The following is a 112629-nucleotide window of genomic DNA, read 5'->3' as shown; positions in this document are numbered from 1 at the left end:
ACCAGTACACATTGATGAATTTGTAGCGCTTGGGGAACGACAGAAACGGCGCAATGAAGAAGCTCAGCGAGCACCAGAGCAGCGAACTGGTACCCAGCAGCAGGTAAAAAAGAAAGACTCTGATCGCCTGCAGGATCGACATAGTGGTTTGTACCATTGCGGGACCTGCCCGCTTTTAGAAAAGTGCGCCCAAGGGCGCACCGTTTAGATAAGTGCCCTGGCGATGGCAGCCAGATCGTCATAAATCAGGGTTGAAGCCGGAACGCCCTTCTCAAGGGTACGTTCGCCTTTGCCTGTCTTTACCAGAACAGGTTGTGCATCGACGGCCAGCGCAGCCTGTAGGTCACTTTGGCTATCGCCCACGAACCAGATGCCCTCAAGGCTTGCCTGGTAGTGCTCGGCGATGGCCCGCAACAGGCCCGGCTTGGGCTTGCGGCAATCGCAGCCTTCATCGGGGCCATGCGGGCAATACACGATATGCCCCACCTCACCGCCCTGCTCGGCCACCAGCATGCGCAAGCGCGCATGCATGGCCTCAAGGGTCGCGAGCGGGTAATAGCCACGGGCGATACCGGACTGGTTGGTGGCCACGGCCACCGTCCAGCCCGCTTTGCTCAACTGCGCGATCGCCTCGATGGCGCCAGGGATGGGCACCCATTCATCCAGCGACTTGATGTAGGCGTCGGAGTCCTGGTTGATGACCCCGTCACGATCGAGAATCAGCAGTTTCAAGGCTTACCCCAGCAACGAAATGTCGGCCACGCCCAGGAACAGCCCACGCAGACGGCTGAGCAGGGCATATCGGTTGGCACGTACCTTGGCGTCCTCGGCATTGACCATCACAGCCTCGAAGAAGGCATCGACCGGATCACGCAGGGCGGCAAGGCGCGCCAGCGACTCGCTGTACTGACGTGCAGCAGCCATCGGTTGCACAGCCTGATCGGCTTGCTGGATGGCCGAGTACAGCGAGAACTCGTTGGCATTGTCGAAGTACTTGGGCTCGACCTGTTCGGCGATGGCGCCTTCTGCCTTGCTCAACAGGTTCGACACGCGCTTGTTGACGGCGGCCAGTGCCTCGGCTTCGGGCAGCTTGCGGAAGGCCTGGACCGCCTGGACGCGCTGATCGAAGTCCAGTGCGGAACCTGGCTGAAGCGCGCGAACCGAGAGGTAAGTGGCGACGTCGATGCCTTCGTCTTCGTAACGGGCACGCAGCCTGTCGAAGATGAACTCCAGCACCTGGTCAGCCAACCCGGCAGCCTTGACCTTGGCCCCGTACTGCTTGACCGCGAACTGCACGGCACCGGTCAGGTCCAGGTCCAGCTGCTTCTCGATCAGGATGCGCAGCACGCCCAGTGCGGCGCGGCGCAGGGCGTACGGGTCCTTGCTGCCGGTGGGCAGCATGCCGATGCCGAAGATGCCCACCAGGGTATCGAGCTTGTCGGCGATGGCGACGGCAGCACCGGTCAGGGTCTGAGGCAATTCGGCGCCTGCACCGCGCGGCATGTATTGCTCGTTCAGCGCCAGCGCCACATCCTGCGGTTCGTCGTCGTTGAGCGCGTAGTAGTAGCCAGCGACGCCTTGCATCTCTGGGAACTCACCGACCATTTCCGTAGCCAGGTCGCACTTGGACAGCAAGCCGGCACGCGCGGCCCGTTGCGCATCGCCGCCAATCAGGGGCGCAATGAACGCTGCCAGTTTCGATACCCGCTCGGCCTTGTCATAGACCGTACCCAGCTGGGCCTGGAACACCACGTTCTTCAAGCGCTCGTTGAAGGTTTCCAGCGGTTGCTTCTTGTCCTGCTTGAAGAAGAACTCGGCGTCGGTCAGGCGTGGACGCACGACCTTTTCGTTACCCTGCACGATCTGCTTGGGGTCGCGGCTCTCGACGTTGGCCACGGTGATGAAGCGCGGCAGCAACTTGCCTTCGCTGTCGAGCAGGCAGAAGTACTTCTGGTTGTCCTGCATGGTGGTGATCAAGGCTTCTTGCGGCACCTCCAGGAAACGCTCTTCGAACGAGCACACCAGCGGTACCGGCCACTCCACCAGCGCGGTCACTTCGTCCAGCAACGCGGGTGGCACGATGGCGGTGCCTTCCTGCTGCATGGCCAGCTCGGCGGTACGTTTGGCGATCAGGTCGCGACGCTCGCTGAAATCGGCCAGCACATAGGCCTTGCGCATGTCCTCGACATAGTTGGCCGGGGCGCTGATGGTGACGCTTTCCGGATGGTGGAAGCGGTGCCCGCGCGATTGGCGGCCGGCCTTCTGGGACAAGAGGGTGCAGTCGACCACCTGATCGCCCAGCAGCATCACCAGCCATTGGGTCGGACGCACGAACTCTTCACGGCTTGCCGCCCAGCGCATGCGTTTAGGGATAGGCAGGTCGTTGAGCGAGTCTTCGACGATGGTCGGCAGCAGGCCCGCGGTCGCTTTGCCGGGGATGTGCTGGGAGAAGCGCAGCTTGGGGCCGCTACGGTCGATGTCGGCCAGCTCCACACCGCACTTCTTGGCAAAGCCCAGTGCAGCCTGGGTCGGCTCGCCTTCTGCGTTGAAGGCCGCCTGCAGGGGCGGGCCGTCGATGTTGATGCTGCGGTCAGGCTGCTGCACATCGAGTTGGCGGATCAGCACGGCCAGGCGGCGCGGCGCGGCGTAGACCGATTTGCCGGTGTAGTTCAGGCCTGCAGCTTGCAGGCCTTTTTCGATGCCGGCCAGGAACGCGTCGCCCAGGGTCGCAAGGGCCTTGGGTGGCAGCTCTTCGGTGCCCAGTTCTACCAGGAAATCTTGAGCACTCATTGTGCAGCCTCCAGCTTAGCCAACACTTCGTCACGCAGTTCGGGGGTCGCCATCGGGAAGCCCATGCGCGCACGGGCCTGCAGGTAGCTTTGCGCCACGTCGCGGGCCAGGGTGCGCACCCGCAGGATGTAACGCTGGCGCTCGGTCACCGAGATGGCACGGCGGGCATCGAGCAGGTTGAACGTATGGGATGCCTTGAGGACCATTTCATAGGTCGGCAATGGCAGTTCCAGCTTGATCAGGCGGTTGGCTTCACTTTCGTAGAAGTCGAACAACTCGAACAGTTTCTCGACGTTGGCGTGCTCGAAGTTGTAGGTCGACTGCTCCACTTCGTTCTGGTGGAACACGTCGCCGTAGCTGACCTTGCCGAACGGACCATCGGCCCATACCAGGTCGTAGACCGAGTCCACGCCCTGGATGTACATGGCCAGGCGCTCCAGACCATAGGTGATTTCACCGGTCACCGGGTAGCACTCGATACCACCGACCTGCTGGAAGTAGGTGAACTGAGTCACTTCCATGCCATTGAGCCAGATTTCCCAGCCCAGGCCCCAGGCCCCGAGGGTTGGCGATTCCCAGTTGTCTTCGACGAAGCGAATATCGTGCACCAGCGGGTCCAGACCGATGGCTTTCAGCGAGCCGAGGTACAGCTCCTGGAAGTTGGCCGGGTTGGGCTTGAGCACTACCTGGAATTGATAATAGTGCTGCAGGCGGTTGGGGTTTTCGCCGTACCGCCCGTCGGCAGGGCGACGGCTTGGCTGCACGTAGGCGGCGTTCCAGGTTTCTGGACCCACCGCGCGCAGGAAGGTGGCGGTGTGGAAGGTGCCGGCGCCTACTTCCATATCGTAGGGCTGAAGCACCACACAACCTTGCTCGGCCCAGTAGTTCTGCAGGGCGAGGATCAGGTCTTGGAAGGTACGCACGGCTGGCGTAGGCTGGCTCACGAAATTCACCTGTATCTGGGGATGCGGATGTAAAGAGCGGGAGTATAACCTGATTCGCCTCGCCCTCTACTCATTGGAGCCTTATGCCACGCTGCTTTTGGTGTACCGACGATCCGTTGTACCAGGCCTACCATGACCAGGAATGGGGAACGCCCCAGCGTGACCCGGCGTTGCTGTTCGAGATGCTTTTGCTCGAAGGGTTCCAGGCAGGCCTTTCCTGGATCACCGTGCTGCGCAAGCGCGAGCGCTATCGTGAAGTGCTGGAGGGTTTTGATCCTGCGAAACTCGCGGTGATGAGCGACGAGCGCATCGAGGCGTTAATGCAGGATGCCGGCATCATCCGCAATCGGCTCAAGCTCAAGGCTGCCAGGCGCAATGCCCAGGCCTGGCTGGCTGTGGATAACCCGGCCGAGTGGCTGTGGTCGTTCGTCGGTGGCGCCCCGAAGATCAACCATTTCAGCACCCGCAGCGAAGTCCCGGCGGTCACCGAACAAGCCCAAGCCATGAGCAAGGCGTTGCGCAAAGCCGGCTTCACCTTCGTCGGCCCGACCATCTGCTATGCCTTCATGCAGGCGACCGGCATGGTCATGGACCACACCACCGACTGTGATCGCTACGCCGACTTGTCCCACTGAAGGGTTACAATGCCCGTCTTGCTGAAATAAGGAACTCGCCTGTGGAAAAGTTCAAGGGCGCCCTGATGGTCGGGGTGCTGCGACTGTTCGCCAAGTTGCCTTGGGGTGCGGTGCAACGCGTCGGGGCCGGCATCGGCTGGCTGATGTGGAAAATACCCAATGGCTCGCGCAACGTGGTGCGCATCAACCTGGCCAAATGCTTCCCCGAGATGGACCCGGTTGCCCGTGAGCAACTGGTCGGCCAGGCCCTGCGGGACATCGGCAAATCCTTCGTCGAAAGCGCCTGCGCCTGGATCTGGCCTCCACACCGCTCGTTGGAGTTGGTCAAGGAAGTGCATGGGCTTGAAGTGCTGGAGCAGGCCCTGGCTTCTGGAAAGGGCGTTGTGGGCATCACCAGCCATTTGGGCAATTGGGAAGTGCTGAACCACTTCTACTGCAACCAGTGCAAGCCGATCATTTTCTACCGGCCCCCCAAACTCAAGGCGGTGGACGACCTGCTGCGCGAGCAGCGTGTGCAGATGGGCAACCGTGTGGCGCCTTCGACCAAGGAAGGCATCCTCAGCGTGATCAAGGAAGTTCGGCGCGGCGGCCAGGTCGGCATCCCGGCCGATCCCGAGCCGGCCGAATCGGCGGGTGTATTCGTTCCCTTCCTGGGCACTGAAGCGCTGACCAGCAAGTTCGTGCCGAACATGCTCGCCGGCGGCAAGGCAGTCGGGGTTTTCCTGCATGCCCTGCGCCTGCCTGACGGGTCAGGCTTCAAGGTGTTTCTGGAAGCCGCGCCGGAGGCGATGTACAGCACCGACGTGAACGAGTCGGCGGCCGCGATGAGCAAGGTGGTCGAGCGCTATGTGCGCGAGTATCCCAGCCAGTACATGTGGAGCATGAAGCGCTTCAAGAAGCGTCCGGCGGGTGAGGCGCGCTGGTATTGAGGCGCGCATCGCCGGCAGCGGCTGTCTGGCAGCCGACGTGTCGGCGACAGCGCACTCAGCGTTTGTCGAGTTTCTTGAGAAACACCGTCATTTCTTTCTCGGCCTGCTTGTCGCCATGGGCCTGCGCCGCCGCGATGCCATCTTCCCAGGCCTTGCGCGCCGCTGGCAGGTCCCCTAGTAACTGGTAGGCCTTGCCCAACAGCTTCCAGGCTGCCGAATAGGTGGGGTCCTGCTCGACACAGCGAGCCAGGTGCACGGCAGCCTGGGCACCATCGCCTTCGTCGAGCCACGCCTTGCCCAGGCCAAAGCGCAACAACGGGTTATCCACACCCTTGGCCAGCATCTTTTCCAACGATTGGCGCATGTCCTGCCTCCTAGAAGAAACTCAAGCCGACGTGGAACAGCTTCTCCACATCCCGAATGTGTTTCTTGTCCACAACGAACAGGATCACATGGTCACCTGATTCGATGACTGTCGTGTCGTGCGCGATCAGCACACTGTCGTGGCGAATGATGGCACCGATGGTCGTCCCCGGGGGCAGGGTAATGTCCTCGATCGCCTTGCCCACCACCTTGCTCGACTTCGCATCACCGTGGGCCACAGCCTCGATGGCTTCGGCTGCACCACGACGCAGCGAGTGCACGCTCACGATATCGCCACGGCGCACATGCGCCAGCAAGGTACCGATGGTGGCCAATTGCGGGCTGATGGCGATGTCGATTTCACCGCCCTGCACCAGGTCCACATAGGCCGGGTTGTTGATGATCGTCATGACCTTGCGCGCACCCAGGCGCTTGGCCAGCAGGGACGACATGATGTTGGCTTCGTCATCGTTGGTCAGGGCCAGGAAGATATCGGTGTCGGCGATGTTCTCTTCCAGCATCAGGTCTTTATCCGATGCGCTGCCCTGCAGCACCACGGTACTGTCCAGCGTATCGGACAGGTACCGGCAGCGTGCCGGGTTCATCTCGATGATCTTCACCTGGTAGCGGCTTTCGATGGCTTCGGCCAGGCGCTCGCCTATCTGCCCGCCGCCGGCGATGACGACACGCTTGTTGGTTTCATCGATACGGCGCAGCTCGCCCATGACCGCCCGGATGTCCTTCTTGGCGGCGATGAAGAACACCTCGTCATCGGCCTCGATCACCGTATCACCGCGCGGTGTGATCGAACGGTCACGGCGGAAGATCGCCGCCACCCGGGTTTCCACATTGGGCATGTGCGCGCGTATCTGGCGCAGCTGCTGGCCGACCAGCGGGCCGCCGTAATAGGCCTTCACGGCCACTAGCTGCGCCTTGCCCTGGGCGAAGTCGATCACCTGCAACGAACCGGGCTGTTCGATCAGGCGCTTGATGTAGTGGGTGACGACCTGCTCCGGGCTGATCAGCACATCGACCGGAATGTGGTCGTTGTCGAACAGCTCTTCACGGGTCAGGTAGGCCGACTCGCGCACCCGGGCGATCTTGGTCGGTGTGTGAAACAGCGAGTAGGCCACCTGGCACGCGACCATGTTGGTCTCGTCGCTGTTGGTCACGGCAACCAGCATGTCGGCGTCCTCGGCGCCGGCCTGGCGCAACACCGTCGGCAGCGACCCGCGCCCCTGCACGGTGCGGATATCCAGGCGATCACCCAGGTCGCGCAGGCGGTCGCCATCGGTGTCGACCACGGTGATGTCGTTGGCCTCGCTGGCCAGGTGCTCTGCAAGCGTCCCGCCCACCTGGCCGGCGCCCAGGATGATGATCTTCATCCGCTACTCTCCAGTGTGCTCAACCGCGCGAGGCGGCAATCTTGATCAGCTTGGCATAGTAGAAACCGTCGTGGCCGCCTTCCTGAGCCAACAACTGGCGTCCATGCGCCTGGCGCAGGCCCGCTTCGGTGGCCAGGTCCAGCTCGCGTGCGCCTGGCGTGCGTGCCAGGAACGCGCCGATGACCTCGGTATTCTCGGTCGGGAGGCTGGAGCAGGTGGCGTACAGGAGCATGCCGCCCACCTCCAATGTCGGCCACAGGGCATCGAGCAACTCGCCTTGCAAGGCCGCCAGCGGCGCGATGTCTTCGGCCTGGCGGGTGAGCTTGATGTCTGGATGACGACGGATTACGCCAGTCGCCGAGCAAGGCGCGTCCAGCAGGATGCGCTGGAACGGTTTGCCGTCCCACCAGCTGGCCGTGTCGCGGGCATCGCAGGCGATCAGCTCGGCGTCGAGCTTCAGGCGGTCGAGGTTTTCCCGCACGCGTACCAGGCGCTTGGCTTCAAGGTCGATGGCCACCACGTGAGAGAGCCCGGCTTGGGCTTCAAGCACATGGCAGGTCTTGCCCCCAGGGGCGCAGCATGCGTCGAGCACGCGTTGACCGGGCGCCAGGTCCAGCAGGTCGGCGGCCAGTTGCGCGGCTTCGTCCTGGACGCTGATCCAGCCCTCGGCAAAGCCTGGCAGACCGCGTACGTCCCGCGGTTCGGCCAGCACGATACCGTCACGGCTGTACGCGCAGGCCTGGGCCTGGACGCCTGCATCGGCGAGCAGCTTCAGATAGCCGTCGCGGCTGTGGTGGCGGCGGTTGACGCGCAGGATCATCGGCGGGTGCGCATTGTTGGCGGCGCAGATGGCTTCCCACTGATCCGGCCAGAAGGCCTTGAGCGCCTTCTGCAGCCAGCGTGGGTGCGCCGTGCGCACCACAGGGTCGCGCTCCATGTCGGCCAGCATCGCTTCGCCGTCGCGCTGAGCACGGCGCAGCACGGCGTTCAGCAGCCCCTTGGCCCAGGGTTTTTTCAGCTTGTCGGCGCAGCCTACGGTTTCACCAATGGCGGCGTGAGCCGGGATGCGTGTATAGAACAACTGGTACAAGCCAATCAGCAACAATGCCTGCACGTCGGCATCGGCGGCCTTGAAGGGCTTTTGCAACAGCTGCGCTGCCAGCAGGTCCAGGCGCGGCTGCCAACGCGCGGTACCAAAGGCCAGGTCTTGGGTCAGCCCGCGGTCGCGGTCCTCGACCTTGTCCAGTTGCGCGGGCAGGGAGCTGTTCAGGGAGGCCTTGCCGCTGAGCACAGCGGCAAGGGCACGGGCGGCAGCCAGGCGTGGGTTCATTGGCCGAGCACCTTGCCTGGCGTGAATTTCTCTTTGCGGCTGTTGAACAGGTCAGCGAAGGCCAAGGCTTTACCGCCAGGCAACTGCAGGCGGGTCAGGCTGAGCGCCTGCTCGCCGCAAGCCACCACCAGGCCGTCTTTGCTGGCCGCCAGGATTTCACCGGGTGCGCCCTGCCCTGTGGCCAGGCACGCACCCAGCACCTTCACGGTTTCCCCGTCGAGCGTGCTGTGGCAAATCGGCCAGGGGTTGAATGCCCGGATCAGGCGCTCCAGCTGTTCAGCGGGCAGCGACCAGTCCAGACGCGCCTCGTCCTTGTTCAGCTTGTGCGCATAGGTGGCCAGGGCATCGTCCTGTACCTCGCCGTGCAAGGTGCCATCGGCCAGCCCGGCGATGGCCTGGATGACGGCCGGCGGTCCCATTTGCGCCAGGCGATCGTGCAGGCTGCCGCCGGTATCAATGGCGTTGATCGGGGTGACGACCTTGAGCAGCATGGGGCCGGTGTCCAGGCCCGCTTCCATGCGCATGACGGTTACGCCGCTTTCGGCATCGCCCGCCTGCACGGCCCGCTGAATCGGGGCCGCCCCGCGCCAGCGTGGCAGCAGGGACGCATGGCTGTTGATGCAGCCAAGGCGCGGGATGTCGAGCACCGCCTGGGGCAGGATCAGGCCGTAGGCAACCACGACCATCAGGTCGGGTTCCAATGCTGCTAATTGTGCCTGGGCCTCGGCATTGCGCAGGCTCGGCGGCTGCATCACCGGGATGTCATGGGTTACGGCCAGCGCCTTGACGGCGCTGGGCATCAGCTTTTGACCGCGGCCTGCCGGGCGATCGGGCTGCGTGTAGACGGCCACGACTTCGTAAGGGCTGTCGAGCAGGGCCTTGAGGTGTTCGGCGGCAAACTCGGGAGTGCCTGCAAAGACGATGCGCATGGTGTTCTCGCTGCAAAAAGAAAAAGGCTTGCCGGAGCAAGCCTTCTGGAAGGTGGGAATCAGGCTTGCTGGCGGTGCTGTTTTTCCAGCTTCTTCTTGATTCGATCCCGCTTGAGCTGCGACAGGTAGTCGACGAACAGCTTGCCATTGAGGTGATCGAATTCGTGCTGCACGCACACCGCCAGCAGGCCTTCGCATTCCAGCTCGAACGGTGTGCCGTCGCGATCCTGGGCCTTGACCCTGACACGCAGGGGCCGGTCTACGTTCTCGTAGAAGCCCGGCACCGACAGGCAGCCTTCCTGGTACTGGCCCATGTCATCGGTCAGTTCCTCGACCGACGGGTTGATGAAGACGCGTGGCTCGCTGCGGTCTTCGCTGAGGTCCATCACCACGACTTGCTGGTGCACGTTGACCTGGGTCGCAGCCAGGCCGATGCCAGGGGCTTCGTACATGGTTTCAAACATGTCGTCGATCAGCTGGCGCAGGGCGTCGTCGAACGCCGTCACCGGTTTGGCGATGGTGCGCAGGCGCGGGTCCGGGAATTCGAGAATGTTCAAAATGGCCATAAGGTCAGGCAGTCACTGTGCGTTTGGTTGAAAACTGAACACACATAATAAAGGGAAACGCGGACTTCGGCACCTGGCAAGCTCGTCTAGGGTGACTATTGGCGTGATAGCCCCCAGCCAATGGACAGCTTTTCAAAGTGTTACTCACAGAGTTATCCACAGGTTGCGCAGCCTGAATCAACCGTTTTGCATCAAGGATGATTGCCGATGTCTGATTGCTCCTTATCCACTTGCCCACCTGCGGAACTGGAGGCGCGCTTGCGCCTGCATTGCCTTCCCGAGACCGGCTTGCGACGCTTTTCTACGCTGATCGAGGCCTTCGGAAGTGCCTCATCGGCGCTCAGTGCCCCCGGCTCGGCCTGGCGCGCACTGGGCATTCCCCATGCCAGTATCGATGCAAGGCGCAGCCCTGAAGTGCGGGATGCGGCCAGTGCCGCAATGCGCTGGCTAGAGCGTCCGGGCCAGCAATTGCTGATGTGGGACAGCCCAGACTACCCCCCGCTGCTCGCCGAAATCGCCGATGCCCCGCCGCTGCTGTTCGTGACGGGGAACGCATCGCTGCTCAGCCGCCCGCAGTTGGCGATCGTGGGCAGCCGCCGCGCGACGCCGCCGGCGGTGGACACGGCTGGAGCGTTTGCCAGGTACCTTGCCCAGGCAGGCTTCGTCGTCACCAGCGGCCTGGCAGTAGGCATTGATGGCGCCGCTCACCGCGCCGCGCTGCAGGCTGGAGGGGCCACGATAGGCGTACTGGGCACAGGGCTCGAAAAACTTTATCCACAGCGGCACAAGCAGTTGGCCGAGGCGATGATCGACAACGGCAGTGCACTGGTGTCGGAGTACCCGCTCAACGCCGGGCCGCTGCCGGCTAACTTCCCCCGGCGCAACCGCATCATCAGCGGTCTTTCGTTGGGTGTGCTGGTGGTCGAGGCCAGCTTGGCCAGTGGCTCGCTGATCACGGCGCGGCTCGCCGCCGAGCAGGGCCGGGAGGTCTATGCCATTCCAGGCTCCATTCACCATCCCGGCGCCAAGGGTTGTCACCAGCTGATCCGCGACGGCGCACTGCTCGTCGAAAGCGTCGGGCAGATACTCGAAACCCTGCAAGGCTGGCAGAACCTGCCCCCGGCCCCTGCGGACACGTTCGATCACCCGCTGCTGGCGCTATTGCACGCTGCACCGCAGACCACCGAAAGCCTGGCCCATTGCAGTGAGCAGCCGCTGGCAGAGGTGCTGGCGCAGCTCACCGAACTGGAGCTCGATGGCCGGGTCAGCAATCAAGCGGGGCGTTGGTTTGCCCGCTCGGGCTGAGTAAACTGCGCCCAGGCAACATTCCCAGTGGAGAAACATCGATGGTGAGCAGTTTTCGTGTGCAACAAGCCGCACGTGAGATCCGGGCAGGCGCAGTGATCGCCTACCCGACGGAGGCGGTCTGGGGCCTGGGCTGCGACCCATGGAACGAGGATGCGGTCTATCGGCTGCTGGCACTGAAGTCGCGGCCTGTGGATAAAGGGTTGATCCTGGTCGCCGACAACATCCGCCAGTTCGACTTCCTGTTCGAAGACTTCCCCGAAGACTGGATCGACCGAATGGCCAGCACCTGGCCTGGGCCCAACACCTGGCTGGTGCCGCATCAGGATCTACTGCCTGAATGGGTGACCGGGCAGCACGACACCGTAGCGCTTCGCGTCAGCGACCACCCGGTGGTACGCGAGCTGTGCGCATTGGTCGGGCCGCTGATCTCCACGTCGTGCAACCCTGGCGGGCGCCCTGCGGCGAAGACCCGGCTGCGGGTGGAGCAGTACTTCCATGGGCAACTGGATCTGGTACTGGGCGGGGCGTTGGGTGGGCGGAAGAACCCGAGCCTGATTCGCAATCTGGCTACCGGCGAGGTAGTACGGCCGGGTTGAGGCATCTGCTGACCAGGCTTGGGCCGAGCGCCTGAGCCATCCCCCTCATGACCCCTTGGTTTTTTCTGATTTTTGCCAAGGCGGTTGTTTGATATTCGGTTTGGGAAATATCCTACGAGCCGCGTCCCCTGCCATCACCTTCTCAGTAGGAACCTCTCCCCATAGGCTTCAGCTGTCGCCAAATACCTTGGCGATCGGGTGTGGTAGCCCGGATGCATTCTTTCTATGACAGTCTATGGCGACTGTGCGTGGGAGGCTTTCGAGCCTGCCTGGATTGGAAAATGCCCGGGTCTACCACCCCGCGTACAGTCGCCACCTATTCGCGTGGTAGTGGTACGTGGCGGCGTTAGGAGCATTTTCCAATGAAAAAAATAGTCCCTGATCCACCCCTTCCTTCAACTTCCACCCACCCATTCGGCCGCTGCGACGCAGGTCACCGGCCGCTGTTTGCGGTTAACCCAGACATCTCCGCTGAAGACGCCCTGGTGCATGTCGCCCTGTATCTGCGCAGTGCGTACGAAGCCGGCTACAAAGCCCTGGACCATATGCGCGAAGAAGGTCGTGGCCTGTTCTGGTCCAATCTGCACGCCGTTGAAATGGCAGAAGGCGTGGTCGAGGCCATCTTGAATGGCATCGAGTCGAATCCGCCGTCGCAGAAGAAGGTGTGAGGGCTGACAGGTGTCCGCCTTTAGTTTTTAGCGCCTGTGAGATCGAGCGCCGCCCGCGCGGCGCTTCGCGGGACAAGCCCGCTCCCACATTTGTTGCAACGTGCCGAACCTGTCAGGCCATGGTTGCCCGCCTTGGTGTATGGCTTGAGGCAGGCGGCGGCATCAATGCCCGCCTTGAAATCCAGTCATGCCAGCAAGGCTGACAACCATGGACTTACAGGCGTGGTCGCGTTGCAACGGATGTAGGAGCGGGCTTGTCCCGCGAAGCGCCGCGTGGGCGGCGCTCGATCTGCGCAACACTGCAAAAACCAAGGCAAGCATCTGGTCGCCATAACGCGACCTTCTGCCAATCAAGGCAACAAAATAGTAGACCCCACGGTCCGCCGCGCCGACAGCTCGCTCTGGGCCTTGGCCGCTTCGCTGAGCGGGTAGCGTTGCTGGATATCCACCGTCAGTTGGCCGCTGGCAATCATGGCAAAGAGGTCATCGGCCATGGCCTGGGTGTTCTCGGCGTTGTTGGCGTAAGTCGCCAGCGTCGGCCGAGTGACGTACAGCGAGCCCTTCTGCGCCAGAATCCCCAGGTTCACCCCACTCACCGCGCCCGAGGCATTGCCGAAGCTCACCATCAACCCCCGCGGTTGCAGGCAATCGAGCGACGTCAGCCAGGTGTCGGCACCCACGCCGTCATACACGACTGGGCATTTCTTGCCGTCGGTCAGCTCCAGCACCCGTTTGGCGACATCCTCGTGGCTGTAGTCGATGGTGGCCCAGGCGCCCAAGGCCTTGGCCCGCTCGGCCTTTTCGGCAGAGCTCACGGTGCCGATGAGCTTGGCGCCCAGCGCTTTTGCCCACTGGCAGGCCAGCGAACCAACGCCGCCTGCGGCCGCATGGAACAGGATCACATCGCCAGGCTGCACAGCGTAGGTCTGCTTGAGCAGGTACTGCACGGTCATGCCCTTGAGCATGACGGCGGCAGCCTGCTCGAAGCTGATGGCCTCTGGCAATTTGACCAGGTTGGCCTCAGGCAGCGTGTGCACCTCGCCATAGGCGCCCAATGGGCCCCCGCCATACGCCACACGGTCGCCGACCTTCAACCGTGACACGCCCTGGCCCACGGCCTCGACCACCCCTGCGCCTTCGGTGCCCAGGCCCGAAGGCAGGGACGGCGGCGCGTACAACCCGCTGCGGAAATAGGTATCGATGAAGTTCAAGCCCACAGCATGGTTGCGCACGCGCACGTGCTGAGGCCCAAGGTCGGCGGGTTCGAAGTCCACCCACTGCAGCACTTCGGGGCCGCCGTGCTGGTTGAACTGGATACGCTTGGCCATCTCGTACTCCTGGATTGGGGATCGGGAAAGGGGCTTCTATCGGACGCCTTTGCTTGACTGCCGTCAACTGCGGGGCGCTGGCAGGCGGTGTTATGCTACGTGCCACTTGTTTCCTGCCCGCTCCTGGTGACCCGATGATTAGCCGAACCGAGGCTGTGAAAGCCTATCTGCTCGATTTGCAAGACCGCATCTGCTCAGCCCTGGAACGCGAAGACGGCGGCGCCCGCTTCGTCGAGGACGCCTGGGTGCGCGAAGCCGGTGGCGGGGGCCGTACGCGGGTGATCGGCGAAGGCACCGTCATCGAGAAAGGCGGGGTGAATTTCTCCCATGTGTTCGGCACCGGGTTGCCGCCTTCGGCCAGCGCCCATCGGCCGGAGTTGGCTGGGCGCGGTTTCCAGGCGCTTGGGGTGTCGCTGGTGATCCACCCGCACAACCCGCACGTGCCTACTTCCCACGCCAACGTTCGGTTTTTCATCGCTGAGAAGGAAGGCGAAGAGCCGGTCTGGTGGTTCGGCGGTGGCTTCGATCTGACGCCGTATTACGGCGTGGAGGAAGACTGCGTGCACTGGCATCGAATCGCTGAACAGGCCTGCGCCCCCTTCGGCGCCGATGTGTACCCACGCTACAAGGCCTGGTGCGACCGGTATTTCCATCTCAAGCACCGGGGTGAGCCCCGTGGCATCGGCGGGCTGTTCTTCGATGACTTGAACGAGTGGGACTTCGATACCTGCTTCGCCTTCATCCGTGCCATCGGCGACGCCTACATCGACGCGTACCTGCCCATCGTGCAGCGCCGAAAAGGGACGGCCTATACCCCACAGCAACGGGAATTCCAGGAGTTTCGCCGGGGCCGCTACGTCGAGTTCAACCTGGTCTATGACCGTGGCACGCTATTCGGGCTGCAGTCTGGTGGGCGCACCGAGTCCATCCTCATGTCGCTGCCACCGCAGGTACGGTGGGGCTACGACTGGAAACCCGCGCCAGGCAGCGAAGAGGCACGGCTGACCGAGTACTTCCTGCAAGACCGTGACTGGCTCGGCCAGTAAGCCTGTAACCATTCAAGGAGCCGTCATGGACCAGTACGTCGTTTTTGGCAACCCGATCGGCCACAGCAAGTCGCCGCTGATTCATCGCCTGTTCGCCGAACAGACCGGCCAGGAGCTGGAGTACGCCACGCTGCTGGCGCCGCTGGATGACTTCAGTGACTGCGCGCGCGGCTTCTTCAAGCAAGGCAGCGGTGGCAACGTTACCGTGCCATTCAAGGAAGAAGCCTATCGCCTGTGCGACAGCCTTACCCCGCGCGCACGTCGCGCAGGTGCGGTGAACACGCTCAGCAAGCTGGCCGACGGTACCTTGCAGGGTGACAACACCGACGGCGCGGGGCTGGTCCGTGACCTCACCGTCAATGCCGGCGTTGAACTGGCAGGTAAACGCATCCTTGTCCTCGGTGCCGGCGGCGCCGTGCGCGGGGTGCTGGAGCCGCTGCTGGCACACAACCCGCAGTCACTGGTGATCGCCAACCGCACGGTGGAGAAGGCCGAACGCCTGGCCGAGGCGTTCGATGAACTGGGGCCGGTGGTGGCCAGTGGGTTCGCCTGGTTGCAAGAGCCAGTGGACCTGATCATCAATGCAACCTCGGCCAGCCTGGCCGGTGAGCTGCCACCGATTGCCAGCAGCCTGATCGAACCCGGGCGCACGGTGTGCTACGACATGATGTATGGCAAGGCGCCAACGCCGTTCTGCCAGTGGGCCGCCCAACATGGCGCCGCCAAGGTGCTGGACGGTCTGGGGATGCTGGCCGAACAAGCAGCCGAAGCCTTTTATGTGTGGCGCGGCGTGCGGCCGGACACTGCACCGGTTCTCGCTGAACTGCGCCGCCAACTGGCGCGGGGCTGACCGCCAGCTGGGCTACTGAGCGGCGCTGGGTGTGGCTGCTCAGTCCTCGAACCGGATTGGGCAACGCGCCGGGCCCTCGAGCTTGTGCAGCTCTTCGATCACCTGTGGCCTGGCGCCGCGCAAGGTCAGGCTACCGCCTGTTCGCGCCAGCCGCCTCGCCTCGCGGTGCAGCATGTCCACCCCTGAATAGTCGATGAAGTTCACCTGCCGCGCATCCATGACCACCTGCGGGCCTTGGCAGCCTTGCAGGCGTACTTGCAGGTAATGCGCAGCACCGAAGAAGATCGACCCGCCTACACGCAAGATGTCCGCATCGCCTTCGCGGCTCTGGTGAATCCGCGGGCGCGAGGTGCGCTTGAGGTAGAAGAACAGGGAAACCAGCACACCGGCATAGATGGCCGTCTGTAATTCCAAGAGCAAGGTGGCCGCTGCCGTCAGCGCCATGACCGCGAACTCGGCACGGCTGACACGCAGCAATGCGCCGATGGCCTTGCGATCAACCAGCCCCCAGCAAATCAACAGGATGCTGCCTGCCATCGCCGGAATCGGCAGGTGCGCGATCAGGCCGGCACCGGCGACAGCGAACACCGCTACCCACAGCGCCGAGAACACGCCGGCCATGGGCGAGCGTGCGCCTGCGTCATAGTTCAGGCCCGATCGGGTGAACGAGCCCGATGAGAGGTAGCCGGAAAAGAACGCACCGACGATGTTGGAGAGCCCTTGGGCACGTATTTCCTGGTCGGCGTCAATCAGTTGCTCGGAGCGCGCAGACAACGAACGTGCGATGGACAAGCTGGTCACCAGCCCCAGCATGCCAACGGCCACGGCGCTGGGGAGCAGGCGCAGTATCAGGTCCACGTCCAGCAGCGGCACGGCACTCAAGGGGGGCAGGCGCCCCTCGAACGCCGGTACACGCGGCACGTGCCCGAACACGCCGGGCAGCAGCCACGCCAGCAGGCTGACGGCCAACAGGCTTATCAACAGGCTGGGCCAGCGGGGACGCCATAGTTTCAGCGCTATGCCCATTACCACGGTGAGCGCTCCCAGTATCAAGGACGGCACGTCCATCTCACCGGCATGGCTGGCCAGGTCTTGAGCCGTCTTCAAGGCGGTGGCCTGGCTGGGCAAGTCCAGCCCAAGCAGGTTGGGCAGCTGCCCCAGCGCGATGACCACGGCGGCCCCAAGGGTGAAGCCGATCACTACCGAATGCGAGACGAAATTGACCAGGGCCCCGAAACGCAAAAGCCCCAGCAGTAGCTGGAAGACACCTCCCAGAAAGGTCAGCAGCAGCACAAGGGTGATGTAGTCATCGCTTCCTGCTACCGCCAACGGGCTGACACTGGCGTATAGCACGATGGAAATGGCCGCCGTCGGCCCGCAGATCAGGTGCCAGGAGGATCCCCACAGGCAGGCGACCAGCACGGGGACGATGGCCGCGTACAGCCCATATGCTGCTGGCAGGCCGGCGATCAGGGCGTATGCGATGGATTGCGGCAGCGCAAGGATGGCGCCGCTCAAACCCACCAGCAGGTCCTGACGCAAACTGTGGCGCGTCTGGCGCGGCAGCCAGCCCAGAAAGGGCAGCAGGCGTATGAGGCGATGCATAGTGCGGTCAAAATCCCCCGAATGGGTCTGTTCTGGAGAAGCGATCTGTTTCACGAATCAACCGCAGACAGACCCGCTCTCCATTAACGCGTTACAGCGTTCTTTTTACGGCCGCGACGGCGTCCGCACCCTCTTTGGTGGTCACGCCGGTCAGCCAACCATCCAGTGCTTCGGGATGTGCTCTCACCCAGGCCTTGGCGGCATCGTCGAAGCTGATCTTCTTATCCACAACCTCGGCCATGATGGTGTTTTCCATGTCCAGCGTGAAGCTCAAGTTGCTCAGCAACTTTGCCGCGTTCGGGCAGGCTTGTGGATAACCCTTGCGTGTCAGCGTGAACACGTCGCCTTTGCTGCCGAACCACTTCTCTCCACCGGTCAAGTAATGCATGTTCAGCTTCACGTTCATGGGGTGAGGCGTCCAGCCGAGGAAGACAATGTACTGCTGTTTCTTGACCGCTCTGTCCACCTGGGCCAGCATGGCCTGCTCACTGGACTCCACCAGCTTCCATTTGCCCAGGCCGAAGGCATCATCCTTGATGATCGCTTGCAGCGAGAGGTTGGCCGGCGCGCCTGAGCCAATGCCGTAGAGCTTCCTGCCAAACTGATCGGCGTGCTTGTTCAGGTCTGCGAAATCGCGTACCCCGCCATTCCACACGTAGTCCGGCACCGCCAGGGTGAATTCGGTTCCTTGCAGATTGCGCGAGAGCTGCTGCACATCCCCGTTGGCGACGAATTTGTCATGGAAGCCTTGGTGCGCAGGCATCCAGCTTCCAAGAAAGGCATCGACCTGGCCGTCCTTGAGCCCGCCATAGATGATCGGCACCGCCAGGCTGTCCACCTTGACCTGGTACCCCAGGGGTTCAAGCAGCAGGCGGGCCACTGCGTTGGTGGTGGCGATGTCACTCCACCCAGGGTCGGCCAGCTTGACGGTTGAGCACTGCGCGTTGTCATCGGCGGCCTGGGCGCTCAGTGTGCCCAGGCTGACGGCTAGCGCGAACAAGGTAGCAGCGAACGTATGCATGGCGGGCTCTCTTTTCAATCCAGTGGGGCGGGCTGTGGATAACGTGCCTTGCGCTCAAGGTCATCAAGATCGATGTGGTTGCGCATGTACTGCTGACTGGCGTCCACCCAAGGTTGGTGGTCCCAGCTGCTCAACTTGCCAATGGCCAGTGCCTGGGCCACCAGACGGCGACGTCGCTGGCTGGCCAGCACTTGCTGGCGCAGGCCGGGTATGTCCCAGCGCTGGCGCGCCTCGGTGACGAACGCCTGCATCAATGCCTGATGATCCGGGCTGGTAGCCAGATTCTCCCGCTCGTACGGGTCGCGGCTCAGGTCATAGAGTAGACAGGGGTCGTCCTCGCTGTACACGAACTTGTAGGAACCACGGCGAATCATCATGAGCGGGCCGACGGTACCCTCGGCCATGTATTCACCAATGACCTCGTCGTGACCGCCCTGCCCTTGCAAATGACCAAGCAGAGAGCGGCCATCCAGGTGAAGGGATTTATCCACAGCCCCACCTGCCAACTCGACCAGGGTGGGCAGCAAGTCGCAGGTCGAGACGGACGCACTCACGCGTCCGGGCGCGAAGCGCTGCGGGGCATGGATCAGTAGCGGTACACGGGCTGACATCTCGAACCAGTGCATCTTGTACCAGAGGCCACGCTCACCCAGCATGTCGCCATGGTCGCCCGAGAACACGATCAAAGTATCGTCGGCGAGGTTGCATTCCTCGAGGGTTTGCAGCAATTGACCGATATTGTCGTCGATATAGCTGCATGCGCCGAAGTAGGCCCGCCGAGCATCGCGGATTTTGTCCACAGGAAGCGGTTTGTTCCAAAGGTCGTAGACCTTGAGCAATCGCTGGGAGTGGGGATCGAGTGACGCCTGGCTATCGGTGTGCCTGGGCAACGGAATATCCACACCTTCGTAGCGATCCCAGTAGCGTTTGGGAATGGTGTAAGGGTCGTGGGGGTGGGTCATGGACACTGTCAGACAGAACGGACGGCCGTCGTTTTCACGGACATGGTCATACAAATACTGACGCGCCTTGAACACTACTTCCTCGTCGAAATCCAGCTGGTTCGTACGCACGCATGGCCCTGCCTGCAGCACCGAGGACATGTTGTGGTACCAGCTTGGTCGCACGTCAGGCTCATCCCAGTTCACGGCCCAGCCGTAGTCGGCCGGGTAGATATCACTGGTCAGGCGTTCCTCGTAGCCGTGCAATTGATCAGGCCCACAGAAGTGCATCTTGCCTGACAGTGCCGTTCGGTAACCCAGGCGGCGCAGATAATGGGCGTAGGTGGGGATATCGGCGGGGAAATCTGCTGCATTGTCATAGGCCCCAATGCGGCTGGGGAGCTGACCGCTGACGAGGGTGAAGCGCGAGGGCGCGCACAGCGGGCTGTTGCAGTAAGCCGAATCGAACACCACGGCCTGAGCGGCCAGGCGAGTGAGGTGAGGCATTTGAAGGGGTGAGTCAGCGTAGATGGGCAGCAGCGGCGCTGCCATCTGGTCGGCCATGATGAACAGGATATTAGGGCGTTTCATGCAAGCTTCCATCGTTGAAGGTTATGCGGAATGCTTGCCTACCACGATGAGGCGGTGCATAACGGGGGTAAAGCCCCTGTCGGGCAATGTGTGGGATTAGCCAGGCTTATGTTCGAGCACCTTGCGGGATTGTCGTTGGATACGTTGCGCGTGTTCGAGGCCGCCGCGCGCTTGCGCAGCTTTACGGCAGCTGCCTTGGAGCTGGGCACCACGCAGCCGGCGATCAGTCAGCAGATAAAACGCCTGGAGGCGCAGCTGGGCACGCGGCTGTTCGACCGTATCTACCGGGGCATCGAGCTGACCGAAGCGGGCCAGGTGTTGTTGGAATATGTCGGCCAGGGGCTGCACACCATGGACGATGGCGTGGCCCGCGCAAGCGGGCGCACACAGCGTGAAGTCCTGCAGGTGGCAACGGATTTTGCATTCGCTGCGTTCTGGTTGATGCCCCGACTGCAGCGCTTTCATGAAGCGTATCCTCAGGTCGATGTGAGCCTGGTGACAGGTGAGCGAAGCCAAGGCATGTTGCGCCCGGATATCGACGTGGCGGTGCTGTTCGGCGATGGGCGTTTTCATCAAGGCGAGAGCCGTTGGCTGTTCGACGAGGAAGTTTTCCCGGTATGCAGCCCTCGTCTGATCCATGGCAAACCCTTGTCTGCTGCGGCCTTGCAGCGCTTGCCGCTGCTGCACCTCAAGGGTGAACAGGCCAGCCGGTGGTTCGACTGGGCAGGTGTATTTCGCGGCTTAGGGGTGACCAGCGCACCGCCTGCGGGGCAGCTACGGTTCGACAACTACACGTTGTTGATCCAGGCTGCCATCGCGGGCCAGGGCATGGCGATTGGCTGGCGGCATCTGGTGGATGGGCTGGTCGATCAAGGGTTGTTGTGTCGACCGTTGGAGGGCAGCTTACGGTCGGCGCGTGGCTATTACGCCGTACTGCCGCCGCGCAAGCGTCGCGGGGCGTTGATCGGACGCTTCGTGGATTGGCTTGAGCACGAGCGTAGCCTCTGAGATGCTGGGCCCGCTTGTGGCATGTTGTCAGAATCGACGCACATCAGGAGTAGCTGTGCAGAGAATCAAGGGTTATCACGCCCACGTGTACTACGATGCCTCGACCCTTGAGCAGGCGCGAGCCTTGTGCGAGGAGGCAGCGGCGCTGTTCCCGGTCGTCATGGGGCGTATGCACACCAGGGCGGTTGGGCCGCATCCCGACTGGAGCTGCCAGTTGGCGTTCGAGCCGGAGCTCATTGGCGTGGTGCTGCCCTGGTTGGCGCTGCACCGCAAGGGGCTGGTGGTGTTTCTGCACCCGCTGACCGGGGATGAGCTGGCAGACCACCGCGATCATGCGATCTGGATGGGAGCGTTGCGGCCTCTGGACTTGTCGGGCTTTGGCGAAGGGCGTTGATTGGGCGATCCCAATCTCAGGAACGTTCTTGCCGGGGCGCCGGACTGGCGCCGATGAGTCGCGGAGCGTGTCCGGAAACCTCTGTGGAAAGTTGAAATCCTGGGACTGCAAAGCAGTCCCAGGATAGCTTCGGGCACCGAGCAACCCTTGAAGCGACAACCATCGGTTAGCGCCGAGCGCCACGCACCCCTTCTGCCAACGCCGAGCACAGGCTCAACACATCGTCTACCGCCTGACCGGGGTTCTGCGCGTGGGCAATCTTGTCGACCAGGGCCGAGCCTACCACCACACCGTCGGCAAGGCGGGCGATGTTGGCCGCCTGCTCGGGGGTGCGAATGCCGAACCCTACACTGATCGGCAAATCCGTATGGCGACGCAAGCGTGCAATGGCTTCGGTCACATGTTCGGTAGTCGCCGAGCCTGCACCGGTCACACCGGCCACCGACACGTAGTAGACGAAGCCGGAGCTACGCTGCAGCACGCGGGGCAGGCGCGCGTCGTCGGTGGTCGGGGTCGTCAGGCGAATGAAGTCGATACCCGCAGCCTGGGCCGGGCTGGCCAGTTCGTCGTCATGCTCAGGTGGCAGGTCGACGATGATCAGGCCATCGACACCGGCTTCGTTGGCCTGGGCCACGAACGCTTCCACGCCAAAGCGGTGGATCGGGTTGTAGTAACCCATCAGCACGATCGGCGTGGTCTGGTCATCCACTCGGAATTCGCGGACCATCTGGAGCGTCTTGGCCAGGGTCTGCCCAGCCTCAAGCGCGCGCAGGGTGGCCAGCTGGATCGCTACACCATCGGCCATGGGGTCGGTGAATGGCATGCCCAGTTCGATCACGTCGGCACCTGCCGCCGGCAGGCCCTTGAGAATCTGGAGCGAGGCGTCATAGCCTGGATCACCTGCGGTGACGAAGGTGACCAGTGCTGCGCGGCCTTCGGTTTTCAGCTCGGCGAAACGTTGTTCAAGACGGCTCATGCCTGTTTCTCCTGGGCGGCCATGTGGTTCATGACGGTGTGCATATCCTTGTCTCCGCGCCCCGACAGGCAGATCACCATCAGGTGGTCCTTGGGCAAGGACGGAGAGCGCTTGATGGCTTCGGCCAGCGCGTGGGCGCTTTCCAGCGCTGGAATGATGCCTTCGAGCCGGCAGGATGCGTGGAAGGCATCCAGGGCCTCGTCATCGGTGATGCTGACGTATTCGACCCGCTTCACTTCGTGCAGGTAGGCGTGCTCGGGGCCGATGCCCGGATAGTCCAGGCCTGCAGAGATCGAATGGGCATCGGTGATCTGGCCGTCGGCATCCTGCAGCAAGTAGGTACGGTTGCCGTGCAGTACCCCAGGTACCCCGCCGTTCAGGCTGGCTGCGTGCTTGTCGGTCTGCACGCCGTGCCCGCCCGCTTCGACACCGATGATCTGAACGCTCGGCTCTTCGAGAAACTCGTGGAACAGGCCCATGGCATTGGACCCGCCACCCACGCATGCCACCAGGCTGTCCGGCAGGCGGCCTTCCTTTTCCTGCATCTGGGCGCGGGTTTCCTTGCCGATGATCGACTGGAAGTCCCGGACCATGGCTGGATAGGGGTGCGGGCCGGCCACGGTGCCGATCAGGTAGAAGGTGTCGTCGACATTGGTGACCCAGTCGCGCAGAGCCTCGTTCATGGCGTCTTTCAAGGTGCCGGTGCCAGCGGTGACCGGCACGATTTCAGCGCCCAGCAGTTTCATGCGGAACACGTTGGCCTGCTGCCGCTCGATGTCGGTAGCGCCCATGTAAATCACGCAAGGCAACCCGAAACGCGCCGCCACGGTGGCGGTAGCGACGCCATGCATGCCGGCACCGGTTTCAGCGATCAGGCGCTTCTTGCCCATGCGCTTGGCCAGCAATACCTGACCGATGCAATTGTTCACCTTGTGCGCGCCGGTGTGGTTGAGTTCCTCGCGCTTGAAGTAGATTTTGGCGCCACCGCAGTGCTCGGTCAGGCGCTCGGCGAAGTACAACGGGTTGGGACGGCCGATGTAGTCGCGTTGAAAATAAGCCAGCTCTTCGAGAAATGCAGGGTCTGCCTTGGCCGCTTCGTATTCACGGGCCAGGTCCAGTACCAGTGGCATCAGGGTTTCGGCCACGTAGCGGCCGCCGAACGAGCCGAACAGGCCATTGGCATCGGGGCCGGGGCGATATTGGGACTGGGTCATGAGACGCTCCAAGGCATAACGAATGAGTGATGGGCTTTACTGTAACCATGACCTGCCCCGATGAAAACCGATAAGATTGCTCTGACTTGTCAGGAAAACTCACACGTAATGGCCAGTGATCTCCCTCCTCTCAATGCGTTGCGCGCCTTCGAGGCAACTGCCCGGCTCAACAGCGTCAGCCAGGCAGCCGAGGCGCTGCACGTCACCCACGGCGCAGTTAGCCGGCAAATCAAAGCGCTCGAAGCGCACCTTGGCGTGGCCCTGTTCGCCAAGGATGGGCGAGGTGTCAAACTCACAGATGCAGGCGCCAGGTTGCGTGACGTCAGTGGTGAGGTCTTTGATCGGCTGCGTGGGGTATGCCGGGAGCTGACCCGCGAAGTGGAGCACGCCCCTTTCGTGCTTGGCTGTTCCGGAAGCTTGCTGGCGCGTTGGTTCATCCCGCGCCTGGGACGGCTGAATGCCGACTTGCCTGAGCTTCGCCTGCATCTTTCTGCCGGTGAGGGTGACCTGGACCCGCGTCGCCCTGGGCTGGATGCGTTGCTGGTCTATGCCGAACCGCCGTGGCCAGCGGACATGCAGGTTCATGTACTGGCGCAGGAACGTATCGGTCCAGTCGTCAGCCCGCACTTCGAGGGCGCTGGGCGACTGCGCAAAGCGGCTGTCAGCCAGCTATTGGAAGAATCCTTGCTGCACACCACCTCGCGCCCGCAAGCCTGGCCTACCTGGGCGTTGGCCAATGACCTCGATGCCCAGGCAGTAAAGTATGGGCAGTCGTTCGAGCACCTGTATTACTTGTTGGAAGCCGCAGTCGCAGGATTGGGGGTGGCCATCGCGCCGGAGCCACTGGTGGCCGATGACTTGCGTGCAGGGCGCCTGATCGCGCCATGGGGCTTTAGCGCAACGCCTGCAGCGTTGGCGCTGTGGGTGCCACGGCGCGCCGCGGATGGGCGCGCCGAGCAGCTGGCGCAGTGGTTACGCGCCGAGTTGGCTGGGCAGAGCGTTTAGTTGCGCTTGCACAGCAGGTAGGCAGCCAGCAGGCCCAGTGCGCCTACTGCCACGCCAGCGGTGGTGTAGGGGTGTTCCTGGGCATAGTCGCGAGTAGCGATGCTGGTCTTGACCGTGCGGTCTTTGACTTCTTCGTAAGCGTCGCTCAGTAGGCTGCGCGAGTGCTTCAGGGCCGTCTCGGCATTGCTGCGGATAGCCTTGAGGGACTTCTGGGATTCCTCGGAGGCGTCGTTCTTGAGGCTTTCCAGGCTCTTCAGGAGGCTCTCGATCTCGGCTTCCATGCTTTCCAGTGATGTTTTACGCAGCGAGTTGCGGGGCATGTTGACTCTCCTTCGCGTTATGGGCTCTAGAGAGTGCGACTATCAAGCGAAGCGAAAGTGCGATCGAACTTTCTGCCGCTGCGCCTGCTCGCAGGTAAACCAGCACTGCGCTGCTAGGCTCAACGTTATCGCCATCCAAGGAGTCAACACATGTCCGATCACCACACGTACAAAATGCTCGAACTGGTAGGTTCTTCCACCACCGGTATCGAAGATGCAATCCAGAATGCCCTGGCCGAAGCCTCCAAAAGCGTGCAGATGATGGAGTGGTTCGAAGTCGTCAGCACCCGCGGCCATATTCGCGACAACAAAGTCGAGCACTTCCAGGTGACCCTGAAGGTCGGCTTCCGTATCACCAACAGCTGATACAGGTCCGGGCTGGATGTGCCTGGCGCGATGGGGTAAGACTTAGACGAGGCGCCTGATGGGCGCCTTTTGCGATTTCATCTGCACAAGGAAAGCAAGTGATGAACAAAGTGGTTCTGGCGTTGGGCCTGATGACCCTGGCGGGCGGCGCGATGGCGGCCGGCAAGCCGTGCGAAGAGCTGAAAGCGGAAATCGCTGCCAAGCTCGATGCCAAGGGCGTGCAAAATTACACGCTGACGGTCGTGGACAAGGGTGATCCCGCTGGCAAGGTGGTGGGCAGTTGTGAAGGCGGTACCAAGGAAATCGTTTACAGCCGCAACTAAGGGCCACCGAACCCCGTGGGTTGACCACGGGGTTCGGGCATACGGCCGTTTGCTCGGCTACCGGCCACCCATCAAGAGGCCAGCCCAGCCCAGTTTCGCTCCACGGCGCGCCCTGCTCAACCGCTAGGCTGGCTGCAGTGCCTGAGCCAGCAACTCGTAGGAGCGTATCCGGTCTGCGTGCTCGTACAGGTCGCAGGTAAAGATCAGTTCATCGGCCCCTGTCTGCTCCAGCAACACGTCGACCTTGGCACGGACCTTGTCTGGGCTCCCGATCATCGCCAGCCCCATGAAGCTGCCCACTGCATCGCGCTCATGCGGCAACCACAAGCCATTCATGGTTTCTACCGGGGGCTTCTGCATCAGGCTCTGACCGCGAATTAGGGCCAGGATGCGTTGATAAACCGACGTGGCCAGGTACTCGGCTTTCTCATCGGTCTCGGCCACTACCATGGGGATGCCGAGCATGACGTAGGGCTTGTCCAGCGTGGTAGAGGGCTTGAAGTGGTTGCGGTAGACCCGAATGGCCTCGTGCATGTAGCGCGGCGCAAAATGCGATGCGAAGGCATAGGGCATACCACGCATGCCGGCCAGCTGGGCACTGAACAAGCTAGAGCCCAGCAACCAGATAGGCACTTCGGTGTCGTATCCCGGTACGGCAATCACCTTCTGATCATCGGTGCGTGGGCCCAGGTAGCGCGACAACTCTTCGACGTCATCCGGGAAATCATCCGCACTGCCGGCGCGGTCGCGGCGCAGTGCATGGGCGGTCATCTGGTCGGACCCTGGAGCGCGGCCCAGGCCCAAGTCGATACGGCCGGGGTAGAGGCTGGCCAGGGTGCCAAACTGCTCGGCCACAACGAGCGGCGCGTGGTTGGGCAGCATGACGCCCCCGGAACCTACCCTGATACGCGATGTACCGCCTGCGAGGTAACCGATCAGCACTGAGGTGGCCGAGCTGGCGATGCCGTCCATGTTGTGGTGCTCGGCTACCCAGAAACGGTTGTAACCGAAACGCTCGACCTGTTGCGCCAGGTCCAGCGAATTGCGCAGTGATTGCGCGGGCCCTTGGTCGGCGCGCACTGGCACCAGATCAAGGGTGGATATTTTCAGATTTCGCAACTGCGTCATGAAGCCTCCGCAATGATGGTTGGCCTGAGGCCTTTTGACTCTGTATGGGCGCAATCGTTGGATTCAATGTCCCCTGTCGGATTGAGCTGAACTCTCATCAGGCTACCAGCCTCTGAATAGATAGGTACTTAACCAATGACCGGGAGGCATCATGAAGAAGACAGCATCGGCAATCTGGGAAGGTGGTCTCAAGGACGGCAAGGGCCAGATCTCCACTGAAAGCGGCGCGCTCAAGAACAATCCTTATGGGTTCAACACCCGTTTCGAAGATACGCCGGGCACCAACCCGGAAGAACTGATCGGCGCCGCCCACGCTGGGTGCTTCTCGATGGCGCTGTCGATGATGCTGGGCGAAGCCAAGCTGACGCCCGAGCGTATCGACACAGCGGCAGAAGTCACCTTGGACAAGCAAAGCGATGGTTTTGCCATCACCGCAGTGCACTTGGTGCTCCGCGCCAAGGTACCAGGGGCGAGCGAAGAGCAGTTCCAGGAAATCGCCAATAAGGCCAAGCAAGGCTGCCCCGTGTCCAAGGTGCTCAACGCCGACATTACCCTGGATGCCAAGCTGGTAAGCTGATCGCTCCAGCCGTGGGCGGTTTGCGGTAATCTGAAAACCCGGCAGCCTCGCTGCCTTTACTGGAGCCGCCCATGATTCGCATCGCTACAACTTTACTGGTCTCCCTGATGACAACTTCGGCACTGGCAGCAATCAAGCCATGCGAGGAGTTGAAGGCAGAAATCGAGGCCAAGATCCAGGCCCAGGGCGTGCCGTCCTATACCCTTGAAATCGTGCCCAACAGCGAAGTGCAGGACCCTAATATGGTGGTCGGCAGCTGCGATGGCGGTGCCCGCAAGATCATTTATCAGAAGAATGATCAGTAAGCCTGCCAACAGCGGGTCATTAAGAAAACCTAAGGAATGCAGAAGACCCTGCTAGGTTCGTTGACGACCACGGTCCTGGCTGAGTCATACAGCAGCACCTGTGGCTCCATCACCGGCGCTCTTGCCTCAAGCCGATAACGCTCCCCTGCCTCGAAGTGATCGTAACGCACCGTCAGGTAGCACGTACGGTCCCTGGGGTCGGTAGAGAACCCGCCCGCGTAGATCTCATAGTCGAAACGTACGATCAGTTCGTGCTTGCCGGGCGTCACCTGAAAATAACGGCCATCGTCCAGGCGCTTGCCATCGAGGCGATCGGCCATGATGACCCTGCCGGGTGTCATGGTGTATAGGTCTACCCAGGCCTGTTTGGGATCTTTGGGCGGTAGGGGGCTGGCACAAGCTCCCAGTGCACTGAGGGCGATCAGCATCATGGGCTGGCGCATGGCAGGGTTTTCCACTTGCAGTGAATATGTGACAAGCATAGCGCTGTTTTGGATGCTTTACGTCCGTTGGCAGCCTGCCGGTTCGCCCTGGCTGACCAGTTTCTGTTGCTGATCATAGAGCTTGATCCAGGGACGGAAGCCGATGCTGCCAGCCTGCAGTTGGTAACGCTCGCCAGCATCGAAGCCCTTGAAGGCTACCTTGACCTGGCAATCACGCCATAGCGGGGCGTCGACGGGACCGATGTTGCTGGGCGCCACCGGGAATTGATAGCGCACGGTCAGCTCATGGTTGCCAGGCGGTACCTGGAAATAACGGTTGTCGTCCCAGTCGCGTGCGTCGACTTTCACCGCGTCCAGGGAGGTCTGCTGGCCTGGTTCAAGGTCGACCCACGCCTGAGAGGGGTCGGGGTCGGGCAATGTCGAACAGGCCGTTGTCAGCAGCAAGGAACCGGTAACCCACAATGCGCGCATGGCGAAACTCCCCTTCGGCACGATAATCTTTAGGCGAATGGGGTTGAGCGAATAAGACGGTAAACGATGCTTGGAATAGTGCTTGCGCAGCGCTCAGACCCTGGGGCACTCGACCGTGTTTTCACCCGGTTTGTTCCGCTACTGGTCGCCGCGCTGCTCAACGGTTGCAGCAGCGCTGGCTACTATGGCCAGCTGGCAGCCGGCCAGTGGGAGCTGCTGCAGGCGCGTCGGCCCGTGACGAAGGTGATGGCTGATCCTGCCACGTCTGTGCCATTGCGCGCTCGGCTGGAGTACGCCCAACAAGCGCGAGCGTTCGCCACCCAGCAGCTGAAATTGCCCGACAACCGAAGCTACACGATGTACGCCGACTTGGGCCGCCCCTACGTCGTGTGGAATGTTTTCGCCACCCCCGAGTTGTCGCTTCAGCCAGTCACCCACTGTTTTCCCATTGCCGGGTGCGTGGCTTACCGCGGCTATTATCGTCAGGGCGCAGCACGGGGTGCAGCGGCGTTGATGCGCCAGCAGCACCTTGACGTCTATGTGGGCGGCGTTGAAACCTATTCGACCCTGGGCTGGTTCGATGACCCCATCCTGTCATCGATGATGGGCTGGGGTGAAGAGCGCCTGGCCACACTGATCTTTCACGAGCTGGCTCATCAGCGTGTCTATGTGCAAGACGATACGGCCTTCAACGAGTCATTCGCGTCGTTCGTGGAGCAGCAAGGCACGCGGCAATGGCGGCTCAGCCGTGGGCTGGCGGCCACCGGCGACGACCATGGTCCGCAGCGCGAGCAGTTCATTCGCTTGGTGCTGGCCACGCGGGCACGGCTACAGGCCCTTTATGCGGCGCCCACCGATGATCAAACCAAGCGCTTGGCCAAGCGGGCCGAGTTCGAGCGGTTGCGGCGCGATTACCATTCGCTGCGCGATGGCCCATGGGGAGGCGACAGGCGTTACGACGCTTGGGTCTATGGGCCGATGAACAATGCGAAATTGCTGCCATTCGGACTGTACGACCAGTGGGTGCCTGCTTTTTCGGTTTTGTTTCGCCAGGTCGAAGGTGACTGGGAACGCTTTTATGAGCGCGTCGGGCAACTGGCTTCATTGCCCCTCGCAGCGCGTACTGCAGCCTTGCAAGGGTTGATGCCCAAGGGCTAGGTCGCGCTAGCCGGTTGCCCAGCCCTTCAGCGAGGTTGCCTGTTGAACGCCTCGTGCATCTCGGCCAGGGAGGCGAAATGGAACGCCGGCGTTTCTGCCATCAGTTCCTCGCGGCTTCCGAACCCATACCCTACTGCCACTGCCTGCAAACCGTTGCTACGGGCTCCGATCAGGTCATGCTTGCGATCGCCGATCATGAGCGTGTGCGCCGGGTCCAGCCCTTCTTCGTCCAGCAAGTGGCGAATCAGCTCGACCTTGTTGGTTCGCGTACCGTCCAGCTCGCTGCCGTAGATCATTTTGAAATGCTGATCGAAGGCGAAGTGGCGGGCAATTTCGCGCGCGAATTCCCACGGCTTGGAAGTCGCTATGTAGAGCGTGCGGCCTTGGCCATTGAGGGTCTCGAGCAGCTGCGGCACCCCGTCGAACACGAGGTTTTCGTACAGGCCCGTGACGCGAAAGCGCTCACGGTAGAAGTTGACCGCCTCCCAGGCCTTGGCTTCGTCGAAACCGTAGAACTGCATGAACGCTTGCAACAACGGCGGGCCGATGAAGTGTTCAAGGCGTGAGAGGTCTGGCTCGTCGATACCCAGTTTCGCCAAGGCGTACTGGATGGAGCGGGTGATACCCAGGCGTGGGTCGGTCAGGGTGCCATCAAGGTCGAACAGAATGTTTTGCTGGTGCATAGGGAAGGTTTCCGCTTGAGTGCTGCGCCGCATGCTGGCGGGCAAGCCGTGCCCGCATGGCTGTGGAAAAACGATCAGTCTGGCTGATCGAAGCCCTCGGCCAGGTGCTGGTCCTTGAGCTTCACATAGTTGCCAGCGCTGTAGGCGAAGAAGGCACGTTCCTGGTCGTTCAACAACCGGACCTGCCTGACTGGGCTGCCCATGTACAGGTAGCCACTGACCAGGCGCTTGCCCGGTGGCACCAGGCTGGCGGCGCCAATGATCACCTCGTCCTCGACGATGGCGCCGTCCATGACGGTACTGCCCATGCCGACCAGGATGCGGTTGCCCAATGTGCAGCCGTGCAGCATGACCTTGTGCCCGATGGTGACTTCGTCACCGATGATCAGCGCAAAGCCATCAGGGTTGAACGGGCTGGCGTGGGTGATGTGCAGCACACTGGCGTCCTGCACACTGGTCCGCGCGCCGATACGGATGCGGTGCATGTCGCCTCGCACGACCACCAATGGCCAGACCGAACTGTCTTCGCCGATCTCCACATCGCCCAGTACCACCGCCGAGCGGTCGACGAAGGCCCGCGCTCCGAGCTTGGGATGGTGTTGCTGGAAGCTTCGAATGGCCATGATAGTGTTCCTCATGTGTGCCGATAGGCTGGCTGCCTGCTGCGGTCGGCGTCGATTGTAATTAAGATGGGGCTGTGTTTCTTCTGCCAAGGTATCCAAACCGTGACTGCGAACAACCCGCTTCTGCAATCCCACGATCTGCCGCCCTTCTCGCAAATCCGTGCAGAGCACGTGCTGCCGGCGATCGAAGCGATCCTGGCCGACAACCGTAAAGCCATTGCCAGGATTCTTGAAGAACAAGGCGCAGCGCCTACATGGGCAGGCCTGGTGCTGGCCATGGACGAACTGAACGACCGCCTCGGGGCCGCCTGGAGCCCGGTGAGCCACCTCAATGCGGTGTGCAATAGCCCAGCGTTGCGTGAAGCCTATGAGGCCTGCCTGCCAGCGCTGAGTGCCTACTCCACGGAGCTTGGGCAGAACCGCGCGCTGTTCGATGCCTACCAGGCACTGGCTGCAAGCCCTGAAGCTGCCTCGTTCGATGTGGCGCAAAAGACCATCCTTGAACATGCATTGCGCGACTTCCGCCTGTCGGGCATCGACCTGCCCGCCGCAGAACAGCAGCGCTACGCTGAGGTGCAGAGCAAACTCAGCGAGCTGGGCAGCCGTTTCTCCAACCAGCTGTTGGATGCCACCCAGGCATGGAGCAAGCACGTCACCGACGAAACCACGCTCGACGGCCTGCCCGACTCGGCCAAGGCCCAGATGGCCGCCGCTGCCGCCGCCAAGGACCTCGAGGGCTGGCTGATCACGCTAGAGTTCCCCAGCTATTACGCGGTGATGACCTACGCCAGCGACCGCGCGCTGCGCGAAGAGCTGTATGCGGCCTACTGTACCCGCGCTTCGGATCAGGGCCCGAACGCGGGGCAGTTCGATAACGGTCCGGTGATGCAGCAGATTCTCGATCTGCGCCAGGAGCTTGCCGAATTACTGGGCTACAAGAACTACGCCGAGCTCAGCCTGGCGACCAAGATGGCCGAGTCCAGCGACCAGGTGTTGAGCTTCCTGCGCGATCTGGCCAAGCGCTCCAAGCCCTTCGCCGCCCGCGATCTGGCCCAGCTCAAGGCCTATGCTGCCGAACAGGGTTGTCCCGAGCTGGCCAGTTGGGATGCCAGCTACTTTGGCGAGAAGCTGCGAGAGCAGCGCTACAGCGTGTCCCAGGAAGCACTGCGCGCCTACTTTCCCATCGACAAGGTGCTAGGCGGCCTGTTCAGCATCGTGCAGCGCCTGTACGGCATCGAGATCAACGAGCTCAAGCAGTTCGATGCCTGGCACCCGGATGTACGCCTGTTCGAGATCAAGGAGAACGGCCAGCATGTGGGGCGTTTCTTCTTCGACCTCTATGCCCGCGCCAACAAGCGTGGCGGTGCCTGGATGGACGGTGCGCGTGACCGTCGCGTAACGGCGCAGGGCAAACTGCAAAGCCCGGTGGCCAACCTGGTGTGCAACTTCACCCCTGCCGCGCCGGGCAAACCTGCCTTGCTGACCCATGACGAGGTCACGACGCTGTTCCATGAGTTCGGCCATGGCTTGCACCACCTGTTGACCCGCATCGACCACGCTGGAGTGTCCGGCATCAACGGCGTGGCATGGGATGCGGTAGAACTGCCCAGCCAGTTCATGGAGAACTGGTGCTGGGAGCCCGAAGGCCTTGCCTTGATCTCCGGCCATTACGATACTGGCGAGGCGCTGCCGCAGGACCTGCTGGACAAGATGCTGGCTGCGAAGAACTTCCAGTCGGGCATGATGATGGTGCGCCAGCTCGAGTTCTCGCTGTTCGACTTTGAGCTTCACGCCAGCCACGGTGACGGCCGTACGGTACTGCAGGTGCTCGAAGGGGTGCGCGATGAAGTGTCGGTCATGCGCCCACCGGCCTATAACCGCTTCCCCAACAGCTTTGCGCACATCTTCGCGGGCGGTTATGCCGCAGGCTACTACAGCTACAAATGGGCTGAAGTGTTGTCGGCCGATGCCTTCTCGCGGTTCGAGGAAGAAGGCGTGTTCAATGCCCAAACAGGCCGGGCGTTCCGCGAAGCGGTGCTGGCACGCGGCGGCTCGCGTGCGCCGATGGTATTGTTCGTCGACTTCCGCGGTCGCGAGCCGTCCATTGACGCCTTGCTGCGCCACAGCGGTCTGGCCGAAGAATCGGCAGCATGAGCGAGGATGCCGTGAACAAGACCAAGAAGCGCTTCATCGCCGGCGCGGTATGCCCGGCGTGCAGTGAAGCTGACAAGCTGACGATGTGGAACGAAGACGGTGTGCCGCACCGCGAGTGCGTGGCGTGTGGTTTTACCGATACGCTCAATGAGCAGGGCTTGTCGGTACCCAGTGAACTGGGCACGCGGGTCAACCAACAAGCGCCCAAGCCGGCAGCGGCGAAAGTGCAGACCGTGCAGTTCTTTCCCAATCCGAAGCTGAAGAAACCGGCCGATTGACCACCGCACCGCCCGGGTGCAAGGCCCGGGCGGTGGCGGCTGGTGGTAATTAAGAGCGACCTGCACGCTTGCGCAGTCGTCCACGCTTGCATGCTCCCATCATTGAGCAAGGTAACGCGTGATGAGCAACCCGCTTCTGCAAGACGGCAATGTGCCCGTCGACTACCCCTCCATTGCAGTCGAAAGCATGCAGGATGCATTCGATCAGGTCCTTGAGCAGTATGCTCAAGGCATCGAGCGCGTGATCAACAGCCAGCCATCGATGCCAACATGGGATGACCTGGTGCTGGCCATGGATGATCTGGACGCCCAGGTGTACGCAGTGCTTTATGGGGTAATGCCCTTTCTGGGCAAAGGGCAGACCTGGAGTGACCCTATCCTGGCGTTTCATATCGCGGCCAGCGCTGCGTTGGACTCAAGGTTTAGCAACGAGCAGCTTCAGTCGCTGTATGAACAGCTGGCGCACAGCGATATCGGCGTTAACCTCGATGATCGCCAGCGGGCAACACTGCGCTGGCACTTGGAAAGGTTTCGCGTGAGTGGCGCTTCCCTGCCCACGAGCGACAAGACGCGGCTGCTCGACCTGCAACGTCGGATAACCGAGCTTGAAGAGCAGTATCTGATTAATCTCGACCAGCCGGACATGATCGTCGATGACGTCACTCAGCTGCGTGGTCTGTCCCAACGCAGTCTCGATGAGTTGAGCGAGCGAGCAAGGCAGCGTGGCAGTAACGGATGGTCCATACCTTGCGAAAGCTGGGCTGCCGAGCGTGTGCTGGAAGAGGCCGAGCTGGGTGCTCTCCGTGAGCAGGTGTATCAGGCTTTTCATGGACGTGGCGTCAATACCGACCTGTCGCAAGATAATGGTCAAGTGCTGCAGCAACTGGCCCTTCTGCGCCATGAACGAGCGACGCTATTGGCGTTCTCCGATCACATGACCCTGAGCTTGGCGCGTAAAAGTGCTGGTTCGCCAGACCAGGTTCGCGCCTTCCTGCAAAGCTTGGCTGCTGGCATGAAGCCCGTAGTGCTGCAGTGGCGCTCAGACTTTGAGCGTGACGCTCAGGCATTGGGTCTGGAAGACATGCAGCCCTGGGACCTACGCTTTGCCCAAAAGCAACTGCGAGACGCGGCCAAGATAGTGCCAAAGGACGCGCTGCGCGAATTTTTCCCGATGGCTGCCGTCATCGACGCGTTGGTCCAGCTGGCCAAGCGGCTCTTTGACCTGGAGTTGAGGCCCACCCCTGCCCCCGTATGGGCACCCTCGGTACTGGTGTTCGAGGCATTCCAGGACGACGCACGGATTGGCTTGCTCTACCTCGATGCCGTGCAGCACGCCGGTAAGCAGGCAGAGGCGGTGTTCACAACGTATGTGCGTAACCGCCGGATCGACGCGGAAGGGATTTTCCAGCAAGCGGTGGTGATCGTCTTCAGCGATGTGCCCGAAGGTAGTGCAGGTGCGCAGCCACTGTTGGATCACCTCGCGTTGCGCAAGCTGTACCACGAGTTCGGCCATGCCTTGCACCACCTCTTGGTGCGCACGGACAATCAGATCCAGTCGGGCGTAGTCGAACTCGGTACGGACGGTACGGAGCTCTTCGGCAAGCTGTTCGAACGTTGGGTGTGGAACGCCGCCTATCTCGTCAGCATTTCCTCGCACTATTCGGATGGGCGTCAGATTGACAGGGCGCAGGTCGAGCAGTGCGTCGAGCGCTACAGACGCGAAGCCATCGGCGAAGCCGCGCTTGAGCTGAGCAAGGCCTTGTTCGATGTGGATCTGCACACGAACCCAGCTGACGGGAAAACCCTTCGCCAGCGATTTACTCGATCGCGCGAGCAATGTGGTTACTGGCCTTTAAACGCCCTAGAGCACCCAGCCCACGCCTTCGACCACCTGGTTACCGGCTATGACGCCGGTTATTACGCGTACCTCTGGGCAGATGTATGTGCTGTGGATATCTTCACCCGCTTCGAGCAAACAGGGCTACTTGATCGTGCACTTGGACAGGCGCTGCTCGAGTCATTGATTGCCCCCGGAGCATCGCGCCCATTGCGTGAAGGAGTGATGCAGTTTCTTGGCCGTGAGACAAACCTACACCCCTACCTCCAGTGGCTTCAGGCCGTCGGATGATCGGGCTGGCAATTAGTCGCCAGGCCCTTTACTGTACATGCATACAGTAAAGGGTGTAGCCATGTCATATTCACCTCCGTTGAAGGGCCGCGGCACTGCGCATAACCCGCATAACCGCTTCGGCCCTACCCACTCTTCGCATGAGGACGATGGCTGGTACCAAGATGTACCGGTCACGCAAGGGACCGAAGTGCGGATCGAGACGGCCAAGACGGTTATCAGCCGCAATACCTCACCCGATTTGCCCTTCGACCGGTCGATAAACCCTTATCGCGGTTGCGAGCACGGGTGCATCTACTGCTATGCACGCCCTTCGCACGCCTATTGGGATTTGTCGCCTGGTCTGGATTTCGAAACCAAGCTGATTGCCAAGACCAATGCAGCCGATGTGCTGGCGCAGCAGCTGAGCAAACCTGGGTACGTGTGTGCGCCAATCAACCTGGGGGCGAACACCGACCCTTATCAGCCCATAGAGCGCGAATACATGCTGACCCGGCGTTTGCTGGAGGTGCTGCTGAAGTTTCGCCACCCAGTGACCATCGTTACCAAGGGCGCCTTGGTTCTGCGTGACCTTGACCTGTTGACCGAAATGGCCAGCTTGCGGCTCGTGCGCGTGATGATCAGCCATACCACCCTTGATGCCGGCCTCAAGCGCATTCTGGAGCCCCGTGCCGCTTCGCCTGCTGCACGCTTGCGGGCCATACGCCTGCTGCGCGATGCCGGCGTACCCGTAGGCGTCCTGTGCTCGCCGATCATTCCCATGATCAACGACTGTGAACTGGAGCAGTTGCTGGAGTCGGCGCAAGAGGCTGGGGCGCAAAGCGCAGCCTACATGATGCTTCGCTTACCGCTTGAGGTGGCCCCTCTGTTTGAGCAGTGGTTGCACGATCACTACCCGCAGCGTGCAGCCCATGTAATCAGCCTTATTCGGCAAAGCCGGGGTGGAGCGCTTTATGACAGCCGTTTCGGTGCTCGTATGCGGGGCGAGGGTATTTTTGCGCAGTTGTTGGCGCAGCGTTTTGACAGGGCTGTACGCAAGCTGAACCTGGAGGGCCGTGAATCTCTGCAACTTGATTGCTCATTGTTCAGCCCACCCGGCAGACAACTTCAATTGCTTTGAACCAATTAACGTAGATGCTGTCCGGCTTGCTCGTTGATATCTAAGTGCCATCATCGGATGGCTGTCTTATATCAACTCACAGCCAACAGAAGCGATGTTTGCGCGGGAGGCAATTGTGAACTGGGCCACAAAAAAAAGTTTTGGCTAATTGTGAATTGCCTCTCATTTTTTGTGAAAGGCGATCAGTCAGCGGTAGTGGCGTTTAGCTGCCAGCATTACTGGCGCTCATGGTAGAGACCAGCTACGGCGCGGGTTTCAGAGGCACGCGTGCGGTCAATTCGAAGAACGCTCGTACCAATTTTGTAGGAAAAGACTTACATGGCTGTAAGAGATTTACCATTTCGTTAGCAATTGTTGCTCCGGTAACCTCCGCGCCATTGTGGATCGCCTCTCGTAACTTGAAAGCATCTGGTCAGCCCAGGTGGATATTTCGAGCGAGGCGCGTTTTGCCCCTCATCAGTAGTTGAAGATCTGTAACACACGCTCGGTGGAATACCTTGCGATTGGGTCAGCGTTTAATTCATGGACGAATAGTGTGGATATTGCAGAAACTGTCAGCCTGAAAGATCGCGCCAAGAAAAAACTTGAACGCGATGCCGGCCCGCTGATTATCGACGCGCTCAACCATCCGCAGACCGTCGAGTTGATGTGTAACGGCGACGGTAAGCTGTGGCTCGAACAATTGGGCCAACCGATGAGGCACATTGGCGACCTGCGCCCGGCGCAGGCCGAGTCCATCATCAAGACCGTGGCCGGCTTCCATGGCAAGGAAGTGACCCGCAGCAAACCGCTGCTCGAAGGCGAATGGCCCCTCGACGGGTCGCGCTTCGCGGGCCAGCTTCCGCCAGTGGTGCGCGCCGCCACGTTTGCGATCCGAAAAAAAGCGGTCGCCATCTACACCCTGGACCAGTATGTGGAGTCGGCGATCATGACGCCGGCCCAGTGCGATGCCATCAAGCGGGCCATCCGCGATCACCGCAATATCCTCGTTATCGGCGGTACGGGTACCGGCAAGACCACCCTGGTCAACGCGGTCATCAACGAGATGGTCATCGAGTTTCCCAGTGAGCGGGTATTCATCATCGAGGACACCGGTGAGATTCAGTGCGCTGCCAAGAACTTCGTGCAGTACCACACCACCGTCGACGTAAGCATGACCCACCTGCTCAAGACCTCCTTGCGCATGCGGCCTGACCGCATCTTGGTCGGTGAGGTGCGTGGCGAAGAGGCACTCGACCTGATCGACGCCTGGAACACTGGTCACCCTGGCGGTGCTGCGACCCTGCATGCCAACAGCGCCAGTGAAGGGCTGACCCGTCTTAAATCCCTGGTTTCTCGCAACAAGTCGGCCCCGGCCGACATCGAGCCGCTGATTGGCGAAGCGGTTCACGTCGTCATCTCCATCGCCAGAACCCCAGAAGGCCGCCGCATCCAGGAAATCCTCGAGGTTTCCGGGTACGAAAACGGCCGTTACATCATGCGCAACCTCTAGGAAAACATCGCACATGCAAGCCAACATTTCTCTGTCCCGCATCAATGCCCAAACGTTTGGCTACCTGGCGCTCTGCCTGTTGATGCTCTACGTAATGGTCACCCCGGAAAATGCATTCGCCTCTACTGCCGGTAGCGGCAGCTTGCCCTACGAGAGCTGGTTGGAGTCTCTGCAGAAATCGGTGACTGGCCCAGTCGCCTTTGCCCTGTCGCTGATCGGCATCGTGGTCGCAGGCGGCGTGCTGATCTTCGGTGGCGACCTCAACGGCTTCTTCCGCACGCTGATCTTCCTGGTGCTGGTTATGGCACTGATCGTGGGCGCCAACAACATCATGCAGAAATTCTTCGGCACCTCGGCTGAACTGGCCCAATCGGTACCGATGATGACTGCCCACTCGGTACAAGGGCAGGTCTGAACCATGGCGCTGCGCACCATCCCTATTCGCCGTGCGGGAAACCGCGACAATCTGTTCATGGGTGGCGACCGCGAGCTGGTGATGTTCTCCGGCCTGCTGGCATTCGCCCTGATCTTCAGCGCCCAGGAATTGCGCGCCACGGTAGTCGGGCTGGTGCTGTGGTTTGCCGCACTTTTCATTCTGCGGGTCATGGCCAAGGCCGACCCGAAGATGCGCCCGGTGTACCTGCGTCATCGACGCTACAAGTCTTACTACCCGGCGCGTAGTACCCCGTACAGGGACAACCCGCCAAGTCAGGGAAATCAATACAAATGATCGAAGGTATTGCGTATGCCATCGCAGCCCTCGGTGCGTTGCTGGTCCTGCTGCTGGTCCAGCGTCTCCTGCAGGTCGATGCCGAGCTCAAGCTCAAAAAGCACCGCTCCAAAGATGCGGGCCTCTCAGATCTGCTGAACCATGCGGCGCTGGTCGACGACGGTGTGATCGTCGGCAAGAACGGCGCATTCATGGCTGCGTGGTTGTATCGAGGTGACGATAACGCCAGCAGCACCGACGCCCAGCGCGAGTTGGTATCGCTGCGTATCAACCAGGCCTTGGTTGGGTTGGGCAGTGGGTGGATGATCCACGTCGATGCCGTGCGGCGTCCTGCGGTCAATTATTCCAGCAAGGGTTTCTCGCATTTCCCGGATCGGCTCACCGAAGCGATGGACGAAGAGCGACGCAGCTTCTTCGAGTCATTGGGATCGTTGTATGAAGGTTATTTCGTCCTGACGCTGACTTACTTCCCGCCCATGCTGGCGCAGCAGAAGTTCGTCGAGCTGATGTTCGACGATGACACGCCGCCGCCAGACCACAAGGCGCGCACGCGTAACCTTATCGAGCAATTCAAGCGCGATTGCACCAGCGTCGAGGGCAGCCTGTCGTCGGTGCTCAAGATGACACGTTTGAAGGCCAATACGCTGGTGACAGAGGAAGGCGCACAGATCACCCATGAGGATCTGCTCAGCTGGGTCCAGTTCTGCGTGACCGGTATAAGCCAACCCGTACAGTTACCAAGCAACCCCATGTACCTGGATGCCATTCTTGGCGGCAAGGAACTGTGGGGGGGCGTGGTACCGAAGATCGGCCGCAACTTCATTCAGGTGGTGGCGATAGAAGGTTTTCCGCTGGAGTCTGCGCCCGGCATCCTGGCCGCGCTTGCCGAGCTGCCCTGCGAATACCGGTGGTCCAGTCGCTTCATATTCATGGATACCCATGAGGCCGTGCGACACCTGGATAAATACCGCAAGAAATGGAAGCAGAAGGTTCGTGGCTTTTTCGATCAAGTCTTCAACACCAACAGCGGCAATATCGACCAGGACGCGCTCTCGATGGTGCAGGATGCGGCTGACGCGATCGCCGAGGTCAACAGTGGCTTGATCGCTCAGGGCTATTACACCAGCGTCGTAGTCTTGATGGATGAGGACCGCCAGCAACTTGAAGAAGCCGCCCGTGGTGTGGAGAAGGCCATCGAGCGGCTTGGCTTTGCCGCTCGTATCGAGACCATCAATACGCTGGACGCGTATCTGGGAAGCCTGCCGGGCCATGGCGTTGAAAACGTCCGTCGCCCGTTGATGAATACGCTGAACCTGGCTGACATGCTGCCCACCAGCAGCATCTGGACAGGCAGCGCCGAAGCCCCCTGCCCACTCTACCCGCCGCTTTCGCCGGCGCTGATGCACTGTGTAACCAGCGGTGCCACGCCGTTCCGTCTGAATCTGCACGTGCGCGATCTGGGTCACACATTCATGTTCGGCCCCACGGGTGCGGGTAAGTCCACGCACCTGGCGCTGATCGCTGCACAACTGCGCCGCTACCAGGGCATGTCGATTTTCGCCTTCGACAAAGGCATGTCCATGTACCCCCTCGCAGCAGGTATCCGGGCAGAAAGTGCCGGGAGCTCCGGGCTTCACTTCACCGTAGCGGCCGACGACGAGCGTCTTGCCTTCTGCCCGCTGCAGTTCCTGGAAACCAAGGGTGACCGCGCGTGGGCGATGGAATGGCTCGATACCATCCTGGCGCTGAACGGCCTTGAGACCACCGCTGCACAGCGTAACGAAATTGGCCATGCGGTGATGAGCATGTACCGCGACGGTTCGCGCACCCTTTCCGAGTTCTGCCTGGTGGTGCAGGACGAGAACGTGCGTGAAACCCTGCGCCAGTACACCGTCGACGGAACCATGGGGCACCTGCTCGATGCCGATGAGGATGGTTTGACACTGTCCGACTTCACCGTCTTCGAGATCGAAGAACTGATGAACCTGGGCGACAAGTACGCCTTGCCAGTGCTGCTTTATCTGTTCCGCCGTATCGAACGCGCGCTCAAGGGGCAGCCGGCGGTGATCATTCTCGACGAAGCCTGGCTGATGCTTGGCCACCCCGCTTTCCGCGAGAAAATCCGTGAGTGGCTCAAAGTGTTGCGTAAGGCCAACTGCCTGGTACTGATGGCTACCCAGAGCCTGTCGGATGCCGCCAACTCTGGCATTCTCGATGTCATCGTCGAGTCGACGGCCACCAAGATCTTCCTGCCTAACGTCTATGCACGTGATGAAGACACTTCATTGCTGTACCGGCGCATGGGCTTGAACGCCCGGCAGATCGAAATCCTCGCCACCGCCGTACCCAAGCGTCAGTACTACTACGTCTCGGAAAACGGCCGCCGGTTATATGACCTTGCCCTGGGTCCGCTCGCCCTGGCGTTCGTCGGCGCCTCCGATAAAGAGTCGGTGGCCGCCATCAAGCGACTGGAAGCCAAGTATGGCAACGGTTGGGTGGACGAATGGCTGGCCGCCCGTGGCCTCAGACTGAATGATTATGGAGTGGCCGCATGAGCTTCGCTGAACGCATGAAAGCGATGGTGCGCAAACGCCCCGCTGAATCTGTCGATACCGTTACCGGCGCCCCGTCGCCGCAAGGCGCAGTACTCGACAACCCCTACCTGACGGCCCGCCGTACCTGGAATGACCATGTCGGCAGCGTCGTGACCTCGCGCCTGATGTGGCAGGTGGTTGCGATCCTGTCGATGATGATCGCCCTGGCCTGTGTGGGCGGGCTGATTCATATCGGCAGCCAGTCCAAGTTCGTGCCCTACGTGGTTGAAGTGGACAAGCTTGGGCAGCCATTGGCGGTAGCGCCGGCGCAGGTGGCGCAGCCAGTCGATCAACGCGTTGTGAAATCGCAAATCGCCAGCTTCATTGCCGATGCCCGCACCGTCACGCCGGACGTGGCGCTGTTGCGCAAATCGATCTTCCGCATTTATGCGCTGCTCAGCCAGAACGATCCGGCTACGCAGAAAATGAACGAATGGCTCAACGGCACCAAGGACTCGAGCCCGTTCGTGCGCGCTGCAGAGGAAACCGTCAGCGTCGACATCCGTTCGGTCATGCAGCAGACCCCGGAGACATGGCAGGTGGACTGGGAAGAAGTCACTCGTGATCGGCAAGGCCTGGTCAAGAGCAAAGTCAACTGGCGTGCCCTGGTAACCACCTATACCGCCGAACCCACTACTCAAACCAGCGAAGAGCAACTGCGGATGAACCCGATCGGGACCTATGTGCGCGACTTCTCCTGGTCTAAGCAACTCTGAAGGACCGACCATGAACCGTTATCTTTGCGCTTTGCTCGCCGCCGCACTGCCTGCGTTCGTTCAGGCCGCGCCCGGCACCAGTCAGGCCGACCTGTACTTCTCGGACGCCAACCCCACCTTGACCCCGCAGGAAAAGGCCGCCCTGGCCATTTCCCAGCGTTGGCAGCAGGCCAGTGCCACTGGCATCAAGCCGGTCGATGGTGGCGACGGCACTGCCCGCTTCATCTTCGGTGCCCAGCAGCCGAGCATCGTCTGCGCCGTGTTGCAGGTGTGCGACATCGCCCTGCAAGCCGGTGAGCAGGTCAACTCGATCAACCTGGGTGACACTGCACGCTGGACCGTCGAGCCGGCCATCACCGGTGTGGGCCCGAGCGAAGTACAACACCTGATCATCAAGCCCATGGACGTGGGGCTGGAGACGTCGCTGGTGGTCACCACCAACCGCCGCACCTACCACTTCAAGCTCCGCTCGCACCGCACCCAGTACATGCCGCAGGTGGCCTTCACCTATCCGGAAGAAGCGCTGGCGAAGTGGAACATGATCAAGCAGCGCGAAACCACCGAGCGCAAGCGCGCGACCATCCCCGAAACCGGCGAATACCTGGGTAACCTGAGCTTCGACTACACCGTCGAAGGCGACACTGCCTGGAAACCCGTGCGGGTTTATAACGATGGCAGCAAGACCATCATCCAGATGCCACAAACCGTAGCCCAAACCGAGGCCCCGTCGCTGATGGTGGTGCGCAAGGACGGCGGCTGGTTCCGGGATGATGAGACCGTGATGGTCAACTACCGCATCCAGGGCGACCGTTACATTGTCGACACCGTGTTCGACAAAGCCATCCTGATTGCCGGCGTGGGCAAGTCCCAGGACCGTGTCACCATCCAGCGGGGTAAATGAGCATGCGCGCTTGTCTAGCACTGTTCGCCACCCTGTGGCTGGCCGCCTGTGCCAACGGGCCTTATGGCAACTTCGCCGAGCGCACATCGCCTGCGGTCAACCAGCAGCTGGCGCAGGCCACCGTTCGCCAGTTGGCGGTGGTGCACCCGCCTGCCAGCACCCGCTTGCGGTTTGCTCAGGAAACCCGTGATGGCTTCGGTACTGCCCTGTTGAGCACTCTGCGCGCCTCGGGCTATTCCGTGCAGGAGTTCGACCCCAAGGCGCAGCCAGCGCCTGCTGCGCGCGGCGTGGTACCTGCGCTGCCGCTGAACTACGTGGTCGACACCCCCAAAGACACCCAGCTGCTGCGGGTGATCCTGCGGGTCGGCCCTGAAACCCTGAGCCGTGCCTATGGCGTACAGAACGATCGCCTGCTGGCTGCTGGCGTCTGGGTTCGCAAGGAGTGACATGGGATGAGTAAAGCTAACGATGCCATGTCCCCGGATGCCTCCCCTGGCAAGCTGAACCGCAGCAGCGGTGTGCGTCGCGTGAACAACTGGCCGATGTACATCATCGGTGCTGCGACCGCTATCTTCCTGCTGATCATGATGCTGGTGGCAGCGGATCGGTCGGGTGAGCAGAGCGAGCCGAAGGACAAGAAGAGTGAAAAAACGGGCAACAGTAGCCTGTTTGCCAGTCAGATCAGCGGTATGGACTCGGACGGGATCATCCCAAGCAAGGCAGAACCGCCAAAAGTGCCAGTGCTCGACAACGCGCCCGCGCGCGAACCTGAGCGGCTTCAGGTGGTGCGCCCGGACAACCTTGATGCGCCGCCATTGCCTCCGCGTGCGTCGCAGCCAGATGTGAATGCGGACGAGTTGCAACGCATTCGCGTAATGAAGGCGCAGCAGTTCCAGGAGGCAGTGCGGGCCAGGAGCACCGTTCAGGTGCAAGCACCGCGTAGCGCAGCATCCTCTCAACCGACTCATGGTCCGCTGGGCCCTCAGGACGCGCTCGCAAACATTGCGGCTGCACGCCAACGGTTGGATGAACAGGCGCGAAGTGATCCAAACAGCGCCTTCAAGGCCCGCATGGCCGAACTGCGTCGTGCAGGCATGGGCGGCGTCGGTGGTGGCGCTGACGGCGACGATGACTCGCCGTTTAGAGTAACGCCTTCATCCGCTCGCAATGCGGGCTACGACCAGTTCGCCGCAGGTGGGAGCGAAGATCGTTGGGCACTGAATTCGAAAGTGGAGGCACCGAGAAGCCCTTACGAGTTGCGCGCCGGCTTCATTATTCCCGCGATGCTGGTGTCTGGGATCAACTCCGACTTGCCAGGGCAGATCATTGGGCAGGTCACTCAGGGCGTCTATGACACTGCGACCGGCAAGCACTTGTTGGTGCCTCAGGGCGCGCGGCTGGTGGGGTCGTACTCCAGCGAGGTGGCCTATGGTCAGGCGCGAGTACTGGTTGCCTGGCAGCGCATCATTTTTCCAGATGGCAAGGCGATGGATATCGGCGCGATGCCTGGAGCGGACGGCCTGGGCTATTCCGGTCTGAGCGATCAAGTCAATAACCACTATGTGCGACTCTTCGGGTCTGCCTTCCTGATGTCCGGCGTAGTGGCCGGGATCAGCTTGAGCCAAGACCAGAACAACAGCAGCAGTTTTGGTGGCGGCAATCAGCGCGAGAGTGCCAGCAGCGCCATGAGCGAAGCACTGGGTCAGCAGTTGGGTCAGGTGACGGCCCAGATGATCGCCAAGAACCTGAATATCGCCCCCACCCTCGAGATTCGCCCTGGATTCCGTTTCAACGTGATGGTCACCAAAGACCTTACGTTTTCCAAGCCTTATCAATCGTTTGACTACTGATGGACTAAGTCAAGGAGAGGACTATGAACAGACCTACCGCGTTTAAATCGGCTCTGGGCTTAGTGGCTGGTATCGGGCTCGCCCTGCAAGCCCATGCTGGGATTCCAGTGATCGATGGAGCGAATGTGGCGCTTAATAAGGTCACTTCTATTGAAAGCATTGCCCAGACTGCAAAGCAGATCGAAGAGTATGCAACGCAGGTTAACCAATACAAGACACAGCTTGATCAGTACGAAAACATGATCAAGAATACTGTCGCCCCTGCAGCTTATATCTGGGATGAAGCGAACAACACGATCAACAAACTGATGCGTGCCCAGGATATGCTGGACTACTACACCAATCAGGCGGGTAGTTTCGATTCCTATTTGGATAAGTTCCAGGATACAAGCTACTACAGGAACTCCCCCTGCTATGGGAGCGGCGGATGCTCAGCTGAAGACGAGGCGGCCATTCAGAAACAACAGGACATGGCCACTGCATCCCAGAAAAACGCAAACGATGGGATGTTCAAGAGCATCAAACAGCAGCAAGAAAACCTGAAAGCGGACGCTCGGCAGCTTGAGAGGCTCCAACAGGCTGCCACCACTGCCGATGGACAAGTGAAGGCCATTCAATATGCCAACCAACTGTCTAGCCAGCAGGCCAATCAGCTACTTCAACTGCGTACCTTGATGCTGGCGCAGCAAACCGCCGAAGCCAACCGTCATGCTGCAGAGCTCGATGAGCGAGCACGTGGCGAAGCCCAGAATCGCAGGCTCACCGATTGGACTTATAAAAAGAGCCCTAAAGATGATTTTTAATGGAGAAGTTATGGAAGTGTTTAGCGTAAAAGCTGCCCTCGTGCTGGTCACTGCCGGGTTGCTGGCAGGTTGCTTTGGCGAAGACGTACCGCAGGCTACGGCTGAAAACTGCTCGCCCGTTATGTACGAAAAAGTCCTTGCAGAACTTTCGAAAGAGGCCAGTAAAAATGAGTTCAAAGCCAACTGTGATAGTTTCTTGTCTTCCAAAAAAATGACGGATTGGGAATTTAAGAAAAGTCCGAAAGACGATTTCTAGTAAGGAATGAGTTTTATGCTTGGCAAACGTCGGGATTTGTTCGTAAACGCCTTGGCTATCCTCGCCATTCTGTCAATCCCGGCGGTGGCTCAAGCGGCGGGCCCCGGGTTAGGCAGCTCGGGAATCATGAACGAAGTGCTCCATCGCTTCCGTGATGCCACCCAGGAATGGTTGCCCGCCATTCAGGCTGCTGCTGAACGGCTGTTTTTGGCACTGACCGTGATTTCCATGGTGTGGACGTTTGGGCTCATGCTGCTCAAAAAAGCCGACATTGGCGAGTTTTTCGCAGAGCTGATCCGGTTTCTGGTGGTGTTCGGGTTGTTTTGGTGGTTACTGAGAAATGCCATGCAGGGCCTCCAATTGGCTGAGAGCATCGTGAGATCATTGAGCGAACTGGGATCGACAACCGGTAATATTGGTACTACTGATCTCCAGCCGTCTACCATTGTCGACATAGGGTTCGAACTCTATGACCGGACAGTTAAAGCGACTGATAAGCTGAGCTGGTACCAAATGGGCCGGCAGATCACTATGGAACTAATGGCAATCGTTGTTCTGGTCGTCCTGGCCGTAGTGGGTATCAACCTGCTAATACTTCTGGCATCGAGTTGGTTCTTATTGTATGCCGGTGTGTTTTTCTTGGGCTTCGGCGGCTCGCGATGGACTTCTGATATCGCCTTGAACTATTACCGAGCGGTATTAGGTGTCGGGGCCCAGCTGTTTTCGATGGTCCTTCTTGTCGCCATTGGCAAACGTTTCATTGAAGACTTCGCTAACCGCATTAGCGACAAAATGGCAGTGCAAGAGCTGGCTGTGATGCTCGTAGTCTCTGTGCTGCTACTTTTACTTGTTCACAAAATTCCGCCCATGATTGCAGCGCTGGTAGGTGGCGCAGGCAGTGCTTCATCGGGCATCGGAAACTTTAGCGCAGGCGCGGTAGTGGGTGCGGCAACTACCGCTGTTTCGATGGCTGGAAAGGGTGCATCTGCAGTCGCCAGCGGCGGGGCAAACCTGATAGGTGGTGCGCAGGCTGTGCATGCCGCATTCAAAGGAGCGCAATCAAGCGTCGCATCTGGCTCCGACATTGGCTCGCGCATGGCTAGCGGTCTTTCCGGCATGTTGGGTGGCGGCACCAATGGGGGCCAAGCGGGTTCACCTGGCGGCAAAAGTAGTAGTTCGGAATCAAGTCCTCTCAGCTCAGTGATGGGCCTGTCCTCATCATCGAGTGCGGGAAGCGTACAAAGCGCCTCCTCTAGCGGAGGCGAACAGTCCTTGACCAGTGCAGGTGCAGAGTCGTTTGGTTCATCTGCTGGCGGGGCGCAAGAGAGTGTCGCTGACGCTGGAGGTGGAAGCACAGCTGGGGGCAGTAACGACTCTGCAACCGCCGCTGGCGCTGCGGTTGCTCAGGGGGCTAGCACCTCTTCCGCCTCAAAAGACGCTGCAGGCAGCACCGCTGGCAGCGGTTCAGCTCAGACCTCCTCAAGTAAGTTGGGTAATGCGGGACGTGTCGCTTTGCAAACCACAGCGAATCTAATCTCAGGTTCAGGCCGTGTGGCGCAGGCGCGCGTAGACAAAAGCTCGGGCGGTAAGCTGGCTCAGGCAGTGAGCAATAGCGGCCAGCGTACATCAGGCAACTTGGACACGCAGTCAAAAAGCCGTGACTTCAACCCCGACGCAGAAGTGAAGAGCTTCAGCGAGCGCAAACAAGATTTGTCCTGACCTGGAGGTCGTTGTGAAGAACTCAATACGCTCAACTCAAATACTGTTGGCCGCCACGCTTGCACTGGCTGTTGTGAGCCCAGCCCAAGCCGGTGACCCATGCGCCACAGTACTGTGCATGTTCGGCAAGCTCAAAGGCGCCGGTGTCGTTGAAGGCTGCGAGGGTCCAGTAGCCGACTATTTCAATATCGTTAAGAGAAAAAAGCATGGTGGTATCAAGTGGAACGATACCGCTAACGCCAGGCAGTCTTTCCTGGATAGCTGCCCAGCAGCTGACTCGGATAAGACCAAAGAAATTAACAACAAATTTGGCAAAGTGATCTAGGCCTACGCGCATGCCCATCGACGCCCCGCCTCCGCTCCCGCCACTCGAAGAGCCGATCGTGTGCTCGGTCATGGCCGCCGTTAAGTACGAGCTGCCCGTGAACATCGTGCTCGCGGTGGCAGCTCAGGAAGGCGGCAAGCCGGGCCAATGGGTGCGCAATACCAATGGCACCTACGACGTAGGCCCCATGCAGTTCAACACCAGCTACCTACGCGAGCTCGCCCGTTACGGCATCACTGCCCAGGATGTGGAGCAAGGTGGCTGCTATGCCTACGACTTGGCGGCTTGGCGCTTGCGCGGCCATGTGCGCAACGACCGTGGCGACTTGTGGACGCGGGTCGCCAACTACCACTCGCGCACCCCCGCCATCAATGCCCGTTATCGCCAGCAAGTGATGCGTCGGGCGGCCTGGTGGGCCGATTGGCTGGATGAGCGCTTCGCCACGCAGCAAGTAGCACAAGGCGCCGTCTTGTCTACTGCCCCGGGCCAAGCGCCTGTCGTTGCGGCGAGCACCTCTTTTGAAGCGACGCCGGTCGTTGAAACGCAGCCAGCCGTGGCCCAGCCTAAGGCAACGACCGCGTATGTGCCGCGAGGTCTGGTGCTGGGCGGCAAATGATAGTGAATGTACTGTGCGGTGACATTTCAATCAGCGCAAACCGTGAGTTGTTCACGTTGTTGGATACGCGTGTAGTGGCCCCAATTTCGGGATTTATCAGTATTCTTCGATCAACTTAGCCGGATGACCCATGCGAATACAACCTGTCAAGAGCCATCCGGAGACGGAGGTCACGGAGGATAAATGAGTAGAACCGACATTCTGAGTACATGGGTTCCCGCCGCTGCAAATAGCGCCATTCAAGGCTGCTGGTCTCGCCTGCGTCTGAGCTGGCTCGCCACGCTGGTCCTGGGAGCGTTCGTGCTCCTGCCGGCTACTTCCTCTGCACTCCAAGCCAAGGAGATTTCCATGCAAGACAATCAAGGCCAATACCAACCCTACACACCTGGCATGAAGCTACCAGAGGGTGTGTTCCCACCTATGCAGGGTTATACACACGAAGATTTGGTAGGCGCTGCAGCCAAGCGTGCCGAGGCCGTGCTCAAGCGTGGTGGCGTGGATCCAACACTGGTACGCGAATCGTTGATAGCGCTAGCCAAGCACTTCAACCAGGCGCTTGAAGCCCAGAATGTCGAGTACCAGATATCGACCTGGTATCAGAAACCTTATGCAAACCCTGCCGATCGCGACAAAAGCGTCGCTGACATGGCGGAGACCTTCGGCGCACTGGCCGTCCGGGCCGCAACTGAATCTCTCAAGGGGTCGCCGTTGCTGGACCAAGACAGGGAGCTGCTTGGTGAATACATCAGCAGTGCCGGGGATGGCGTTCACGATTTGATCGCTGGCCTGGAAAAGCCAGGCGCCTGATCGTTATCCAGAGCGGTACCGAGAGCCCGTACCGCGCTACGAGCACCATAGGGACATGAAATGAGTGATGCCAAGCGCTTTACGGTGTACTTCGATGGCACCGGGAATAACAAAGACCTAAATACGCCGGAAGGTACGCAGACTAACGTCGCGCGCCTTTTTGAACTTGATACGGCCAAGGGCACCAACTTGGCACGCAACTCAGGGCATGTTCCGCAGCAGTACGACACGCAGGAGCGTTCGGGCCAGTCTGAGAAAATCTATTTCGATGGCGTGGGCAGCCAAGGCCAGACATCAGGGCGCTCGCTCATCGAAGGCGCTACCGGGCGCGGCGCACAGGAGCGCGTTGACCAGGCCTACGACGCTATCGTGGCCTTTCATAACAAGTATCCCGGTGAGCAGGTTGACGTAAATATCGTTGGCTTCAGCAGGGGTGCATCGCAGTCCAGGGCGCTCGCTAACAAATTCATTGAAAGCGGCGTGCCTAAGCTCGACGGGCAAGGCAAGCCTACTGGGGATTTTCTGATTCCCCCTGGGCAAGCGCACGTCAACAAGCTGGGGATCTTCGACACTGTGGCCACCGATGGCCTGTCCATTACAGACACGCACCTGGGCAAGAATCTCGAAATCGGCAAGAACGTCGATTCGACTACCCACTTGGTGGCCATGAACGAATACCGAGATACGTTCAGGTTGACCAGTGCGCTGCGCAATGACAATAACGGCAAAATCGAGGAGCTGAAGTTCGCAGGCGCCCACTCGCAGGTCGGTGGTGGCTATCAGAATGACGTGCTGGCCGCGGGTCCTCTTGCCGTGATGTACGATCGCTTGCAGTCGGCAGGCATCGAACTCAAACCGATGCACCAGGAAGATGTGCAACGCGTCGAGCAGTACAATGAATTGATAAAGGATCCGCAGAAGGTCCAAGCAGCGCTCATTGATTCACGCCTGATAAAAGGTGAAAAGGCATTTTCCCAAGACGAGAACGGCGCCTACAAAACCCTCGACAATCAGCCCTTTCCTCTGGAAAGAGGGACGCTCAATGTCTTTGATCGCCAAAGCCGGCCTTTCGATCACGAACCCGATGGCAGGGGCGTGATTTTCGAGAACGACGACAGCCTGAGCCGCAGCAGCGTCACCCGTGGCCTGGAAGGGCTTGGTGGCAGTCTTAAGGCGTTGGGCCAGAATGCGCTGGAAGCCACATCGCGTTTTGTCGGGCTTGATACGCGCAAGCAGGCCAAGCAAGACGGGCTTGACGTCATTGATCAGCTGCAGGCGGAAAGAGCAGCGGCTGCGCAGAAGCAAGTTTCTGATTTGACGGGCGACCTGAAGGCATCGCGCCCCAACGCGACTTACATCGAAGGCATAAAATTACAACCTGTCCCAATTCCCAAAACTGCTTCGCACGCCCAGGAACTGGATCCTCTCTCGCAGCCACGTAACGAGTCGTTCAAAGCGATGGAAGATAAGGCTCGTGCCATGAGCCCATCAGCAACTATTAATGAGGCTTCCCAATCCGGGCGCAAGGCTACCAGCGGTATGGTCGTTGGCATGGACGAACACCATATCCTTCAAAAGGTCGGTCAGACTGATCAATTCGTGATCCATGACCGGCGTGACGTCGACCCTAACCGAAACTTCCAGGTAGGCAAAAGTACAGCCATCGTCAACGAGAAAGGTATTGGTGAGCTGGGGCGTAGTACCCCACCCAAGATCGAACTTGATGTGGGGCTAGGTCAGGCGATGCGTAGATAAATCCATCTCGACCTGCAGACCTTGCCAGTTCACGTGTTGTACGCGTCGCTCGGCAGTCAGTTGCCGGCCTGATCGCAGGCGCTACCCCACAAACCTGAGAGTCCAAAATGACTGAAAAAAACGATGCCTATTCGTGCGATACACGCGGCATGAAGCTGCCCGATGGGGTCTTCCCCCCTATGCAGGGATATACCCATGAGGACTTGATAAGCGCGGCGGCAGTCCGTGCCGAAGCGGTACTGACCAAGGATGGTATGGACCCCACGCTGATTCGGGAGTCGCTATTGGCAATGGCAAACTACCTCAAGCCAGCATTCGAGGCCCAAAACGTCGAGTACCAGATCTCGACGTGGTACCAAAAACCATATGCGGACCCGGCGGATCGTGGCAGAAGCGTTGCTGACATGGCCGAAACCTTTGGCGCTCTCGCGGTGCGAGCCACCACCGAATCTCTGCGAGGCTCTGCGTTATTGGACAAAGACTGGGATTTTATCCGTGAGTACATCAGCAACGCGGGGGACGGCGTGCACGACCTGATCGCTGGCTTGGAACGGCCAGACGCCACACCGGATGTGTAGGGTCACCAGGCCGAGTGAATGAGGACACCAAGCTCGTCGAACGTTCTCTCACGACTTAGTCGAGGTAGGCACCCTGTTCTGGTGCAACATTGGTCTGCTGAGCCTCATAACTTCTCGGCTTCGCCTGTCTTGTGAGGCCAACGCATCAACAGAAAAACACTTCAGAAGGACGCAGGCCACTCAACGACCAAACTTCAACCATGGAAAATACCATTGAATTTCATTCCTCATTATGGAGGAGAGTGATGAACCAAAAAAAACGTTGGCCTCAAGGACGCTGTGGACTAATGCGCGGCGGCCTACTGGGCTTTGCACTGACTACCAGTCTGGTAGCGCTGCTGATCAATTCCCCTGTTCAAGCAAAGGAGCCAACCATGGCTGATAAAGACTACACCTACCACCCCTACACCCCTGGCATGAAGCTCCCCGACGGTGTCTTCCCGCCCATGGAGGGTTACACCCATGGTGACCTGATCGCAGCCGCTCAGGTCCGCGTTGAGGCGTACATGAAAGCGCACGATATCGACCCGACGCTGATACGTGAGTCGTTGATCGCACTGGCGGCGCACATGAATGAAAAGTTCGAACGTGAAGGCGTCGAATACCAAGTGTCGAGCTGGTATCAGAAACCCTACGACGATCCTGCCGCACGAGCGCGCAGTGTCGAGGCGATGAGCGAAGAGTACGGTTCTGCGACCGTCGAAGCCGCCGCAGAATCGATGGACGGTTCGCCATTACTGCATCAGGGCAGGGAGTTCTACAAAGGTTACATCGGGGCGGCAGGTGATGCAGTTCGTGATCTCATCATCACGCTGAACAAACGAGACGCCTGACCGCGTACCGGCGTGGTATGCACGCCGGCTCGCGAACACTCAAGCCTTACAACTGCATAGGGACGTGACATGAGCGACGCTCTGCGATTTTCGGTCTTTTTTGATGGCACCGGGAATAACAAAGACCTGGACCAACCTAAAGGCATGCACACGAACGTGGCTCGCCTGTACGACCTGGATAATGCCCAAGGTACCAACTTGGCCAGAAACTCCGGTCACGAGCCCGCTCAGTACGACAGTACCTTGCGTACGGGACAGTCCGAGAAGGTGTACTTCGACGGCGTCGGCAGTCAGGCACAGACGTCCGTTCGCTCGGCACTGGAAGGTGGGACGGGCCTGGGCGGGCAGGAGCGGGTTGAGCAGGCGTACAACGCCATCGTGGCGTTCCACAACAAATACCCGGATCAGAAAGTCGATGTAAACATCGTCGGTTTCAGCCGTGGTGCTGCCCAGTCGCGTGCCTTGGCCAATGAGTTCATTGATCGTGGTGTGCCCAAGCTCGATGACCAAGGCAAAAGCACGGGCGAATATCTGATTCCTCCCGGACAAGCTCACGTTCACAAGTTGGCGATCTTCGATACCGTTGCTTCCTATGGGAACGCCTTGTCCGACGAGCACTTGGGCAAGAACCTGGAAATCAGCAAGAACGTCGACTCCACCACTCATCTGGTGGCCAGTAACGAATACCGCGGTACGTTCCGGTTGACCAGTGCACTGCGCAATGATGACAACTCCAAGATCGAAGAGGTGAAATTCCCTGGTGCGCATTCGCAGGTGGGTGGCGGGTACAGGGATGACGACCTAGCGGCTGGGCCACTTGCCCATATGTACAACAGCCTTGAGGACGCCGGCTTTGATCTCAAGCCAATGTTGCAAGAGGACCTCCAGCGCGTCGGACGCTATAACGACATTATTCAAGATCCTGCCAAGGTTCAGGAGGCCCTGATCGATTCTCGACTCAAGGATGGGAATCTGGCATTCGGACGGGGTGAAGACGGCTCGTATATTGTCTTGGACAATACGCCGTTCATCGGTGAGCGAGGCACGGTGCTGAGCTCTAATCGCCAGACTCGGCCGTTCGATCACGAGACGAATGGTCGAGGCGTGATTTTTGAAAATGACGACTCGCTGAGCAAAACGCGGATCCAGCGTGGCGTGGAGACGGTCGGGACATGGTTTGAGAAAGCCGGCGATCAACTCAAGAACCGGGCTGCGGAATTCGTGGGTAAGCGTCCCGAAGTCAGTCAAACTGTCGACAAGATGGGCGACGACCTCTTCGAAAAGCAGCTCAAGCAGTTGAATGCGCAGTCTACGGCGCAGAGCCAAGCCATGAAGGCTGCGATGACGCAGTCCAGGCCCGACCAGGCCTACATCTCTAGCCTGAACCTGCAACCTGTTCCCATACCCGGTCAGAAAAACCGCCCGGGCGAGGAAGATACTCAGGCCCGCCAACGTGGTGAATCCCACAAAGCAATGGAGGAAAAGGCTAAGTCGCTAAACCCTGGGGCCAGTATTCGCGACGCTGGGCAAGAGGGCCGCTCTGCCACCAGTGGCATGGTCGTGGACATGGATGATCACCACATCTTGCAGAAGGTGGGGCGCTCCGATCAATTCGTGATTCACGACCGTCGTGATGTGGACCCCAACCGTAATTTCCAGATTGGTAAAAGCACGGCCATCGTCAACGAGAAGGGGCTCGGCGAGGTCGCGCGCGACATGACACCCAAACTCTCCCTCGAAACAGGACTGGGCCAGGCGATGCGCAGATGACGCACACCAGCGCGCATTGCGCCCCTGCACCTGCCGATCAGGTGGCAGCGCCGGGCGTTCGATTTCAGACCGGTGCGCTTGAAGCGTTGAAGTGGCTGGCATTGTTGTTGATGACCGGCGATCACGTGAACAAGTACCTGTTCAACGAGACGCTCCCCTATCTGTTCGAAGCTGGCCGTGTCGCGATGCCGCTGTTCGTGATGGTGCTGAGCTACAACCTGGCGCGCCCGACGACTTGGCACAATGGCGGCCACCGGCGTACCGCCTGGCGCCTACTGGGCGTCGGCCTGCTCGCCACGCCGCCGTTCATCGCCTTGGGCGGGCTGTGGTATGGCTACTACCCGTTGAACATCCTCTTCACCCTGCTGGTCATCACGCTTACCCTGGCCGCCTGCGAGCGCGCCTTGGCAGGCCAACGCTGGGCGTGGTTCGTGGCACTGATGGTGTTCGTGCTCGGCGGCGCACTGGTGGAGTTCTGGTGGCCGGCGGTACTGCTGGGGCTGTGTACGACTTGGTTCGTCCGTCGTCCCAATCCGATAGCCGCACTGGGCGCAGTGCTCTCGTTGGCATCGCTTACCTATATCAATGGCAATGCCTGGGCCATGGCTGCCCTGCCCATCGTGCTGCTGGCGCGCGGCCTGTCACTGAACGTACCGCGGTGGCGCTGGCTGTTCTATGCCTATTACCCCCTGCACCTTGCGGCGCTTTGGCTGATCCGTATCCCCATGGCCAAGGTCGGTTACCTGTTCCTGATTTGAGGAGTGCTTGATGAAAATGCCCACCCCCATCAACCCGCCGGCGGATGATGCTGGCCAAGGTATCGAGGCGCAGGCCCAGGCATTGGCCGCCGAGCAGGCTGCGCTGCTGCAGGGCAGTTCGGTACAGGCCCGCTACGATCAGGCCCTCGGCGAACTGGTGGAGCAGAAAGCCGATCAGGCGGGTGCGCTGGAACAGCGGCTGGAGAACATGCTCGATCGTCAGCAGGCGCAATTGCAGCAGAACATGGCCTCACGCCCAGGCATGATCGCCCTGCCCTCCACACGTGCTGCCTGGGAACAGGCGAACCAGCGCTGCCAGGCACGTTTGCAACAGTTGCAGGCGCGCCTGGAACGGGTACAGGACCTGCACCATGGCATGGGTCTGTACTCTCCGCGTATCGAGGAGATGGCGGCGCGCCAGTTGCGAGCCGAGCAACCTGAACTGGTCGAGCAATGGAGCCTGCAACGCCAGGCCGAGCGCAGCTTGACCGAAACACAGCGCCGCAGCCTCACCCAAGAGCTGAGCCGTGGTCGGACGCCATCACCATGACGCCAACCCTTTTTCCCACTCACTTCATCCTTTCCGGAGCCCATCCATGAAGCACAACAACGCCGTTGGGCCGCAAATTCGCGGCGAGAGGCGCGGCGGCGCCAGCCGTTGGCAAGCTTTGCTGGCGCTGGCGTTTTTGCTCGCCGGGTTGGCCACTGCCACGCAATATTTCGCCTATCTGTTCAACTATCACGCCGCCCTTGGGCCTAACCTCAACGGGGTCTATGCCCCTTGGATGATCCTGGTGTGGGCCGCTCGCTGGTCGACCGAACAGCAGGACGCGCTGATGACCGCAGGCTCCGTCGGGGTACTGGTCACAGGGGTTGGCCTGATTGCCGTGGTGGTGGTGCGCATGATCACCAACAACAGTGCCCAGGCCAACGCCTTCCTGCACGGTTCGGCGCGCTGGGGGGGGCACAAGGACATCCAGAGCGCGGGTTTGCTGGCCGATGAAGGCGTGTACGTCGGCGCCTGGCTCGACAAGCGCAACAAGCTGCATTACCTGCGTCACAACGGGCCGGAACACATCCTCACCTTTGCCCCCACGCGCAGTGGTAAGGGCGTGGGGCTGGTGATTCCTACCTTGCTGTCGTGGAAGCACAGCGCCGTGATCACTGACTTGAAGGGTGAGCTGTGGGCGTTGACCGCAGGGTGGCGTCAACAGCATGCGGGCAACCGCGTGCTACGGTTCGAACCGGCAACCGCCAATGGCTGTGTGGGTTGGAACCCGCTGGAAGAGATCCGCCTGGGCACCGAGTTCGAGGTGGGTGATGTGCAGAACCTGGCCACGCTGATCGTCGACCCTGACGGCAAGGGCCTGAACGACCACTGGCAGAAGACCTCCCAGGCCATGCTGGTCGGCTGCATCCTGCACCTGTGCTACCGCGCCCAGGATGAAGGGGGCGTGGCCAGCCTGCCGATGCTCGATGCCATGCTGGCCGATCCCTCCCGGCCCATTGCGGAGTTGTGGGAAGAGATGACCCATTACGGTCACCTGGACGGCGAAAACCACCCGCTGGTGGGCTCTGCCGCGCGCGACATGCTCGATCGGCCGGCCGAGGAAGCCGGCTCGGTGCTGTCTACCGCCAAGTCCTACCTGTCGCTGTTCCGCGACCCGATCGTGGCCCGCAACGTGGCGCGCTCGGAGTTCAAGATCCGCGACCTGATGAACCACGACGACCCGGTCAGCCTGTTCATCATCACCCAGCCCAACGACAAGGCGCGCCTGCGCCCGCTGGTGCGAATCCTGGTGAACATGATCGTGCGGCTGCTGGCCGACAAGATGGACTTCGAGGACGGCCGGCCCAAGGCCCATTACAAGCACCGCCTGTTGATGATGCTCGATGAGTTCCCAAGCCTGGGCAAGCTGGACATCATGCAGGAGTCGTTGGCGTTCGTGGCCGGTTACGGCATCAAGTGCTACCTGATCATCCAGGACTTGTCGCAGTTGCAGGAGTTCTACGGGCAGAACGAGAGCATCACCTCCAACTGCCATATCCAGAACGCCTACCCGCCTAACCGCGTGGAAACGGCCGAGCACCTGTCCAAGCTGACAGGCCAGACCACCATCGTGAAAGAGCAGATCACCACCAGCGGGCGCCGCTCCAGTGCGTTGCTCGGGCAGGTTTCGCGCACCATCCAGGAGGTCCAGCGCCCCTTGCTCACCACCGACGAAGCCCTGCGCATGCCCGGCCCGCGCAAGGACAGCCAAGGCAACATTCAGGAAGCCGGGGACATGGTGGTGTACTGCGCAGGTTACCCAGCCTTCTACGGCAAGCAGCCGTTGTACTTCCAGGACCCGATCTTCCTGGCCCGCGCCAAGGTGCCTGCGCCGCGCGAGAGCGATCGCACCATCGATCTACGGGACACTGTGACCCCGGCATGAAACGTCCGCTGAGCGTGGCCGCCGCCTTGGCCATCCTGTGTTTCCTGTTGCTGCCCCTGGCGCTGCACTGCGGCGCCAGGATCAATGTGACCAGCAGTTTCCCGCCCGGTATCTATTGGGTAGTCGACAAGACGCCGGCCAAGGGCGACTTGGTGATGTTCTGCCCGCCAGAGCAGCCCTTGTTCGATTTGGCCCATAGCCGTGGCTATGTGGGCAGCGGGACATGCCCTGGCGGCTACATGCACATGCTCAAGCGCCTTGTGGCCGTGGCGGATGACGAGGTGGACTTCGCCGAGACGGGCGTGCGGGTCAATGGTCAGTTGCAGGTGCGCAGCCAGCCGCTGGCCAAGGACCCCAGTGGGCGGAGCCTGCCACGCCCGCCTCAGGCTCACCTGCGCCTGGCGGGCAGCGAGGTGCTTCTGCTCTCCGACTACAGCAGCCTGTCGTTCGACGGTCGCTATTTCGGTGTCTTGCCACGCAAGCAAGTGAACGAAGTGGTCAGGCCTTGGCTGGTATGGCAGCGCGAGCCACGTTGAGCGCTGGGGCCTTAATCCCCAGCCTCACTAATCCGAGCAAATAATTGCAGTCATGGTACTTGGCAATTGATGCTTTTTTGCTACTATTGAAACTCCCTCCTGATCATCTGGAACGCCCGTTCTAGAGCCTCCGAATTAAGTTTCAGTTAAGTTTTCCCGGCTAGCGTAGGAAATCAGTCCACACCGACTGTGATTTATGCTCAATGCCTGTCATCTAAATCCCAGCATTGCCAGAATCTTTCACCGGTAAAATGGATTTGCCTACTCACCGTCAAGAGGATGAATCATGCCCGTAAAGGACCCATCCAAGGTCGTGCCGCAGGTCCCTGCGGAGAGCGCCGATGCCGCCCTGAAGCACATTGTCGACGGCTTCCTGCGCTTTCATCATGACGTTTTTCCTGAGCAGCAAGAGCTGTTCAAGAAGCTCGCCACGGCGCAAACGCCGCGCGCCATGTTCATTACCTGCGCCGACTCGCGCATCGTGCCGGAGCTGATCACGCAAAGCTCGCCGGGCGATCTGTTCGTTACTCGCAACGTCGGCAACGTGGTCCCGCCTTATGGCCAGATGAACGGCGGCGTTTCCAGCGCCATCGAATACGCCGTCATGGCGTTGAAGGTGCATCACATCATCGTGTGCGGTCACTCCGACTGCGGCGCCATGCGCGCCGTGCTCAACCCGCAGTCGCTGGCCAAGATGCCGACCGTCAGCGCATGGCTGCGTCATGCCGAAGTAGCCCGCACCGTGGTCGAGAACAACTGCACGTGCGAAACCGAGCACGAGAACATGCAGGTGCTGACCAAGGAAAACGTCATCGCCCAGCTGCATCACCTGCGTACGCACCCCTCCGTTGCTTCGCGCCTTGCCGCTGGCGAGCTGTATATCCATGGTTGGGTGTACGACATCGAGACGAGCAAGATCGAAGCCTACGACGCCTTGAGCGACAGCTTCCTGCCGCTGTCGGCAGACCAGCCAGTGCCCTGCGCTACGCCGAGAGGCCGCTACTAAGCGACCCGACCACCGCTGAACCTTGATGGCCGGCTACACCCCGCTGGGGTGTGGCGTGGCCGTCTGCTGCCCTGAATTCCCTGACTGGTGTGCCGGCTTCTGCGCTGGCGGCTTGCTGCCGCGCGCCTGTCGGGGCTAAACGTGCCCGCGGCCAGAGGAATGGCCGTGCGATAGAGAAAGGAGTAATACGGTGAACATTACACAGCTGAAAGCGGCCCTGCCGCGTGAGTTGCTGGCCTCGGTAGTGGTCTTTCTGGTGGCCCTGCCCTTGTGCATGGGCATTGCGATTGCCTCCGGTATGCCGCCGGCCAAGGGACTGATCACCGGTATCATCGGCGGCATTGTCGTCGGTTTTCTTGCCGGTTCCCCGTTGCAGGTCAGCGGACCGGCAGCTGGGCTGGCGGTGTTGGTCTTTGAGTTGGTGCGCCAGCACGGCATGGCCATGCTCGGGCCGATTCTGCTCCTGGCAGGGATACTGCAGTTGCTGGCCGGGCGCCTGCGCCTGGGCTGCTGGTTTCGAGTGACGGCGCCTGCGGTGGTGTACGGCATGCTGGCGGGTATCGGGGTACTGATCGTGCTGTCGCAGGTCCATGTGATGTTCGACACGGCGCCTCAGCCGTCGGGCATGCAGAACCTGCTGGCGTTCCCGGCAACCGTCGCTGGGGCATTGCCCCTGCAAAGCGCAGGCATGGGTTGGCAGGCCGGTGCATTGGGGTTGGGTACCATGGTCATCATGTGGGGCTGGGAACGGTTGCGGCCACAGCGTTTGCGCTTCATTCCGGGGGCATTGCTGGGTGTGACGGCCATGACTGCCATCAGCCTGTGGCTGGCGCTGCCGGTGAATCGCGTGGAGGTACCGGCGGACTTGTCCGAGGCCATCGACTGGATTCGGCTCGATGACCTGATGAAACTGACCGACCCTAGCCTGCTGGTGGCTGCCTTCGCACTGGCATTCATCGCCAGCGCCGAAACCTTGTTGTCCGCCGCAGCGGTGGACCGCATGCACAGTGGCCAGCGCTCGAATTTCGACCGGGAACTCTCGGCCCAAGGCATCGGCAACATGCTGTGTGGCGTACTGGGCGCGCTGCCCATGACCGGCGTGATCGTGCGTAGCTCGGCCAACGTTCAGGCCGGCGCACAAACCCGGGCTTCGGCGATTCTGCATGGCGTGTGGCTGTTGGCGTTCGTGGTGGTGCTCAGCAGCATCTTGCAGCAGATCCCGATTGCAAGCCTGGCCGGGGTGCTGGTGTTTACCGGGATAAAACTGGTCGATCTCAAAGCCTTCCGGGGCCTTGGACGCTATGGCCGGATGCCGATGTTCACCTATGCGGCCACCGCCTTGGCGATCATCTTCACCGACCTGCTCACGGGCGTCTTGCTGGGCTTTGCCCTGACGTTGCTCAAGCTCGCCTTAAAGGCAGCACGCCTGAAGATCAACCTGGTGGACCTGCCCAAGGCCGGGCACATGGAACTTCGCCTGAGCGGCGCGGCCACCTTCCTCAAGGTGCCGGCGCTGACCAAGGTGCTCGACGGCGTACCGGCCGGCACCACCTTGCATGTGCCGCTGGGCAACCTCAGTTACATCGACCACGCCTGCCTGGAGTTGCTCGAAGACTGGAGCCGCAGCAATGCAGCCAATGGCTCCAAGCTTCGCGTCGAGCACAAGCGCTTGAAACGGCGGGTAGAGGGACGGTTACGTACCACGTCCGGCGTCGGCGCCTGACAGCGGGCCGTGGCCCAGGCCGGCCATCGCAAGAACAGCCAGCCTGGCCCTGCTCAGGCTGGCTGGCCGAGCTCCACGCCCAGCTGACGTGACAAGCAAGGCCAACGTTTCCAGGCGGCGCCGGTTTCAGGGCTGCTCAGCTTCTCGCGGTAGGCCTCTACGGATTCGGCGGCGAAGCTCTCGTCGTCGAGCATTTCATCGACCGAATGGTGCACCACTTCGTCGAGCTGATTGGCGAACGCCTCGCCGATCAGCTGGTGAGCGATCAGGTTGGCAACGGTGGTATCGACGGGGATGAGCGGCTGCTGGAAGTGCCGGATGTACAGGTCGTTCACCTCCTCCACCAGGCGATGGGCCAGATAGGCCTCATCCAACAGGCAGTCCAGGCCGACATGCCCTTGCATCACGCTGGGCGGCTGCAGGAAGTAAGCCTCGGCAATCTTCAGCACCGGCGTGATCTGCGACTCGATGCCGGCTTCACGCGCCACCTCATGAGCCGCTTCGAGCAGTTCCGGCACTTGATCGATGTAGGCACCCACAAAGCGCGCCAGCGTGTCCTGAGCACCCTGCTCCGGCAATTGAATGGACGGGTGCAGGTGCGGCAGTTGCAGCGCGAGACGTTTTTTCAGCTGGCCGGTCTGGCCTTCATGTTGATGGGCTTGATTCACCTGCTCGCGTACAGCAGCGATGTTCATGACAACTCCAAGGACAAAACGTTTCAAACGGAAGACACTAACTTAGCTGGATATTCAATTAAGTTAAGATCCATTTGTTATAAACGGATCCAATCCCTGTGGCATCCAGCATATATGGCGTTCCCTGCCTGACGGTTTTCCTTCAATTACACCGGTTTAGAGCCTTGAGGCGGCGGATGAAGTTCATTTCATGAAGAGCCTCGCCCACCGTGCTGATCCTTCCGGGCAGCCTGAAAAGGCCAGTGCAGGCCGTGGCGCCGCGCCGCATGCGCAGCATGTCGGCATCGCGTACCCTACTGCCTACCTTGTGCGCTGTTCGCCACAGCGATCGTCGACCTCAACCTGTTACCGAGCCCATGACCCGAACCCAGAAAGCCGTCTTCATCATCGCTGCCCTGATCGTTGTGATCATGGGCCTGATCCTCAACAATGTGCTCAACGCCAAACGCGCCCCGAGCGCCACCGAGCTTATCGATGCTGGCATCATCCTGCTGCCGCAAAGCCGGACGGTGGCTGGCGTGACCATGACCAACCAGGATGGCCAGCCGGTGCAGCTGGACCAGCTGAAAGGCAAGTGGTCGCTGCTGTTCTTCGGCTATACCTACTGCCCGGACATCTGCCCCACCACGTTGGCGCAGCTGCGGCAGGTAAAGAGTGAACTGCCCAAGCAGGCGCTGGACCGCTTGCAGGTGGTATTGGTGAGCGTGGACCCCAACCGCGACACGCCGAACCAGCTCAAGCAGTACCTGGGTTATTTCGACAAGGACTTCATGGGGCTGGCCGGTTCCGTGGAAGACACTCAGAAGCTGGCCAATGCGCTCAGCATTCCCTTCATCCCAGCCGATACCAGCAAGCCCGGTTACACCGTGGACCACAGCGGCAACCTGGCCATCGTCGGCCCGGACGGCCGTCAGCGTGGCTTCATTCGTGCGCCGTTCGACAGCCAGAAATTGGTGGCCCGCCTACCTGGTCTGGTCCAGGGCGACTGAGCATCGCTCAGGGCCCTGCGCGGAGCCTGGCCTCTGGGGCGATAGCACAGGCGCATTGCCCCCGTGCTTGTGTCACGCGCCAGTAGCAACCTTACCCTGGGTCGCCAGGCGACCCAGGGCGCAGGCTCAGAACGCGGGTACTACAGCGCCTTTGTACTTCTCGGTGATGAACTGCTTCACCTCAGGCGAATGCAGAGCGGCTGCCAGCTTCTTCATGTCCTCGCTGTCCTTGTTGTCCGGACGCGCGACGAGGATGTTCACGTAAGGCGAATCGCTGCCCTCGATGGCCAGCGCATCCTTTTCCGGGTTCAGCTTGGCTTCCAGTGCATAGTTGGTGTTGATCAGGGCGGCATCGACCTGGGTCAGCACGCGCGGGATGGTGGCCGCTTCAAGTTCGCGGAACTTGATGTTCTTCGGGTTCTCGGCAACGTCTTTCACAGTGGAGAGGATGTTGGTGTTGTCCTTGAGCTTGATGACACCAGCCTTGTCCAGCAGCAGCAGAGCACGGCCACCGTTGGTGGCATCGTTGGGGATGACTACGGTGGCGCCGGACGGGAGTTCGTCGAGCTTCTTGATCTTGGTGGAGTAAACGCCCAGCGGTTCGATGTGCACGCCAGTCACGCTCACCAGGTCAGTGCCCTTGGCCTTGTTGAACTCATCGAGGTAAGGCTGGTGCTGGAAGAAGTTGGCGTCCAGACGCTTTTCCGCCACCTGTACGTTTGGCTGGATGTAGTCGGTGAATTCCTTCACCTTCAGCTCCACCCCTTGCTTGGCCAGCAGCGGCTTGACCACATTGAGAATCTCGGCATGCGGCACCGGCGTAGCGGCGACGGTGAGGGTATCGGCCTGGGCCGAGAAGGCCGCGATGGCGGCAGCGACAGCAAGCAGCTTCTTCATTGATCACTCCTTGTGAGGGCCGCGACGGCCCCCGAACGGGTCGGTCGAGCCGACCCCATTGGGGTTACTTACGGGAAAAATGCACAACCAGCCGGTCGCCGACACTTTGCAGGACCTGCACCAGCACCAGCAGCAGCACCACGGTCACGACCATGACGTCGGTCTGGAAGCGCTGGTAGCCGAAACGAATCGCCAGGTCCCCCAGGCCACCGGCACCCACGACACCGGCCATGGCGGTGTAGGAAACCAACGTGATGGCCGTGACGGTGATCGCGGCGAAGATCCCTGGCCGGGCCTCAGGCAACAGCGCGCTGGTGATGATCTGGCGCGTGGTGGCGCCCATCGACTGGGTAGCTTCGATGATGCCGCGGTCCACTTCGCGCAGGGCGGTTTCGACCAGACGTGCAAAGAACGGGGTAGCACCCACCACCAGCGGCGGGATCGCACCTGCCACGCCTAGCGATGTACCCGTGATCAGCACGGTGATAGGGATCATTACGATCAGCAGGATGATGAACGGCAGCGAGCGCAGGATGTTGACCACCAGCGACAGCAACGCGTACACGCCCTTTTGTTCGAACATTTGCCGCGGGCCGCACAGGAACAACAGCACACCGAGTGGCAGGCCGAGCAGTACGGTGAAGAACAGCGAGCCGAACAGCATGATCATGGTATCGACGGTTGCCAGCCAGATTTCGGCCCAGTCGACGTTAGCGAAGAAACTCAGGGCGTCCATCAACGCAATACCTCCATATGAACATCAGCAGCCTTGAAGCAGGCAAAGGCCGCTTCCATGTCGCCGCCGATCAGGGCAAGTGTGAGCTGGCCGTAGGGGACGTCCTTGATGCGATCGATACGCCCGGCAAGGATGCTGTAGTCGACGCCGGTTTCACGGGCGACGGTGCCCAGCAGCGGTGCATAGGTCGCGTCACCCTGGAAGGTCAGTCGCACGATGCGGCCTGGCACATGGGCGAAATCGTCGCGCTGCTCGCCTTCGTCGACTTGCTCGTCTTCCTGCACGAAGCGTTTGGTGGTGGGGTGCTGCGGATGGAGGAACACGTCCGCCACCGAGCCCTGCTCGACGATCTGGCCGGCGTCCATTACTGCCACCCGGTCGCAGACACGGCGGATCACGTCCATTTCATGGGTGATCAGCACAATGGTGAGCTTCAGCTCACGGTTGATCTCGGCCAGCAGCTGCAGTACCGAGGCGGTGGTCTGCGGGTCCAGGGCGCTGGTTGCTTCGTCACACAGCAGAATCTTCGGGTTGGTGGACAACGCACGGGCAATGCCGACGCGCTGCTTTTGACCGCCCGACAACTGCGCAGGGTACTTGCGCGCATGGTCCGACAGACCGACCCTGGCCAGAAGCTCGACCACGCGTTTGTCGATCTCGGCGCGCGACAATTGGCCAGCGAGGGTGAGTGGCAGGGCGACATTGTCGGCGACGGTCTTGGACGCCAGCAGGTTGAAATGCTGGAAAATCATGCCGACCTGCTGGCGAAAGCCGCGCAATTGGGTGGCATTGAACGCGGTCACTTCTTCACCGTCGACGATGATCTTGCCGCCGGAAGGCTCTTCCAGGCGGTTGATCAGGCGCAGCATGGTGCTCTTGCCGGCCCCGGAGTGGCCGATCAGGCCAAACACCTGGCCATCCTCGATCGTCAGGGTCGTCGGATTCAGGGCGGGAATTTCTCTACCGGCAACGCGGTAAGTTTTGTGTACCTGTTGGAACTCGATCACGTAGCGAACCTTGTGGGGCGCATGGAAATTGATTCAGCGGTGGGCTGGGGGCCGCATTTTAGCCTTTTATAACCGCTGTTCTTAGCATTTATTTTGCCTCTGACCAATCAGAACGCTATATGGCGACAGCTGGTCATCCCGATGGAACGCTCGCTCTTGTGCCCGGGTCACTAACTGGACAAGCCCGATCGGGCGCCCGAAGACTGATGAGGAAAGCCAACCATGCCCAGCAAGAACAAGGATGCGCCGAAGCACAGCGAGGCCGCAGGTACTCAGACCCCGGATCGGGCCAATACCAATGCCAAGTTGCAGAGCCTGGAAGCAGACCGCAGCGATGCCACCGGGCAGGCGCTGCGCACCAACCAGGGTGTGCGCATTTCGGACAACCAGAACACCTTGAAGGCCGGCGACCGCGGCCCCTCGCTGCTTGAAGACTTCATCATGCGCGAGAAAATCACCCATTTTGACCATGAGCGCATCCCGGAGCGGATCGTCCATGCACGAGGCACCGGTGCCCATGGTTATTTCCAGAGCTATGGCTGCCACGCCGAACTGACCAAGGCCGGTTTCCTGCAAGATCCGGAGAAGATCACCCCGGTATTTGTGCGCTTTTCCACCGTTCAGGGGCCGCGCGGCTCCGGTGACACGGTGCGCGACGTGCGCGGCTTTGCCGTGAAGTTCTATACCGATGAAGGCAACTTCGACCTGGTCGGCAACAACATGCCGGTGTTCTTTATCCAGGACGCCATCAAGTTCCCGGACTTCGTACACGCCGTCAAGCCCGAGCCGCATAACGAGATCCCCACCGGCGGTTCGGCCCACGACACCTTCTGGGACTTTGTCTCGTTGGTGCCTGAATCGGCGCACATGGTCGTCTGGGCCATGTCGGACCGCGCCATCCCACGCAGCCTGCGCATGATGGAAGGTTTCGGCGTGCACACCTTCCGTCTGGTCAACGCCGAAGGCGTGGCCCACTTCGTCAAGTTCCACTGGAAGCCCAGCGAGGGCGTGCATTCCGTGCTGTGGGACGAGGCGCAGAAACTGGCGGGCAAGGACACCGACTACCACCGTCGTGACCTGTGGGAAGCCATCGAAACCGGCGACTACCCGGAATGGGAACTCGGCGTGCAGATCGTGCCTGAGGCCGACGAGCACAAGTTCGACTTCGACCTGCTGGACCCGACCAAGATCATCCCTGAAGAGCTGGTCCCGGTCACCCCGCTGGGCAAGATGGTGCTCAATCGCAACCCGGACAACTTCTTCTCCGAGGTCGAGCAGATCGCTTTCTGCCCAGGCCACATCGTGCCGGGCATCGACTTCACCAATGACCCGTTACTGCAGGGTCGCCTGTTCTCCTACACCGATACTCAGATCAGCCGCCTGGGTGGCCCAAACTTCCACCAGATCCCGATCAATCGCCCGGTTGCCCCGAACCACAACAACCAGCGCGATGCGATGCACCAGCATATCGTGCACAAAGGCCGCGCCGCCTACGAGCCCAACTCCATCGACGGCGGCTGGCCGAAGGAAACCCCGCCCGGCCCACGCGACGGCGGTTTCGAGACGTATCAGGAGCGCGTCGATGCGCACAAGATTCGCCAGCGCAGCGATTCGTTCGGTGATCACTTCTCCCAGGCACGCCTGTTCTTCCAGAGCATGAGCCCGACCGAGCAGCAGCACATCATCAAAGCCTACAGCTTCGAATTGGGCAAGGTTGAGCGTGAGCACATACGTGCACGCCAGGTGAATGAGATTCTCGCCAACATCGACCTGAAGCTGGCAGCAGCCGTGGCGGAAAACCTGGGCCTGCCAGCCCCTAAAGCCGGTACCGTCAAGGTCAAGGGCAGCCAGCTGGCCGAATCGCCAGCCTTGAGCCAGATGAACCATCCGGGCAAGGTCGGGATCAAGGGTCGCAAGATCGCTGTACTGATCGCCAACGGCGTGGATGCCGCCAGCGTCGACAAGATGGTCAAGGCCCTGGAGGCGCAGAGCGCTCGCCCCATGCTGCTGGGCCCGACCTCGGCGCCTGTGAAGGCCGCCGACGGTACGCAACTGCCGGTAGATGCCTCCATGGAAGGCATGCCGTCGATCATGTTCGATGGCATCGTCGTACCCGCTGGCAAGGCGTCCACCGATGCCATGGCGGCCAGTGGCCTGGCCAAGCACTTCCTGCTTGAGGGCTACAAGCATCTCAAGGCGATGGTGCTGACCCAGGAACTGCTTGCAACGCTGGGCCTGAAGGAAGACAAGGGTCTGCTGACCGGCGACGACCAGAAGGCCATGGACGCGTTCGTCAAGGCAGTGGAAGGGCATCGCGTATGGGAGCGTGAAGCGGCTGCCGAAGCGGTTCCTGCTTAAACCCTCCGCGTGTCAGGGGCTGCATTGCAGCCCCTATCCACGGGCCTAGCGCTGGTGGGGTACCAGCACCACCTGAGCGGGCAACGCGCGCTGGATGTCGTGCTTTTGTTTCAGGTCGAAGGTGCTGTCGATCTTGCGAACACGCTTGGCCAGCAATGTCTTCAGCCACGGCGCATCCGCGCTGCGTGGCACCTGGAACACCACATCGCAACCATAATTGACCACGTCGGCGGCGATGTCATCGAGCTGCTGGCGCATGGCTTGGATGTCGGTGGTTTCCAACGCAATCACCGTACTGGGCGCACTGGGGTCGATCACTCGAGCCTTGGGTTTGGCTTCGGCAGCCTTGAGTGCGGCTTCGGCCTTGGCCAGCTCGGCCTTGCGCGCTTGTGAAACGGCATCACCGCCAGTGACCGCCGGTGCCTGTGGCATCAGTGCGCGCGCGCGCGCCAGGGCTGTGACCGCCGCATTCACGTCACCCTTCTGCAACATGATCTGGCTGCGTTGCAGGTAGGCTTCGGCCAGCTCGCGCTGGTATTGCTCGACGCGGCCATCGCCAGGCGACTGCGCTTGCAGGGAGACCAGTTGGTCTTCTGCGGTGGCCAGCTCGTTGCTGGCGATATTTTGTTGCAACTGCTGCCATGCATCAGGCTGGGCAGGCGTGCTGGCCTGTTCGACCGGTGCATGGGAGCACGCGGCAAGGAACAGGGAAAAGACGCCAACAAGCAGACAACGGGAGGCAAACGGCTTCATTCCTGCGGCTCTCTATTTGCGCAAAAAGCGAGCAAGTCTACACCCAGGTGCGCACGCTCGAAAACTGGTCTTACAGACCCTTTACTCCGCCGAAGGTTGCAAGGCAGGACTTGGACGCCTGTCGCTCACCGTTTGGGCAGGGCCAGACTCAGCAAGAATAGCACCGCAGCGCACACCACAATGGATGGACCGGCAGGCGTGTCCTTGAACCATGACAAGGCCAGCCCGCCGCAGACCGCTACCACGCCTATGACGCTGGCGCCTACGGCCATCTGCTCGGGAGAGCGCGCATGCCGCTGAGCGGCTGCCGCCGGAATGATCAGCAAAGAGGTGATCAGCAAGACGCCGACGATCTTCATGGCCACCGCGATGACCACGGCGATGAGCAGCATCAGCGCCATGCGCAACGCTGCAACCGGTAGCCCTTCGACCGTTGCCAGTTCTTCGTGGACGGTGACGGCGAGCAAGGGGCGCCACAAGACGGCGATCAGTACGAGTACCAGGGCGCTGCCGCCCAAAATCCAGGCAAGATCGGTCGGGCTGATGGCCAGCAGATCCCCGAACAGGTAAGCCATCAGGTCGATGCGCACGTCGTGCATGAAGCTCAGCACCACCAGGCCCAAGGACAAGGTACTGGGTGCCAGGATACCGAGCAGCGTGTCGGATGCCAGAGGCTGGCGTTGCTGCAAGGTCACCAGCAAAATCGCCAGCAACAGGCAGCCCACGGTGACGGCCAATGTGGGGCTGACATCCAGCACGAAGCCCAGGGCCACACCCAGCAAAGCAGCATGGGACAGGGTGTCGCCAAAGTAGGCCATGCGCCGCCAGACGACGAACGAGCCAAGGGGGCCAGCTACCAGCGCGAGGGACAGACCAGCGAGCAGGGCGTAGAGAAGAAAATCAGCCATGCTTGCAGTGCGCTCCGTGAACATGGGGGGCTGGGGCGACCACCGAACCGTGCAGGTCGTGACTGTGGTCATGATGATGGTGATAAATGGCCAGGCTGGGTGCGGTCTGGCCGAACAGTTCGACGAATGCCGGGTCACCGCTGACCTGTTCGGGATGACCGGAGCAGCACACATGGCGGTTCAGGCACACCACCTGATCGGTCGCACTCATGACCAGGTGCAGGTCGTGGGAAACCATCAATACGCCGCAACCCAGGCGGTCGCGCAGTCGGGTGATGAGGTTGTACAGCTCCGTTTGCCCTACTACGTCAACGCCTTGGACCGGCTCGTCCAGCACCAGCAACTGCGGCTCTCGCAGCAGCGCACGGGCCAGCAGCACACGCTGCATTTCACCCCCGGACACAGTCTGGATGGGACTGTCGATCACGTGCTCGGCGCCGACCTCCTGAAGCGCCGACAGGGCCGCTGCGCGATCCACGCCAGGTACCAAGCGCAGAAAGCGCAGCACCGACAACGGCAGCGTGGCGTCGACCTGGATTTTTTGCGGCATGTAGCCAATGCGCAGCCGGGGTTTGCGCCATACCGAGCCGCGGTGTGGCTTGAGTAGCCCCAGCACGGCGCGGACCAGCGTGGTCTTGCCCGCTCCATTGGGCCCGATCAGGGTGACGATCTGGCCGGGTGCGACTGCCAAGTCGATGCTGTCGAGCACGGCCTCCCCGCCATAGGTGACGCCAACCTGCTCCAGGCGGATCAGCGCGTCGCTCATGCCGCGTCCTTGCAGTTGCTGCACACGCCCACGACCTCGACGGTTTGGTTCTCGACCGTGAAACCTACATGCCTGGCGCTGCCGACGATGGCATCGCTGATACTCGCCTGCTCCAGCTCAATGGCGATATGGCACAGTCGGCAAATGAGAAACTGCCCCTGGTGCGTATGCTCGGGATGGCTACAACCGATAAAGGCGTTGAGCGAAGCGATGCGGTGCACGAGACCGTTTTCCAGAAGGAAGTCCAGCGCGCGGTACACCGTTGGCGGCGCCGCGCGACGGCCATCCTGTTCGCTCAGCACCGCCAGGATGTCGTAGGCGCCCAGCGGTTTGTGGCTCTGCCACACCAGCTCCAGTACCCGGCGGCGCAGCGCCGTCAGGCGCAGCCCTTGACGAGCGCACAGAGCGTCGGCTTCAGCCAGGGCGCTGTGCACGCAATGGGAATGGTCATGAGGACGGGTGGCCAGCGGCGTAATGGACATGGGCAGCGACGATTCTGGATAGAGACGTTATTATGTTACCTGTTTCTGACGATTCGAGTACCTACCGTGGCCCGATTCCTTACCCTGTTTGTCGCTTTCATCGCATTTTCCGCCCACGCTGACGTGCATGTGCTGACCAGCATCAAGCCTCTGCAACAGATCGCCGCTGCTGTGCAGGAAGGCGTCGGCAGCCCTGAAGTGCTGTTGCCGCCGGGTGCCTCGCCTCACCATTACGCACTGCGTCCCTCGGACGTGCGCAGGGTCGCGGAGGCGGATTTGCTGTACTGGATAGGCCCGGACATGGAGGGCTTTTTGCCCAAGGTGCTGACCAGCCGCAGCAAGACGACCGTCGCGGTACAGTCGCTGCCGGGCATGAAGCTGCGTCACTTTGGCGAGGACAGCCATTCCCACGACGAAGACCACGACGACCATGACCATGATCACCGCCCAGGCAGCCTGGATGCGCACTTGTGGTTGTCTTCGGTGAACGCCCGGGTGATCGCCGGGAAAATGGCCGCCGATCTCGCCAGCGTGGACCCTGCCAATGCCGACCGCTACACGCGTAACCTGGCGACCTTCACCCAGCGCCTGGACGCGCTCGACACCCGCATCAAGGCTCGGGTGGCGGGTGTGGCCGGTAAGCCTTACTTCGTGTTCCACGAGGCCTTCGATTATTTCGAGGCTGAGTATGGCCTCAAGCATACCGGCGTGTTCAGCGTGGCGTCCGAAGTGCAGCCCGGCGCTCAGCACGTGGCCGCCATGCGTAAGCGGCTGCAGGAAGTGGGCAAGACTTGCGTCTTCAGCGAGCCGCCCTTGCGCCCCCGGCTGGCCGAAACCCTGACAGCCGGTCTGCCGGTGCGCCTGGCCGAGCTCGATGCGCTGGGTGGCACCGATCCGGTAGATGCGCAAGGCTACGAGCGATTGCTCGACAAGCTAGGGGGCGACCTGGCGAGCTGCCTGGAGCAGCTGTAAAGGTACGCTGCGGCTGCATATCTGGGTGGGCGCCCGGGGCAGCGCCTGATGCCTTCTGCCCCATGGGCAGGCGCACAGGGCCTGCCGCCAGGGTTTGGATCAGAGGGCGAACGGCAGCTTCACGGCCACCTGCTGGCGCTGCGCCAGGCGCACCTCGAACTCGCTTGGGTCGTGGATCATCACATCCATGCCAGCAAAGGACTCCGCCGCGATCAAGCGAGACAGCCAGAACCGCACGCAGGCAACGCGCAACATCTGTGGCCAGAGTTCGGCTTCGGCTGCTGTGAACGGCCGTAATGCGGCGTAGGCGGCAAGCAAGGCCTGGGCGCGCGGTACATCGATGCCGGCCTGCGCATCCAGGCACCAGTCGTTCAGGGTAATGGCAATGTCATACAGCATCGGCCCCGAGCAGGCGTTGTAGAAGTCGATGACCCCGGACAGATGGGTGCCTTCGAACATCACGTTGTCGCGGAACAGGTCGGCATGCAGGTTCGCCCGGGGCAGTGCCAGGATCTGCGCCTGGTGGGCGGCGATTTCATCCAGCGCCGGTTGCAGCAGGCTCGCCTGCTCGGCGTTCAGGCGCGGCAGCAGTTCAGCCCCGGCGGCCAGCATCCACTCAAGGCCTCGGTCCGTGCGGCGCTCGATGATGTGTTCACGGGTGGCCAGGTGAATGTGTGCGAGCAGTTCACCGACCTGGGCACAATGCTGGGCATTGGGCGCCTTGATGTGTTTGCCCGAGAGCCTGGGTTGCAGCAACGCCGGTTTGCCGCATAGTTCGCGCAGGCCATGGCCGTCACGGTCACGAATGGCGTAGGGCACTGGCATCCGGGCCGTGTGCAGGGTATCGAGCAGCTCGATGAAGAACGGCATGTCCTCGCTGGGCCCACGCTCGATCAGCGTCAGCACGAACTCCCCCTGTTCGAGGCTGACGAAGAAGTTGCTGTTCTCGGTGCCGGCGGCGATACCCTGGAAATCGAGCAGGCGACCCAGCTCATAAGGTGCCAGAAAGGTTTCCAGCTCAGGCCGGGTCACGGGGGTGAAGACTGACATGATGAAAGATTGCCCATGCAGGCACTTCTGGCCGAAGTGCCGGGTTGATGTGAACGGTGCGCGTCAGATTACCACTCGAAGATCTTCCAGGACGGAATCAGCATGTCCGGCTGGTCGGAACGAATGAAATTGCCATCGGAGCCATCGGCGCGTACCAGAAAGTAAGGCTTGCCATGTTTGGGCGTGATCTTGATCGCATACAGGAAGCCGTTTTGGCGATATTCCTGGATGGTCTTGTCGCCTTCCGTGCGAATGGTCACCTCGGGATCGGCCGAGGGCGCGTCATCCGCCGCCAAGGTAACGACGGGCAGACCTGCCATCAGGCAGAGCAGTAACAGGCGATTGAGTGTACGCATGATAACCTAGTCCCTTTGTCGTCAATGATTCTGGCTATTCTAGCGCCGGACCCGTCGAAAAGGTTGATTCTGCTCATGAGCCAAGCGCCCCTCGTCCTCGTGGACGGTTCCTCCTACCTTTATCGCGCCTTCCATGCCTTGCCCCCGCTGACCACGTCCAAGGGCATGCCAACCGGTGCGGTGAAGGGTGTGCTCAACATGCTCAAGAGCCTGCGCAGGCAGTACCCAGACAGCTTGTTCGCCGTGGTGTTCGACGCCAAGGGCGGCACGTTCCGCGACACTCTGTTCGCCGACTACAAGGCCAACCGCCCCAGCATGCCTAACGATCTGCGGGTGCAGATCGAGCCGCTGCATGCCAGCGTCAAGGCCATGGGCTACCCACTGTTGTGCGTCGAAGGGGTCGAAGCTGACGATGTCATCGGTACCTTGGCACGCAGCAGCGCGGCGCTGGACCGGCCGGTCATCATTTCCACCGGCGACAAGGACATGGCGCAACTGGTCGACGGGCACATTACCCTGGTCAACACCATGACCGGTAGCGTGCTGGACGTGGCTGGCGTGCACGAGAAATTCGGGGTCGGCCCCGAGCACATCATCGACTTCCTGGCGCTGATGGGCGACAAGGTGGACAACATTCCAGGTGTGCCTGGTGTGGGTGAAAAGACCGCCGTCGGGCTGTTGACCGGGATCGGCGGGGGGCTCAGCGACCTGTACGCGAACCTGGACAAGGTGCCTGCGCTGCCCATTCGAGGCGCCAAGAGCCTGCCCGCCAAGCTTGAAGAACACCGTGAAGCGGCTTTCATGTCGTACGAGCTGGCCACCATCAAGATCGATGTGCCGCTGGACATCGAAGTCGATGCGCTGGTGTGCGGCGAACCAGACCGCGAGGCGCTGCTGGCGCTGTATACCGAAATGGAGTTCAAGAGCTGGATTGCCGACCTGCAGCGCGATGCGGCTCGGGAAGGGGACCAGTTGCCCCCGGTAGAGGCCCCGGCGGCCATGGTCGAGGCCCGCTATGAAACCATCCTTGACCAGGACCGCTTCGACGCCTGGCTTGAGAAACTGCGCCAGGCACCGCTGTTCGCGTTCGATACCGAAACCACCGGCCTCGATGCGCAGCGCGCCCAGCTGGTAGGGATTTCCTTCGCCGTCGAGCCCCATGAAGCGGCCTACGTCCCCTTGATGCACGACTACGAAGGCGCCCCTGCCCAGTTGGACCGTGAGGCCGTTCTGCTCGCGCTCAAGCCCTTGTTGGAGGACCCGGCAAAAGCCAAGGTCGGCCAGAACGCCAAGTACGACATCAACATCCTTGCCAATGGTTCTCCCGCGATCCAGGTGCAGGGGGTGGCCTATGACACCATGCTTGAATCGTACGTGTTCAACTCGACCGGCACGCGGCACGACATGGACAGCCTGGCGCAAAAGTACCTTGGGCATACCACCATTGCGTTCGAGGACATCGCAGGCAAAGGTGCCAAGCAGCTGACCTTCAACCAGATCCATCTGGACAAGGCCGGCCCCTACGCGGCCGAAGATGCCGACATCACCCTGCGCCTGCACCAGGCATTGCAGGCGCACATGGCCAAGACCCCCAGTGTGCAGTCGGTGCTCACGGACATCGAAATGCCGCTGGTGCCGGTGCTGGCCAAGATCGAGCGCCAGGGCGCGTTGGTCGATGCGGCGCTGTTGCACGTCCAGAGCGGCGAGCTGGGTGTGAAGATGGCCGAGCTGGAACAGCGGGCCTTCGAACTGGCTGGTGAGGAATTCAACCTGGGTTCGCCCAAGCAGCTGGGCGCGATCCTGTACGACAAGCTGGGCATGCCGGTGATCAGCAAGACGGCCAAGGGCCAGCCATCGACGGCAGAAGCTGTGCTGGACGAGCTGGCCGAGCAAGGGTACCCACTGCCTGAAGTGCTGATGCAGTACCGCAGCCTGAGCAAGCTCAAGAGCACCTACACCGACAAGCTGCCGGGGCAGATCAACCCTCGCACGGGGCGAATCCACACGTCGTACCAGCAGGCAGTGGCGGCCACGGGCCGGTTGTCGTCCAGTGACCCGAACCTGCAGAACATTCCGATCCGCACGGCCGAAGGCCGGCGAATCCGCCAGGCCTTCATCGCAAGCCCTGGCTACAAGCTGCTGGCCGCCGACTATTCCCAGATCGAGCTGCGCATCATGGCGCACCTGGCCAAGGACGAAGGCTTGCTGCACGCGTTCCAGAACGATCTGGACGTGCACCGGGCGACGGCGGCCGAAGTATTTGGCGTTGCGCTCGAACAGGTCACCCATGACCAGCGGCGCAGCGCCAAGGCGATCAACTTCGGGCTGATCTACGGCATGAGCGCCTTTGGTCTCGCCAAGCAGATCGGGGTGGACCGCAAGCAGTCCCAGGATTACATCGATCGTTACTTCACACGCTATCCAGGGGTGTTGGCCTACATGGAGCGTACCCGTGCCCAGGCCGCAGAGCAGGGGTTCGTGGAAACCCTGTTTGGTCGCCGGCTCTACCTGCCTGATATCAACGCCAAGAACCCAGCCTTGCGCCGGGGAGCCGAGCGCACGGCGATCAACGCGCCGATGCAGGGTACGGCTGCCGACATCATCAAGCGCGCCATGGTCAATGTGGACAACTGGCTGACCGAAAGCGCACTGGATGCGCGGGTGATCCTGCAGGTGCACGACGAACTTGTTCTTGAGGTGCGCGAAGACCTCGTGGATCTGGTGAAAGATGAAATTCGAAAGCACATGAGTCAGGCGTCGCAACTGGACGTGCCGTTGCTGGTCGAGGCCGGTGTGGGCGCAAACTGGGACGAAGCCCACTGATTGCGCGGGCCAAGGGGCGTTGTGGTGCGGTTTGCCGTCACAGTCGCCCTGGGCTGTCACAACCGGTTTCATGAAACTGTCGCAAATAGTTCCAGGCCCCAGGAACTAAAGCAGTGAACTGCAACTCAGAGTACCTGAATGGCTGGTGAAGCCGTTCGATGCTCCTATGTTGTGTTAAGTGTTGGCAGATATCCGGACCCCGCCCTAGCGGTCCGGGCTTGGACCCCGAACTTCCCCCTCCCCATACGAAGTCCGGGGTTTTTTTTGCCTGAAATTTGCCTGGCGCGGGCCTTGGCCCTCAGGCGACAGGCTTGTCTTCGAGCTCCATCCAGTCGGCCAGCACGCGGTAGGCGTCTTCAAGGCCCAGGCGCTTGGGGGCCGAGAACAGTTGGATGGTCACGCCTTCGCCCCAGCCTTTCCTGATCTCCGATTGCACCTTGAGCAAGGTGTTCTTGGCGGCGCCATGGGTGAGCTTGTCGGCCTTGGTCAGCAAGATATGCATGGGCATGCCGCTGGCCTTGGCCCAATCGAGCATCATCTTGTCGAAATCCGTCATCGGGTGGCGGACATCCATCATCAGGATCACGCCACGCAGGCATTCGCGGCTGCCCAGGTAAGCTTCCAGGTGGCGCTGCCAGTGCTGCTTGAGGGGGATGGGCACCTTGGCGTAGCCGTAGCCCGGTAAGTCGACCAGGCGGCGTTCGTCATCCAGGCTGAAGAAGTTCAGCAACTGGGTGCGGCCGGGCGTTTTCGAGGTGCGGGCCAGGCTGGCGTGGGTCAGCGTATTCAGCGCGCTGGATTTACCGGCGTTGGAGCGGCCGGCGAAGGCCACCTCGTAACCCTGGTCGTCCGGGCATTGTTCGACCTTGGCAGCGCTGAGGGCGAATTTGGCTTTCTGGCACAGGCCGAGGATGGGGTTCTTGACTTGCATGGGATATCCGATGTGGTGATGCCAGCCCCCTGTTGAGCGGGGCCTGGCAAGCGGTGTCGTTTCCGTTTGGGTGGCGGAAGTATATAATGCCCCAGTTTTTGTGTGCTCTTTCTCCCGGCTTTGGGGAACGAGCATGGGGTGTCGAACATGAGCTTGCGCATTAGAACGCAGCGCGGCCCCCAACCCTGAACGTCATGGCGCAATACGCAATGGCCGCTTGCTGTCGGTCTGTTCCTGCCGGTTTTCAGCGCACAGGCTACACAGGATTCCGAGGTGTTGTACAACCGCGTGTGCGCGGCGGGTACAGCGAACGCCTGCTCCATGAGCCCAGAGGGGCGATCGGGCAACCTGAATCCTGATCTGGCGCAATGCATGAATATCTCGGCACGGCACAATGCTCAGGGTTTCAAGGCTATGCCGCCGCGTGGATTGTGCATGGACTGCAGTGCCGAGGACTACCGTCTGGTCATCCTTTGGATGAATGGCAGTCCCGATACATAACATTTCACCCCTAGCCGTGTTGGATTAGCTGATGAACAAACTAGTCGTGAGTCTGCTGTTGAGCCTGGGTGTCGCAGGTGCGGCCACTGCTGCGCAGCCCGTCAAAGGCGATGCCGCCGCAGGTCAGGCCAAGACGGCCGTCTGCGGGGCCTGCCACAACCCAGATGGCAATAGCCTGGCACCGAACTTCCCCAAGCTGGCAGGTCAAGGCCAGCGCTACCTCGAAAAACAAATGCACGATATCAAGTCCGGCAAACGCGTCGTGCTGGAGATGACCGGCATGCTGGCCGGTTTCAACGACCAGGACCTGGCCGACATTGCGGCATATTTCGCTAGCCAGAAAAGCAGCGTGGGCGCGGCCGACCCTGCGCTGGTCGAGCGCGGGCGTGCGCTGTTCAACGGTGGCGACCTGGACAAGGGCATGCCGGCCTGCACGGGCTGCCACTCGCCTGACGGGGCGGGTATCGCACTGGCCGGGTTCCCTCACCTGAGCGGGCAGCATGCCCAGTACGTGAGCAAGCAGCTGACGGACTTCCGTGAAGGCAATCGCACCAACGATGGGGATGCCATGACCATGCGCACCATCGCCGGGAAGCTCAGTAACCATGACATCGAGGCATTGGCCAGCTACATCCAGGGCCTGCATTAATGCCCGGTTAATGTTGAAAGCCAAAGATGAAAGGGCGGCGCGGCTGCCCTTTTTTTCGTCCGCAGCCGTTACACTACAGAACTAGAGCCCTTCCCGGCCTGTCTCAATCCAGGTCGTGCCGTGGCGACCCATGACTGCTCAGGAGTAAAGCATGCGTAAACTGATTCTCAGCGCTGCGCTGGTCGCTGCCAGCGTACTTGGTATGACTTCCGTTCAGGCCGCAGAGCCTGTAGCCGGCAAGGAGTATGTCGAGCTGAGCAACCCGGTTCCGGTTTCCGTGCCTGGCAAGATCGAAGTGGTCGAGTTGTTCTGGTATGGCTGCCCGCATTGCTATCACTTCGAGCCTGTCATCAACCCGTGGGTCGACAAGCTGCCCGAGGACGTCAACTTCAAGCGTGTGCCTGCCATGTTCGGTGGCCCTTGGGATGCCCATGGCCAGATGTTCCTGACTCTGGAAGCGATGGGCGTCGAGCACAAGGTGCACGCGGCGGTATTCGACGCCATCCAGAACCAGCACAAGCGCCTGACAGACCCAGAAGACATGGCCGCTTTCCTGGCAACGCAGGGGGTGGACAAGGACAAGTTCCTGGCCACCTACAACTCTTTCGCCATCAAGGGCCAGGTCAACCAGGCGAAAGAACTGGCCAAGAAGTATGAAATCACGGGCGTTCCCAGCATGGTGGTCAACGGTAAGTACCGCTTCGACCTGGGCACCGCTGGCGGACCAGAGGGCGTCCTCAACGTGGCCGACCAGCTGATCGACAAGGAGCGCGCTGCCAAATAGGCAGCGCACCCATGCCTCGCCTACGGGTCACGCGCGGCGTTGCCCTGCCCCAGCCGCAGGTCAACGAGCATCACCTGCAAGCCCCCGGCTTGCCAGAAGATGGTCGTCTGCGGCTGCTCAGCTTCAACATCCAGGTGGGCATTAGTACCGAGCGCTATCGGCATTACCTGACGCGCAGCTGGCAGCACCTGCTGCCGCACACTGGCCGAGCCAGCAACTTGCAGAAAATCGGTAAGTTGCTTGGGGACTTCGATCTGGTGGCCCTGCAAGAGGCGGATGGGGGCAGCTTGCGCTCGGGCTATGTCAATCAGGTCGAGCATCTGGCCCAACTGGGTGCCTTCCCCTATTGGTACCAACAGCTCAATCGCAACCTTGGGCGCTTCGCTCAGCACAGTAATGGCGTACTCAGTCGCTTGAAGCCTCACCAACTCGAGGATCACCCACTGCCTGGCCCAGCAGGGCGCGGGGCTATCCTGGTGCGCTTCGGCGAGGGTGAGGATGCGCTGATCGTAGTCATGATGCACTTGGCCTTGGGCGCCAAGACCCGTGCACTGCAGCTGGCCTACATCCGCGAACTGATCGGCGGGTATCGCCATCAGGTGTTGATGGGGGACATGAACACCCATGCTACCGACCTGCTCGAGCATTCACCGTTGCGCGACCTTGGCCTGATTGCGCCTCAGGTGGAGGCCACCTTCCCCAGTTGGCGACCACAGCGCTGCCTGGACCATATCCTGCTCAGCCCGAGCCTTACCCTGGAAAGGGTCGAGGTGCTGGCCCAGCCGATTTCCGACCATCTTCCTGTGGCCGTCGAGATCCGATTGCCTGATGCATTGACTGTGGATACGCTGCCGGCCTTGAGCTGAATCAACTGACGCCTCGCTTGCCCTCAAGTGTCCCGGGCACGCGCCGACAGTGTGTATCAGACAGCCCCAGTTGTATCACCCGTGCGGACACAGGCATGACCGAAGAAGCCGAGCGCTGGAAAGAAAAATACCTGATAAGCATTGAGCAACAGGAGAAGCTCGAACGTCGCTGGGAGGCGCGCCTGGACTTGCTGCGCCGAGGCCTGGTTCGCAGTACGTTAGCCGCTGAGGGCAGCGACAAGGTCGTCGACCAGTGCATGAAGGAAATGCGCGAGGTCATTCGCAGTGACAACATGGATGCCGGGCTTGCCGGCCTTATCCCCCGTCTTGAAAAAGCGGTACTGGAGTCTGAGCAGCGCCGCGAAACCCGCATGAACCAAGTGGGCGATGCGCTGACGGCACTGGTTGATCAGTTGCAAGGCCTGCCGTTGACCAGCGATGTCTCCAGGCCGTTGAAGAAGCTTGCCAAGCGGCTGGAGGCCGGTGTAACCCAGTCTCGCGATCTGCCGCCGCTGCTGGGGGAACTCAGTGGGCTGCAAGGGCGTGCGCTGGCCGCGCTGGACAGGCCCGAAGCCAGTTCGCGGGGCGGCTTTTTGCAGCGGTTGTTCAAAGGTCGCGATGACCTGGCGCCTGTCGAGGCCGCCAGCGAGCAGGCGCCGGGCCTCGTCCCTGCTGCCTCGCAGCCCCTGGTTCAGGAAGCGTCCATTGTCCCTCAGCACGATGGGCATGAGGACAGCGATGCGTCCCCGTCACTGATCGAGTCTGAACAAATGTCGGGTGGCGAGCCGCCGCCCGTGCCCCAGGCACCTGGTCCGGCAATGGGCGTGCCATTGCAAAGTGGGGGTGAGGATGATTCGACCCCTTTGGCTGATGTCACGTTGTCTGACCAAGAGGCCTATGCCCTGCCCTACGCAGTCGAGCCGCCATACAGCCAGGTGGCCGCCCATATCGAGCAGACGCTGCTCGGTCTGCTGGATGACCTGAGCCTGCCGGACCGCCACAAGGCGCAGGCGCAGGCGATGCGCGAACGGGTGGCGCGCGGCATGAACTGGTACGAGTTGATTCCGGTGCTGGATGATCTTGCCGTGTTGTTGCTGGCGATCACCGACAGCGGCCAGCATGAGTTCGAAACCTATCTGCAATTGCTCAATGAGCGGCTCGAGGGTTTCCACGGCCACTTGCAGGCCGCCAGCGCAGGTCACGCCGACAACAGCAGTGCGGCACGCGAACTGGATACGCAATTGCGTGAGCAGGTGGACGGGCTGCAAACCGACATGCAAGGCGCCGCAGACGTATCGAGCTTGAAGCACCTGCTCGAAAGCCGGCTCGAAGGCTTGCTGATGACGATGGACCAGCACCAGCACGAGCGCGATCGCCGCGAGCAGGCGCTGGCTGGGCGTCTGCAGGGGCTGTCCGAGCGCGTGGCCAGCATGGAGCAGGAAGCGCTGGGTTACCGTGAGCACCTGGAGGAGCAGCGGCAGAAGGCGTTGCTCGACCCACTGACCGGCTTGCCCAATCGTGCGGCCTGGAGCGAGCAAATCGAGCGCGAGATGCAGCGCTGGCAGGAAAACGGCGGCGACTTGGCCATGGCGATTCTGGACCTGGATCATTTCAAGCAGATCAACGACGGCTATGGGCATCTGGCCGGTGACAAGGTACTGAAGATCGTGGCCGAACAGTTGCGCAAACGGCTGCGAGGCCAGGATTTCATTGCCCGCTTCGGGGGCGAGGAGTTCGTGCTGCTGCTGCCCGACACCTCCCCGGCAGACGCGTTACAGGTCGTCGAAACGATGCGCCTTGCCGTAGAGGCCTGCCCGTTTCACTTCAAGGGGGAGCGGGTGGTGGTATCCACGTCCATCGGGCTGAGCGCGTTCAGGCCTGGCGAGGTGGCCGATCAGGTGCTCAAGCGTGCCGACGCAGCGCTTTACCGTGCCAAGCAACGGGGGCGCAACTGCGTGGAGCAGCACTGACCGAGCGCCTGGCAAGGGCGAGCGCAGATGCGGGGAGAGCGTTATACTGTAGCGCTCATTCGCTGAGGCCACTGCCGTGCTTTCCACGCTGAAAAAATCACTGATCACCCTGCTGCTGCTGACTGTCGCCGGTTGCTCCACGGGCTTGCGCATCGACCGCAGCCACCCGTCAGCCAACCAAGACAACCGCATTCAGTTCGTGGTGCTGCACTATACCAATGCTTCACTGGAGCGCTCGTTGGCGTTGCTGACCCATGGCGAGGTCAGCAGCCACTACCTGATCGGTGATGGCCCCGCAACTGTCTACCAATTGGTGGATGAAAGCAGGCGGGCCTGGCACGCTGGCGACAGCCAGTGGCAAGGCAGAACCTGGTTGAATTCATCGTCCATCGGTATCGAGATCGTCAACGCTGGCTTTACCGATACGCCTGCCGGGCGGGTATGGCACCCCTACAGCGAAGCGCAGATCCAGTCGCTGATCGCGCTGCTCAAGGATATCGTCAAGCGTAATGGCATCGAGCCACGGCACATCATTGGCCATAGCGACATCGCCCCACTGCGCAAGCAGGACCCCGGCCCGCTGTTCCCGTGGAAACGTTTGGCCGACGCCGGCCTGGGTGTGTGGCCTGACGCCTCTAGCGTGGCTCGCCAGCAGGCCTACTTCGAGGTCAATCCTCCTACGGTTGGATGGTACCAGCAGGCGCTTGCCCGATTTGGCTACGCCATCGAGCAGACGGGCGTGCTCGATGTCCAGACTCGGCACGTGATCGCGGCGTTCCAGATGCGCTTCCGACCTCAACGCTTCGACGGCCAGCCCGATGCGCAGACGGCCGCCATGCTCGAGGTGCTCAACCGCATGCGGTAAAGCGTTGACGGCTGCCGTTTGGTCCTCGCGCAAGCGAAGCGCTAAACGGCAAAGGTAATTGTCCATTGAGTTGCTATACCTTGGTAATCAACTGGATGCCTTCGATGCCTGATCGCCTAGCGGCCTTGCGCCAATTTTTCTACCGCCCCTGGATGCTTGCCGCTTTGGCGGCAATCGCCAGTGCCGCCCTATTGCTAACCGCCAGCATCGCCATTGCGTTGCAGCAGATGAAGCAAAGTGAAAGCGAACAGATGAATGCTCAGGGCGAGCGTTTTCTGGAACGACTGGAACAGGTGTTCGGGCAGTTGCGCGAAGGTGTGGACTTATTGGAGACGCAACCTTTGCGTGGCTGCGGCCCCGCCATGCTGACGGCCTTGCAGCAGATCGGGTTGAGTTCACGGTTCATTTACGAGGCGGCCTATGTCGACGGTAATGTTGCCTGCTCGAACCGAGGTGACGAGCGGGCTTTCGTGCCGCTGCGCCCACCAGACATTAAAGGGCCGGTCTACAGCTACTGGCTCAACACCACCACCGAGCCCGACGAAAACCTTGCCGCCCTGATGTTGGGGCGTGGCCGGTTTCTGGTGTCCACGTCCCGTGGGCATCTGACCGATGTAGTGGATTTGCCTCCGGGCGGGAGCTTGTTGGTCGTGCTGGACAACGGTGCTCGGGCGATCCCGGTGCTGGGCCCGCCCCAGGTGTGGCCACCGCCTTCTGTGTGGTCGACCAGTCACAAAACGTTGCTGGAGTTCAGCGATCGTCTCATCTATCGCATGCCCACCAAGTCTCCTGATTACCAGTTGGTTCTGATCGCACCACGCGCAAGTCTCCCCCTGCGCATGAATGGCGCCCTGTGGCTGCTGTTTCCAGGCAGCGTACTGGGAGCTTGTTGCATTGGCTGGCTGGTCCTGCAATTGGCTCAACAGCGACGCTCCATGAGCTCCGAGCTTCAGCAAGCGCTGAGTCGTGGCCAGCTGCAAGTGCTCTACCAGCCGATTTTCGAGCTCGACAGCAGGCGCTGTGTCGGCGCCGAGGCATTGGTGCGCTGGCGTCGTCCCGATGGCAGCCTGACCAGCCCTGAGCTGTTCATACCGCTGGCCGAGAATACCGGGCAGATCCGTGAAATCACCGACTTCGTCCTGCGACGCGTCCTTGAGCAACTCGGCCCTCTGTTGCGCTCAAGGCCCATGCTCTACATCTCGGTGAACCTGGCGGCGTGCGACGTGATGGTTCCGCGTGTTGGGGAAGTGGCGGCGCGCCTGCTGGCGCTGCACCGGGTGGCCCCGAGGCAGATCGCCTTCGAGGTGACCGAACGGGGCCTGATCGATGTGGTGGTGGCGCGCGAAAACCTGCAAGCGTTGCGCGCCGAGGGCCATCAAGTGCTGATCGACGATTTCGGCACGGGTTATTGCAGCCTGGCCTACCTTCAGACCTTGCCCGTGGATTGCCTGAAAATCGACAAGGCATTCATCGATGCGCTGGGCCACGATGCCGCCAGCAGCGGTGTGGCACCCCATATCATCCGCATGGCCCACGACCTGCATCTACGGGTGATCGCCGAAGGTATCGAGCGTGAGGACCAGGCGCTGCTGCTGCTTGGCGAAGGGGTGAAGTACGGCCAGGGCTGGCTGTTCGCCAAGGCCCTGACGGCCCGGCAGTTTGCCGAGCTGGTCACGCGGGATAAGTTGCCACGGGGCAGACAGGCCTGACAGGCCTTGCGAGCGTCAGACCGGCAGGGCCAGGTAGAACTGGGTACCTTCACCTGGTCGCGAGAAGACGCCCATGCGCCCACCGTGCAACTGCACGATTTCCTTGCACAGGGCCAGTCCCAGGCCGGCCCCGCCCTTCTTGCGGCCCACTTGCACGAACGGCTCGAAGATGCGGCCCTGCTGACCATAGGCGATACCCTCGCCCGTGTCCTCGACACTGATGATCACGCGTTCGGCATGGCGGCGCGCATGCAGGCGGATGCGCCCGCCCTGGGGGGTGTGCCTGACCGCATTGTGCAGCAGGTTGTCCAGCACGCGGTCGAGCTGAGCAACGTCAGCCTGGATGCGCGGCAGTGGCGGTTCCAGGGCCAAGACCAGTTCGATCTGCTTCTGGCCCGCCTGATCGGCGAAGCGCACTTGCGCCCGCTCCAGCAATTCATCGATGGCACAGGGCGCCAGCTCGAGCTTTTGCAGACCGCTTTGATAGCGGCTGAAGTTGAGCAGGTCGTTGATCAACTGGGTCAGGCGCTGCATTTCTTCGCCGATGGTTTCCAGCAGATCGTATTCACGCGCTTCCTCGGGAAACTTGACCCGTTCGCGCAGCAAGCCGAACGCCATGTGCATACCGGTGACAGGCGTACGCAGCTCGTGGGAGGCGCGTAGCACGAACTCGCTGCGCACCCGCTCGAAGGCACGCTGTTCGGTCACATCGTGCAGCACCATCACGGCGCCCAGGATCGGGCCCTGAGGATGGCTGACGGGCGTCAAGCTATAGGTCAACAGACGCGTTTCCTCGTCAACGTCGATGTGAAGGTCGTCCGGTTGACGGTCCAGACTGCCGCCGCGTAGCACCTGGCACAGTTGCTGTTCCAGTTCAGGTCGTTCCAGGGCTTCGGCCAGGCTGCTGCCAACGCGGCTGTCGTTCCAGCCCAGTTGGCGTTGAGCAACCGGGTTCAAGTGCTCGAGCAAGCCCTGTCGGTCGATGATCAGCAGGCCATCATCGATACTGTCGAGCACGGCTTGCAGGCGCTGCTGCCCGGCGAGCAATTCGTCGACATTGGTGGCCTGGTGCTTGCGCAGGGCGTCGGCCATGATCCCGAAGCGACGCGTGAGCTGGTTCAGTTCGCTGGCTTGAGTGATCGGGAGTGTGACATCGAAATTGCCCTTGCCCAGCTGATCGGCTGCCTTGGCCAGGGCCTCGATGGGCTGGCCGAATCGGCGGGCAATGTTGTGGGCCGTGATGAAGCCCAAAACCAGGACCACCAGGCCCATCAGGCCCAGCACGCCGCCTACCAGCAGTGCGCGGGCACGGCTTTGTTCTTCGCTGCGAGCGATGTTGGCCAGCGCTTGTTTGTGGGAATCGATCAGGTCGGTACGCACTTGATTGAATGCGGCGCCCAGTGGCTGGTCCACGGCCAGGCTGCGCGAGGGCGCCGGGGTGGCGTGGTAAGCCTCGAGAAATGCCTGGTAGTGGTCGCGGGCTTCGCTGAACCCTGGCCGCTGGCCACCGTCGGCCAGGCCTTGGTCGAGCAGGCGTTGGAAGTCGTCTTGCAGCGCTTGCAACTGGCTTGGAGCCGTGTCCGTATCCAGCAGCAGGATAAGCTGCTCACCCAGGTTCTGGCGTAGCTTTAGCCCTACATCCAGCGAGTGGTTGGTGTCGCGAACCAGCGCCTGCTGGGCCGAAGCCATCTGCAGGACACTGACCAGGCCGAGTAGCAACCCCAACAGGGCGACCGTGACCAGCGCCGAGATGCTGAGAAAGAGCCGCGTGCGCAGCTTCATGGTCGGCCACTTCACAGGTTGTACTGCTTACGCTTGCGATACAGGGTCGATGCGTCGATTCCGAGGGTCTTGGCGGCTTGGTCGAGCGTGTCGCTGGCGGCCAGCACAGCGCCGATGTGCGCGCGCTCAAGCTCATCCAGGCTCAAGGCGGCCCCTACGCGCGGCGCGTTGCTGGCCGGTTGCTCGCCCATGCCCAGATGGCTGATCTCGACCTTTTCCTGGGGGCAGATGATGCTGGCCCGCTCGATCACGTTACGCAATTCGCGAATGTTGCCCGGCCAGCGATAATTGAGCAGCGCTGCACGTGCTTCCTCACTGAAACCGCGGGCCGGCCTTGAGTATTCCTTGACGAAGCGCGCCAGAAAGCGGTCGGCAAGCGTGAGGATGTCTTCACTGCGCTCGCGCAGGGGCGGCAGGTGCAAGGTAATGACGTTCAGGCGGTAGAGCAGGTCTTCGCGGAAACGACCCTCGCGCACCATTTCTTCAAGGTTGAGGTTGGTGGCGGCGAGAATGCGCACATCGGCCCGGCGGGTGACCGGGTCGCCAACACGCTCATATTCCTTGTCCTGGATAAAGCGCAGCAACTTGGGTTGCAGGGTCAGGGGGAAATCACCGATTTCATCGAGGAACAAGGTGCCGCCGTCCGCCTGGTTGACTCGGCCAAGGGTGCTTTCGCTGGCGCCGGTAAAGGCCCCTCGCGTGTGACCGAACAATTCGCTTTCCATCAGCTCGGCATTGAGCGACGGGCAGTTGATGGTCACGCAGGCCTTGCGTGCGCGCTTGCTCCAGCCGTGGATGGCGCGAGCCAACTCACCCTTGCCGGTCCCGGATTCGCCCAGGATCAGGATGTTGGCATCAGTGGTTGCCACCTGGCGGGCTGTTTCCAGTACGACCATCATGGCCGGGCTGTGGGAGTCGAGGCCATCCTTGGGCTTGCGCACTTCGCCTTCCAAGGCTTCCAGGCGGGCGGAAAGCTGGCGCACCTCCAGTTGCTTGGCTGTGGCCAGGCGCAACTGGTCTGGACTGCAAGGCTTGACCAGGTAGTCGGCGGCGCCGGCCTGGATGGCATCGACCGCTGTATCGATGGCGGAGTGGGCGGTCACGATGACCACACGCATCCACGGCGCCTGAACGCGCATCTGGGCCAACACGTCCAGGCCATTGTCTTCGCCAAGGCGCAGGTCAAGGAAGCACAGGTCGAACACCTGGCGCTGCAGCAGGCTCTCCGCCTGAGTGGCGCTGTTGGCGGTCGCCACGCTATAGCCCTCGTCTTCCAGGCAGTAGCGGAAGGTGCGCAGGATCGCGGACTCGTCATCCACCAGCAGAATGCGGCCTTGCTTGTCCTGGGCTGATTCCATGTACCTGCGCTCCTTTGGGAAATATCTTTGTTTAGTGTGGGAAAAATCGGGCAAGTTGCATGGTCAATTCTGAAGGATTCTGCCCTTTGCACGCCAGCGAGTCGACCAGCATGCTCAAAAGTCCCGGGGGACTGGCGATTTGCTTAGAGAGGGTGGTTGGCACATTGGTTGCGAAGAGTTTCAGATTTTGCCTACAAAAGGAGAGTACGACATGCCCTTCCCCTTTCGCGCGCTTGCGCTAGCGGTCAGTTTGCTGCCCTTCGTCGCTGTGGCGAGTGGAGATCCTGTTCACGATGCTCGCTTGGAAGGTTCGCTGCAGACGGCAGTGTCCCTGAACCGGATCCTCAACCCTTATCGGATCACCGTTGAGGTCGACGGCGCATCGGCGCGTTTGGCTGGGGAGGTCGAAAATGAGGTTGAGCGCCGTTTGGTCGAGGAAGTGGCCTTGGCCACTTCAGGTATCGAGAAGGTCGACAATCAGGTAAAGGTCAATCCTGAGCTGGTTGAGCGACCGCTGGCGTTGCGAGCCTATGCCCGGCGCACGGAAGACGTGACGCTGACGGCGGTCATACGGTCACGGCTGTTGTGGAGCCGCCTGACCGAGAAGGCATCTATAGAAGTGCAAAGTGACAGCGGTGTCATCACGCTCCGGGGTCGGGTAGACAATCCCGAGGCCAAGGAGCTTGCGGGCGTCGTGGCACGTACCACCGAGGGGGTGTACCTGGTCAACAACCTGATCAGCCTGGACACCGCCGCCATGATCAAAGCCAAAGGCCAGCCCGTGGATGCCCCGAGCGGACCACAGCCAAGCGATGCCTGGATCGTGGATAAAGTCCAAAGCAGTTACAGCTTCAGCCGCAACCTCGACGGGCTGAATCTGAAGGTGGTGAGCCAGGATGGCTTGGTACGACTCTCCGGCGAAGTCGTTAGCCCCGAGCAGAAAAATATCGCGATGGACATCGCCAGGCAGATCATCGGAGTACGTGGCGTAGATGCCGACATGCTCAAGGTGGCAACCAAGGTTGAGGGGTGATCGTGCATTTCGCACGGCCCCCCAGGGTGCATCGTGCAGGATACGTGGTAGGTTCTAATGGTTCAATCTTTTAACTCATTGAAAAATAATGATTTTTTCTAATTTGAAAGCTGGCACGCAGGCTGCAATTACTTGTTCAAGTCTGGACAAAAATTACAGCAGGAGAAGCCGGCATGAACCGCCCATCTGTCAACCGTTTGCAAGTTACCGCCCTGCCACTGCGTCAGATCATGTCGCTTGGCATCGCGGTCATGCTGACCTTGGCAGCAGGGCTGTTCTACTACAGTGTGCAAACCGCCCGGTTGGCCGATCAGGTAGCGGCGCAAACCGCCCTGCTGTCGCAGATCCAGAACACCCGCGCCAGTAACCTCGTTCAGGCAGCCGAGCCGCTGCCATCGAAGGGTAAGGCCGAGTCCCCTGCAACCGTTGAACATGTCGTACCACAGGACCGTTGGGTGTTCTGATCACCCTGCTTTTGAAAAACAAAGGAGAATCACCATGCTGAGCTGGGCTATCACTTTCCTCATCATCGCCATCGTCGCTGCAGTTCTGGGCTTTGGTGGTATCGCTGGCGCTGCAACGGGTATCGCCAAGATCCTGTTCATCGTCTTCCTGGTTCTTTTCGTGGCTTCGTTCTTCTTTGGACGCGGTCGCAGATGAGCAGGCTGTTGCGCAATGCCGTAGCTGGCGTTCTGATGATGAGCGCCACTGCAGCAGCGTTGGCGGCCAATGATGGCCAGCAACGCGTCGATCAATTGCTGGGTAGCGATGCCGAATACCGGGAATCTTGGCAGGATGCTGTCAAAGGCGAAGAACGCCTGCCCGATTGGGTATTGAACCTCACGGGGAGTTCGCCTCAGCAGATGTCGGCGGTCACGGAAGACGGTAATAAGTACCTCGTGGGCCCGCTCTGCGAAGCCGCGGACAAATGCACTTACAAGCGTTTGATCGTGGCATTCAGCTGGGACAAGGATGACGCCTACGGGATGCTGGTGGAGGTACCGGAAGGCCTGCCCAGCGACAAGTCGCCTACCCGCCATGCGCAGTACCGGTGGCTTGGCGAACCTGATGATGGCATGAAAGCCCTGCTTCAGGAGCAACTCAAGCAGGACCCGAACTGGTACTGAGTCGCAAGACCAGTGTGGTTCAGGTCCGGCACTGTCATGAAATAGAAGCTGAACGGCCGTAGGCTTGCAGCCTTCTATGATGCGCCGCTCCGAGGAGGAGCAGCACATGACCAAGGGGCCGGGCTGTTCTGATCGCTACAGGATCGGAGTGGCCTAGGGGTACAGGGAGTGCCTCCACCTGTTGGGCCGGGTCAGGTAAGGCAGAATCGGAAGTTCCAGGTCAGTAGAGCCCTGAACGATCTTCAGGGTGGACCTGGCTTCCGAGGAGCCATCCAAATATCAGTGCACGATGCACGAATTCCCTCTCGGGACACATTTTGTCTCAACCGCATGTCTTTTTTTTCCTCAGCCGTGCTATCAATACGAGCTGCGTTTGAAGCATTCGGATTGTCGAACAACCTGATTTTTCCTACGTGCTTTTGCGACTATTCCAGCCGCCATTTGGCGTTTATGTCCTATTCGGGTTTCCGAACGGCGCACCGCATGTCAGTTATTTCCCTCGAAATGCCTCCACTTTCCCATGCTTGATCGGTATGGGGTATGCGTTTCCGGCATTAGATTTCCCTCTTTCCCATCGCAATAGTTGCGGCCTTTTTCGCCGACCGAGCCCTGCGCTCGTCTGCGCTGTCCTTACAACACGTCGCTGATCGGCGCATTCGCCCGGGGTTGTTTCCACAGTTTTCCGGTAGCCGTTAGTTGACATGACCACTACAACAAAGGGTAAAGACATGAAGAAGGCAAAACTGAGCCTCGCCTGGCAGATCGTCATCGGTCTGGTCTTGGGCGTTGCAATCGGCGCGCTCCTGAACCACTTCAGTGCGGAAAAGGCCTGGTGGATCAGCAACGTCCTTCAGCCTGCTGGTGATATCTTCATTCGCCTGATCAAGATGATCGTGGTCCCGATCGTGATCTCATCGCTGATCGTGGGCATCGCCGGGGTTGGCGACGCCAAGAAGCTTGGCAGTATTGGCCTGAAGACCATCCTTTACTTCGAAGTCGTCACGACCATCGCCATTGTCGTGGGCCTGGTGCTTGCCAACCTGTTCCATCCGGGCGCCGGCATCGACATGAGCACCCTCGGCACCGTGGACATCTCCAAGTACCAGGCGACCGCCGCCGAGGTGCAGCATGAGCATGCCTTCATCGAGACCCTGCTCAATCTGATTCCGTCGAACATCTTCGCGGCGCTGATGCGCGGTGAGATGCTGCCGATCATCTTCTTCTCGGTCATGTTCGGCCTTGGCCTCTCCAGCCTGCAAGCCGAGCTGCGCGATCCGCTGGTACGCACCTTCCAGGCCGTATCGGAAACCATGTTCAAAGTCACTCACATGATCATGAAGTACGCGCCGATCGGTGTGTTCGCGCTGATCGCGGTGACCGTTGCCAACTTTGGCTTCAGCTCATTGCTGCCACTGGCCAAGCTGGTCCTGCTGGTGTATTTCGCCATCGCCTTCTTCGCCTTCATGGTGCTGGGGCTGGTAGCGCGCCTGTTCGGCTTCTCGGTGATCAAGATCATGCGCATCATGAAAGATGAGCTGATCCTGGCCTACTCCACCTCAAGCTCGGAAACCGTCCTGCCACGGGTTATCGAGAAGATGGAGAAATACGGTGCGCCCAAATCGATCTGCTCGTTCGTGGTGCCTACCGGCTACTCGTTCAACCTCGACGGCTCTACCCTGTACCAGAGCATCGCGGCCATCTTCATCGCCCAGCTCTACGGCATCGACCTGTCGTGGAGCCAGCAGCTGCTGCTGGTACTGACCTTGATGGTGACCTCCAAAGGTATTGCCGGAGTACCGGGTGTTTCGTTCGTGGTACTGCTGGCCACCCTGGGTAGCGTGGGTATCCCGCTGGAAGGTCTGGCGTTCATTGCCGGTGTCGACCGCATCATGGACATGGCCCGCACGGCACTCAACGTGATCGGTAATGCCCTGGCCGCGCTGGTCATCTCCCGCTGGGAAGGTATGTACGACGCAGCCAAGGGCGAGCTGTACTACGCCTCGCTGATCGCCGAGAAGCCTGAAGCTGCCATGGTGGGTGAAGCAGCCAAGCGCTGAGGCTAAGCCTGTTGGACACAAAGCCCCGACATGTCGGGGCTTTTTGTTGTCTGCGGCATCTACACTCACGGCGGGCCGCAGCCAGGGCGGTGTTCGATACGTTATGATTCGGGCATTTCGGGGGAGGTACGTGAATGCTCAACGGCTTGTGGCTCGGCTTTTTCCTGGTAGCGGCCATATCTGCCATGGCTCAATGGCTAGTGGGTGGCAACGCTGGCATCTTCGCGGCCATGGTCGAAAGCATCTTCGCCATGGCGAAACTTTCCGTCGAGGTCATGGTATTGCTGTTCGGCACCCTGACGCTGTGGCTGGGCTTTCTGAAGATTGCCGAGCAGGCGGGTATCGTCGAATGGCTGGCCAAGGTGTTGGGCCCCTTGTTCGCACGGCTGATGCCAGAAGTGCCGCCTGGGCACCCCGCGCTGGGGCTGATCACCATGAACTTTGCGGCCAACGGTCTGGGCCTGGACAACGCTGCTACCCCTATCGGCTTGAAGGCCATGCGTGCCCTGCAGACGCTCAACCCCAGCAGCACCACGGCCAGCAATGCACAGATCCTGTTCCTGGTGCTCAATGCGTCTTCCTTGACCCTGCTCCCTGTGACCGTCTTCATGTACCGGGCTCAGCAAGGCGCGCCCGACCCAACCATGGTGTTCCTGCCTATCCTGCTGGCCACCAGTGTGTCGACGCTGGTAGGGCTGCTGTCGGTCGCGGTGATGCAGCGTTTGCGGCTATGGGACCCTGTGGTGCTGGCTTACCTGGTGCCCGGTGCGTTGCTGCTGGGGGGCTTCATGGCCTTTCTCGGCACGTTGTCGGCAGCTGCGCTGGCCAGCTTGTCCTCAATCCTGGGCAACCTCACGCTGTTCGGGGTGATCATCGTTTTTTTGATCATCGGCGCGCTTAAGCGGGTCCAGGTCTACGAAGCGTTCGTCGAAGGGGCGAAGGAAGGCTTCGACGTTGCCAAGAGCCTGCTGCCCTACCTGGTGGCGATGCTGGTGGCGGTCGGTGTGCTGCGCGCATCAGGGGCGCTTGAGGTGGCGTTGGACGGTATTCGCCATGCGGTGAACTGGATGGGCCTGGATACGCGCTTCGTCGAAGGGCTGCCAACTGCCCTGGTCAAGCCGTTTTCCGGCAGTGCCGCACGGGCGATGCTGATCGAGACCATGCAGGCCCAGGGTGTGGACAGCTTCCCTGCCTTGGTCGCTGCGACCATTCAGGGTAGTACCGAAACCACGTTCTACGTCCTCGCGGTGTACTTCGGTGCCGTGGGCATTCAACGGGTGCGCCATGCCGTGGGGTGTGCACTGTTGGCCGAGTTTTCCGGTGTGGTGGCAGCGATCTGCGTTTGCTACTGGTTCTTTGGCTGAACGGCGTTTCAGGTGCTACAGGGTGCGTCGCTCATGAAGCGGCGCCATCCTCGACTACCTTGAAGCGCAGTACGCCTATCACCTGGCCATCTTCGGTCAGCACCCTCACCTGCCAACGCCCCACCGGGTTGGGCGGGAAGTTCTGCTTGTGGGTCCAGGCCCGATAGCCTTCCTTGCGCCCACCGTGAATGTCCAGGGCGATACGGTCCACCTCCTGCCCGTCTTTCTGCCACACATGGTAGATCCGCTCATTCAGGCCGCGCGGCGCGTTGATGGCGGTGTAGGCGTACAGGCCGCTGCTGCGAATACGGCTGGCAGCGATTTTATCCAGTGAATCTCCCGGCTCACGGTTGATGACCTCGGTACTCACGGCGACCTCGGTCATCCACAAGGTGGCCGGCGGCACCCAGGAGCGCAACAACCAACCACCGCCACCGACTGCCAGCGTGATCACCACCAGGCCGACACCGCGTCGCCAGTTGCTGACCGGGAAGCTGCTGACCAGGCTTGGGAAGGACAAGGCCATGGCGATGATCAGGGCCAGCTTGAAGCTTTGCGCGGTGGTGAGGTGCAGGATGATCGGCAAGGCCGTCAGCAAGGCGGCGAACAGGGTCAGGGTGTGCAGCGCCATGAACAGCCAGCGCCGCGGCGCGAGCCAGCGGTAGTACAGCGGGTCGATGATCGAGACCAGCCCGGCGGCGCCCAGCAAGCCTGTAAAGATCGACTGGCCGCTGTTCCAGGTGGTAGTGATGAAGAAAAACGGCAGCACGAAAAACAGGGATTCCTGGTGGATCATCTGCGTGGCATAGCGCAACAGCGGCTGGGGTATTTCACGCTTGAACGTACGCGTGAACAGGCGAGTGAGCGTGCTTTCGAGCATCAGCCAGACCCAGCTGACCAGCAGCATGACGGCGATCCAGCTGGCAAGCCCCGCCTGCCGGTCGACCAGGATGAAGCTGCCTACACCCGATAGAAAGCCCCCCAAGGCAATGACGCCCGGATAGCGTTTGAGCAGTTCGATGATGCGCTGGGCGATCTTGGGTATTGGGGGCATGGGGGCTGCAATGCTTGGAGTGGCTAGGGGGCGGCCCTTGCATGCACGACGCGGGCATTGAAAGGATACCGCCGTTTCACATGTGCCGAGTAGCACCGCTTGGCTTGTCAGGAGTTTGTCGACGCCAGCGCAGAAGGCACGCGGCGAGCAGCAACCCTGCCAGCAGGAACGACAGACCGTAGAGCTCGTCGTACCCAAGCAGCGGTTTTTCGATACGAATGTAGCCTTCGTGGGCGAGCAACTGCTCGAGCGCCTGGTTGGCTTGCTCCAGTGTCACTCGTCGCAGCTGACGCACAGGGCTGGTGAAGCGGCCGTCGGTGTAGTCGTTCAATGCGCCCCAGTAATAATCGGCAAGGGCACTGTTACCTTGGGTTGCCCAACTTTCCTTGGCGATGCTCGCTTGCTTGATGCGGGCAAAGGTGTCCGGGTCCAGGCCCTGCTTGCGCAAATGATCGAACAAGCGCCGCATGACCTCGATGGCCCTTCCTATATCATCGCGCTCAAGGTCGGCGTTGAGGCTGAGCAGGCCGGTATCACCGAAGCTCTCGCGCTGGACCGAGGGCCCGTAGGACAGGCCGTTGCGCAGGCGCAGCTGGTCGTACACTGCCCAATCCAGATAACGGGAGAGCAGATCCAGGGTGGCCTGATGGTCGTTGTCCAACACGGGCTCGATGAACAGCCAGTGGAGTTTGGCGGTATCGCCCAGCCAGCCGTGCATCAGGCCGCGCCGTTGCTTGGCCTCGTGGCTGATCGATTCCAGATCACGGCGGTCTTCCGGCTCGGTGGCCGGGAGTTCGCCGAAGGTTCTTTCCAGGTAGGCGGGCAACAGGCGGTCAAGGCCACCCACCATGATCAGTGTCATGTTGTTGGCCGCGTACCAACGCTCGCGCAGGCCTTGGACCTGCTCGAGGGTCATGTCGTCGAGGTTGGAGCGCTCGGGGCATTTCAAGCCCAATTCCGTGGCCAATTGCTGCCCGGCGGGGTGGCCGATATCCTGCCGGTCGAGCCAGCGCTGCAGGTGCCCGTAATGGCCACCGTCCTCACGCTCGATGATGCGCTTGGCAGTCGCCAGGGCCTTGGCGTCGATCTGGGTGTCGCGAATGATCGACAGCAACAGATCGAGTACCTTGCGCTGATTGCGTGCGGGCGCCTCAATCACGAACGTGGTGTCGGCATTGCCCGTGAACGCATTCCATTCGCCACCCAGCGCCTGCAGACGCTCTTCCAGACCCCCTTCGCCCGTGTCATCCACCCCACTGAACAGCAGATGCTCCAGCAGGTGCGGCAGCTCTTTCTGGTCGCAGCCGAAGTCGTCCAGGCCCACCCCCACGACCAGGCGAATGGACACATGGTCGCGTTCGTAGCCGTCCTTGAGGATGACCTGCAGGCCGTTGGGCAGCAGATAGCCCTCCACGCGAGCGCGGTCCAGGGCAAAGGAGCAGAAGCTACACATCAGCAGGCAGACGAACATCAGGCAACGCATGGGTGAGCGGGGGTCCTCAGGTCGGCGACATCACGGCAGAGGGGCTTCGTCCGGCACGCTGTCGAGCATCAGCCCGCCCGTGTCCGAGCCGCCCAGTACCACATAGGCACTGCTGCAGAACAAAGAGTTCAACCGCTTCATGTCGGCGATAAGCTCCAGGTGGATGGAGCTGGTCTCGATGCTCTGTACCACTTTGCGCTGCAGGCGGCTGACATGGGCGTGGGCCAGGCGCCGTTCCTGGGCGCGAAAACGACGTTTCTCGCGCAGCAGCAAACGCGCGCTTTCCGGGTCGGCGCTGAGGAATACCGAGAGGCCGAGGCGCAAGTTGGCCAGCAATTGCTCCTGCAATCCGGTCAGTTCCTCCAGCCCCATCTGAGAAAAGGCACGGCGTTGGCTTGTCTTCTGCTGCTGGACTTTGCGCAACATGCGTTCGATCAGGTCGCAGGCCAGCTTGAGGTTGACGGCCAGCTCGATGATCTCGGCCCAGCGACGGTTGTCGTGTTCGCTGAGGTCCTCGCGGGTCATCTGCGCCAGGTATAACTTGATGGCGCTGTACAGGGCCTCGGCATCCTCACCCAGTGCGCGTACCTGCTGAGGCAATGCAGCCTGAGTGCCGCGCAGGGCGCCAAGCATGGCTTCAAGCAAGTTGTCGACGATATCGCCCAGGCGCAGCGTCTCCCGGGCAGCATTGGCCAGCGCCAGGCTGGGCGTTTCCAAGGCCGAGGCGTCGAGATGGCGCGGGCGTATCTGCCCGTTGTCGCGCTCGCGCTCTGGCAACAGGCTGTTGCACAGCCTTCCCATGGGCTTGACCGTAGGCAGCATGATCAGGCAGCGGGCCGTGTTGTAGAGCAAGTGGAAGCCAATGACCAGTTCTTGCGGACTGAAACTCAGTGAGTCCATCCAGTCCACCAGCGGGTGGAGCACGGGGATGATCAACAGCAGGCCGATCAGCTTGTACAGCAGGCTGCCCAGCGCCACGCGGCGGCCGGCGGCGTTCTGCATGCTGGTGCTGATGAACGCCAGCAGGCCGCTACCAATGTTGGCGCCGACCACCAGGCCTATGGCCACCGGCAGGCTGATCACCTCGGCACCTGCCAGTGTGGCGGTGAGCAGGACGGCGGCCAGGCTCGAATACGACACCATGGCAAACAATGCACCGACCAGGGCGTCGAGCAGAATGTCGCCGGTCAGCGAGGCGAAAAGCACCTTCACGCCTTGGGCATGGGTGATGGGGGCGGCTGCCTGGACGATCAGTTCCAGCGCCAGGATGATCAGGCCCAGGCCGATGCCGACGCGGCCGAGTTGGCCAGCACGGGTCTGCTTGCGTGAAAGGAAAAAGATCACCCCCAGGAAAATCAGCAGGGGCGAAAGCCAGGACAAGTCGAAGGTCAGTACACGGGCCATGAGCGCCGTGCCCACGTCGGCCCCTAACATGATGGCCAGCGCCGGGGTCATGGCCATCAGGCCCTGACCTACGAATGAGGTGACCAGCATTGCGGTTGCGTTGCTGCTCTGCACCATTGCAGTGACCAGAATGCCCGCGATGAAGGCAAGCGGGCGTTTGTCCATGTTCTGGCCGATGATGCGTCGCAGATCCGAACCGAACACCCGTAAAATGCCGGTTCGCACGATGTGCGTGCCCCACACCAGCAAGGTGACTGCCGAAAGCAGATTGAGTAGGGTCAGCATGACGAGAGCCCCCTGAGTGCACCGGCCAAGGTGGCCGGTCGAAAAGACGCGGGCGCAGTGCCGTTTGCAAAGGCCTGTTCAAGCTTTAGTTCTATTATGCCGCTGCCGCCAGCTTCGCATGGCTGTCATCATTTTGAAACATCCTTGGGACGTACTGGCGGCATGCGCAAAGGGCCCCGCAGGGCCCTTTTCTCCGTGACGTGTGAGGTTATTGACCCGGCACGTCCTTGCGCAGCTTCACGGCCTCGTGCTCCTTGCCAGCCTTGCGTGCCAACGACGTACGCATGCGGATGTTGATGGCTTCGACCGCCAGGGAGAAGGCCATGGCGAAATAAACGTAGCCTTTAGGAACATGCACATCGAATGCTTCGGCGATCAGCACGGTACCTACCACGATCAGGAACGACAGCGCGAGCATCTTCAATGAAGGGTGCTTGTCGATGAAGTCGGCGATGGTACCGGCACAAGCCATCATGACCAGCACGGCGACGATGATTGCGGCGATCATCACCGGCACGTGCGACACCATCCCCACAGCGGTAATCACCGAATCCAGGGAGAAGACGATATCGATGATCGCGATCTGGATGATGGTGTACAAGAACTTGCCGCCAGAGCCCTTGGGTTCGTCGGCGTTTTCTTCTTCGCCTTCCAGGCCGTGGTAGATCTCCTGCGAGCTCTTCCAGAGCAGGAACAAGCCACCGAAGAACAAGATCAGGTCACGTCCGGATATACCCTGCCCTAGCACCACGAACAGATCGTCGGTCAGGCGCATTACCCAAGTGATGGACAGCAGCAGCATGATGCGAGTGACCATGGCCAGGGCCAGGCCGAAGATCCGGGTACGCGGCTGCATGTGCTTGGGCATGCGGCTGACCAGGATCGAGATCATGATGATGTTGTCGATGCCCAGAACGATTTCAAGCGCGGTCAGGGTGAAGAAGGCAACCCAGATTTCCGGGCTGGTCAGCCATTCCATGTGTTTTCCTTTGAGCGGTATGGGCGATGCGCCTGCATCGAGGCGCATTGCGGTGGAGAGAGGTCTGTTATCAGAGACTACTGAACAGCGGGAAAATGCCCATGATCAGCGCGGCGAACATTATGCACAGGCACACCAGTACTGCCCACTTGAGCGTAAAGCGTTGGTGATCCCCGAATTCGATGCCGGCCAGGGCGACCAGCAGGTAAGTCGAGGGTACCAGCGGGCTGAGCAGGTGCACCGGCTGCCCGACGATGGATGCACGGGCCATCTCGACCGGACTGATGCCATAGTGGCTTGCCGCTTCGGCCAGTACGGGGAGAACACCGTAATAGAAGGCGTCGTTGGACATGAAGAAGGTGAACGGCATGCTCACGATCGCCGTGATCACCGCCAGGTACGGGCCCAACGCTTCGGGAATGACAGCCAGCAGGCTTTTGGACATGGCATCGACCATGCCCGTGCCCGACAGGATGCCGGTGAAGATGCCTGCGGCGAAGATCAGGCCGGTAACCGCCAGCACGCTGCCGGCGTGGGCGGCGATACGGTCTTTCTGTTGTTGCAGGCAGGGGTAGTTGACGATCATCGCGATGCTGAAGGCGATCATGAACAGCACTGGCAACGGCAGCAGGCCGGCTATGAGGGCCGCCATCAATGCAGCGGTCAGTGCGCCATTGAAGTACAGCAGCTTTGGCCGGCGTGCCTCTGGATATTGCGAAACACTGATGTCGCTGTGATCGATATCGTCAGTTGGCAGGTGCAGCTCGCCCAGGCGGGCACGTTCGCGTTTGCCGTACAGGTAGGCGATGGCCAGGATCGCGACCACGCCGAACAACATCGCTGGAATCATGGGCACGAAGATATCGGAAGGGTCCACGTGCAAGGCGCTGGCCGCCCGCGCGGTGGGCCCACCCCATGGCGTCATGTTCATGACCCCGCCGGCAAGAATGATGAGCCCCGCCATGATGCGCGGGCTCATGCCCAGGCGGCTGTACATGGGCAGCATGGCCGCGCAGCAGATCATGTAGGTGGTAGCGCCGTCACCGTCCAGCGATACCACCAGGGCCAGCACGGCGGTGCCTACCGACACCTTGAGCGGGTCGCCCTTGACCAGCTTGAGGATTTTTCGCACCGCAGGGTCGAAAAGGCCGGAGTCGATCATCAAGGCAAAGTAGAGAATAGCGAACATCAGCATGACGCCGGTGGGCGCCAACTTGCTGATGCCTTCGAGCATCATGGGGCCGATCTTGCTGGCGAAACCGCCAAAGAGGGCGAACAGAATGGGCACCAGGATCAGGGCGATCAAGGCCGACAGACGCTTGGTCATGATCAGGTACATGAACGTGACGACCATGGCGAAGCCGAGGAAGGTCAGCATGGCAATACTCCAGGCGAGGCGCGACGAAAAAGAGGACGGTTCGGGCGGGTCAGCGTGCAGGACGCTGCGCGTGGAGTAGGTAGGACGGGACTAAGAGAAGTCGGGCACGGAAAGGCATCGGTATCACCATTGTTGTTGTTGGTTGCGCCGGGCGCGGCACGTACCTCGCCCTGGCTGACCGGTCTGTGCCGGCAATGGGGCTATCCTAAGCGGGCAAGCTTTCAGCCAGCTTTCGCTCGATCAAGGGTGACAAAAGGTAGGTAAAGCGGGTGGATGGGCTGTTGAGCCGCTACAGCTGTAGCCCACCCGCTGCCTTATGCAGTGCGCGAAGATGCTCTCCGATGTGCTTCACGTTGGCTTCAACTTCCGCTATCTGCCTGGCCCGGGAAGGTTCGAGCAGCGCCCTCACCTCTTTGTCCAGGTTGGTACTCAAGCGCAGCAACTGCGCCTGGCGTTCGCTGCTGACCTTTTCCAGGTGAACCCGCTCTTCTCGCTGCGGCAGCCCGTAGCCTGTGGTGTCGAGCAATTCCGCCGGGCGACTCAGGAAACCGCTGTTGGCGAGCATCTGCTTGAGGGTGGCATCGGCCTTGTCGACGCTACCATCCTTGAGCGCTGCGGCATTGAGATAGCGCTGCTTGACCTCGTCCTGTGCCAACAGCAGTTGCCGTCGCAAGCCCGCCTGTTCCAGAAGCAGCAAGGCGGCACTGGTGCGCAGGTCAGCCTGGTCGAACCAGGGCTTGCGTTGCTCGGCGTCCAGGGCCAACCAATCCTCTACCTTGGTTTGCTTTACCGGCAGTTGCTTCTTGAGCACATCGAACATGGCCTGGTAGCGGTCGCGGTACGAGTCAAAGCGGTAGCCCAGGCGCAGTGCCTCTCGCGGATCGTCCAGCACGCTGGTGTCAGCCAGCCCACGGCCGTCGAGCACGGCAAGCAGGCCATTGGGCATGATGCTGTCAAGGTCGTTGAGTTTTGGGTTGGCGGTACCGCTACGCAGCAGCTTCAGCGATTCCACGGCGCAGTTATTGGACAGGAACCAGTAGTTGCCGTCGTAGCTCCAGTGCATTTCGGCGGCCTGGCGGACCAGGTTCTCGATCTCCTCACGATTGAGCTTGAGTGGCACCGAGGCCAGGCTGCGCAGTTCGGTCTTGGTGTATTCATCGATGACCTGCCCCAGCGGCAGCACGAACAACCGGGAGGGATAGACGCCGACCAGTCCATCCCAGCTGGACAACTGGACGTCGTTGACGAAAGCGCGGTACGAAAGCACCAGGCTTTGATCAAGGTCCAGGCGGCAGTCCGGGCCTCGCGGACGGCCGGGCTTGCAGATGACCAGGCGCAGCATGCTGTGCCCCCAGCGGCTGACCAGGTTCTGATTGGCCTCGGCCAGCAGGTAATCCACTTCGTACACCCGCTCGGGGTCGACCTCACCCAGCGGCTGGCGCGCGAAGTCGCTACCGGCATTGATGAACGGCAGGCCTTTGGCGCAGGCGTCCTGGGGAGGGCTCCAGCCAAAATGTTGAGTCAGGTATCGATTGAGCGCGGGGCGGCGACAGCCATAGCTGGGGTCGAGAAGGAAGTACTCCATATTGACCGCGACGTATTCTTTCGGGCTGCTCAGCTCGTAGCGGTCGGGGCTACGCACGAACTGGCCGTTATGCTGTTCGCGCTCGCCGCGCCGGCCTACGTACTGGGGCCAGCCGGCGAGGTCCAGCAGGCGTGGGTCATCGCTGAGGGTGAACCGTCGCCCCGCCTGGCCGCGGCATTCGCCGGGCAGGCCTATATTCCCGACAGTGCCTTGCAGGCGGTTGCATCGAGTGAGCAATGCGTTCTGCTGCCCCGGCCACAACCGGGCGCGGTCGTAGATATGAGTGAGCTCATGGACCACGGTCGCCAACAGTTCGTTGCGCACAGTGCCATGGGGCCGATGCGTCAGCTCTGTGGTCGCGGTGCCGTCGGCAAGGCTGGGCAGCAGGCGCCGATTGAGCATCAGGCTGGACACCAGTGATGCCTGGCCGTAGGCGTCAGGCGGCATCTGGTCACTCCAACTGACGCTGACGGTGCGATCAAGCCGCTGCTTGAACGAGGGTGGCAGGCTGGCCATCGCTTGGTCGAGCAGCGCCTGGCTGGCGCTGACCTGCTGCGGGGTCAGGTCGGCGGTTTGCAGATCCAGGTGCAAGTCTGCAAGCGCGGGCGTGCCGAGCAGTGTCAGAAGACAGCCGAACCACCCGGCACGCAGTGACTTCACAGCGCGAGAATAGCTTCGGCCAATACCTGGTCACTGGCATCGCGTGCCTGCGGCACACGCTCGCGCAACGTCGTGAACGCCGCTTCCAGTTGCGCGCCACGGATATCGCCGTCGCTGGCCACGAAGCTGGCTGCATCGTCGTGAGCTTCACGTACCACTTTCGAATCGCGAATGGATGTCGTGGTATCCGATGTGAAGTCGATCGAGCGGCCAAAGGCGCGCACGATGATGTTGCTGGTGGCCACCAAGGTCTGAGCCTGGGCCAGGTCGGCCAACAGGAACATGCCGAGAGTAGCGGCAATCAGCGGTTTACGCATGGAGCATCTCCGAAAATACTGGGAGGAAAAGGATAGTCATTCGACGAGGATTGCTCGCGCCAGTTCCAGGTCGCTGGCAGTGCGCGCGGGTTTATGCACGCGAATGGCTTCAAGGGCTGCCTCAAGGCGTGCACCGCGCACACGACCCTCGGTGGCGACGAACATTGCCGCATCGTCGCGCGCTGCGCTTATGAGCTTTCGATCAAAAGGTGCAGTGGTGACCTGGGTCGTGACGTAACCCGAGATCACCAGGCCTTGGGTGGTGGCGTCCAGCGCGTGAGCCGTGGCTATGCCCGCGATCCAGAGCAGGGGTAATAGCAGAAAACGCATGAGCGATCGGCTGGAGACGGCTTGCTGACTCAAAGAGCCAGGATGGCTTGAGCCAGTTGCTCGTCGCTGGCGTGCAAGGCAGGTGCCTGGGCACGGATGTGAACCAGCGCGCTTTCGAGCTTGGCGCCCCGGATGCTGCCCTGGCTGGCGACGAAGCTGGCGGCGTCGTCGCGGGCTGCTTGCACGATCTTGTTATCGCGCAGGGATGAAGACGCATCGGACGTGGCGTTGGTTGAGGCAGCGACGCCTCGTACCACGGTGTCGGTGGTGACGACAAAACTGCTGGCACTGGCTGTACCAGCCAGGCCAAGCATCAGCGCAGCGCCGATCAGGTAAGTACGGGTCATGAACGTAAGCTCCTGGTGTAAGGGGATCCAGCTGGGAACGTGGGCAACGGCCCTTGCCTAGACTATGACAGTCGGTTCTACCAGACAGTTAAGCGAAGCGTATCACGCGGTGCTGTATCAAGATGTTAATGATAGAGCGGCGTTGAACTGTTATGCCTTATAGAAGAGCTCACGGTAACTGTACCGGTGACGGAGATTTTATTTGAAACACAAATAAAAAACCCGTCGCAGGGCTCTGCGACGGGTTTTCGAAATTCACGTTGCCAGTCAGGCTGGCACAGGCGCTTAGCGCCAGAAAGGCTTGCTCAACTCTTCGTAACGCTGCGATTCGCTGATACCGGCGTCTGCCAGCAGACGCGCATCCAAGCGAGCCAATTGACGACGGCTTGCCATACGACGCTGCCAAAGCAACAAGGTAGAGGCTACGCGCAGGGGGAACGAGGCGTTGGATTGTTTGGCGGTGCTTTCAAAAACCAGACCGGAACTGAGGGTACGTTCCATGATGATCATCCTTCCGCTTATGGCGGCATTAGATAGTGATTTAACTGATGCCAATGATCCTCCCCTCTTGTCCATAACAGTAGATACAGTTGCAGGTAAAGAGGGCGAGCCAGTTAACTGTGTAATGCTACTGTTGCACTCGAAAGTGGCTAAACTGTACTGGTGTGCGCGAATATGGTGCATATTTCGGTGATTCCTCTGCCTTCCGGAGAGATCATCTGGTGAAAAGCAGTACAGTAGTACAGTTTATTCAGTTCCTGCCCTGTTGCTGCTTTCTCAGTGGCGTAAAAAAAGGGTCGCCAAGCGACCCTTCGAGGTTTGTGTTTACTTCAGGACGCGTTACAGGGCAAGCATGCGACCTGTCTCTTCCAGGTTTTCATGCCATGCCAGTGCTTCACGCAAGATGTGCGGCGTGTGCCCGCCCCGCTGGCAAGCGCGCTCGAAGTAATCGTTCAAGGCCGCGCGATAGTCGGGGTGCACGCAGTTGTCGATGATCGCCCTGGCGCGCTCCCGAGGGGCCAGGCCCCGCAAGTCTGCCAGGCCTTGCTCGGTGACCAGGATGTCCACGTCATGCTCGGTATGGTCCACATGGCTGACCATGGGTACCACGCTTGAGATGGCGCCGCCTTTGGCAATCGATTTGGTCACGAATACGGCCAGGTGTGCATTACGGGCGAAGTCGCCGGAACCGCCAATGCCGTTCATCATCCGGGTGCCGCAGACGTGCGTGGAGTTGACGTTGCCGTAGAGGTCGAATTCCAGGGCAGTGTTGATACCGATGATACCGAGACGCCGAACCACTTCGGGGTGGTTGGAGATTTCCTGCGGGCGCAGAACCAGCTTGTCCTTGTACTTTTCCAGGTTGCCGAACACGTCGGTGTTGCGGCGACTGGACAGGGTGATGGAACTGCCCGAGGCAAAGCGCAGTTTGCCCGCATCGATCAGATCGAACGTGGAGTCCTGCAGCACCTCGGAGTACATGGTCAGGTCTTCGAACGGCGAGTCGATGAGCCCGCACATCACGGCGTTGGCAATGCTGCCGATCCCCGCCTGCAGGGGCCCCAACCGGTTAGTCATGCGCCCTGCTTCAACCTCTTTCTTCAGGAAGCTGATCAGGTGGTCGGCAATGCCTTGGGTTTCGTCATCGGGTGGCAGCACCGTGGAGGGCGAATCGGGTTGGTCACTGATGACGATGCCTACGATCTTGGCAGGGTCGATGGCAATAGCGGTACTGCCGATGCGGTCATCCACCTTTACCAATGGGATGGGCGTGCGGGTAGGACGGTACGTAGGTATATAGATGTCGTGCAGCCCTTCCAGATTCGGGTTGTGCGACAAATTGATCTCGACGATAACTTTCTTGGCAAAGATCGCAAAGCTCGCCGAGTTGCCGACCGACGTGGTCGGTACAATATGCCCTTGCTCGGTGATGGCCACCGCTTCGATCACGGCAATGTCGGGGAGCTTCAGTTGCTGGTTGCGCAGTTGCTCGACGGTCTCCGACAAGTGCTGGTCGATGAACATGACCTTGCCATCGTTGATGGCCTTGCGCAGCGTACTGTCCACCTGGAACGGCATGCGGCGGGCCAGTACACCGGCTTCGGTCAGCTGTTTGTCCAGGTCGTTGCCAAGGCTCGCGCCGGTCATCAGGCTGATTTGCAGCGGCGACTGCTTGGCGCGTTCGGCCAGCGCGTGAGGGACGGCCTTGGCTTCACCGGCGCGGGTGAAGCCGCTCATGCCGACGGTCATGCCGTCCTCGATCAGGCCAGCGGCGTCGGCCGCACTCATTACCTTGCTATGCAGGGAGGACAAGCGGATGCGATCACGGTACATGGATTGTTATCTCGGGCTACTAAGCTACTGCTGCGCAGTCTAGTGATTTAGACCGGTGCCGTCCCGCGACCATGGTCGTATTACCCCCGCCGCTTCATGGCCGTTGATCCGGATCAATTAACGAAAAAGCCCTGGCCGTTATCGACCAGGGCTCTTCTTGTTCACAGGATCAGAACAGAACCTGCCTCACTCCACGGCCTTGACCATGTCTTCGATGACCTTCTTGGCGTCGCCGAATACCATCATGGTCTTGTCGAGGTAGAACAGCTCGTTGTCCAGGCCTGCATAACCGCTGGCCATGGAGCGCTTGTTGACGATGATGGTCTTGGCTTTGAAGGCTTCGAGAATCGGCATGCCGGCGATCGGTGACTTGGGGTCATTCTTGGCGGCCGGGTTGACCACGTCGTTTGCGCCCAATACCAGGACTACGTCGGCCTGGCCGAACTCGGCATTGATGTCTTCCATCTCGAAGACCTGGTCGTAGGGGACCTCGGCTTCTGCCAACAGCACGTTCATGTGACCAGGCATACGCCCTGCCACCGGGTGAATGGCGTATTTGACGGTGACACCGTTGTGCGTGAGCTTCTCGGTCAGCTCCTTGAGCGCATGCTGGGCACGTGCGACGGCAAGGCCATAGCCGGGAACGATGATCACGCTGTCGGCGTTGCTGAGCAGGAAGGTCGCATCGTCGGCCGAGCCGGACTTCACCGGACGCTGTTCTGTGGAGCTTTGGGCAGCACCCGCTTCGGCATCGCCACCAAAGCCGCCCAGGATGACATTGAAGAACGAGCGGTTCATGGCCTTGCACATGATGTAGGACAGAATCGCCCCGGACGAACCTACCAGCGAGCCGGCGATGATCAACATGGAGTTGTTCAGCGAGAAGCCGATCCCTGCTGCAGCCCAGCCCGAGTAGCTGTTGAGCATCGACACCACCACCGGCATGTCGGCACCGCCGATCGGGATGATGATCAGCACGCCCATGATGAACGCCAGCACCAGCATGAGGGTGAAGGCGCTGTAGTGGCCGGTGAAGGTGAACAGCAACCCCAGCGCGATGGTGGTCAGGCCGAGAATGAGGTTGAGTTTGTGCTGACCGGCAAACTGCACCGGCGCGCCTTGGAACAGGCGAAACTTGTATTTGCCCGATAGCTTGCCGAAGGCGATCACCGAGCCCGAGAAGGTAATGGCACCAATGGCAGCCCCCAGGAACAGCTCCAGGCGGTTACCTGTAGGGATTGGATCGCTGATGGCGGCGACGATTCCCATCGACTGGGGCTCGAGCACTGCGGCAATGGCGATGAATACCGCGGCAAGGCCGATCATGCTGTGCATGAAGGCGACCAGCTCAGGCATCTTGGTCATCTCGACGCGTTTGGCCATCACCGAGCCTGCGGTGCCGCCCACCAGCAGCCCGACGATCACATAGCCGATGCCGGCCGTGGCCAGCTCAGCACCGAGCTTATAAATGAGACCGACCGTGGTGAGGATCGCGATACCCATACCGATCATGCCGAACAGGTTGCCACGCCGGGATGTAGTGGGGTGCGACAGGCCCTTGAGCGCCTGGATGAAACACACCGAGGCGACCAGGTACAGAAGTGTTACCAGATTCATGCTCATGCTGACTTCTGCCCCTCGTTCTTGACCTTTTTCTTGAACATTTCAAGCATGCGGCGGGTGACCAGGAACCCGCCAAATACGTTGACTGCAGCCAGAGCAACGGCGAGCGTGCCCATCACCTTTCCGGCAGGCGTGACCGTTAGCGCAGCGGCGAGCATGGCACCGACGATAACGATGGCCGATATCGCGTTGGTGACTGCCATCAGCGGGGTGTGCAACGCCGGTGTGACATTCCAGACCACGTGGTAACCCACATAAATGGCCAGCACGAAAATGATGAGGTTATAAATGCCATGGGAAATCAGCATGTCTTCCATTTGTCGTGCTCCTCAGCCGTTCTTGCGGACGATTTGACCGTCGCGGCACATGAGGCAGGCCGCGACGATGTCGTCTTCGAGGTTGATGGTCAGGGCGCCGTCCTTGTCGAACAGCAGTTTTGTGAAGTCCAGCAGGTTGCGTGCGTAAAGGGCGGAAGCGTCCGCTGCGACCAGGGCGGGTAGGTTAGTTGGGCCCACGATGGTGACGCCATGGGCATGCACGACCTCGTCGGCCACGGTCAGTGGGCAGTTGCCGCCCTGGGCCGCTGCCAGGTCGATGACTACCGAACCTGGTTTCATGTGGGCGACCGTTTCGGCGCTTAATAGCGTAGGCGCTTTGCGGCCAGGGATCAGTGCGGTGGTAATGACGATGTCTGCTTGCCGGGCACGCTCGTGTACGGCCTGAGCCTGACGCTGCATCCAGCTTGCCGGCATGGGCCTGGCGTAGCCGCCGACGCCTTGGGCACAGTCGCGCTCCTCATCGGTCTCGTAAGGCACATCGATGAACTTCGCGCCGAGCGATTCGATCTGCTCCTTCACCGCAGGGCGCACGTCCGATGCCTCGATGACTGCGCCAAGACGCTTGGCCGTCGCAATCGCTTGCAACCCCGCTACACCTGCACCCAGGATCAAGACGCGTGCTGCCTTCACCGTACCGGCGGCCGTCATCAGCATCGGCATGAAGCGCGGATAGTGATGGGCAGCCAGTAATACGGCCTTGTAGCCGGCGATGTTGGCTTGGGATGAAAGTACGTCCAGGCTTTGTGCCCGAGACGTTCGCGGCGCGGCCTCCAGCGCAAATGCCGTGAGGCCGCGCGCGGCCATCTTGGCGATAACGTCGTTGTTGAACGGGTTGAGCATGCCGACCAGAAGGCTGCCGCTGCTCATCAGCGCCAATTCACCATCGGTTGGCGCGACTACCTTGAGCACCAACTGGGTGCCATAGGCTTCAGCCGCCGAGCCCAGGCGGGCACCGACAGATTCATAGGCGCTGTCCGGAATGCTGGCATTGACCCCAGCACCTTGCTGGACCGTAACCTGATGACCCTGACCTATCAGTTTCTTGATGGTTTCAGGCGTCGCGGCGACCCTTGTCTCGCCGGTCTGCGTCTCGAGCGGAACACCAATGTGCACGACTATTTCTCCTGCGATGACCTTTTTTATATTTGTGAGGCCAGCGCACTTCGTAGGGTGCGCCGGAGCGGCTTAGGGCCCAACCACCCGATCCTGGGCGGGCACAGCATTTTGCAGACGAACCAGACGAGCTTCAATAGAATCTGGAGCGAAACTAACCAATAACTACAAGTCACCATGTGACCAGATGTCGCAGCTGATCTGTTGCGAACGCTCAAGCGCCTTTATTCGTCAAGCTAGGACAGTTTTCAGCGGAAAATCTGCATTTTTCGTGTTTAAGCAGGCGAATGTCGCAAACAGAGGCTTGATAACAGATCGCTGAAGCACTCTATCACTGTCAGAAGCGCTGCAATATAGTTATTTAAATGCGACAGATCATTATATCTGTAGGTGTAAATTATAATTGACTACGGGGTCAGCTTTCCTTGGTGTCAGCGTAATCCGCCGCCTGTGCCACCAGCCATTCCCGAAACGCATCCAGCGTGGTTGATTCGACCCTGCGCTCCGGAATCATTAGATAGTAGGCCCTGTCGCTACGTAGAACATGCCTGTTAGCGACCACCAGCCTACCCTCGCCGAGCTCGCGTTGAATGAGAAAGGGGGGAATGAGCGCAACCCCCATTCCATGCATGGCCGCTTGTGCGAGCATTGAAAAGAGCTCAAGGCGGGGGCCGGTCATGTCGGTTGCTACAGAAATGCCGATGCTGCTGAACCACTGACGCCATGCATAGGGCCGGGTGCTTTGTTGCAGCAGGGGGAGTTGTGCAATGTCGTGCGCCTGGAGGGTGTGCCTATCACCAAGCAACGCCGGGCTGCAGACAGGGACAGGATTTTCACCCATCAGCCTGTGCGAGCGGGTACCTGACCAGTCACCGTCACCAAAGTAGATGGCGGCATCGAAGCTGGTATCGGCAAATAGAAAAGGTCGTGTGCGATTGGTCAGGTTGACCGTGACATCGGGTTGACGCTGCTGGAAATCCATCAACCGCGGCAGCAACCATTGAGTGCCGAACGTGGGCACCACTGCCAGCTCGATCACGCTGGCGCCCTGCTGACGCATCACCGACAGCGTATCGCGCTCTACCGCATCGAGTTGCGCGGCCACTTGCCGGCTGTAGGACAGCCCTGCTTCGGTCAGCTTCACGCCCCGGTGTGAGCGGCGGAACAACTCAACGTTCAAAAAGCCCTCAAGGCTGCCGATCTGCCTGCACACAGCGCCCTGGGTCAGCGACAGTTCCTGAGCAGCCTTGGTGAAGCTTTCGTGGCGGGCGGCAGCCTCGAAGCAAACCAGGGCTGTAGTGCTGGGTATCTTCCGACGCATGCCTATCCCTCACTCGTGGACATTTGGTTTTGGGGTTTCAATGCTCTCTGAGTGAGAAAATAGCACTCATAGGTGCAGAAACGTCGTTTGTCGTCGCCGCTTGCCCGGCCTAGGATCACGTCATAAGTCATCCACCGTTCTGGGAGAAATGCATTCATGGCCGCCAAAGCAAGCTTCAGCTGGATCGACCCCCTCTTGCTGGATCAACAGCTCAGTGAAGAAGAGCGCATGGTTCGAGACAGTGCCTATCAGTTCGCCCAGGACAAGCTGGCTCCGCGCGTGCTTGAAGCGTTCCGTCACGAAAAGACAGATGTAGCGATCTTTCGCGAGATGGGTGAAGTGGGCCTGCTGGGCGCTACGATCCCGGAGCAGTACGGTGGGAGCGGTCTGAACTACGTGTGTTACGGGCTCATTGCTCGCGAGGTAGAGCGCATCGACTCGGGGTATCGCTCGATGATGAGTGTGCAGTCGTCGTTGGTGATGGTGCCGATCAATGAATTTGGCTCCGAGGCACAGAAACAGAAGTACTTGCCCAAGCTTGCCAGTGGCGAGTGGATTGGTTGCTTTGGCCTTACTGAACCCAATCATGGGTCTGACCCGGGGTCGATGGTCACTCGTGCCCGGAAAGTCGAAGGCGGCTATCGGTTGACCGGCAGCAAGATGTGGATCACCAACAGTCCTATCGCTGATGTGTTCGTGGTGTGGGGCAAGGACGACGCAGGTGACATCCGTGGTTTCGTTTTGGAAAAGGGCTGGGAGGGCCTGAGTGCACCGGCGATTCATGGCAAGGTCGGGCTGCGCGCCTCCGTGACGGGTGAGATTGTCATGGACAATGTGTTTGTGCCCGAGGAGAACATGTTCCCTGAGGTGCGCGGGCTCAAGGGGCCTTTCACTTGCCTGAACTCCGCACGCTACGGCATTTCATGGGGAGCGCTGGGCGCTGCCGAGGCCTGCTGGCATACAGCGCGTCAGTACACCCTGGACCGGCAGCAGTTTGGCAGGCCGCTGGCTGCCAACCAGCTGATTCAGAAGAAGCTCGCTGACATGCAGACAGAGATCACCTTGGCACTGCAAGGCTGCTTGCGTCTGGGGCGCATGAAAGACGAGGGCACTGCCGCTGTCGAGATTACGTCGATCATGAAGCGCAACTCATGTGGCAAGGCGCTGGACATCGCCCGCATGGCGCGTGACATGTTGGGCGGTAATGGCATCTCGGACGAATTCGGCGTGGCGCGTCATCTGGTCAACCTCGAGGTGGTGAACACTTATGAAGGCACCCATGACGTGCATGCTCTGATTCTGGGGCGTGCGCAGACAGGTATTCAGGCTTTCTATTAATAAGGAGGCTGTCATGGGAGCGCTTTCGCATCTGCGCGTGCTGGACCTGTCGCGGGTACTGGCGGGGCCGTGGGCTGGTCAGATCCTTGCGGACCTTGGTGCCGATGTCATCAAGGTCGAGCGTCCTGGCAAGGGCGATGACACGAGGGCGTGGGGGCCGCCTTATCTCAAGGACAGCGCGGGTGGCAGTACTGGCGAAGCGGCTTATTATCTGGCAGCCAACCGCAACAAGCGCTCTATCACGATCGACTTCACCCAGGCCGATGGTCAGCGACTGATCCGCGAACTGGCTGCCAAGAGCGATATCGTCATTGAAAACTTCAAGGTAGGCGGCTTGGCGGCTTATGGGCTGGATTATCCATGCCTGAAGGCTATCAATCCGAAGCTCATCTACTGCTCGATCACCGGGTTCGGGCAGACAGGCCCCTATGCGCAGCGTGCGGGCTATGACTTCATGATTCAGGGGCTTGGCGGGCTCATGAGCCTGACAGGGCTGCCGGAGGGTGAGGTGGGTGCGGGGCCTGTGAAGGTTGGGGTGGCGCTGACGGACATTCTTACCGGGCTGTATTCGACGGTGGCGATTCTGGCGGCGCTGTCTCATCGGGAGCAGCGTGGTGAGGGTCAGCACATCGACATGGCTCTGCTGGATGTCCAGGTGGCGTGCCTGGCCAATCAGGCGATGAATTACCTCACAACGGGCGTGCCGCCGCGTCGCCTGGGCAATGCGCACCCGAATATCGTGCCTTACCAGAACTTTCCCACGGCCGATGGCGACTTCATTCTCACTGTGGGCAACGATGGTCAGTTCCGAAAGTTTGCAGAGGTGGCTGGGCAGGTACAGTGGGCTGATGACCCGCGGTTCGCAACCAACAAGGCACGTGTAGCCAACAGGGGCGAGCTAGTACCGTTGATTCGCCAGGTGACGGTGTTCAGGACGACGGCGCAGTGGGTGAGTGACCTGGAAGCAGTGGGCGTGCCGTGTGGGCCGGTCAATGACCTGGCGCAGGTGTTTGAGGATCCACAGGTAGTGGCGCGAGAACTGGCAGTGAGCATGGCGCACCCGCTGGCAGGCACAGTGCCCCAGGTCGCTTCGCCGATTCGCTTGTCGCAGACGCCTGTTGAGTACAGGCATGCGCCACCTCTACTGGGTGAGCATACAGAGAGCGTGTTGAAGGCACTGCTAAGCATGCCGGATGCCGAGGTGAAACGGTTGCGGGTGACCGGGGTGATCTAGCGGGTGACGGCGGCTATGAATAAGCGGGGGGCGGCAGCCCCCCGCTTTGCTTTTGATTTATATGAAATTAAAGGTTGACGCGGTTTCGAATCCCCTTATAATGCGCCCCACTTCCAGCGACATCGGAACGCGAAACTCCTTGAGATTCAATGGGTTAGCTAGTTCGGGTGGTGCTGAAAGGGCTACGATCGAATAGATCGGCGGCGGTTGAGAAGAAGGTTGACAGCGTGTTGAAACGCTGTAGAATTCGCCTCCCGCTACGAGAGATCGAAGCGAGTCAAGTGGTTGAAGTTGAACGAGTTTCTCGAAACAAACTTCAAAATAAATGCTTGACAGGCAATGAGGAAAGCGTAGAATGCGCGCCTCGGTTGAGACGAAACACTCTTAGCCAAACGCTCTTTAACAAATCGAATCAAGCAATTCGTGTGGGTGCTTGTGAGTACGGACTGATAGTCAGAAAGATTATCAGCATCACAAGTGACCATGCGAGAAATCACATAGTCATTTGAGATTGCTGAGCCAAGTTTAGGGTTTCTTAAAAACCCAAGCAGTATTGAACTGAAGAGTTTGATCATGGCTCAGATTGAACGCTGGCGGCAGGCCTAACACATGCAAGTCGAGCGGATGACAGGAGCTTGCTCCTGGATTCAGCGGCGGACGGGTGAGTAATGCCTAGGAATCTGCCTGGTAGTGGGGGACAACGTTTCGAAAGGAACGCTAATACCGCATACGTCCTACGGGAGAAAGCAGGGGACCTTCGGGCCTTGCGCTATCAGATGAGCCTAGGTCGGATTAGCTTGTTGGTGAGGTAATGGCTCACCAAGGCGACGATCCGTAACTGGTCTGAGAGGATGATCAGTCACACTGGAACTGAGACACGGTCCAGACTCCTACGGGAGGCAGCAGTGGGGAATATTGGACAATGGGCGAAAGCCTGATCCAGCCATGCCGCGTGTGTGAAGAAGGTCTTCGGATTGTAAAGCACTTTAAGTTGGGAGGAAGGGTTGTAGATTAAT

The 112629-nt window shown here is 60.8% G+C and carries 111 protein-coding genes and 1 rRNA gene (2 of these 112 running past the window's edge); 63 read left to right on the top strand and 49 right to left on the bottom strand.

Annotated features, from left to right (window positions below):
• The 4 genes in view from FH041_RS17330 to glyQ are tightly spaced (at most 47 nt apart) and all read right to left on the bottom strand, a layout consistent with a single transcriptional unit that may run on beyond the window.
• Positions 1–157, bottom strand: partial view of a 1-acyl-sn-glycerol-3-phosphate acyltransferase gene (locus tag FH041_RS17330; RefSeq protein ID WP_027913295.1) — the 5' end (the start) only. The gene continues 626 nt to the left of window position 1, outside the view; 157 of the gene's 783 nt are visible here — the first part of the coding sequence; it begins with the start codon at positions 155–157; its stop codon lies off the left edge, out of view.
• A 47-nt stretch (positions 158–204) separates the two neighbouring features.
• A complete protein-coding gene (gene gmhB / locus FH041_RS17325; RefSeq protein ID WP_027913294.1) occupies positions 205–732 on the bottom strand; it encodes a D-glycero-beta-D-manno-heptose 1,7-bisphosphate 7-phosphatase in 528 nt (175 codons plus the stop codon).
• A gap of 3 nt (positions 733–735) precedes the next feature.
• Positions 736–2790, bottom strand: coding sequence for a glycine--tRNA ligase subunit beta (gene glyS, locus FH041_RS17320; RefSeq protein ID WP_028686817.1), 2055 nt, complete (start codon positions 2788–2790; stop codon positions 736–738).
• On the bottom strand, positions 2787–3734 hold the full coding sequence (glyQ, locus tag FH041_RS17315) for a glycine--tRNA ligase subunit alpha (RefSeq protein ID WP_023532379.1): 948 nt from the start codon (positions 3732–3734) through the stop codon (positions 2787–2789). Before glyQ ends, glyS begins: the two co-directional genes overlap by 4 nt.
• A gap of 83 nt (positions 3735–3817) precedes the next feature.
• Here glyQ and FH041_RS17310 point away from each other — a divergent pair, with 83 nt between their 5' ends.
• Both FH041_RS17310 and FH041_RS17305 read left to right on the top strand, forming a co-directional pair.
• Positions 3818–4369, top strand: a complete 552-nt coding sequence (locus FH041_RS17310) for a DNA-3-methyladenine glycosylase I (protein WP_027913291.1) — start codon at positions 3818–3820, stop codon at positions 4367–4369.
• A gap of 41 nt (positions 4370–4410) precedes the next feature.
• A complete protein-coding gene (locus FH041_RS17305) occupies positions 4411–5298 on the top strand; it encodes a lysophospholipid acyltransferase (RefSeq protein WP_027913290.1) in 888 nt (295 codons plus the stop codon).
• A 55-nt stretch (positions 5299–5353) separates the two neighbouring features.
• Here the strand turns inward: FH041_RS17305 and FH041_RS17300 are convergent, their stop codons facing one another.
• The 5 genes from FH041_RS17300 to def are packed head-to-tail and all read right to left on the bottom strand — an operon-like array spanning position 5354 to position 9871.
• On the bottom strand, positions 5354–5662 hold the full coding sequence (locus FH041_RS17300) for a tetratricopeptide repeat protein (RefSeq protein WP_027913289.1): 309 nt from the start codon (positions 5660–5662) through the stop codon (positions 5354–5356).
• A gap of 10 nt (positions 5663–5672) precedes the next feature.
• Positions 5673–7046 (bottom strand): Trk system potassium transporter TrkA, encoded by a 1374-nt coding sequence (trkA, locus tag FH041_RS17295; protein WP_027913288.1) that lies wholly within the window; start codon positions 7044–7046, stop codon positions 5673–5675.
• A 19-nt stretch (positions 7047–7065) separates the two neighbouring features.
• Positions 7066–8376 carry a 16S rRNA (cytosine(967)-C(5))-methyltransferase RsmB gene (gene rsmB / locus FH041_RS17290; protein WP_028686818.1) on the bottom strand — a complete coding sequence of 437 codons (1311 nt, stop codon included), beginning with the start codon at positions 8374–8376 and terminating at the stop codon, positions 7066–7068.
• Complete coding sequence (fmt, locus tag FH041_RS17285; RefSeq protein ID WP_027913286.1) at positions 8373–9305, bottom strand: methionyl-tRNA formyltransferase; 933 nt, start codon at positions 9303–9305, stop codon at positions 8373–8375. The genes rsmB and fmt overlap by 4 nt, the downstream gene beginning before the upstream one ends.
• 59 nt (positions 9306–9364) lie before the next feature.
• Positions 9365–9871, bottom strand: a complete 507-nt coding sequence (def, locus tag FH041_RS17280) for a peptide deformylase (RefSeq protein WP_023532616.1) — start codon at positions 9869–9871, stop codon at positions 9365–9367.
• Between the two features lie 207 nt (positions 9872–10078).
• Here def and dprA point away from each other — a divergent pair, with 207 nt between their 5' ends.
• The 3 genes from dprA (at position 10079) to FH041_RS17265 (ending at position 12443) form a co-directional block, all read left to right on the top strand.
• A complete protein-coding gene (gene dprA / locus FH041_RS17275) occupies positions 10079–11176 on the top strand; it encodes a DNA-processing protein DprA (protein WP_049695256.1) in 1098 nt (365 codons plus the stop codon).
• Between the two features lie 41 nt (positions 11177–11217).
• Entirely contained in the window at positions 11218–11775 is a 558-nt protein-coding gene (locus FH041_RS17270; RefSeq protein ID WP_027913284.1) for an L-threonylcarbamoyladenylate synthase, read from the top strand.
• 362 nt (positions 11776–12137) lie between these two features.
• Positions 12138–12443, top strand: coding sequence for a DUF3077 domain-containing protein (locus tag FH041_RS17265; protein WP_049695255.1), 306 nt, complete (start codon positions 12138–12140; stop codon positions 12441–12443).
• A 350-nt stretch (positions 12444–12793) separates the two neighbouring features.
• Here the strand turns inward: FH041_RS17265 and FH041_RS17260 are convergent, their stop codons facing one another.
• On the bottom strand, positions 12794–13771 hold the full coding sequence (locus FH041_RS17260) for an NADPH:quinone reductase (protein WP_049695254.1): 978 nt from the start codon (positions 13769–13771) through the stop codon (positions 12794–12796).
• 134 nt (positions 13772–13905) lie between these two features.
• Here FH041_RS17260 and hemF point away from each other — a divergent pair, with 134 nt between their 5' ends.
• Positions 13906–14817, top strand: a complete 912-nt coding sequence (gene hemF / locus FH041_RS17255) for an oxygen-dependent coproporphyrinogen oxidase (protein ID WP_023532527.1) — start codon at positions 13906–13908, stop codon at positions 14815–14817.
• Positions 14818–14842: 25 nt separating this feature from the next.
• Positions 14843–15667 carry a shikimate dehydrogenase gene (gene aroE / locus FH041_RS17250; RefSeq protein WP_027913281.1) on the top strand — a complete coding sequence of 275 codons (825 nt, stop codon included), beginning with the start codon at positions 14843–14845 and terminating at the stop codon, positions 15665–15667.
• Positions 15668–15706: 39 nt separating this feature from the next.
• Here aroE and FH041_RS17245 read toward each other — a convergent pair whose 3' ends face one another.
• The 3 genes from FH041_RS17245 to betC form a co-directional block, all read right to left on the bottom strand.
• A complete protein-coding gene (locus FH041_RS17245; protein WP_028687746.1) occupies positions 15707–17272 on the bottom strand; it encodes a SulP family inorganic anion transporter in 1566 nt (521 codons plus the stop codon).
• A 91-nt stretch (positions 17273–17363) separates the two neighbouring features.
• Complete coding sequence (gene choX, locus FH041_RS17240) at positions 17364–18293, bottom strand: choline ABC transporter substrate-binding protein (protein ID WP_028687747.1); 930 nt, start codon at positions 18291–18293, stop codon at positions 17364–17366.
• Positions 18294–18307: 14 nt separating this feature from the next.
• The gene (gene betC, locus FH041_RS17235; RefSeq protein WP_027913278.1) at positions 18308–19825 is read right to left on the bottom strand and encodes a choline-sulfatase; all 1518 of its coding nucleotides are present in this window, start codon (positions 19823–19825) and stop codon (positions 18308–18310) included.
• Positions 19826–19933: 108 nt separating this feature from the next.
• On the opposite strand from betC, the gene FH041_RS17230 reads away from it, so the two are divergent.
• Together FH041_RS17230 and FH041_RS17225 are read left to right on the top strand one after the other, a co-directional pair.
• Positions 19934–20833, top strand: coding sequence for a LysR family transcriptional regulator (locus tag FH041_RS17230; protein WP_059183499.1), 900 nt, complete (start codon positions 19934–19936; stop codon positions 20831–20833).
• Positions 20834–20888: 55 nt separating this feature from the next.
• A complete protein-coding gene (locus FH041_RS17225; protein ID WP_023532452.1) occupies positions 20889–21227 on the top strand; it encodes a DOPA 4,5-dioxygenase family protein in 339 nt (112 codons plus the stop codon).
• Positions 21228–21393: 166 nt separating this feature from the next.
• On the opposite strand, the gene trpA is transcribed toward FH041_RS17225, so the two are convergent.
• Together trpA and trpB are read right to left on the bottom strand one after the other, a co-directional pair.
• Positions 21394–22203 (bottom strand): tryptophan synthase subunit alpha, encoded by an 810-nt coding sequence (gene trpA / locus FH041_RS17220; protein WP_027913275.1) that lies wholly within the window; start codon positions 22201–22203, stop codon positions 21394–21396.
• Entirely contained in the window at positions 22200–23417 is a 1218-nt protein-coding gene (gene trpB, locus FH041_RS17215) for a tryptophan synthase subunit beta (RefSeq protein ID WP_140174894.1), read from the bottom strand. The genes trpA and trpB overlap by 4 nt, the downstream gene beginning before the upstream one ends.
• 108 nt (positions 23418–23525) lie before the next feature.
• Here trpB and FH041_RS17210 point away from each other — a divergent pair, with 108 nt between their 5' ends.
• Positions 23526–24422, top strand: a complete 897-nt coding sequence (locus tag FH041_RS17210; protein ID WP_027913274.1) for a LysR family transcriptional regulator — start codon at positions 23526–23528, stop codon at positions 24420–24422.
• Here FH041_RS17210 and FH041_RS17205 read toward each other — a convergent pair.
• Entirely contained in the window at positions 24419–24742 is a 324-nt protein-coding gene (locus FH041_RS17205; protein WP_023532474.1) for a YqjD family protein, read from the bottom strand. The two genes, FH041_RS17210 and FH041_RS17205, sit on opposite strands and share 4 nt — an antisense overlap.
• A 150-nt stretch (positions 24743–24892) precedes the next feature.
• Between FH041_RS17205 and FH041_RS17200 the strand changes: the two genes are divergently transcribed.
• Both FH041_RS17200 and FH041_RS17195 read left to right on the top strand, forming a co-directional pair.
• Positions 24893–25108: a dodecin gene (locus FH041_RS17200; RefSeq protein WP_023532741.1), complete on the top strand. Its 216-nt coding sequence runs from the start codon at positions 24893–24895 to the stop codon at positions 25106–25108.
• 101 nt (positions 25109–25209) lie between these two features.
• The gene (locus tag FH041_RS17195; protein ID WP_023532365.1) at positions 25210–25431 is read left to right on the top strand and encodes a DUF1161 domain-containing protein; all 222 of its coding nucleotides are present in this window, start codon (positions 25210–25212) and stop codon (positions 25429–25431) included.
• Positions 25432–25554: 123 nt separating this feature from the next.
• On the opposite strand, the gene FH041_RS17190 is transcribed toward FH041_RS17195, so the two are convergent.
• Positions 25555–26559, bottom strand: a complete 1005-nt coding sequence (locus FH041_RS17190) for an LLM class flavin-dependent oxidoreductase (RefSeq protein WP_059183497.1) — start codon at positions 26557–26559, stop codon at positions 25555–25557.
• 151 nt (positions 26560–26710) lie between these two features.
• Here FH041_RS17190 and FH041_RS17185 point away from each other — a divergent pair, with 151 nt between their 5' ends.
• Positions 26711–27136: an OsmC family protein gene (locus FH041_RS17185; protein WP_027913272.1), complete on the top strand. Its 426-nt coding sequence runs from the start codon at positions 26711–26713 to the stop codon at positions 27134–27136.
• Positions 27137–27207: 71 nt separating this feature from the next.
• Positions 27208–27441, top strand: coding sequence for a DUF1161 domain-containing protein (locus FH041_RS17180; RefSeq protein ID WP_027913271.1), 234 nt, complete (start codon positions 27208–27210; stop codon positions 27439–27441).
• A gap of 29 nt (positions 27442–27470) precedes the next feature.
• Here FH041_RS17180 and FH041_RS17175 read toward each other — a convergent pair whose 3' ends face one another.
• Positions 27471–27884 carry a hypothetical protein gene (locus FH041_RS17175; RefSeq protein ID WP_023532343.1) on the bottom strand — a complete coding sequence of 138 codons (414 nt, stop codon included), beginning with the start codon at positions 27882–27884 and terminating at the stop codon, positions 27471–27473.
• 57 nt (positions 27885–27941) lie between these two features.
• Positions 27942–28355, bottom strand: a complete 414-nt coding sequence (locus FH041_RS17170; RefSeq protein ID WP_027913270.1) for a hypothetical protein — start codon at positions 28353–28355, stop codon at positions 27942–27944.
• A 66-nt stretch (positions 28356–28421) separates the two neighbouring features.
• On the opposite strand from FH041_RS17170, the gene FH041_RS17165 reads away from it, so the two are divergent.
• Entirely contained in the window at positions 28422–29513 is a 1092-nt protein-coding gene (locus FH041_RS17165) for an aminopeptidase (RefSeq protein WP_028687750.1), read from the top strand.
• 26 nt (positions 29514–29539) lie between these two features.
• Here the strand turns inward: FH041_RS17165 and FH041_RS17160 are convergent, their stop codons facing one another.
• Positions 29540–30196, bottom strand: coding sequence for an HAD family hydrolase (locus tag FH041_RS17160; RefSeq protein ID WP_028687751.1), 657 nt, complete (start codon positions 30194–30196; stop codon positions 29540–29542).
• Between the two features lie 74 nt (positions 30197–30270).
• The gene (locus FH041_RS17155; protein WP_023532446.1) at positions 30271–30819 is read right to left on the bottom strand and encodes a gamma carbonic anhydrase family protein; all 549 of its coding nucleotides are present in this window, start codon (positions 30817–30819) and stop codon (positions 30271–30273) included.
• A 102-nt stretch (positions 30820–30921) separates the two neighbouring features.
• Here FH041_RS17155 and prlC point away from each other — a divergent pair, with 102 nt between their 5' ends.
• The 28 genes from prlC (at position 30922) to FH041_RS17015 (ending at position 60702) form a co-directional block, all read left to right on the top strand.
• Positions 30922–32973 (top strand): oligopeptidase A, encoded by a 2052-nt coding sequence (gene prlC, locus FH041_RS17150; RefSeq protein ID WP_231977364.1) that lies wholly within the window; start codon positions 30922–30924, stop codon positions 32971–32973.
• Entirely contained in the window at positions 32970–33251 is a 282-nt protein-coding gene (locus FH041_RS17145) for a YheV family putative zinc ribbon protein (RefSeq protein WP_027913266.1), read from the top strand. Before prlC ends, FH041_RS17145 begins: the two co-directional genes overlap by 4 nt.
• A 121-nt stretch (positions 33252–33372) precedes the next feature.
• Positions 33373–35379: a M3 family metallopeptidase gene (locus tag FH041_RS17140; RefSeq protein ID WP_059183495.1), complete on the top strand. Its 2007-nt coding sequence runs from the start codon at positions 33373–33375 to the stop codon at positions 35377–35379.
• Between the two features lie 61 nt (positions 35380–35440).
• The gene (locus FH041_RS17135; protein WP_059183494.1) at positions 35441–36499 is read left to right on the top strand and encodes a PA0069 family radical SAM protein; all 1059 of its coding nucleotides are present in this window, start codon (positions 35441–35443) and stop codon (positions 36497–36499) included.
• A 541-nt stretch (positions 36500–37040) separates the two neighbouring features.
• A complete protein-coding gene (gene trbB, locus FH041_RS17130; RefSeq protein ID WP_305955236.1) occupies positions 37041–37991 on the top strand; it encodes a P-type conjugative transfer ATPase TrbB in 951 nt (316 codons plus the stop codon).
• 13 nt (positions 37992–38004) lie between these two features.
• Positions 38005–38406, top strand: a complete 402-nt coding sequence (locus FH041_RS17125; RefSeq protein WP_050587287.1) for a TrbC/VirB2 family protein — start codon at positions 38005–38007, stop codon at positions 38404–38406.
• A 3-nt stretch (positions 38407–38409) separates the two neighbouring features.
• Positions 38410–38721, top strand: a complete 312-nt coding sequence (locus FH041_RS17120) for a conjugal transfer protein TrbD (RefSeq protein WP_023532470.1) — start codon at positions 38410–38412, stop codon at positions 38719–38721.
• Entirely contained in the window at positions 38718–41276 is a 2559-nt protein-coding gene (locus FH041_RS17115; protein ID WP_027913263.1) for a VirB4 family type IV secretion/conjugal transfer ATPase, read from the top strand. The genes FH041_RS17120 and FH041_RS17115 overlap by 4 nt, the downstream gene beginning before the upstream one ends.
• A complete protein-coding gene (locus FH041_RS17110; protein ID WP_027913262.1) occupies positions 41273–42031 on the top strand; it encodes a VirB8/TrbF family protein in 759 nt (252 codons plus the stop codon). The genes FH041_RS17115 and FH041_RS17110 overlap by 4 nt, the downstream gene beginning before the upstream one ends.
• Before the next feature lie 10 nt (positions 42032–42041).
• Positions 42042–42932 carry a P-type conjugative transfer protein TrbG gene (gene trbG, locus FH041_RS17105; protein ID WP_023532808.1) on the top strand — a complete coding sequence of 297 codons (891 nt, stop codon included), beginning with the start codon at positions 42042–42044 and terminating at the stop codon, positions 42930–42932.
• Between the two features lie 2 nt (positions 42933–42934).
• A complete protein-coding gene (locus FH041_RS17100; RefSeq protein ID WP_081728179.1) occupies positions 42935–43378 on the top strand; it encodes a hypothetical protein in 444 nt (147 codons plus the stop codon).
• A 6-nt stretch (positions 43379–43384) separates the two neighbouring features.
• Positions 43385–44782, top strand: coding sequence for a TrbI/VirB10 family protein (locus FH041_RS17095; RefSeq protein WP_027913260.1), 1398 nt, complete (start codon positions 43385–43387; stop codon positions 44780–44782).
• A 23-nt stretch (positions 44783–44805) separates the two neighbouring features.
• Positions 44806–45585, top strand: a complete 780-nt coding sequence (gene trbJ / locus FH041_RS17090; protein ID WP_033694858.1) for a P-type conjugative transfer protein TrbJ — start codon at positions 44806–44808, stop codon at positions 45583–45585.
• A 10-nt stretch (positions 45586–45595) separates the two neighbouring features.
• Positions 45596–45841, top strand: coding sequence for an entry exclusion lipoprotein TrbK (trbK, locus tag FH041_RS17085; RefSeq protein WP_027913259.1), 246 nt, complete (start codon positions 45596–45598; stop codon positions 45839–45841).
• Positions 45842–45856: 15 nt separating this feature from the next.
• On the top strand, positions 45857–47560 hold the full coding sequence (gene trbL, locus FH041_RS17080; RefSeq protein WP_050587286.1) for a P-type conjugative transfer protein TrbL: 1704 nt from the start codon (positions 45857–45859) through the stop codon (positions 47558–47560).
• A gap of 118 nt (positions 47561–47678) precedes the next feature.
• Complete coding sequence (locus FH041_RS23305; protein WP_144435207.1) at positions 47679–47885, top strand: TrbM/KikA/MpfK family conjugal transfer protein; 207 nt, start codon at positions 47679–47681, stop codon at positions 47883–47885.
• 10 nt (positions 47886–47895) lie between these two features.
• Complete coding sequence (locus FH041_RS17070; protein WP_027913257.1) at positions 47896–48501, top strand: hypothetical protein; 606 nt, start codon at positions 47896–47898, stop codon at positions 48499–48501.
• 348 nt (positions 48502–48849) lie between these two features.
• Positions 48850–49308, top strand: coding sequence for a hypothetical protein (locus FH041_RS17065; RefSeq protein ID WP_027913256.1), 459 nt, complete (start codon positions 48850–48852; stop codon positions 49306–49308).
• A gap of 60 nt (positions 49309–49368) precedes the next feature.
• Complete coding sequence (locus FH041_RS17060) at positions 49369–51063, top strand: DUF2235 domain-containing protein (protein ID WP_059183493.1); 1695 nt, start codon at positions 49369–49371, stop codon at positions 51061–51063.
• 107 nt (positions 51064–51170) lie between these two features.
• Positions 51171–51641, top strand: a complete 471-nt coding sequence (locus FH041_RS17055; RefSeq protein WP_027913255.1) for a hypothetical protein — start codon at positions 51171–51173, stop codon at positions 51639–51641.
• Between the two features lie 245 nt (positions 51642–51886).
• The gene (locus FH041_RS17050; protein ID WP_231977362.1) at positions 51887–52474 is read left to right on the top strand and encodes a hypothetical protein; all 588 of its coding nucleotides are present in this window, start codon (positions 51887–51889) and stop codon (positions 52472–52474) included.
• A gap of 69 nt (positions 52475–52543) precedes the next feature.
• Complete coding sequence (locus FH041_RS17045) at positions 52544–54244, top strand: DUF2235 domain-containing protein (RefSeq protein ID WP_050587284.1); 1701 nt, start codon at positions 52544–52546, stop codon at positions 54242–54244.
• Positions 54241–55002: a TraX family protein gene (locus FH041_RS17040; RefSeq protein ID WP_050587283.1), complete on the top strand. Its 762-nt coding sequence runs from the start codon at positions 54241–54243 to the stop codon at positions 55000–55002. The genes FH041_RS17045 and FH041_RS17040 overlap by 4 nt, the downstream gene beginning before the upstream one ends.
• A 10-nt stretch (positions 55003–55012) precedes the next feature.
• On the top strand, positions 55013–55552 hold the full coding sequence (locus tag FH041_RS17035; protein ID WP_023532599.1) for an IncP plasmid survival protein KfrC family protein: 540 nt from the start codon (positions 55013–55015) through the stop codon (positions 55550–55552).
• Between the two features lie 46 nt (positions 55553–55598).
• The gene (locus FH041_RS17030) at positions 55599–57437 is read left to right on the top strand and encodes a type IV secretory system conjugative DNA transfer family protein (protein WP_027913252.1); all 1839 of its coding nucleotides are present in this window, start codon (positions 55599–55601) and stop codon (positions 57435–57437) included.
• Positions 57434–57973 carry a conjugative transfer signal peptidase TraF gene (gene traF, locus FH041_RS17025; RefSeq protein ID WP_027913251.1) on the top strand — a complete coding sequence of 180 codons (540 nt, stop codon included), beginning with the start codon at positions 57434–57436 and terminating at the stop codon, positions 57971–57973. The genes FH041_RS17030 and traF overlap by 4 nt, the downstream gene beginning before the upstream one ends.
• A gap of 286 nt (positions 57974–58259) precedes the next feature.
• Positions 58260–58979 carry a carbonic anhydrase gene (locus FH041_RS17020; protein WP_023532649.1) on the top strand — a complete coding sequence of 240 codons (720 nt, stop codon included), beginning with the start codon at positions 58260–58262 and terminating at the stop codon, positions 58977–58979.
• Between the two features lie 190 nt (positions 58980–59169).
• Complete coding sequence (locus FH041_RS17015; RefSeq protein ID WP_027913250.1) at positions 59170–60702, top strand: SulP family inorganic anion transporter; 1533 nt, start codon at positions 59170–59172, stop codon at positions 60700–60702.
• Positions 60703–60755: 53 nt separating this feature from the next.
• On the opposite strand, the gene FH041_RS17010 is transcribed toward FH041_RS17015, so the two are convergent.
• On the bottom strand, positions 60756–61397 hold the full coding sequence (locus FH041_RS17010) for a hypothetical protein (protein ID WP_027913249.1): 642 nt from the start codon (positions 61395–61397) through the stop codon (positions 60756–60758).
• 356 nt (positions 61398–61753) lie between these two features.
• Here FH041_RS17010 and FH041_RS17005 point away from each other — a divergent pair, with 356 nt between their 5' ends.
• Positions 61754–62386 carry an SCO family protein gene (locus FH041_RS17005; protein WP_027913248.1) on the top strand — a complete coding sequence of 211 codons (633 nt, stop codon included), beginning with the start codon at positions 61754–61756 and terminating at the stop codon, positions 62384–62386.
• Between the two features lie 126 nt (positions 62387–62512).
• Here FH041_RS17005 and FH041_RS17000 read toward each other — a convergent pair whose 3' ends face one another.
• The 3 genes from FH041_RS17000 to FH041_RS16990 form a co-directional block, all read right to left on the bottom strand.
• A complete protein-coding gene (locus FH041_RS17000; RefSeq protein WP_027913247.1) occupies positions 62513–63283 on the bottom strand; it encodes a MetQ/NlpA family ABC transporter substrate-binding protein in 771 nt (256 codons plus the stop codon).
• A 64-nt stretch (positions 63284–63347) separates the two neighbouring features.
• Positions 63348–64019, bottom strand: coding sequence for a methionine ABC transporter permease (locus FH041_RS16995; protein ID WP_027913246.1), 672 nt, complete (start codon positions 64017–64019; stop codon positions 63348–63350).
• Positions 64019–65026 carry a methionine ABC transporter ATP-binding protein gene (locus FH041_RS16990; protein ID WP_027913245.1) on the bottom strand — a complete coding sequence of 336 codons (1008 nt, stop codon included), beginning with the start codon at positions 65024–65026 and terminating at the stop codon, positions 64019–64021. Before FH041_RS16990 ends, FH041_RS16995 begins: the two co-directional genes overlap by 1 nt.
• Positions 65027–65248: 222 nt before the next feature.
• On the opposite strand from FH041_RS16990, the gene katE reads away from it, so the two are divergent.
• The gene (katE, locus tag FH041_RS16985) at positions 65249–67384 is read left to right on the top strand and encodes a catalase HPII (protein ID WP_027913244.1); all 2136 of its coding nucleotides are present in this window, start codon (positions 65249–65251) and stop codon (positions 67382–67384) included.
• A 45-nt stretch (positions 67385–67429) separates the two neighbouring features.
• Here katE and FH041_RS16980 read toward each other — a convergent pair whose 3' ends face one another.
• The 4 genes from FH041_RS16980 to zur all read right to left on the bottom strand — a co-directional run bounded on the left by FH041_RS16980 (position 67430) and on the right by zur (position 70293).
• A complete protein-coding gene (locus FH041_RS16980; protein WP_027913243.1) occupies positions 67430–68137 on the bottom strand; it encodes a PA5502 family lipoprotein in 708 nt (235 codons plus the stop codon).
• Positions 68138–68262: 125 nt separating this feature from the next.
• Positions 68263–69045, bottom strand: coding sequence for a zinc ABC transporter permease subunit ZnuB (gene znuB, locus FH041_RS16975; RefSeq protein WP_027913242.1), 783 nt, complete (start codon positions 69043–69045; stop codon positions 68263–68265).
• The gene (gene znuC / locus FH041_RS16970; protein WP_027913241.1) at positions 69038–69811 is read right to left on the bottom strand and encodes a zinc ABC transporter ATP-binding protein ZnuC; all 774 of its coding nucleotides are present in this window, start codon (positions 69809–69811) and stop codon (positions 69038–69040) included. Before znuC ends, znuB begins: the two co-directional genes overlap by 8 nt.
• The gene (gene zur / locus FH041_RS16965; RefSeq protein ID WP_027913240.1) at positions 69808–70293 is read right to left on the bottom strand and encodes a zinc uptake transcriptional repressor Zur; all 486 of its coding nucleotides are present in this window, start codon (positions 70291–70293) and stop codon (positions 69808–69810) included. The genes znuC and zur overlap by 4 nt, the downstream gene beginning before the upstream one ends.
• 66 nt (positions 70294–70359) lie before the next feature.
• Between zur and FH041_RS16960 the strand changes: the two genes are divergently transcribed.
• Positions 70360–71265 (top strand): zinc ABC transporter substrate-binding protein ZnuA, encoded by a 906-nt coding sequence (locus tag FH041_RS16960; protein ID WP_027913239.1) that lies wholly within the window; start codon positions 70360–70362, stop codon positions 71263–71265.
• A gap of 99 nt (positions 71266–71364) precedes the next feature.
• Here FH041_RS16960 and FH041_RS16955 read toward each other — a convergent pair whose 3' ends face one another.
• On the bottom strand, positions 71365–72315 hold the full coding sequence (locus FH041_RS16955) for a homoserine kinase (protein WP_027913238.1): 951 nt from the start codon (positions 72313–72315) through the stop codon (positions 71365–71367).
• A 68-nt stretch (positions 72316–72383) separates the two neighbouring features.
• Positions 72384–72671, bottom strand: coding sequence for a DUF2782 domain-containing protein (locus tag FH041_RS16950; RefSeq protein WP_027913237.1), 288 nt, complete (start codon positions 72669–72671; stop codon positions 72384–72386).
• Positions 72672–72746: 75 nt separating this feature from the next.
• Here FH041_RS16950 and polA point away from each other — a divergent pair, with 75 nt between their 5' ends.
• Positions 72747–75494 carry a DNA polymerase I gene (gene polA, locus FH041_RS16945; protein WP_168199546.1) on the top strand — a complete coding sequence of 916 codons (2748 nt, stop codon included), beginning with the start codon at positions 72747–72749 and terminating at the stop codon, positions 75492–75494.
• A 298-nt stretch (positions 75495–75792) separates the two neighbouring features.
• Here polA and yihA read toward each other — a convergent pair whose 3' ends face one another.
• Positions 75793–76425, bottom strand: a complete 633-nt coding sequence (yihA, locus tag FH041_RS16940; protein WP_027913235.1) for a ribosome biogenesis GTP-binding protein YihA/YsxC — start codon at positions 76423–76425, stop codon at positions 75793–75795.
• 228 nt (positions 76426–76653) lie between these two features.
• Between yihA and FH041_RS23045 the strand changes: the two genes are divergently transcribed.
• The 7 genes from FH041_RS23045 (at position 76654) to FH041_RS16905 (ending at position 83769) form a co-directional block, all read left to right on the top strand.
• The gene (locus FH041_RS23045; protein WP_080992798.1) at positions 76654–76926 is read left to right on the top strand and encodes a cytochrome c5 family protein; all 273 of its coding nucleotides are present in this window, start codon (positions 76654–76656) and stop codon (positions 76924–76926) included.
• Between the two features lie 31 nt (positions 76927–76957).
• Complete coding sequence (locus FH041_RS16930) at positions 76958–77575, top strand: cytochrome c (protein WP_027913234.1); 618 nt, start codon at positions 76958–76960, stop codon at positions 77573–77575.
• Positions 77576–77726: 151 nt separating this feature from the next.
• Complete coding sequence (dsbA, locus tag FH041_RS16925; RefSeq protein WP_027913233.1) at positions 77727–78359, top strand: thiol:disulfide interchange protein DsbA; 633 nt, start codon at positions 77727–77729, stop codon at positions 78357–78359.
• A gap of 11 nt (positions 78360–78370) precedes the next feature.
• Positions 78371–79225, top strand: a complete 855-nt coding sequence (locus FH041_RS16920; RefSeq protein ID WP_027913232.1) for an endonuclease/exonuclease/phosphatase family protein — start codon at positions 78371–78373, stop codon at positions 79223–79225.
• Positions 79226–79320: 95 nt separating this feature from the next.
• Positions 79321–81195: a GGDEF domain-containing protein gene (locus tag FH041_RS16915; protein WP_027913231.1), complete on the top strand. Its 1875-nt coding sequence runs from the start codon at positions 79321–79323 to the stop codon at positions 81193–81195.
• A gap of 76 nt (positions 81196–81271) precedes the next feature.
• Positions 81272–82060, top strand: a complete 789-nt coding sequence (locus FH041_RS16910; RefSeq protein WP_027913230.1) for an N-acetylmuramoyl-L-alanine amidase — start codon at positions 81272–81274, stop codon at positions 82058–82060.
• Between the two features lie 104 nt (positions 82061–82164).
• On the top strand, positions 82165–83769 hold the full coding sequence (locus tag FH041_RS16905) for an EAL domain-containing protein (protein WP_027913229.1): 1605 nt from the start codon (positions 82165–82167) through the stop codon (positions 83767–83769).
• Between the two features lie 15 nt (positions 83770–83784).
• Here FH041_RS16905 and FH041_RS16900 read toward each other — a convergent pair whose 3' ends face one another.
• Both FH041_RS16900 and algB read right to left on the bottom strand, forming a co-directional pair.
• Positions 83785–85551 carry a KinB sensor domain-containing domain gene (locus FH041_RS16900; protein WP_088522871.1) on the bottom strand — a complete coding sequence of 589 codons (1767 nt, stop codon included), beginning with the start codon at positions 85549–85551 and terminating at the stop codon, positions 83785–83787.
• Between the two features lie 11 nt (positions 85552–85562).
• Positions 85563–86909 (bottom strand): sigma-54-dependent response regulator transcription factor AlgB, encoded by a 1347-nt coding sequence (algB, locus tag FH041_RS16895; protein WP_027913227.1) that lies wholly within the window; start codon positions 86907–86909, stop codon positions 85563–85565.
• A gap of 211 nt (positions 86910–87120) precedes the next feature.
• On the opposite strand from algB, the gene FH041_RS16890 reads away from it, so the two are divergent.
• From FH041_RS16890 to FH041_RS16865, 6 genes are all read left to right on the top strand, one after another.
• On the top strand, positions 87121–87942 hold the full coding sequence (locus FH041_RS16890) for a BON domain-containing protein (RefSeq protein WP_027913226.1): 822 nt from the start codon (positions 87121–87123) through the stop codon (positions 87940–87942).
• A gap of 173 nt (positions 87943–88115) precedes the next feature.
• Entirely contained in the window at positions 88116–88406 is a 291-nt protein-coding gene (locus FH041_RS16885) for a hypothetical protein (RefSeq protein ID WP_027913225.1), read from the top strand.
• A gap of 34 nt (positions 88407–88440) precedes the next feature.
• Positions 88441–88602, top strand: coding sequence for a DUF1328 domain-containing protein (locus tag FH041_RS16880; protein WP_023532363.1), 162 nt, complete (start codon positions 88441–88443; stop codon positions 88600–88602).
• Positions 88599–89069, top strand: a complete 471-nt coding sequence (locus tag FH041_RS16875; protein WP_088522797.1) for an inhibitor of vertebrate lysozyme family protein — start codon at positions 88599–88601, stop codon at positions 89067–89069. The genes FH041_RS16880 and FH041_RS16875 overlap by 4 nt, the downstream gene beginning before the upstream one ends.
• A gap of 728 nt (positions 89070–89797) precedes the next feature.
• Positions 89798–91126 carry a glutamate/aspartate:proton symporter GltP gene (gltP, locus tag FH041_RS16870; protein ID WP_023532821.1) on the top strand — a complete coding sequence of 443 codons (1329 nt, stop codon included), beginning with the start codon at positions 89798–89800 and terminating at the stop codon, positions 91124–91126.
• Positions 91127–91260: 134 nt separating this feature from the next.
• A complete protein-coding gene (locus FH041_RS16865) occupies positions 91261–92490 on the top strand; it encodes a nucleoside recognition domain-containing protein (protein ID WP_023532681.1) in 1230 nt (409 codons plus the stop codon).
• Positions 92491–92521: 31 nt separating this feature from the next.
• Here the strand turns inward: FH041_RS16865 and FH041_RS16860 are convergent, their stop codons facing one another.
• From FH041_RS16860 to FH041_RS16790, 15 genes are all read right to left on the bottom strand, one after another.
• Positions 92522–93544, bottom strand: coding sequence for a DUF5924 family protein (locus tag FH041_RS16860; protein ID WP_027913223.1), 1023 nt, complete (start codon positions 93542–93544; stop codon positions 92522–92524).
• Between the two features lie 76 nt (positions 93545–93620).
• Positions 93621–95027, bottom strand: a complete 1407-nt coding sequence (locus FH041_RS16855) for a pitrilysin family protein (RefSeq protein ID WP_027913222.1) — start codon at positions 95025–95027, stop codon at positions 93621–93623.
• Positions 95028–95057: 30 nt separating this feature from the next.
• A complete protein-coding gene (locus tag FH041_RS16850; RefSeq protein ID WP_027913221.1) occupies positions 95058–96716 on the bottom strand; it encodes a Na/Pi cotransporter family protein in 1659 nt (552 codons plus the stop codon).
• A 208-nt stretch (positions 96717–96924) separates the two neighbouring features.
• Positions 96925–97695: a TerC family protein gene (locus FH041_RS16845; protein WP_027913220.1), complete on the bottom strand. Its 771-nt coding sequence runs from the start codon at positions 97693–97695 to the stop codon at positions 96925–96927.
• 70 nt (positions 97696–97765) lie between these two features.
• Complete coding sequence (locus FH041_RS16840) at positions 97766–99073, bottom strand: CitMHS family transporter (protein ID WP_023532698.1); 1308 nt, start codon at positions 99071–99073, stop codon at positions 97766–97768.
• A gap of 289 nt (positions 99074–99362) precedes the next feature.
• Positions 99363–101309, bottom strand: a complete 1947-nt coding sequence (locus FH041_RS16835) for a DUF4105 domain-containing protein (protein WP_371259656.1) — start codon at positions 101307–101309, stop codon at positions 99363–99365.
• Positions 101310–101314: 5 nt separating this feature from the next.
• Entirely contained in the window at positions 101315–101635 is a 321-nt protein-coding gene (locus FH041_RS16830) for a DUF2388 domain-containing protein (protein WP_023532340.1), read from the bottom strand.
• Between the two features lie 36 nt (positions 101636–101671).
• The gene (locus tag FH041_RS16825) at positions 101672–101965 is read right to left on the bottom strand and encodes a DUF2388 domain-containing protein (RefSeq protein WP_027913217.1); all 294 of its coding nucleotides are present in this window, start codon (positions 101963–101965) and stop codon (positions 101672–101674) included.
• A gap of 29 nt (positions 101966–101994) precedes the next feature.
• Complete coding sequence (locus FH041_RS16820; RefSeq protein WP_027913216.1) at positions 101995–102312, bottom strand: DUF2388 domain-containing protein; 318 nt, start codon at positions 102310–102312, stop codon at positions 101995–101997.
• A 285-nt stretch (positions 102313–102597) separates the two neighbouring features.
• The gene (locus tag FH041_RS16815; RefSeq protein WP_027913215.1) at positions 102598–102813 is read right to left on the bottom strand and encodes a DUF1127 domain-containing protein; all 216 of its coding nucleotides are present in this window, start codon (positions 102811–102813) and stop codon (positions 102598–102600) included.
• Between the two features lie 339 nt (positions 102814–103152).
• Entirely contained in the window at positions 103153–104646 is a 1494-nt protein-coding gene (locus FH041_RS16810; RefSeq protein WP_028687772.1) for an acetyl-CoA hydrolase/transferase family protein, read from the bottom strand.
• A 186-nt stretch (positions 104647–104832) separates the two neighbouring features.
• Complete coding sequence (locus tag FH041_RS16805) at positions 104833–106269, bottom strand: NAD(P)(+) transhydrogenase (Re/Si-specific) subunit beta (protein WP_088522795.1); 1437 nt, start codon at positions 106267–106269, stop codon at positions 104833–104835.
• Positions 106266–106586: an NAD(P) transhydrogenase subunit alpha gene (locus FH041_RS16800; RefSeq protein WP_023532697.1), complete on the bottom strand. Its 321-nt coding sequence runs from the start codon at positions 106584–106586 to the stop codon at positions 106266–106268. Before FH041_RS16800 ends, FH041_RS16805 begins: the two co-directional genes overlap by 4 nt.
• Before the next feature lie 12 nt (positions 106587–106598).
• On the bottom strand, positions 106599–107720 hold the full coding sequence (locus tag FH041_RS16795) for a Re/Si-specific NAD(P)(+) transhydrogenase subunit alpha (RefSeq protein ID WP_027913212.1): 1122 nt from the start codon (positions 107718–107720) through the stop codon (positions 106599–106601).
• A 415-nt stretch (positions 107721–108135) separates the two neighbouring features.
• Positions 108136–109041 (bottom strand): LysR family transcriptional regulator, encoded by a 906-nt coding sequence (locus tag FH041_RS16790; protein ID WP_027913211.1) that lies wholly within the window; start codon positions 109039–109041, stop codon positions 108136–108138.
• Positions 109042–109197: 156 nt separating this feature from the next.
• Here FH041_RS16790 and FH041_RS16785 point away from each other — a divergent pair, with 156 nt between their 5' ends.
• From FH041_RS16785 to FH041_RS16775, 3 genes are all read left to right on the top strand, one after another.
• Entirely contained in the window at positions 109198–110379 is a 1182-nt protein-coding gene (locus tag FH041_RS16785; RefSeq protein ID WP_027913210.1) for an acyl-CoA dehydrogenase, read from the top strand.
• Between the two features lie 13 nt (positions 110380–110392).
• Positions 110393–111613 carry a CaiB/BaiF CoA-transferase family protein gene (locus FH041_RS16780; RefSeq protein ID WP_088522793.1) on the top strand — a complete coding sequence of 407 codons (1221 nt, stop codon included), beginning with the start codon at positions 110393–110395 and terminating at the stop codon, positions 111611–111613.
• Positions 111614–112168: 555 nt separating this feature from the next.
• Positions 112169–112629 (top strand): 16S ribosomal RNA (locus FH041_RS16775); it runs 1076 nt beyond the window's last position.

The sequence above is a fragment of the Pseudomonas sp. SWI7 genome (assembly GCF_006351945.1).
Lineage (GTDB): Bacteria > Pseudomonadota > Gammaproteobacteria > Pseudomonadales > Pseudomonadaceae > Aquipseudomonas > Aquipseudomonas fulva.
Note: the sequence above shows the minus strand (reverse complement) of the source record. Positions and strands in the feature narration are given on the sequence as shown.

What these genes read in the sequence shown, in the direction of transcription:
- glyS (WP_028686817.1), bottom strand. Translation starts at nt 2,790, where the DNA reads ATGAGTGCTCAAGATTTCCTGGTAGAACTGGGCACCGAAGAGCTGCCA.
- FH041_RS17310 (WP_027913291.1), top strand. Translation starts at nt 3,818, where the DNA reads ATGCCACGCTGCTTTTGGTGTACCGACGATCCGTTGTACCAGGCCTAC.
- FH041_RS17300 (WP_027913289.1), bottom strand. Translation starts at nt 5,662, where the DNA reads ATGCGCCAATCGTTGGAAAAGATGCTGGCCAAGGGTGTGGATAACCCG.
- trkA (WP_027913288.1), bottom strand. Translation starts at nt 7,046, where the DNA reads ATGAAGATCATCATCCTGGGCGCCGGCCAGGTGGGCGGGACGCTTGCA.
- rsmB (WP_028686818.1), bottom strand. Translation starts at nt 8,376, where the DNA reads ATGAACCCACGCCTGGCTGCCGCCCGTGCCCTTGCCGCTGTGCTCAGC.
- fmt (WP_027913286.1), bottom strand. Translation starts at nt 9,305, where the DNA reads ATGCGCATCGTCTTTGCAGGCACTCCCGAGTTTGCCGCCGAACACCTC.
- def (WP_023532616.1), bottom strand. Translation starts at nt 9,871, where the DNA reads ATGGCCATTTTGAACATTCTCGAATTCCCGGACCCGCGCCTGCGCACC.
- dprA (WP_049695256.1), top strand. Translation starts at nt 10,079, where the DNA reads ATGTCTGATTGCTCCTTATCCACTTGCCCACCTGCGGAACTGGAGGCG.
- FH041_RS17270 (WP_027913284.1), top strand. Translation starts at nt 11,218, where the DNA reads ATGGTGAGCAGTTTTCGTGTGCAACAAGCCGCACGTGAGATCCGGGCA.
- FH041_RS17265 (WP_049695255.1), top strand. Translation starts at nt 12,138, where the DNA reads ATGAAAAAAATAGTCCCTGATCCACCCCTTCCTTCAACTTCCACCCAC.
- FH041_RS17260 (WP_049695254.1), bottom strand. Translation starts at nt 13,771, where the DNA reads ATGGCCAAGCGTATCCAGTTCAACCAGCACGGCGGCCCCGAAGTGCTG.
- hemF (WP_023532527.1), top strand. Translation starts at nt 13,906, where the DNA reads ATGATTAGCCGAACCGAGGCTGTGAAAGCCTATCTGCTCGATTTGCAA.
- aroE (WP_027913281.1), top strand. Translation starts at nt 14,843, where the DNA reads ATGGACCAGTACGTCGTTTTTGGCAACCCGATCGGCCACAGCAAGTCG.
- FH041_RS17245 (WP_028687746.1), bottom strand. Translation starts at nt 17,272, where the DNA reads ATGCATCGCCTCATACGCCTGCTGCCCTTTCTGGGCTGGCTGCCGCGC.
- choX (WP_028687747.1), bottom strand. Translation starts at nt 18,293, where the DNA reads ATGCATACGTTCGCTGCTACCTTGTTCGCGCTAGCCGTCAGCCTGGGC.
- betC (WP_027913278.1), bottom strand. Translation starts at nt 19,825, where the DNA reads ATGAAACGCCCTAATATCCTGTTCATCATGGCCGACCAGATGGCAGCG.
- FH041_RS17230 (WP_059183499.1), top strand. Translation starts at nt 19,934, where the DNA reads ATGTTCGAGCACCTTGCGGGATTGTCGTTGGATACGTTGCGCGTGTTC.
- trpA (WP_027913275.1), bottom strand. Translation starts at nt 22,203, where the DNA reads ATGAGCCGTCTTGAACAACGTTTCGCCGAGCTGAAAACCGAAGGCCGC.
- trpB (WP_140174894.1), bottom strand. Translation starts at nt 23,417, where the DNA reads ATGACCCAGTCCCAATATCGCCCCGGCCCCGATGCCAATGGCCTGTTC.
- FH041_RS17210 (WP_027913274.1), top strand. Translation starts at nt 23,526, where the DNA reads ATGGCCAGTGATCTCCCTCCTCTCAATGCGTTGCGCGCCTTCGAGGCA.
- FH041_RS17205 (WP_023532474.1), bottom strand. Translation starts at nt 24,742, where the DNA reads ATGCCCCGCAACTCGCTGCGTAAAACATCACTGGAAAGCATGGAAGCC.
- FH041_RS17200 (WP_023532741.1), top strand. Translation starts at nt 24,893, where the DNA reads ATGTCCGATCACCACACGTACAAAATGCTCGAACTGGTAGGTTCTTCC.
- FH041_RS17195 (WP_023532365.1), top strand. Translation starts at nt 25,210, where the DNA reads ATGAACAAAGTGGTTCTGGCGTTGGGCCTGATGACCCTGGCGGGCGGC.
- FH041_RS17190 (WP_059183497.1), bottom strand. Translation starts at nt 26,559, where the DNA reads ATGACGCAGTTGCGAAATCTGAAAATATCCACCCTTGATCTGGTGCCA.
- FH041_RS17185 (WP_027913272.1), top strand. Translation starts at nt 26,711, where the DNA reads ATGAAGAAGACAGCATCGGCAATCTGGGAAGGTGGTCTCAAGGACGGC.
- FH041_RS17180 (WP_027913271.1), top strand. Translation starts at nt 27,208, where the DNA reads ATGATTCGCATCGCTACAACTTTACTGGTCTCCCTGATGACAACTTCG.
- FH041_RS17175 (WP_023532343.1), bottom strand. Translation starts at nt 27,884, where the DNA reads ATGCGCCAGCCCATGATGCTGATCGCCCTCAGTGCACTGGGAGCTTGT.
- FH041_RS17170 (WP_027913270.1), bottom strand. Translation starts at nt 28,355, where the DNA reads ATGCGCGCATTGTGGGTTACCGGTTCCTTGCTGCTGACAACGGCCTGT.
- FH041_RS17165 (WP_028687750.1), top strand. Translation starts at nt 28,422, where the DNA reads ATGCTTGGAATAGTGCTTGCGCAGCGCTCAGACCCTGGGGCACTCGAC.
- FH041_RS17160 (WP_028687751.1), bottom strand. Translation starts at nt 30,196, where the DNA reads ATGCACCAGCAAAACATTCTGTTCGACCTTGATGGCACCCTGACCGAC.
- FH041_RS17155 (WP_023532446.1), bottom strand. Translation starts at nt 30,819, where the DNA reads ATGGCCATTCGAAGCTTCCAGCAACACCATCCCAAGCTCGGAGCGCGG.
- FH041_RS17145 (WP_027913266.1), top strand. Translation starts at nt 32,970, where the DNA reads ATGAGCGAGGATGCCGTGAACAAGACCAAGAAGCGCTTCATCGCCGGC.
- FH041_RS17140 (WP_059183495.1), top strand. Translation starts at nt 33,373, where the DNA reads ATGAGCAACCCGCTTCTGCAAGACGGCAATGTGCCCGTCGACTACCCC.
- FH041_RS17135 (WP_059183494.1), top strand. Translation starts at nt 35,441, where the DNA reads ATGTCATATTCACCTCCGTTGAAGGGCCGCGGCACTGCGCATAACCCG.
- FH041_RS17125 (WP_050587287.1), top strand. Translation starts at nt 38,005, where the DNA reads ATGCAAGCCAACATTTCTCTGTCCCGCATCAATGCCCAAACGTTTGGC.
- FH041_RS17120 (WP_023532470.1), top strand. Translation starts at nt 38,410, where the DNA reads ATGGCGCTGCGCACCATCCCTATTCGCCGTGCGGGAAACCGCGACAAT.
- FH041_RS17115 (WP_027913263.1), top strand. Translation starts at nt 38,718, where the DNA reads ATGATCGAAGGTATTGCGTATGCCATCGCAGCCCTCGGTGCGTTGCTG.
- FH041_RS17110 (WP_027913262.1), top strand. Translation starts at nt 41,273, where the DNA reads ATGAGCTTCGCTGAACGCATGAAAGCGATGGTGCGCAAACGCCCCGCT.
- trbG (WP_023532808.1), top strand. Translation starts at nt 42,042, where the DNA reads ATGAACCGTTATCTTTGCGCTTTGCTCGCCGCCGCACTGCCTGCGTTC.
- FH041_RS17100 (WP_081728179.1), top strand. Translation starts at nt 42,935, where the DNA reads ATGCGCGCTTGTCTAGCACTGTTCGCCACCCTGTGGCTGGCCGCCTGT.
- FH041_RS17095 (WP_027913260.1), top strand. Translation starts at nt 43,385, where the DNA reads ATGAGTAAAGCTAACGATGCCATGTCCCCGGATGCCTCCCCTGGCAAG.
- trbJ (WP_033694858.1), top strand. Translation starts at nt 44,806, where the DNA reads ATGAACAGACCTACCGCGTTTAAATCGGCTCTGGGCTTAGTGGCTGGT.
- trbK (WP_027913259.1), top strand. Translation starts at nt 45,596, where the DNA reads ATGGAAGTGTTTAGCGTAAAAGCTGCCCTCGTGCTGGTCACTGCCGGG.
- trbL (WP_050587286.1), top strand. Translation starts at nt 45,857, where the DNA reads ATGCTTGGCAAACGTCGGGATTTGTTCGTAAACGCCTTGGCTATCCTC.
- FH041_RS23305 (WP_144435207.1), top strand. Translation starts at nt 47,679, where the DNA reads ATGTTCGGCAAGCTCAAAGGCGCCGGTGTCGTTGAAGGCTGCGAGGGT.
- FH041_RS17070 (WP_027913257.1), top strand. Translation starts at nt 47,896, where the DNA reads ATGCCCATCGACGCCCCGCCTCCGCTCCCGCCACTCGAAGAGCCGATC.
- FH041_RS17065 (WP_027913256.1), top strand. Translation starts at nt 48,850, where the DNA reads ATGCAAGACAATCAAGGCCAATACCAACCCTACACACCTGGCATGAAG.
- FH041_RS17060 (WP_059183493.1), top strand. Translation starts at nt 49,369, where the DNA reads ATGAGTGATGCCAAGCGCTTTACGGTGTACTTCGATGGCACCGGGAAT.
- FH041_RS17055 (WP_027913255.1), top strand. Translation starts at nt 51,171, where the DNA reads ATGACTGAAAAAAACGATGCCTATTCGTGCGATACACGCGGCATGAAG.
- FH041_RS17050 (WP_231977362.1), top strand. Translation starts at nt 51,887, where the DNA reads ATGAACCAAAAAAAACGTTGGCCTCAAGGACGCTGTGGACTAATGCGC.
- FH041_RS17045 (WP_050587284.1), top strand. Translation starts at nt 52,544, where the DNA reads ATGAGCGACGCTCTGCGATTTTCGGTCTTTTTTGATGGCACCGGGAAT.
- FH041_RS17040 (WP_050587283.1), top strand. Translation starts at nt 54,241, where the DNA reads ATGACGCACACCAGCGCGCATTGCGCCCCTGCACCTGCCGATCAGGTG.
- FH041_RS17035 (WP_023532599.1), top strand. Translation starts at nt 55,013, where the DNA reads ATGAAAATGCCCACCCCCATCAACCCGCCGGCGGATGATGCTGGCCAA.
- FH041_RS17030 (WP_027913252.1), top strand. Translation starts at nt 55,599, where the DNA reads ATGAAGCACAACAACGCCGTTGGGCCGCAAATTCGCGGCGAGAGGCGC.
- traF (WP_027913251.1), top strand. Translation starts at nt 57,434, where the DNA reads ATGAAACGTCCGCTGAGCGTGGCCGCCGCCTTGGCCATCCTGTGTTTC.
- FH041_RS17020 (WP_023532649.1), top strand. Translation starts at nt 58,260, where the DNA reads ATGCCCGTAAAGGACCCATCCAAGGTCGTGCCGCAGGTCCCTGCGGAG.
- FH041_RS17010 (WP_027913249.1), bottom strand. Translation starts at nt 61,397, where the DNA reads ATGAACATCGCTGCTGTACGCGAGCAGGTGAATCAAGCCCATCAACAT.
- FH041_RS17005 (WP_027913248.1), top strand. Translation starts at nt 61,754, where the DNA reads ATGACCCGAACCCAGAAAGCCGTCTTCATCATCGCTGCCCTGATCGTT.
- FH041_RS17000 (WP_027913247.1), bottom strand. Translation starts at nt 63,283, where the DNA reads ATGAAGAAGCTGCTTGCTGTCGCTGCCGCCATCGCGGCCTTCTCGGCC.
- FH041_RS16995 (WP_027913246.1), bottom strand. Translation starts at nt 64,019, where the DNA reads ATGGACGCCCTGAGTTTCTTCGCTAACGTCGACTGGGCCGAAATCTGG.
- katE (WP_027913244.1), top strand. Translation starts at nt 65,249, where the DNA reads ATGCCCAGCAAGAACAAGGATGCGCCGAAGCACAGCGAGGCCGCAGGT.
- FH041_RS16980 (WP_027913243.1), bottom strand. Translation starts at nt 68,137, where the DNA reads ATGAAGCCGTTTGCCTCCCGTTGTCTGCTTGTTGGCGTCTTTTCCCTG.
- znuB (WP_027913242.1), bottom strand. Translation starts at nt 69,045, where the DNA reads ATGGCTGATTTTCTTCTCTACGCCCTGCTCGCTGGTCTGTCCCTCGCG.
- znuC (WP_027913241.1), bottom strand. Translation starts at nt 69,811, where the DNA reads ATGAGCGACGCGCTGATCCGCCTGGAGCAGGTTGGCGTCACCTATGGC.
- zur (WP_027913240.1), bottom strand. Translation starts at nt 70,293, where the DNA reads ATGTCCATTACGCCGCTGGCCACCCGTCCTCATGACCATTCCCATTGC.
- FH041_RS16955 (WP_027913238.1), bottom strand. Translation starts at nt 72,315, where the DNA reads ATGTCAGTCTTCACCCCCGTGACCCGGCCTGAGCTGGAAACCTTTCTG.
- FH041_RS16950 (WP_027913237.1), bottom strand. Translation starts at nt 72,671, where the DNA reads ATGCGTACACTCAATCGCCTGTTACTGCTCTGCCTGATGGCAGGTCTG.
- polA (WP_168199546.1), top strand. Translation starts at nt 72,747, where the DNA reads ATGAGCCAAGCGCCCCTCGTCCTCGTGGACGGTTCCTCCTACCTTTAT.
- yihA (WP_027913235.1), bottom strand. Translation starts at nt 76,425, where the DNA reads ATGCAAGTCAAGAACCCCATCCTCGGCCTGTGCCAGAAAGCCAAATTC.
- FH041_RS16930 (WP_027913234.1), top strand. Translation starts at nt 76,958, where the DNA reads ATGAACAAACTAGTCGTGAGTCTGCTGTTGAGCCTGGGTGTCGCAGGT.
- dsbA (WP_027913233.1), top strand. Translation starts at nt 77,727, where the DNA reads ATGCGTAAACTGATTCTCAGCGCTGCGCTGGTCGCTGCCAGCGTACTT.
- FH041_RS16920 (WP_027913232.1), top strand. Translation starts at nt 78,371, where the DNA reads ATGCCTCGCCTACGGGTCACGCGCGGCGTTGCCCTGCCCCAGCCGCAG.
- FH041_RS16915 (WP_027913231.1), top strand. Translation starts at nt 79,321, where the DNA reads ATGACCGAAGAAGCCGAGCGCTGGAAAGAAAAATACCTGATAAGCATT.
- FH041_RS16905 (WP_027913229.1), top strand. Translation starts at nt 82,165, where the DNA reads ATGCCTGATCGCCTAGCGGCCTTGCGCCAATTTTTCTACCGCCCCTGG.
- FH041_RS16900 (WP_088522871.1), bottom strand. Translation starts at nt 85,551, where the DNA reads ATGAAGCTGCGCACGCGGCTCTTTCTCAGCATCTCGGCGCTGGTCACG.
- algB (WP_027913227.1), bottom strand. Translation starts at nt 86,909, where the DNA reads ATGGAATCAGCCCAGGACAAGCAAGGCCGCATTCTGCTGGTGGATGAC.
- FH041_RS16890 (WP_027913226.1), top strand. Translation starts at nt 87,121, where the DNA reads ATGCCCTTCCCCTTTCGCGCGCTTGCGCTAGCGGTCAGTTTGCTGCCC.
- FH041_RS16885 (WP_027913225.1), top strand. Translation starts at nt 88,116, where the DNA reads ATGAACCGCCCATCTGTCAACCGTTTGCAAGTTACCGCCCTGCCACTG.
- FH041_RS16880 (WP_023532363.1), top strand. Translation starts at nt 88,441, where the DNA reads ATGCTGAGCTGGGCTATCACTTTCCTCATCATCGCCATCGTCGCTGCA.
- FH041_RS16875 (WP_088522797.1), top strand. Translation starts at nt 88,599, where the DNA reads ATGAGCAGGCTGTTGCGCAATGCCGTAGCTGGCGTTCTGATGATGAGC.
- gltP (WP_023532821.1), top strand. Translation starts at nt 89,798, where the DNA reads ATGAAGAAGGCAAAACTGAGCCTCGCCTGGCAGATCGTCATCGGTCTG.
- FH041_RS16865 (WP_023532681.1), top strand. Translation starts at nt 91,261, where the DNA reads ATGCTCAACGGCTTGTGGCTCGGCTTTTTCCTGGTAGCGGCCATATCT.
- FH041_RS16860 (WP_027913223.1), bottom strand. Translation starts at nt 93,544, where the DNA reads ATGCCCCCAATACCCAAGATCGCCCAGCGCATCATCGAACTGCTCAAA.
- FH041_RS16855 (WP_027913222.1), bottom strand. Translation starts at nt 95,027, where the DNA reads ATGCGTTGCCTGATGTTCGTCTGCCTGCTGATGTGTAGCTTCTGCTCC.
- FH041_RS16850 (WP_027913221.1), bottom strand. Translation starts at nt 96,716, where the DNA reads ATGCTGACCCTACTCAATCTGCTTTCGGCAGTCACCTTGCTGGTGTGG.
- FH041_RS16845 (WP_027913220.1), bottom strand. Translation starts at nt 97,695, where the DNA reads ATGGAATGGCTGACCAGCCCGGAAATCTGGGTTGCCTTCTTCACCCTG.
- FH041_RS16840 (WP_023532698.1), bottom strand. Translation starts at nt 99,073, where the DNA reads ATGCTGACCTTCCTCGGCTTCGCCATGGTCGTCACGTTCATGTACCTG.
- FH041_RS16830 (WP_023532340.1), bottom strand. Translation starts at nt 101,635, where the DNA reads ATGCGTAAACCGCTGATTGCCGCTACTCTCGGCATGTTCCTGTTGGCC.
- FH041_RS16825 (WP_027913217.1), bottom strand. Translation starts at nt 101,965, where the DNA reads ATGCGTTTTCTGCTATTACCCCTGCTCTGGATCGCGGGCATAGCCACG.
- FH041_RS16820 (WP_027913216.1), bottom strand. Translation starts at nt 102,312, where the DNA reads ATGACCCGTACTTACCTGATCGGCGCTGCGCTGATGCTTGGCCTGGCT.
- FH041_RS16815 (WP_027913215.1), bottom strand. Translation starts at nt 102,813, where the DNA reads ATGGAACGTACCCTCAGTTCCGGTCTGGTTTTTGAAAGCACCGCCAAA.
- FH041_RS16810 (WP_028687772.1), bottom strand. Translation starts at nt 104,646, where the DNA reads ATGTACCGTGATCGCATCCGCTTGTCCTCCCTGCATAGCAAGGTAATG.
- FH041_RS16805 (WP_088522795.1), bottom strand. Translation starts at nt 106,269, where the DNA reads ATGAGCATGAATCTGGTAACACTTCTGTACCTGGTCGCCTCGGTGTGT.
- FH041_RS16800 (WP_023532697.1), bottom strand. Translation starts at nt 106,586, where the DNA reads ATGGAAGACATGCTGATTTCCCATGGCATTTATAACCTCATCATTTTC.
- FH041_RS16790 (WP_027913211.1), bottom strand. Translation starts at nt 109,041, where the DNA reads ATGCGTCGGAAGATACCCAGCACTACAGCCCTGGTTTGCTTCGAGGCT.
- FH041_RS16785 (WP_027913210.1), top strand. Translation starts at nt 109,198, where the DNA reads ATGGCCGCCAAAGCAAGCTTCAGCTGGATCGACCCCCTCTTGCTGGAT.
- FH041_RS16780 (WP_088522793.1), top strand. Translation starts at nt 110,393, where the DNA reads ATGGGAGCGCTTTCGCATCTGCGCGTGCTGGACCTGTCGCGGGTACTG.